This is a genomic window from Halarchaeum acidiphilum MH1-52-1, from assembly GCF_000474235.1.
Taxonomy (GTDB): Archaea; Halobacteriota; Halobacteria; order Halobacteriales; family Halobacteriaceae; genus Halarchaeum; species Halarchaeum acidiphilum.
This window is the reverse complement of the sequence record NZ_BATA01000003.1, coordinates 1-89171: the sequence shown is the minus strand read 5'-3', so window position 1 is coordinate 89171 and position 89171 is coordinate 1. Positions and strand designations below refer to the sequence as shown.

Sequence of the window (89171 nt, the reverse complement as noted above, 5' to 3'; positions counted from 1 at the left end):
GAACCGCGGGACGGCGAGCGATAGCGCTCCGCCGGCGGGACGCCGATGGGGCGTGAGACGCGCCGCCGGGTCGCGGAACCCCCCGCCGCGGCGGGTGGATTTTTCTCCCCGCCGAGCGATCCACCGTACATGGAGGCCGCTGTCTACCACGGCGAAGGCGATATCCGCGTCGAGGAAGTGCCCGATCCCGAGATCGAGGAGCCGACGGACGCGATCGTCCGCATCACGCACACCGCGATCTGCGGCTCCGATCTCTGGTTCTACCGCGGTCAGCGCGACTATCCGACGCCGGGACGCGTCGGCCACGAGCCGATGGGCGTCGTGGAGGCGGTCGGCGACGACGTCACGCACCTCCGGCCGGGCGATCGCGTGCTCGCGCCGTTCGCGATCTCCTGTGGGGAGTGCGAGTTCTGCCGGAAGGGACTCTACACGTCTTGCGTCGAGGACGAGGGGTGGGGCGGCGAGCACGACGGCGCGCAGGGCGAGAAGGTCCGCGCGCCGTACGCGGACGGCACGCTCGTCCGGATCCCGGAGCGCTACGCGGACGACGAGGACGTCCTCGAATCCCTCCTCCCGCTCACGGACGTCATGTGCACGGGCCACCACGCGGCGGTGAGCGCGGGCGTCGGGGCGGGGGACACGGCGATCGTCGTCGGCGACGGCGCGGTCGGTCTCTGCGGCGTGCTCGCGGCCCAGCGCCTCGGCGCCGAGCGCATCGTCGCGATGGGGCACCACGAGGACCGCTTGGCGATCGCGGAGGAGTTCGGCGCGACGGAGACGATCGCCGCGCGCGGCGAGGAGGCGGTCGAGCGGGCGCGCGAACTCACGTACGGCGGCGCGAACCACGTCCTCGAATGCGTCGGCGCGGAGTCCTCGATGGACACGGCCTTCGAGGTCGCGCGCCCCGGCGGCACCGTCGGGTTCGTCGGCGTCCCGCAGGGCGTCGACGAGGCGGCGTTCCTCGACTCGGCGTTCGGGAAGAACGTCGCGCTCCGCGGCGGCGTCGCGCCCGTGCGCCAGTACGTCGACGACCTGCTGGCGGACGTCCTGCAGGGGACGCTCGACCCGTCGCCGATCTTCACGAAGACCGTCGATCTCTCGGGCGTCCCGGAGGGCTACGAGGCGATGGACGAGCGCGAGGCGGTGAAGGTCCTCGTGAAGCTGTGATCCGACCACAATAGCTATCCGGCCGGCCGTCGAATCGCGTTCACAACTACCAGTCTCATGTCTTCCTCAGGACCGTCGTCCGACGCGGAGGAATCCGTCGACTCGACGATGTTCGACGAGAGCGGGAACGTCGAACCCGGCGTGCTCGACAAGGACTTCTTCGAGGTGCTGGTCGAGAACGGCTCGGACGCCATCGTCTCCATCGACGAGCACAGCCAGATCCTCTTCGCGAATCGGTCGGTGGAGCGGGTCTTCGGCTACGAGCCCGACGAGCTCGTCGGCGAGCCGCTGACGAAGATCATGCCGGAACGCTTCCGCGAAGCCCACCACGAGGCCATCGCGAAGTACATCAGCACGGGCGAGCGCACGCTCGACTGGCAGCACATCGAGCTGCCGGCCGAGCACAAGGACGGCCACGAGGTCCAGCTCTCCATCACGTTCGAGGAACACCCCTACGATGGCGAGCGGGTCTTCTCGGGTATCATGCGTGACATCACCGAGCGCGTCGAGCGCGAGAGCGAACTCCAGCGTCAGAACGAGCGGCTGGAGCGATTCGCCTCCATCGTCAGTCACGACCTGCGCGATCCGCTCCAGACGGCGAAGGCGGACGTCGCCATCCTCGAATCCCAGTACGAGGACGAACCGCTACTGGCCGAACTCGACGACACGCTCGACCGGATGGACGACCTCATCGAGGACGTCCTGACGCTCGCCAAGCAGGGCAAGAGCATCGGCGACACCGCCCGCGTCCCCCTCGAACGCGTCGTCGAGGACGCGTGGAGGACCGCGGCCACGGACGCCGCGACGCTCGAAACGGCGGACGACCTGCTCGCGGTGAAGGCCGACCGCGAACGCCTCGAAACGCTGTTCCAGAACCTCTTTCGCAACGCCGTCGAGCACGTCGGCGACGACGTGACGGTTCGCGTCGGCCTGCTCAGCGGGGGCGGCTTCTACGTCGAGGACGACGGTCCCGGCTTCCCCGCGGGCGCCTCGGCGGCCTCTTCGAGTACGGGTTCACGACGAGCGATTCCGGAACTGGCTTTGGGCTGAGCATCGTCGAACAGATCGCTGACGCCCACGGGTGGACGGTCGAAGCGATGAACGGCGAACGCGGCGCGCGGTTCGAGTTCCACGACGTGGTGATGTCCTGATCGACAATGTGCACCGCAGACCTTTCGACGAGTTCGCATCGTACCCCGGCGCTGCTGACCGACGGCGGTGTCGACGAGAAGACGGACGAGGGACCGGTCGTGCTCGTCGTCGACGACGAGGAACGCATCCCGCAGGCGTTCGCGCTCTGGCTCGACGACGACTACGAGGTCCGGACCGCGAACAGCGGTGAGGAGGCCTTCGAGCGTCTCGACGACGACGTTGACGTCGTCCTCCTCGATCGGCAGATGCCGGGGATCTCCGGCGACGATGTCCTCGATCGCATCCGCGAGGGGGAGTACGGCTGTCGCGTGGCGATGGTCACCGGCGTCGATCCCGATTTCGACATCGTGGACATGCCGTTCGACGACTACCTCACGAAGCCGGTGGGTCGCGAGGAACTCCGGGAGACCGTCGATCGACTGCTCTCGATCAGCGACTACGACGAGGAGGTCCGGTCGTATTTCGCGCTGACGGAGAAGCGCGCGACCCTCGAAGCCGAGAAGACCCGCACCGAACTCGAGGACCACGAGGGGTACGAGGGGCTTCTCGACGCGCTCGAGCGACGGGAGGAGCAGATGGACGAGCTGATGGGGCGGATGGATTCCGACCAGCTCGACACGCTCTTTCGCGACCTCACCGACGACGCCGAGGCCGGTACGCCCGGATCCGCGGACCGGTAGTGTTCGGATTGGCCGGATACCTGTGTGGGGCCACGCTGACGCGCCGCGACGGGCGGATTGCGCGCGGTCGGCGACGCCGGGACCGCCGTCGGGTAAGCTAATGTAGCCGTCGCCCGACGGGTGAGGCATGCAGACAGTCGTGCTCGCCGCGGGACGCGGCACCCGGATGCGGCCGCTGACCGACCGCCAACTGAAGCCGATGCTCCCCGTCGCCGGCCGTCCGCTCGTCGCGCACACCGTCGAGGCGGCCGCCGACGCGGGCGCGTCGCGCGTCGTCCTCGTCGTCCAACCGGACGACGGTTCGGTCTCCGAGTTCTTCGGCGACGAGTACGCGGGCGTCACGCTCGACTACGCCGTCCAGACCGAACAGCGCGGGACGGCGGACGCCGTGCGCGCGGCCGCACCCCACCTCGACGACGCGCCGTTCGTCGTCCTGAACGGCGACGCGCTCTACGATCACGCCTCGCTCGCGACGCTCTACGACCGCGCGCCCGCCGTCGGCGCGTTTAGAGTCCCGGATCCGTCGCAGTACGGCGTCCTCCTCACCGACGAGGCGGGCGAGCGCGTGACGGGCGTCGTCGAGAAGCCCGCGGATCCCCCGTCGAACCTCGTGAACGCGGGCGCGTACGCCCTCCCCGCGGCGGCGAAGTCGTGGCTCGACGTCGACGAGTCCGAGCGCGGCGAACTGGAGTTCACGGACGTGCTCGCGCGGGCCTGCGAGACGTCCGACGTCCGCCCGGTCGCCTTCGAGCGCTGGCTCGACGTCGGCCGGCCGTGGGAGTTGCTGGAAGCCAACGAGTGGCAACTCGGCGAACTCGATGGTCGCGTGGACGGCGCGGTGCACGCGGACGCCGAGCTATCGGGCGACGTGGTCGTCGCGGACGGTGCGACGGTGCGTTCGGGCGTCGTGATCGAGGGACCGGCCTACGTCGATTCGGGCGCGACCGTCGGACCGAACGCGTACATCAGGGGTTCGACGTACGTCGGACCCGAGGCGAACGTCGGGCACGCGGTCGAGGTGAAGAACAGCGTCCTGATGGCGGGCGCGCACGCCGGCCACCTCGCGTACGTCGGCGACAGCGTCCTCGGGCGCGAGACGAACCTCGGCGCCGGGACGAAGGTGGCGAACCTCCGTCACGACGGCGCGGACGTGCAGACCCTCGTGAAGGGGGACGTCGTCTCGACGGGCCGCCGGAAGTTCGGCGTCGTGCTGGGCGACGGCGCGAAGACGGGCATCAACACGAGCCTGAACGCCGGCGTGAAGCTCCCGACGGACGGCGCGACGCGACCCGGAGAAGTCGTCCTCTTCGACCCCGACAGCGAGAAGGGCCGCGAGGCGCGCGACGGACGCGGCGATGAGTGATCGCCGGGAGTGGGATCGACGCGACGCGGACGCCGCGCCCCCTCCGCATCCGCGGTCGTCGTCGGGCGGCGCCCGCCGCGTCGGGAAACCGTTAGGGTCCGGGACCGTCTCCCCCTCCGCATGGAGCGACGGGACTACTTCGGGACGAGCGGGATCCGCGGGCGCGTCGGCGAGGACGTCACGGCCGACCTCGCGTTGAACGTCGGGCGCGCGCTCGCGGCGGATTCGGAGACGGTCGTCGTCGGGCGCGATCCGCGGCCGAGCGGCACCGTCCTCGTCGACGCGCTCGCCGCCGGTCTCGCAGAGTGCGGTTGCGACGTCGTCGATCTCGGGCCGGCCGCGACGCCGACCGTCGCGCGCGCCGTCGCGTGGCGCGACGCGGACGCCGGCGTCTCCGTTACGGCCTCGCACAACCCGCCCGCGTACAACGGGCTGAAGTGCTGGCAGCCGTCCGGGCAGGCCTTCGACGGCCCGATGCAGGACGAGATCGTCGAGCGCCTCGTCGCGGAGACCTTCGACCCCGCGTCGTGGGACGGGACGGGCGCGCGCCGCGAGTGGGCGGACGCCCGCGCACGCCACGTCGACGCCATCACCGACGCCGTCGACGTCGATCCCGCGGACGCCCCGAGCGTGATCGTCGACCTCGGGAACGGCGCGGGCGGCGCGTCCGTCGACGCCCTCGTCGAACTCGGCTGCGACGTCGAGACGCTGAACGCCCAGCCGGACGGTCGGTTCCCCGGCCGACCGAGCGAGCCGACCGCCGCGAACTGCGCGTCGCTGTGCGACCTCGTGGCGTCCACCGACGCCGACCTCGGCATCGCGCACGACGCGACGCCGACCGGATGATGGCAGTCACGGCCGACGGCGAGTTCGTCACCGGTGACGCCCTGCTCGCCGTCTACGCCACGGCGTTCGCCGACGCGGGCGACCGGGTGGCCGCGCCCGTCGATACCAGCCTCCTCGTCGATGACGCGCTCGCGGACGTCGGCGCGGATCTCGTGCACACCCGCGTCGGCGACGTCTACGTGGCGGAGCGTGCCGTCGCGGACGACGTCACCTTCGGCGGCGAACCCAGCGGCGCGTGGATCTTCCCCGACGACTCCCTCTGCCCGGACGGCCCGCTCGCCGCCGCGAAACTCGTCGACCTCGTCGCGAACGGACCGTCGCTCGCCGGTCGTCTCGACGCCTTCCCGGCGTATCCGATCCGGCGGACGAGCCGCGACGTGCCCGATAAGGTCGCGGTCATGGAACGCGTCCACGACGCCGTGCGAGACGCCTACGACGACGTCGACACGCTCGACGGCGTCCGCGTCGACCTCGGCGACGCGTGGTTCCTCCTCCGGCCGAGCGGCACCGAACCGATCGTGCGCGTTACCGCCGAAGCGCGGGACGAGGCCCGCGCGAACGACGTCTTCGCGGCGGCGCAGGACCTCCTCGACGAGGCGGCCTAATCGAGCGGGTCGTCCAGCCCCGCCTCCAGCGCCACCTCGGCATCGTATTCCGGATCCTCGCAGGCCTTCGAGACGCCGGCGACGACCCCGTTCCCGTGAGCGAGGACCAGTCCGAACGCGAGCGTGCGATCCCGCATACGACCGGAGTCGAGCGGACGACCCAAATACGTGCGTGAATCGGTCACCGGATCCGTTCCACAACGAATCGGAAGTCAGACATATAAGACTGAGAGTATAGCTGTATTTCAGATAAGTAGGACGCGATATCTCGTCAGTCACGAGCGGACGGTCCGCTCACCCAGCTGTCGGTCCCCCGGGTCAGGCGTGCCGGTGGGTGATCGCGTCGGCGCGATTCGTTCTCGCGACGCGAATAGCGTGTCTTACGAGAGTATGTGTGTAAAGGCATTCCCGTCGACCGGTGCAACCGCGGGGGCGGGCGCGTCGACGTCCGTCCGGTTCTCGCGCCACGGCCGTACCGGGGTCTTGCCGTTCCCCGTTTGAGAACGGGATTCCGTCCAGTGGGTCGCCCAATCGACATTCGACGGGCGCGTTCGGCCGCGAGGACCCAATGATCCACCACGAATCGTTCTCGGATCGCGAACGAATCCCGGGCGCTCACCCGCTGAGACCGCGTTTCGTGTGCCGATGCATTTATAGAATACAACGGAGAACACCGCTCGCATGCCCCTGACAGCCGATCGGGTGCGGGAGTCCCTACGCGGAGTCGCGGCGGGACTGCTCACCCCCTTCGACGACGACCGCGACATCGACCACGCGAAGCTCGCGGAGAACGCCGACGCGCTCTACGACGAGGGGATCCGGACGTTCCTCGCGGCGGCGAACATCAGCGAGTACCACGCGCTCTCGCGCGACGAACGCGTCGCCGTGACCGAGACGAGCGTCGACGCGCTCCCCTCCGACGCCTGCGTGCTCGCCGGCGTCGGCGGCAGCGTCGATCACGCGCGGGACCTCATCGAGGGCTACGACCGCATCGGGGTGGACGCGCTGATGGTGATGCCGCCGGACTTCACGTACATCCACGAACGCGGTCTGCTCCGCTACTACGAGGCGCTCTCGGACGTCACCGAGACGCCGCTCGTGCCCTACGTTCGCGGGTTCGACCCGTCGACGCGCTATCTGAGCGATCTCACGCGCGTCGACGGTCTCGTCGGAATCAAGTACGCGATCCCGGATCCCGTGAAGCTCGGCGTGGGCGTCGAGAACGGCGCCGACGACGTCGTCTGGGTCGACGGTCTCGCCGAGCCGTACGCGCCCTCGCTCTGGGCCGAGGGCGCCGAGGGGTTCTCCGCCGGGGTCAGCAACTTCCGACCGGAGATAGGCCTCGCGCTCTTCGATGCGCTCTCCGAGGAGGACTGGGAGCGGGCCCGCGCGATCAAGAACATCACGCTCCCGTACCAGCGCTTCCGCTCCGAGACGGGCGCGGACAACGAGATCGCGGACGCGATCAGCGTCCCCGCGGTGAAGAAGGGTCTCGAACTCGCCGGACTCAACGGCGGGCACGTCCGCGCACCGATCTGTTCGCTCTCCGCGGAGGACGAACGCCGCGCGGAAGAACTCTACCGGCAACTCGACGACGACATCGAACGCCTCATCGACTGAGCGAGCGCCGGTGCATCGATCCCGACCGCCTCGAGGGAGTCGTGAACTCCGTCCGCGTAGTCTCGTTAATGTAATACGAGAGATTCGGGTTTCTACCGGTTCGATTACCATATCGGATCGGGTACTCGAGGGACTCGACGATGACGAGTCATTGGGGCCGTCCGTCGCTCGTTGGATGGCCGGCATCGTGCCACTCAGCGAGTTCGGACTACGACGCCGCTGTTGCGATTTTGTACGCGGTCGCCGCTATCGTCCGCCCTGCCGGCTATTCTCCGATATTTTCGAAGGCGTCTTGGAGTTCTTCGATGGGACTCTCAGAACCGATGTGGGTCGTCGCTTGCTTTTGACGTGTGGATGTTCGGGGGTCCGGAACGAACTCCTGAACGAACGCGACGAAGTCGTGATCGACTGAACGGAGTGGGAGAAGGGGAGGACGAACATCGTCAGGTACTCCGAGCGGTGTTGGGAGAGACCATCGCGCCAATCCTGAACGCGGCCTGTATCACCCCGGTTTGATATAGCGACATATAGTATATCAGTAGCTGTCGCGACGCGCCGAACGTCATGAAAATACTTATCCAGTATTGAATTAATGGTTTCATCATGGTCTCGGGTCGCGGTGACTCACCGTGCCCGACAGCGGAGACACACCCATGATCGACACGCTCACATTCCGAACCGCACGCATCGCGACGTCAGCTATCGGCCAATTCCGCGCGCCATGAGCGAGCTCGCGACGTTCCTCGACGGATTCGACGAGCGGGACTGGCAGGAGGCGGACGCCTCGGACGGGCCGATTCGAATCGCGATGGTCGGCGTCGGCTGGTGGGTGACCGATCAGGCCGCGCCCGCCGTCGCCGCGAGCGAGCTCTGCGAGACGACCGTCCTCGTCTCACGCGGGAAAGAGAAATCCGAGGACGCCGCGGCGGAACTCGGCGTCGAATACGGGCTCAGCACCGACGAGTTCGAGGAGGGGGTCGCTATCGACGACTACGACGCCGTCTACGTCTGCACGCCGAACGCGACCCACCTCGAAATCGTCGAGACGGCCGCGGAACTCGGCAAACCGGTCCTCTGCGAGAAGCCGATGGAGGCCTCCGCGGAGCGCGCCGAGGCGATGATCGAGACCTGCGCGGACGCCGACGTCCCGCTGATGGTCGCCTACCGCATGCAGACGGATCCCGCCGTCCGCCGGGCGCGCGAGCTGATCGCGGACGGCGCGATCGGCGACGTCGCGCACGTCCACGGGCACATGAGTCAGCCGCTCCTCCGCGAGATCATCCCCGATCCCGACCAGTGGCGGCTGAACCCCGACCTCGCGGGACCGGGCGCGTCCGTCACCGACCTCGGCGTCTACCCCCTGAACACGACGCGCTTCGTCCTCGATTCCGACCCGCTTGCCGTCCAGTCCATGCTCTACAGCGAGCACGAGGGCTTCGAGGACGTCTCGGACGAGCGCGCGGCCTTCACCGTCCGCTTCCCGGACGGCGTCTTCGCGTCGTTCTCGGCGAGCCAGCAGGCCCACGAGACCGGCTTCCTCCGGATCGTCGGTACCGAGGGGGAACTCGTCCTCGATCCCGCGTTCTTCAACCGGACCGACGCCGGTCTCACGCTCTCGTGCGGCTCTCAGACGGCCGATATCGACTTCGAGGCCGTCGATCAGATGGAAGAAGAATTCGACTACTTCGCCGATCGGCTCCTCACCGGCCGCGAGATCTACCCGGACGGCGAACACGGCGTCGTCGACATCCGCGCGGTCGAGGCCGTCCTCGACGGCGAGACGGAGACGCGCACGCTCTAGCTACGCCAGCGAATACACGTTTTCGAGGTAGACGTCCCGGACCCGATCCCCCCAGTTGTGCGTGTAGGTGTCGATGACGTCCGCGGCGACGTCCCCGCGGAGGTACTTCACGACGCCGCGGTCCCCCGTTCTGTCGCGCAGGTGCGTCGTGAAGAAGTGCCGGAAGTAGTGCGGCGTGACGTTCTCGCTCGCGCCGCCCCCGGTCCGATACCAGCCGGCGTCGCGCGCGTACCCGGTCACGGTCTCGCGCACCATCTCGGGGGTGAGGCGCGCGCCCCACGTGTCGCGCGTCGAGCAGAATAGCGGCTCCGCGGACGAGCGCGCGTCCGGCCGGACGGCGAGCCACGCCGCGAGCGCGCCGCGAAGCTCCCGATCGACCGGCAGGAGCGTCACGCGCTTGCGCTTGTTCGAGGCCGCGCGGAGTTCGCCGTTCGCCGTCTCGCCCGCCGAGATATCGGGATCGACGAAGATCGTGTCCGGGCGACCATCGAGCGCCCGCGCGTCCCGAGCGCGGGATAGGTCTCGCGGGCGCGTCGTGGGCGAGGTGGAGGTCCCGGAGGTCGAGATTGCAGAGTTCGCCGACCCGCAGGCCGGTCTTGAGGAGCGTGAGGATCACGGCGCGATCGCCGGGATGCGCGACGTCGGCGACGAACGCGCGCATCCGCGGCACGGAGATCTCCCGTCTGGTGGGGTCGGCGTCGATGGTCTCGTCCATCTCCTCGACGACGAGCGTCATCGGGTTCGCGTCGAACGCGCCGACCTGCGTCATATACGAGTAAAAGCGATTGCAGTACGAGGCGTAGGTCGCGACGGTGGATTCGGCGTACTCCTCGCGCAGCGACGCGACCCACGCGAGACACGCGCGCCGATCCGCGGCCGTCGGGCCGTCGATCCCGCGCTCCGCGAGGAATCCCTCGAAGCCGCGCAGGACGCGCTCGTACGCCGCGCGCGTCCGCTCGTGTTTTCCATGGTAGCCCATGTCTTCGAGGAAGTACGCGACGGGATCGTCGACGTCGATCGCGTCCGCCGAACTCATCTCGTCTCCTCCCGGAGGACGTAACCGCCGTCGCGCGGGCTGTACTTCACGACGCCGCGCTCCGTGAGGTCGTCGAGCGTCCCCTCGAGGCGTTCCTCGAAGTCGCCCGCGAGCGCGTCCACGAGCGTCTCCCACCCGGCGACGTCGCGCTCGCGGAGTTCGGCGAGGACGCGCTCGTCGAGCGCCGACTCCGCGGCGTCGTCTGACGCTCCCTCGGCGGTTTCGTCGTCACCGTCGTCGCCGAGGCCGAGATCGTGGACCCCCGCTTGCACCATCATACGGACGAACTCGCTCTGTGAGACGCCCATCTCGTCCGCGCGCTCCACCCACACCTCCTTCTGGTCGCGCGGGACGTACGTCTTCACCGAGACGCGATCGGCGTCATCGCTCACACGGACCACCTCGGAGGTATTGTATGACATCTGACTTTTCCGGCGAAACGGGGCCGAGAGCGCTCCAACGAGCTGTATCCGGGATCTCCGTCCGCCGGCACGTGTGATCGATGCCGCGGACGTGTCTCTTCGGTCCGTGTCCCCTACCCGTCGAGACCCGGAGACGGGCATGTCGTGATCGCGGACGCGCCGCTCGCGGCTTTCGATCCGCCGCGAGCTGCTGCCATTGTCGAGGTCCTATCTCAACGGATAAGGTCACTTATCCCCACCTCCAGTACCAGATATCCGCGCCATTATAGTCCCAACTCAGCGGATTATATTCAATCTATCCCCACTTCAGCAGATAACCTCCTCCCACGAGTGGTCCCACATTCACGTATCTCCTATTCGACCGCTGCTCATCTTGCTGTAGCGAGGAAACCCCGCCGTTCACGACGGGGAGGAATCGCGTTCGTGAAGGCCACCCCCTCGCCTTACAGCGGCCCCTCGGTGTCCAACGCCTTCGCGCCCTGTATGACCAGTCCGCGCCACGTCAGGCCGTGTGCCTCTTTCACGTGAGCTGCCCCGACCTACTCGCTCGCTCCCGCTCGCTCCCGCTCGATCACCGTCGACCACCGCGATTCTCCAGCGACCGTCGGGCGACCTGTCCCGCCTCCCGGACGGCGCGCTGGCGACCCGAGGCGCCGAACGATCGGTAGAGCAGCGCGAGCGCCCCGGCGGTGGCGACGCCGACGGCGATCGTCGCGTTCGTCCGCGCGGCCGTATAACAGAGCGTCGTGACGACGACGCCCGCGCTCGCCGCGACGCTCAGAACGAGGCGACGCGCGAGGCGACGGAGGACGTCGTTCTCGTCGGCGACGTCCGTGCGAACGCTGAGGTCGTCGCGGTCGGCTCGATCGAGCGCGCGTTCGATCTTGGGCGGGACCCCGAGTGCGGCGCGCGCGGACGCGCGCGCGTCGTCGCCGAGGTCGTCGAGCACGCTCTCGACGTGCTCGCGCGTCGAATCGCGCGGCTCGGGTTCGACGGCGTCCTCGACGACGGCGACGAAGTCGAAGTCCGGGTCGAGCGTGAGACAGACGCCTTCGAGGACGATGGCGACGCGGACGACGAGCGCGAGATCGCGCGGCATCCGGAACGGGAGGTCGTGGAGCGTCCCCTCGAACCCCTCGATGAGGTCGCGGATCCGCGCGGCCTCGACGCGCTCGCCGTGACAGTGCTCGACGGCGAGCGAGAGGACGTCCGTGACGAACGCGCGATCGGCCGCGGGGTCGAGCGCGCCCATCGCGACGAACGCGTCCACGACGCCCTCGATGTCGTCGTTCGCGGCGGCGACGTAACAGTCGCGGAGGCGCTCGCGGCGCTCGGCGTCGAGCGTCCCGCACATCCCGAAGTCGTAGATGACGAGCGTGCCGTCGGCCTGCACCGCGAGGTTGCCCGGGTGCGGGTCGGCGTGAAAGAGACCGTCCTCGATCAGCATGTCGAGATAGCACCGCTCGAGTCGCTCCGCGAGCGCCGTTCCGTCGACGCCCGCGTCGAGTTCGTCCACGCGATCGATCTTCGTCCCCTCGACGTACTGCATCGTCAGCACGCGCGACGTCGAGTGCGATGGTACGGACGCGGGAACGACGACGTCGGGGTCGGCCGCGACGTTCGCGCGCACCGATTCGAGGACGTCGCGCTCGCGGTCGTAATCCATCTCGTCGCGAATTGTCTCCGCGAACTCCGCGGAGAGGTTCGAGAGCGTGAAGCGCTGTGCGGGGGGTGCGAGCCGGAGCAGTGCGGGAAAGAGCGTTCCGATGACGCGGAGATCGGCCTCGACGAGCGCCTCGACGCCGGGGCGGCGGACCTTGACGGCGACGCGCTCGCCGTCGAGCGTCGCGGTGTAGACCTGTCCGAGGCTCGCGCCGCTGATCGCCTCGGCGTCGAAGTCGTCGAACGCCTCCCCGACCGGCCCGACCTCCGCCTCCAAGACCTCGCGGGCGTCCGCCCAGTCCGCCGGCGGCACTTCGTCCTGCAACCGGGCGAGTTCGTCCACGTACGCCGGCGGCAGCACGTCCGGGCGCGTCGACAGCAACTGCCCCAGCTTGATGAACGTCGGCCCGAGCGCGACGAGCGTCTCACGGAGCGCCGCGGCCCGTCGCTCGCGGGTGGCGTCGGACACGTCGCGCGGGCCGCCGAGGAGCAGGAAACGCCGCCGGTCGCGGAGGTGGGTGAGAGCGAGCGGTGCGAACGCGAGGACGACGGCGACGAACCGACGACCGGCGAGGGACGCGCGCCGAAGCGGACCGGGTTCGCGTGGCATCGTCCCCCGTTCGCTCGCGCCCGTCAAAGTAGTGGCGGAGGATCGTGTTCTTGCATGAGCAACGAAACCGGCGTCGCGCAGCGCCCGCGTAAACTCCATGATGCGATATAGAACGGTCCGAACGAATGGGCGGCGGAAAACCTTCGTAGTCGTCCGGCACCGCGGTCGCGATCATCGTCCGCCAAGCCCGGTAGACGTCGTTATCCGCCGACGCGTGCGATGCATCCGGTGGCGGCGTGTGCGGCGTCGCTTCGAGCGGGTGGTCGGTGGCCGTCGGGGTCGGCTCCGTCTCGCGGGGGGTGTCGTCACTAGTGAGCCACCAGAGGAGGAGTCCCGCACCGACGAGCAAGAGGAGGAGCGCGATCGCGAGCCGAGCGAGCGTGTTCGCGTGACCGGTTCCCGAGATGGGGGTCGAGGGTGGATGCCAGTTCGGGAGGAAGTAGTGGCTGGCGGCGCGTCCCGCGGGGGGGTCGCTCGGGTGAGGGGGTGCGCCCTTCGAGCCGCCGGGTTCCGGCGTCGCCGTTCCACCGGTCGCGTGACCGTGCGTCGGACGTGCGGCGTGGAGGCTGCCGGCTGCGGCACCGAGGACTGCGAGCGCGAAGACCGTGATGAGGAGGGCCGCGAGGTGGGACCGGTTCGTGTCCATCCGACACCGAGGGATAGCGCCGGTCGCGTATTAAATGATGATCATCGAGAGTAGGGCGAACCCTCCCCCTTCCGGGCGCGGGAGCGATGCGGTGCGCGAGCGGCTTCGCCACCAAAACTAAGAATTAGACATATCTAATATCCGCCCGCTAATGGCGACTGACGCTGGCGAGTGCGATCCGAGCGTCGCCGACGTGCCCCGTCGGAGTGTCCCGCAGGCACACCGCGTGCGATACGCGCACGCATTTGAGGGAACGGAGGTGGGGGCGTAGCGGTGCCGCTCGACGCGGGCGGGATCGGCGGGCTCATCCACAGGTACGAGGGGTTCGGACCCGTGGTGACGGCGTTCGTGACGAACTTCCTCGCGACGTTCGGCGATAAGGGCCAGCTCGCGGTCATCACGCTCGCGACGATCTACGACGCGAAGCGCGTCTTCGCGGGCGCCGTCACGGCGTTCGCCATCTGGAACGCGATCGAGGTGTCGGCGGGGGTGGCCGTCCTCGGGGCGCTCCCCGCCGGGGTCATGCCCATCGTCACCGGCGCGCTGTTCGTCCTCATCGGGCTTTGGACGTGCTATCAGGCCCACTCGCTCTACGTGAGCACGGACGGATGGGCGGCGTCCGGCGACCTCTTCGAGGGTCTCCTCCCGGACGGCGTCTACGAGCGCGTTCGTGGGTCGAGCGCGTTCGCCGTCGCGTTCGTCGCCATCGCCGTCGCGGAGTTCGGGGACAAGACGCAACTCCTCACGATCAACCTCGCGGCGACGTTTCCGGACTCGCCGATCGCGGTCGTCGTCGGGGCGTGGCTCGGTCTCGCGGTTCGCACCGGCATCGACGCGTTCGTCGGGACGACCGCCGAGCGCTTCCTGCCGATGGCGTTCGTGCAGGCCGCGAGCGCCGCGATATTCGTCGCCGTCGGGCTGTTCCAGTGGGGACTCATCGGCGGCACGGCCGTCGTCACGGTCGCCGTCGCGGCCGTCGCCATCGCCGTCGGTGGCGCGCTCTATCGGCGCGTCGCGGCGCGGCAGGCCGCCTGATCGTTTCGGGACGTCGATCGTCGCGGCGTCGCGCCGAGCGATCGGTCGAAACCCATTTTCCCGGTCCTCGTGTTTGAGCCGGATATGCACGCACGGAGGGCGCGACGGTGCGCATCGTGATCGTCGGCGCGGGCGAGGTCGGAGCGAGCATCGCCGCGGACCTCAGCGACGCCCACGAGGTCGTCGTCGTCGACGTCGATCCCGAGCGCGTCGAGCGCCTGACGTACGACGTCGACGCGCTTCCCGTCGAGGGCGACGGGGTCGAGCCGGGGGTACTGGAAGACGCCGACGTCAGCGAGGCCGACATCGTCGTCGCATCGACGGACGACGACGAGACGAACCTCGCGGTCTGCGGGACGGCGGCGACGCTCGGCGACCCGTTCACGATCGCGCGCGTCCAGAAGACCGCGTACCTGCGGACGTGGCGGCGGACGCGCCGGGCCTTCGACGTCGACTTCATGGTCTGCACGGACCTCCTCACAGCCCAGTCGGTCGTCCGCGTCATCGGCTTCCCGACCGCGACCGACGTCGATCCGTTCGCGGGCGGGCGCGTCCAGATGGCGGAGTTCGAGGTCCCACCGGAGAGCCCGTTCGCCGGCCAGACCGTCGAGGAGGCCGATCGGTTCGACGCGCTGACGTTCGCCGCGATCATCGAGGACGGCGACGCGGTCATCGCGCGCGGCGAGACCGTCATTCCGGCCGGCGCGAAAGTGCTCGTCATCGGGGCGGCACGGAGCGTCGAGGCCTTTGCGGCCGCGGTCGCGCCCGAATCCGCGATCGGCGACATCGATGACATCGTCGTCGTCGGCGGGAGCCAACAGGGGTTCCTCGTCGCGAAGTTGCTGGAGGAGCGCGGATTCGCCCCCCGCCTCGTCGAGCACGACGAAGACCGGGCGCGCGAGATCGCAGAACGCCTCCCGAAGACGACGGTGATGGCGCACGACGCGACGGACGCGGACTTCCTCGAACGCGAGAACGTGGGCGAGGCCGACGTCGTCGTCTCCTGTCTCGACAGCGACGAGAAGTGCCTGCTCGTCTCCCTGCTCTCGAAGCGCCTCGGGGCGGATCGGGCGATCGCCTCCATCGAGACCGCGGAGTACGTCTCGCTCTTCGAGACGGTCGGCGTGGACGTCGCGGTGAACCCCCGCGAGGTCACGGCGGAGGAGATCACGCGCTTCACGCGCGAGCGCCGCGCGGAGAACGTCGCCATCGTCGAACCGGGCACCGCGGAAGTCCTCGAAATCGAGATCGATTCGGAGAGCGTGCTCGCCGGTCGACCGATCCGCGAGGCCGTCGCCGACCTCCCGAGCGAGATCGTCATCGGCGCGATCACGCGCGCGAACGACGTCATCACGCCCCGCGGCGACACGGTCGTCGAGGTCGGCGATCACGTCGTCGTCTTCGTGCCGACGAGCGCGTCCGCGGAGGTCGCCGAGCGAGTATGACCGAGCGCTTGCGAGTCGACTGGCGCGCGAGTCTCGCACTCGTCGGGAGCGTCCTCAAATACCTCGCCGTCCCGCTCTGCGTTCCGCTCGCGATCGCGCTCTACTACGGCGACGGCGGTCTCGTCGCGTTCGTCGCCACCATCGCCGTGACGCTCGCTCTCGGTCTCGCGCTCGAACGCCTCGACACGGATCCCGACATCGGCACCCGCGAGGGGTTTTTGATGGTGTCGCTGACGTGGCTCGCCGTCGCCGTCGTCGGCGCGATCCCGTACCTGATCGAGGCGCACGGTCTCCCCGGCGTCGTCGCGGCGACGCACCCGGAGTCGACGCTCGGCGACCCGGCGAACGCGCTCTTCGAGTCGATGAGCGGCTTCACGACGACGGGCGCGACGGTGCTCGGGCAGATCTCCTTGGACGCGCACTCGCGGGCGGTGATGATGTGGCGACAGGAGAGCCAGTGGCTCGGCGGCATGGGGATCGTCGTCCTCGCCGTCGCCATCCTCCCGAAGCTCTCGGTCGGCGGCGCCCAGCTGATGGAGGCCGAAGCGCCCGGTCCCGGACTGGAGAAGCTGACGCCGCGCATCGCCGAGACGGCGCGCGCGCTCTGGGTGCTCTACGTCGGGCTGACGGCGCTCGAAATCGTCCTCCTCTACGGTCTCCACCTCCTCGGCCCGGTCGTCGGGACGCCGCTCGCCCCGGAGATGACGTTCTACAACGCCGTCGCGCACGGGTTGACGACGATGCCGACCGGCGGATTCTCCCCGGAAGCCCGGAGTATCGAGGCGTTCAGCGCCGTCGTCCAGTGGGTGATCGTCCCGTTCATGATCGCGGCCGGCGTCAACTTCGCGCTCTTCTGGCACCTCTGGAAGGGCGACCCGCACCACGTCCGCGAGGACGCCGAGTTCCGGGGTTACATCGGCGTCACCGCCGTCGCCACCGCGGTCGTCGCCGGGCTGCTCTACACCGATCCCGGTCTCGCGGGCGTCGCGGGCGCGATCGAGCCGTCGCTGCGCCACGCCGTCTTTCAGGTGGCGTCGTTCGTCACGACGACCGGGTACGCGAGCACGGACTTCAACGCGTGGAGCGCACCGACGAAGTACGTCCTCCTCGTTCTGCTGTTCATCGGTGGCTCCGCGGGGAGCACCGGCGGCGGGATCAAGATCATCCGCTGGCTCGTCGTCCTGAAGTCGGTGCGCCGCGAGCTGTTCACGACCGTCCATCCCGAGGCCGTCCGCCCCATCCGCCTCGGCGGGCAGGTCATCGACGAGGCGGCCGTCCGGGGCATCCAGTCGTTCACGCTCCTCTACTTCGTCCTGTTCGCGGTCGCGAGCGTCCTCGTCTTCGTCAACGGCGCGGCGATCGAGGGCGGACTCACCACTCTGGAAGCGGTGAGCGTCACTGCCTCGACGCTCGGGAACGTCGGGCCGGGGTTCACGCACTTCGGGCCGATGGACAGCTATCTCCTCCTGCCGGACGCGACGAAGGTGTTCATGGCCGGGCTGATGTGGATCGGCCGCCTCGAAGTGCTGCCCGTGCTCGTTCTGCTGACGCGCTCCTACTGGCGGTCCTGAGCGCCGAAGGCCCGCGGGGTGTCCGTCGGCACGCTCCGCGTGGAGAAGAGCCGCACCCGATCGCCGGATTCGAGCGTCGTGTCGCCGTTCTGCGTGACGCCCGTCTCGTCGCGTTCGAGCGCGACGACGAGGACGTCCACCGACGAGACTCGCGGCGTTCGCGTCGCCGAGCGTCCAGCCCGCGACGGGAGTCGGCTTCGACGGTGACGGTGAGCGCTTCTCCGTCCGCAGTGACACCGAGCGTGGCGGTGTCCTCAGGGTCCACCGCCGGTAGGCGCCGCGCACCGTCCACAGGTCAGTAGCCTTTTTGTGACGACACCCCACCACCGGAGTGATGAGTGAAGACGCCGGCGGTGGGAACGTCGAGGCCGAGCTGTCCCGCGACATGGGCTTACTCCCCATCACCTTCATCGGTGTCGGCGCGATGATCGGTGCGGGCGTGTTCGCCCTCACCGGTCAGGCGGCCGGTCTCGCCGGTCCCGCGCTCCTCCTCGCGTTCCTCTGCAACGGTATCGTCGCCTCGTTCACCGCGATGAGCTACGCCGAACTGGGCGCGGCGTTCCCGCGCTCCGGCGGCGCGTACAACTGGGTGAGCGAGGCGCTCCCACGCCCGTGGGGGTTCTTCACGGGATGGGCCAACTGGTTCGCGCAGGCCGTCGCCTGCGCGCTCTACTCGGTGACGTTCGGCGTCTTCTTCATGGCGTTCGTCAGCATCATCATCACGGGCGGCGCGACCACCGAGGGCGCGCACTTCCTCGGGATCGCCCAACACCTCTGGGCGAAGGGGATCGCGGCCGTCGTCGTCGCGTTCTTCGGCTACGTCAACTATCGCGGCGCCGAGGAGACAGGTACGATCGGCATCGTCGTCACCAGCGCGAAGATCATCATCCTCGCGATCTTCGTGCTCTTCGGCGCGCTCGCCACGTTTCAGGATCCGAACTGGACCGGGAAGTTCATCGGTCAACACGGCTTCTTCGCCACGGGCGCGTCCGGCGTCATGGCCGCGATGGGTTTCACGTACGTCGCCTTCGAGGGGTACGACATCATCGTCCAGTCCGGCGAGGAGGTCATCGATCCCGGGGTGAACATCCCGAAGGCCATCTTCTACTCGATCATCGTCGTCATCCCGATCTACATCCTCGTCGCGTTCGCCGCGCTCGGCGGTATCGACGTCACGCAGCACATCCTCGAACTCGCGGGCCTGAGCGATCCGGGCACGCCGACGTACGTCATCCTCGGCAACCTCGGCGAACTCGGCATCATTCAGGCCGCCGGCCAGTTCGTGCCCTACGGGCTGCCGCTGCTCCTCATCGCCGGTCTCGCGGCGACGATGAGCGCGCTGAACGCGACGCTGTACGCCTCCTCACGGATCGCGTACTCGATGAGCCGCGATAAGCTCCTGCCGGACGCGCTCTCCGACATCCACCCGGAGACGCGCTCGCCGCACTACGCCATCGCGGTCTCCGCCGTGCTTATCGCCGTCATGGCGCTCTCGCTGCCGATCAACTCCGTCGCGTCGTCCTCGTCCGTGATGTTCCTCCTGCTGTTCTCGATGGTGAACATCGCGCTGATCTTCATGCGGCGCAATCGCCCCGATCTCGAACGCCCCTTCGAGGTGCCGGCGTTCCCGTACACGCCCGCACTCGGCGTGATCTTCCAGTTGATTCTCGCGCCGTTCCTCCTCTCGTCCCTCGGGCTCGGAATCGGCGAGGAGGGATTCGTCTCCGTCGTCACGATGCTCGTCTGGTTCGCCATCGGCGTCGCCGTCTACTACGGGTACAGCGAGGCCCGCGAGCGCGAACGCATGGAGGAGGAAGCCCCGACGGTCGTCCACGAGCGGACGCCGACCGGCCGCGAGACCCAGATCCTCGTCCCGATCGCGAATCCCGAGCACGCGGAGCAGTTCATGCGGACCGCCGTCGACGTCGCGACGGACCGCGACGCCGAGATCCTCGTGATGAGCGTCGTCACCGTCCCCCAGCAGACGCCGCTGGAGCAGGGCCGGCAGTTCGTCGACGAGAAGCGCGCGGTGCTCGAGGAGGCGATGACCGTCGCGGAGGAGGCCGACGTCCCCGTCAACGGGACTGTCCGCATCGGTCACGACGTCGCGCAGGCCATCCTCAACACGATCACGCAGGAGGAGAGCGACGCCGTCCTCATGGGGTGGCGCGGGCGCTCGCGCCGGCGCGACTTCGTCCTCGGGAGCAACCTCGACACGGTCGTCACGGACGCGGACTGCGACGTCCTCGTCGAGAAGGTCGGGGCGAGCGCCGACGGCGACGTCGACTCGATCTTCCTCCCGACCGCGGGCGGCCCGCACGCCGAACTCGCCGCGGAGGTCGCGCGCGCCGTCGCGCGCACCGAATCCGCGACCGTCGACGTCGCGCACGTCGTCGCGCCCGGTGCGGACGCCGAGGAGCGCGCGGACGCCGAGGAGCGCATCGAGAGCACGATGGCGGCCCTCGAAGACATCGAGACCGACCGCGAACTCATCGAGGGGCGTGACATCGCCGATACCATCGTCGAGCACGCGGGCGACCACGACCTCACGGTCATCGGCGCGACCCGCGAGAGCCTGCTCCAACAGCTCACCTTCGGTGCCATCCCCGAGGAGGTCGGCCGCCGCGTCTCGACGCCGGTCGTGATGGCCAAGCGCAACCTCGGGATCAAGAGTTGGCTTCAGCGGTGGTTCTCGCGAACGTAGCGAGCGAGAACCCAGCGAAACTTCGTTTCGCGTTGGTTCAGTCGGACGGAAGGACGACTGAACCCAGCAGCCGTCAGGATGCGTTGGTCTCGCGAACGTAGCGAGCGAGAACGCGGCGTGTCTCATCGCCGCGTTCGTTCTCGACGGTTCGCGTCGGACAGCAGTCCCCCAATGCGTTCGCGACGCTCGGTCGGTTTTTCGAGGTCGTTGGGCCGCAGCATCGAGTCGCGCGAGCCGTGGTCGCTACTCGCCGAGCGTCACGCGCGGCGTGTCGAGGAACGCGGTCTCGTAGCCCTCGTGGCGCGACACTTGCGGGGGGACGTCGACGCTGACGGTGACGGGCGCGTCCTCGACGTCGCCGCCGATCGCGGCGCCGTAGTGGTGGCCGAGTTCGCCGTCGATGGTCTCGCGGAGGTCGTGGGTCGTCCCGCCGACGCGCGCGTCGAGTCCGGCCATGGGGAGCGGATAGCGATTGTAGGGCGTGCGCGGGGAGACGGCGAGGTAGACGTCGCTGTCGTCGCCGCCGAAGCGCGTCGCGTCGTCGAGGACGGTCGCGACGACGGCCGCATCGCCGGCCGTGCCGGTTCCGAGGAGGCGTCCGGGGAGGGCGTCGGGTTTCGGGAGGGCGGCGCTCGGGACCGCCGTCATGTCCATCGGTTCGACGGCGCCGCGTTCGCCCGCCTGATCGAGCGTCCGGTAGCTGATCGCGTCGAGTTCCTTCGGGGAGTAGGCGAGCGAGAAGTCGAACGTCGCGGAGTCGGGCGTCGCGAGCGCGCCGGTGTGTCGCGCGGCGGGCGCGCCGACGCGGAGCGTGACGTCGTACGTGCCGCCGCCGGGGAGGGCGACGTTGTCGCCGAAGTGAAAGCCCATCTGTTGGGCGAGCATCGGCCACGGGGCGTCGGACGTGAGTACGCGCCCGCCGTCGCGGAACCGGAGCACGGGATTGAGATCGGTGAGGCGCTGGCCGGTCTCCGCGTCCCAGACGACGGGCATGACGTGGATCTCGTCGTCGGCGGTCGGGCCGGCGCGGGTCGCGCGCTCCCCGGTGACGAGCCAGAACGCGTGCGGCATCGTGTACGTGAGCGCGCAGGCGTACCCGTTCGCCTTCCGCACCCCGCTCAGCAGCATGCCGTCGACGTGCGTCGGGTAGTAGACGGCGTCGGGGCGATCCGCGACCGTCGCGTTCTCGCTCCCGGACGAGTCGCCGGTCTCGTCGCTCGTGAGGTTCAGCGACGAACAGCCGGCGAGACCGGTGATCGCGCCGGTCGCGGACGCGGCGAGGAACGACCGTCGGCTCACACGCCGTGGCGGGGACGACGCGTCGCTCGCCGGCCCGGAGTCGTCCTCACGCATCGCCACGGGGGGTGGGGAGGGCGCGCAGCGATCGCGGCGGCACGAGGTAGTTCCCCCGATTGGCGACGTCGATGTACTGGAGGATACCGTTGTTGTCGCGTCGCCCGAGCGGGGAGTCGCCGGCGAGGTCGTCGCCGTTCATCGCTTCGCGGGTCGCGACGAACTCCGAGATCGCGCGCTGATAGCAGACGAAGTGGAGACCGGCGTGGCCGCCGTCGGTCGAGTCGAAGTCGCGGCGGAGGATGAGCGGGCGGCCGTCCTCGCGCAGACCGAACATCTTCTGGCTGTGCCCGACGAAGCCGTCCGTCTCCGCAGCCTCCGCCGCGGGCTTCGCCTTCGACATCGCGGCGTCCGTCCCGAGGTTGTCCCCCGCTCCCTCGACGACGTCGTGCTCGGCGTGATAGGGGCAGAACATCTTCCCGACGCGGGCCTCGCGGTCGTCCTGCTCGTACCACTGTTCGAGGTTGAGACGCATGTGCGAGGCGTGCTGGGTCGTCCCGCCCGCGAACGGTCCCGACTCGATCGTGACGCGGTCCTCGCTCGCCTGCGTCTCCGTGTAGCCGGACTTGAACCCCATGTAGAGCGGGGCGTCGTCGGGGACGGGCTTGGACGTCGGGACGCCGCGCGCGTCCTGATTGTCGGCGGGGTGTCCGTCGCCCTTGAATCCGGTGCGACGCTGGGCGACGCTGAAGACGTCGGTGAGCGTCGCGTCCACCGAAACGCCGTTGAGAGCGTCCGTCTCCCCCGTCAGCGCCTGCTCGACGGCGAGGAGGACGTGCGCGTGGTCGCTCGCGAGGTGGAGGATCGCGTCCGGCGTGTCGAGTGCGGGGTCCTCGAAGGACGCGAGCGCCGTCGGTGCGGGGAGATCGACGCTCTCCGGGAGGTCGGTCTCGAAGCGATCGAAGTACGCGGGCGAGTAGGCCATCGTCGAGAGGAGCCCGTCGTGACGCCACGCGTACGCGCGTTCGAGCGCGTCGAGCGCGTCCGCGACCGTCCGCCGGTCGGCGTCGCTCGGCGCGCCGTCGCCGTCGTAGTCGAGGAGGAGGAGGAGACGGTGTTGCACCGGCTCCGGGTTCCCGGCGTCGTCGCGCGCGAGCGCGTCGTTCCACGCGTGCTGGCGCTCCGGGAGACTCGACGGGTCGGTCTCGGTCGTCCCGCGGGGGACGTCCTCGTCGCTCGTCCGGTCGAGGCACGCCGAGAGCGCGCTCGCGCCGCCGATGGCGAGCGCGGACTTCATGAACGCGCGCCGATCGATCCCCCGACTCGGTCCGTCACTCATGCGCGCCGCTAGGGATCGGGACGGGATATGTGCTACTGGTCTCGCCGAACGAAGGCGAGGTGAGACTCAGCGAATTTCGTTCGCGTTGGTCTCGCCGAACGAAGGCGAGGTGAGACTCAGCGAATTTCGTTCGCGTTGGCCTCGCCGAACGAAGGCGAGGTGAGACTCAGCGAACCGCGACGACGCGCGGGCTACTCGCGTCCGGCGTCGGCCGGCCGCACGTACCACCGCGTCCCGCCGGAGTACGCCCAGCGCTCGGCGACGACGTCGGTCTCTTCGCCGTCGAAGCGGCCGAGGAACTGGCCGACTTGGCTCGCGGAGAGCGAGAGGTCGGCGGCGATCTCCTTGCTCTTACAGTAGAAGGGACCCGCGTCGAGTCGCTCGCGGAGGTAGCGTTCGAGGCGCACCGCCTTCGGGTTTCGCTCCGTGGAGATGGATGCCATCGCGGACGGCGGTTGGCGGGCGTCACGTAAGTACGACCGCCGAGATTCGCCACGACTGAGGCCCAAATTCCCCCCGACCTAGGTGTTACTCTGGTAGTAGAGGACGAGCACGGCGACGCAGGTGAACGCCTCCGGGAGGAAGGTGAAGGGCCCGATCGGGCGCGGTCGGCCGAAGCCGAGGAGCAGCGGGAGGACGGGGTTCGCGGTCGCGGCGTAGAGCAGCAACGCGGCGGTGAACAGGAGGAGGCCGCGGGTGAAGCGCGTCGGTAGCTCCCGGTAGAGGCGCGCGTAGGTGACGAACAGCGCGGCGAGCAGGACGACGACGAGCGTCGCGAAGAAGACCTTCGCGCGCACGAGGACGCCGAACACCCCCGGCGGATAGAACGGCATCAGCAGGCCCGGGAGGGCGACGACGACGCCGGCGGCGACCGCGACGGCGACGACGAGGAGCGCCGCGGTGCGTCGCAGGGCGAGGTGATCAGACATCGCGCTCGCCCCCCGTGTCCGTCGCATCGTCGTCCGTGTCCGTCGCGCTCGCCTCGTCCGGATTCGCGGGCGTCTCCGCGCCCACCTCGCCCGCACCCCCGCTCGCCGTCGCGTCGGTCTCGACGTGCGCGGCGACGCGGTCGGCGACGAAGTACGTCTCCCCGTATCCGTCTCCGACGGAGGTGACGACGCCGCGCGAGGTCAGGCGGCGGAGGTGGTGAGTGATCGTCCGGTAGTGGAGGTCGAGCGCCGTCGCGAGCTGGTTCGCGTTCCGCGGGCGCTCGGCGAGCGCGCGGACGACGCGCGAGCGGTTCTCGTTCCCCTCGATCCAGTCGAGGAGGCGGCGAGTGCGGTCGTCGATGGACGCGTCGTCGCGGCGCACGCTCACCCCCGCAGGGCCTCGACCGGCGAGTCGTTCGCGGCCTTCCACGCCGGGTAGATCCCGCTCAGCACGCTCGCGAAGACGGCGAACGCGAAGCCGTACACGAGGTAGCGCGCGCTGGACCACTGGAGGGCCGCGCTCGCGTCGCCGACGAGGACGTGGAACATCATCGCGCCGACGGCGAGCGCGGCGAGCGCACCGACGAGACCGCCGAGCGTCCCGAGGAGCGCGGCCTCGGTGAGGATCATGCGCAACACCTCCCCACGCCTGATACCGACGGCGCGTAGGACGCCGATCTCGCCCCGGCGTTCGACGGTGCTCATCAGCATCACGTTCAGGATGGCGACGCTCGCGACGATGAGCGAGATGCCACCGATGCCGAGCAACGCCAACTGCAGGGTGTTCATGAACGAGCTGATCTGACCCTGTACGTTGGCGTAGCTCGAGACGCGCAGGATCTCCTCGTCCTCGTGGCCCTCGCTGTTGAAGTGCTCGTCGAGCCGATTGGCGATGTTGCTCGCGGCGTCGCCGTCGTCGGCGGTGATCGTCACCGAGTCGTAGTACTGCTGGTCGGCGAGCCCGGAGATCGGGATGACGAGTTCGCCGCGGCCGCCGCCCGGCCCGAAGCCGCTGCTCGAGTCGATGAGTCCGGCGATACGGTAGAGGTGGCCGTCGTACTCGACGGGATCGCCGAGTTCGAGGCCGAGCTGCTGGGCGGTGCTGTTGGAGATGAGCGCGCCCGTCTGGAGGCGCTCGGGAGCGGTGCCCTCGGTGACGTCGTAGAGTGCGTTCGCGTCCGTCACCCCCGTCACGCTCACGTAGGCCTCCTTGCCGCGCGAGGAGACGGTCGTCGAGTTCGTCTTCTGCGGGATGGCCTGTGCGTTCGTCAGGAGGCTCCGTATCTCCTCGACCTGATCGTCGGTCACGCCGTCGTAGTCGCTGTCCTGCCCCGCGGAGACCGACACTTGATTCGTGAGGCTCCCGAGGTTCGACGTCGCCTGCTGCTGGATGGCGACGCCGGCCATCCCGAGCGAGGCGATGGCGACGACGCCGATGACGATGCCGAGCGCGGCGAGCGCGGTGCGCATCCGGTTGCGCCCGAGGTTCCGCCACGCCATCATCGCGCTCGGGAAGTGCCAGAGGGTGTCCGCGATACTCACTGCTGGATCACCCCGTCCACGATGCGGACGGTGCGGTCGGTGTATTCGAGCATCTGCTCGTCGTGCGTCACGGCCACGACGGCGATGTTCTCCTCCTGCTTGAGCCGCGTGACCTCCTCGAGGATCGTCTGTCCGGTGTCCTGATCGAGGTTGCCGGTCGGCTCGTCCGCGAGGAGGATGTCGGGTCCGTTGATGAGCGAGCGCGCGATCGCGACGCGCTGCTGTTGGCCGCCCGAGAGTTCGTCCGGCGTGTGATCGAGTCGATCGCCGAGACCGACCCGCTTCAGCAGGTCGATCGCTCGGTCGCGCCGATCGACGGACGTGTCCCAGACCGACGGGAGTTCGACGTTCTCGACGGCGGTCAACATGGGGAGCAGGTGGAAGTCCTGAAAGACGAATCCGAGGTTCGTGCGTCGCTCCTCGGTCAGTTCGTCCTCCGTGAAGTCCGTGACGTCGCGGTCGTCGAGGAGCACCGTCCCGGCCGTCGGCGTGTCGAGCAGGCCGATCATGTTGAGCATCGTGCTCTTGCCGGACCCGGAGGGACCGATGATGGTGACCATCTCGCCGCGATCGGCGTGGAAGTCGACGCCCTTCAGCGCCGTGACGGTCTGCGCCCCGCTCTCGTAGCGCTTCACGACGTCGTGGAGTTCGATGACGCTCATCTGTTCACGGGTTGCGCCAGCGGTGGACGAGCACCGCGGCGGCGAGGAGGACGATCACGCCGACCACGATGGCGATCTTCGTTGTGGGGAGACCGCCGCCAGCGCCGCCCGGCGGACCGCTCCGTCCCGAGGCGCTTCCGCTCGCGCTCGCGCTTCCGAACGCCGTCCCGGCGTTCGTGTCGCTCACGTCCACGTTCACGATCTGCGAGTGCTGTTCGCCGTTCGCCGCGTAGCTGAGGCGGACCGGGATGGAATCGACGTCGCTCGTGACGTCCGCGCTGACCTCGAACGTGGCGAACTCGCTCGTCTCGACTTCGCCGACGTAGTACGACTCGGTCTGCGAGATCGACGACGAGTCGACGACGCTGACGACGACGGACTCCGCGTCGGCGCTGCCGAGGTTCGACGCGTCGCCGTTGATCGTGTAGCTCCCGGCGCCGCCCGAGACTTCGAGACCGGTGACGTCCATCTTCCCGGTGTCCTGCGGCGTGTACCGGAGCGACGTGCTGGCCGATCCGTCCTCGTCCTGCGCCGTGTAGCGCGCGACGAGCGTCACGTTCCCGGCGGGGATGTCGGTGCCGTCGAAGGTCACCGTCCGCTCGCTCTGGCCGTCGACGTCCGCGAGGGACTTGGTCGCGACCGTCTCACCGTCGACGACGGCGTCGAGTTGCGCGTCCTCGAGGTCGACCGTGCCGTGCTCGGCGAGCGTCGCTTCGAGGACGGACGATCCGTTCTCGACGGTGGCTTTCGCGGTCACGCCGGGATCGACCGTGGCCTCGTCGACCTTGACGTAGACCGGCTTCTTGATGACGACGACGCTGCCGCTCTCCTGAATGCCGCGCAGGACGACGGTGAGGTGCTTCCATCCGGCCGAGTCGAAGGAGGTGGAGAAGGGGACCTGTACCGAGGCGCCCGGCCCGAGCGTCCCGACGTCGTCCGCCGCCACGTACGTCGAGCCGCCCTGCAGGCTCACTTGCGTGATCTGAACGCTCTCCGACCCGCTCTCCGCGTTCTGGAGGGTCGCGGTGATGGTCGTCCGCTCGTTGGTCACCGGGTTGTCCGGGTTGACCGTGACGTTCCCGACCGTGACGTACGCGCTGGTGTTATCGGACGAACTGCCCGAACTGCCGCCCGACGAGGAGGACGCCGCCGACGCCGCGGGCGCGACCGCCCCGAGCGCGGCCGTGATCACGAGAGCGGTGACGAGGAGTGTCCCGAGGCGACCGCCGACCTTCATGCGTGCCACCGCCCCCGCTCGTCGGGGACGGTCCCGCGCCGTCGTCTCGTTCTGTTCGTCGCTACTGTCGACATCGCGTCGGATCGCGTGCTCACGACTGATGTGAGTGCCCCGGACGGTTTATCCCTTTACCGAGATCGGACGGGCGTTAGCCACAGGTGAGACCCAAATTCCCCCCGGAAGCACGCGTCGTCCCCGAGTGCGGGGTGCGACGGCCCGCCGTCGCACCACGGGTGCCAGTCTACTCGTGGCACCGACCCCGGCGTGTGCGAGGCCGGCAATACGACGGAATACGGTCCCCACGCGGCGTAATCCGTTGCGAACGCGCGTCCGCTTCCGCCCGCCCGCTCGCGTCCTCGCACTTGCGGGCGGCTCCCCGCTACCGCGTGCTGAATCGACGACCTACGCCGCCGGTCGTCCCCGTCCGCCGCGGGAGCGCACGAACAGGTAGCACAGTGCCACCGCCGCGGCTTCGAGGACGAGGAGACCGGTGGCGACCGCGAGCGTCGGCACGGTGAACAGCACCGCCGCCCCCACGAGGAAGACGATGACCGCGCCGACACGCGGGTAACGCGAGCCGTGACGAGTCGCCACCGCGTAGACGCCGGCGGCGACGAGTGCCTGTGCGAGGAGGAGGACGACCGCACCGGGACCGAAGGCGGGCATGTCTCACGCGACGGTTGAGCGTCGCAAAAACGTTCCGCCGCCGACGCCGGTCGTCCGCTCTGTTCAGGCGGTCCGGCGGCCCTACGGTCCCACTGCACTCACGCCGCACTTCGCTTGGCGTTCGTGCTGTGCGTCGCCCCTACGGGCCGACGTGCTCACGCTTCGCGACGTTCAGCGTTCGTGCTGTGCGTCGCCCCTACGGGCCGACGTGCACGAACAACAACGGGACCATCACTCCCGCGCCGGCGAGCGCGCCCGCGAGGAACGCCGGGATACCGCGATGCGGGAGGTCGGATCCGGCGTCGAGGGCGTCGGGGACGAACTCGGTGCACACGAGGTAGATCATCGCGCCGCCGGCGAACCCGAAGCCGAAGGGGAGGAAGGCGCGGGCGACGCGGACGAACGCGAACGCGATCACGGCGCCGATGGGCTGCGGGAGACTGGAGAAAACGGCGGCGCCGACCATCCGCCACTCGCCGACGTCCATCGCCTTCAGCGGGATGCTGACCGCGAGACCCTCCGGGACGTTGTGCACGCTGATGGCGACGGTCATCAGCACGGCGAGCGGCGGGACGGCGAGTCCGAGGACGTCGACGCCGCCGCGGAGACCGAGTTCGGCGAAGGAGACGCCGACGGCGACCCCCTCCGGGAACGAGTGGACGGTGAGGACGCCGAGGACGAGGACGAGCGTCCGGAGGTCGGCCGTGGCGATGGCGGACGGATCGATGTCGGGGCTGACCGTCCCGCCGTCGACGGTCGCGCCGTCGCCCCCGACGTCGAGGCGAGCGAGCAGGCGATCCGAGACCTCGACGAGGACGACGCCGACGAGCGCGCCGGCGGCGAGGAGGACCGGGAGTCCGTGCGAGTACGCGAGGCCCTCGCGGGCGAGACCGAAGACGGACGCGGCGAGCATGATGCCGGAGGCGACGCCCCAGAGCGCGACCGTCGCGCGATCCGAGATCTCCTCGACGTAGAAGAACGGGAGCGCGCCGAGACCGGTCGCGAGGTCGGTGACGAGACCGGCGACGAAGACGAACGCGAGCGCCTCGAACCCGGTCCCGCCGGTCATATGTCCGGCTCCTCGACGGGATCGCCGAGTTCGCCCGTGATCTCCTCGAAGGCGTCCGTCGGCGTCACCATCCCCGTCACGTCGCCGCCGTCCACGACGAGGGCGAGTTCCTGCTTGCGCGCTTGGAACGCGTCGATGACGGCCGCGACGGAGGCGTCCGCCGCGACGGACATCGGTTCGTGCGCGATTTCGCCGATCGTGAGGTCGCCGTCGCTGAGCGCGTCGTACTCGCGGAGGACGACGGGCGTGTAGACGATCCCCTCGAACTCGTCGAGGGAGTCGCCGACGAGCGGGAAGCGCGTGTGCGGGTGGGTCTCCATCACCGCGAGGTTCTCCGCGAACGTGTTGTCCGTGGAGAGCGCGACGATCGCCTCGCGCGGGACGGCGACGTCGCGGACGGGTTCGGTGCCGATTTCGAGGGCACCGAGCACCTCCTCGCGGCGCTCCTCGGATTCGACGCCGCGCCGGAGGACGTCGCCCATCGCCTCGCGGAGGCCGGCGCGCGTCCGAACGTCCGCCTCCCCCTCCGTCTCTTCCTCGGTCCACGAGCGCGTCATCTCGACTCCGAGCGCGGAGAGCGACGTCTTCGCCAGCCAGTCGGCGAGACTGATCACGGGGTAGAACGCCTTCGTCCAGTAGTAGAGTCCGAGCGCGCCGTAGCGCACGACCTGCTGCGTGCGCTCGACGCCGAGGTACGTCGGGATCTGCTCGCCGACGACGACGTGCGAGAAGTTCACGAGCGCGAACGCGACGACCGCGGCGAGGGCGTGCGACGGCGCGGTCCCGACCGAGACGCCGAGCGCGTGGAGCACGGCCGCCACCGCCGGCTCCGCGACGACGCCGAGACCGACGGACGCGATCGTGATTCCGACCTGACACCCCGAGAGATAGACCTCGAGCTCCTCGGTCATCTCCCACGCCCGCCGGAGACCCGGCTCGTCGAAGGCCGACTCGGGGAACTGCCGGACGCGCGTGAGCGAGAACTCCGCGACGACGAAGAAGCCGTTCATGAGGAGGAGGGAGACGCCGCCGATGAGGCGGAGCGCGAGGACGGCCGGGTGCATCGTCTCGGAGTGAGTCGGCCGCCAATGGTAAAGCCGACGGCCCGCGGCGGAGGCTCGGGGCGACACCGCCCGGGTCGTCGTCTTTTTCCTCCACCGCGCCCAGATCCGGGTATGTCGTGGTACGCCGTCGAGACGCTCCGCCGCGCGTACGCCGAGACCCGCGGCCTCCTCCTCCCCGTCCGCACCGGCGTCTGGCTCCGGTTCGCGCTCCTCGCCGTCTTCGCCGGCGGGACGCCCCTCCGACCGCCCGGCGTCGGCATCGCGGTCCTGCCGCTGAACGGGGTCGGTCTCCCGACGACGGCCGTCTCGCCGCTGTCGCCACGGGTGCGGGGACTCCTCGCGTTCGCGCTCGTCCTCGTCCTCGTCCTCGGTCTGCTCGCCTCCGTCTTCGAGTTCGTCCTCGTGGACGTCGCGGAGGCGCGCGGTGACGCGCTCGCGCCCTCGGTCGTCGCGCACCTCGGCGACGGTCTCCGGCTCCTCGGCTTCCGCCTCTGTCTGGGCGCGCTCGTCGTCGTCCCGCTCGGCGCGCTCGTCGCCGGCGCACTCATCGCGACGCGCGGCGGTTCCGCCGTCGGTCTCCTGCTCGCCGTCGTCGGCGTGCTCGTCGTCGGAGCGCTCGGCGTCGGCGCGCTCGTCGCGTCCGCGCTCACGACGTCGTTCGTCGTCCCGCTGATGGCGCGCGGCGAGGGCGGCGTCCGCGACGGGTGGCGCACGCTCTGGCCGGCGCTCGTCGCCGCTCCGGGCGAGTTCGGCGTCTACCTCCTCGTTCGAGCCTGCCTCGGCGTCGCGTACGTCGTCGCGGGGAGCGTCGTCGCCGGCGCCTTCGCTCTCCCGTTCGCTCTCGCGTACGGCGCCACGGTCCTCGGCGGCCGCGTCGCCACGTTCGCGGGCTTCATCGCCGTCGCGCTCGCGGCCCTCGGTACCGTCTGCTACCTCGTCTTCCTCCGCGGGCCCGCGACGGCCTATCTACGCTACCACTCGCTGCTCGTCCTCGATCGACTCGACGCGCCGTACGCGTTCCCGACGTAGCCGGGAGCGACAACGGCTTTGGGTGCCGGGCGTGAAGACCCGGGCGTGTTCCCCCATATCGAATACCTCGAGTGGTTCGAGGGACGCCCCGACGTCGCGATGTACGATCTCGGGTCGAGCGACCTCCGTAGCGTCACCGAGGAACAGGAGCGCCCATCGACCGTCCCGCCCGCGCTGGAGGGGCGTTCCGACCCACCGGTCGGGGCGACCCTCGAAATGCAGATCGCGGGCGAGTACGGCGTCGACCCCGAATGCGTCCTCGTGACCGCGGGCGCGAGTCACGCGAACTTCCTCGCCATCGCCACCGCGCTCGACGCCGATCCCGAGAGCGAGCGGGCCGAGGACGAGCGCCTGCGCGCGCTCGTCGAGAAACCCGGCTACGAGCCCCATCGACGCACCCCGGAGCCTTCGGCGCCGCGGTCGATCGCTTCCTCCGCGAGGACGACTACCGCCTCGTCCCCGAGCGCGTCGAGAAGGCGCTCACGCCCGACACGCACCTCGTCACCGTGACGAACCGACACAACCCCTCGGGGCGGCTGGCGGAGCGCGAGACGCTCGCGGCGGTCGCGGATCACGCCCGCGACTACGACGCCCGCCTCCTCGTCGATGAGGTGTACGCGCCGTTCGTCACCGACGCGCAGGCCCGTGCGGACGGCCCGCTCGGCGGCCCGACCGCCGCCGGCATCGAGGACGCCGTGATCACGGGCTCGCTCACGAAGTTCCTCGGTCTCGGCGACCTGCGGATCGGCTGGCTCATCGCCGACGCCGACTTCGTCGAGCGCGCCCGCGAAGTCGCCCACCACGTCCCGAGCGTCGCCGACGTCTCGCGCGCGTACGGGATGCGCGCGTTCCACCACAGCGAGGACCTGCTGGCGGACCAGCGCGCGATGCTCGCGGAGAACTCGGCGCTCCTCGCGGAGTTCATCGCGGAGCGCGACGACGTCGAGGGGTTCGTCGCCGACGGCAGCACGTTCGCCTTCCTCGAGCCGACGGCCGTCGACACCGACGACCTCGTCGAGCGCGCGTGGGAGAACGGTCTCCTGCTCGCCCCCGGCCGGTTCTTCGAGGACGACGCGCGCGTTCGCGTCAGTCTCGGGCGCGCGCCCACCGACATGGACGCCGCGCTCCGCGTGCTCGCGAGCCTCCTCGACGCGCCCGATAGCTCCAAGAGTTAAGAGGCGGCGCACCTTCGAGGCGGACATGGACGACACACCGCAGGAGATCACGACACTCGTCGGCCGCGAGGTCTACTCGAACAACGGCGTCTTCGTCGGCGAGATCGAGGACATCCGCCTCGACCTCGACGCCGAGGTCGTCAACGGGCTCGCGCTCGGCGAACTCAATCCCGACCTCTTCGAGGACTACGACACCGGCCGGCGCGGCGTCATCGTCCCCTACCGGTGGGTGCGCGCGGTCGGCGACGTCGTCCTCATCAACGACGTCATCGAGCGGCTCAAGACGGACGACGACGCCGAGACGGCGATCGCCTGATTAGCTGCTGCCGTTCTGCGCGGTCGACGCCGTCTCCTGATCGACGCCCATCGCGTCGAAGAGCTTCCGTTTCACCGCCTCCTCCGTGAGTCCGAGAAGGGTCTCGCGGTTCTCCTCCGACGTCTCGATACCCGTGAACAGCCCGAGCGGGATCTCCGCGGATCCCTGCGTGGAGTGCCCGCCGGCCTCGCCGATGTCGCGGAAGGCGTCCTGCAGGACCTTGCCGATGTTCATCCGGATGTCCTTCGAGCGCGCGGCGAGGTAGATCGTGTCGTCGACGATCCCGAACACCGCGGTCGTCGTGATCCCCTCGAGATTGAGGAGTTGTTGGGCGGCCTGCGCGAGCGCGTCGCGATTGCGGATGAACCCCGCGTCGCTGATCAGGTGACTCCCCTGCACGTCGCGGTTCGTGATCGCCTCCGCGAGCACGTCGAGGGTCTCCGGACTCATGTTCGGCGACTCCACCTGCTCGAGGACGTCGTGGTCCGCGAACGGGTAGAGGTAGGCCGCCGCCGTCAGGTCCGCGGGCGTCGTCTCGCGGCGGAAGTCGAGCGTCTCCGCGCGAATCCCGTAGAGGAGCGCCGTCGCGACCTCCTGCGAGACGGAGAGGTCGAACTCCTGAATGTACTTCGTGAGGATCGTCGAGGTCGCGGAGACGTTCGGGCGGACGTCGACGAACTCGGCGTCCACCTCGTCGCCCGCCTCGTAGTGGTCGATGAAGATGTCGATGGGACCCTCGACCTGCATCTCGCCGGCCTTCGCGGGATCGACGAGCGCGATGGTGTCGTAGTCGTCGATATCGACGTCGTCGTACGGCGTGAGTTCGATGTCGAGGAGGTTGACGAACGCCCGGTTCTCCTGATGGCCGATCTCGCCGAAGTAGAGGATGTCCGCCTCGACGTCGAGGTGGTCGGCGATGGACTGGAGCGCCGCCGCGGCGGCGATGGAGTCCGGATCGGGGTTGTCGTGGGTGACGATGGCGAGCTGCGACGTCGACCCCTCGATGACCTCCGCGAGCTGGCGGGCCTTGTATTCGAGCTCGCCCGATTCGAGGGCGTGGAGGGCGGCGTCCGCGATCACGGAGGAGGGGTTGATGACGACGTCCGCGCCGAGTTCGGTGAGTTCGTCGCTCGAGACGGGATCGCTCGCGCGCACGACGAGGAACTGCTCGTCGTCGCGCTCGCGGATGTTGCGCACCGCGGCCTCGTTGGCCTCGACGTCGGAGGCCATCACGAGGACGACGTCGCGGTCGGCGACGAGTTCCGCGACCTCCTCGTCGCGGATGTCCGCGGCCTGCGCGTTCAGATCCTGATCGCGCAGCGCCTCGACCCGGGATTCGTCCTGATCGACGATGAGCACGTCCTTCCCGCGCTCGACGAGTTCCTCGGCGACCGCGTGTCCGACGCTCCCGCAGCCGAGGATGGCATACGTCGACATGGACGAGATCGTGGCCCGGCTACTCATGTTACGGGCCGATACCGTACGCCGTCACTTAACCCTCCCGACAGCGGGAACGCGCGTGATCCCCGTCACCGCAACGCACGTCGCCCCCGGAAAGAAACTTATTTGACTACCCCGCGGTAAGTCGTGAATGCGTTGGGCCGGTAGCTCAGTTAGGCAGAGCGTCTGACTCTTAATCAGACGGTCGGGGGTTCAATTCCCTCCCGGCCCGTTTTCCTGCGAACAACCTGAGCAGTGAAAACGCCCGGGAATTGAGCAAGCGAGTCGCAGCCGAACGAAGTGAGGACCGTCTCGCCCCAGTTCAATTCCCTCCCGGCCCGTTTTCCTGCGAAGGACCCGATGACGCGCAGAGCGCGTCGTCCGCGACGATCGGACGTGCCATCCGGTTTCGCGATCGGCGCCCGCGACGACGAATCGGGTTCGATCGACGTCGCATCGTGGGGCCGGCGCTCCGACTCGTGGAGGTGGTCGATCCGGTGAGTGACGCGCGGAGCGTGGACGCTCGGCTGGGACGTCGAGAAACGTCTCCGACGAGGTTCCGATGGCGACCCCTCCCCCCGAAGGGGCCACCGTCTGTCGGAGACGAGAGTGGATATTCGTGCACCGCGGATAGTTCTTCCCCTGTTCGGACCAGAGTCCGGATCGCGCGATCCAGCCGCAAATCACAACTCGCTCGCGGACACATCGCCCCGTGTATGTCGGCGTTCGAGACCTACGAGTGTCCGACCCGTGGAAGCGAGTTCAAGGCGTGCGAGGACGCGAACGCCGCCGAGACGGGCTACTGCTCGCCGGCGTGTCAGACGGGACGCTGATCGCGGCGCGGCGACGCTACTCGCGGCGCGCGCGCTCGCTGATCGCGGCGGCATCGATCTCGCCGCTGTCGAGGTCGGCTTCAATCTCGCGGGCGGCGCGGACCATGTTTTCCGTCTTGCCGGAGGCGATCTCGCGCGGGAGGAGCTTCAGTCCGCAGTCGGGGCTGACGGTGAGCTTCTCCGGTGGGACGACCTTCAGGCCCTCGCGGATGTTGCGCTTGATCTGCTCGACGGACTCGACGTCGGCGGTGTGGGCGTCGACGACGCCGAGCGCGAGGTCCGGCTCGAAGTCCGGCTCCGTGAAGACGTCGATCTGCTCGTAGTCGCCGTTCGCGAGTTCGACGTCGAATTCGTCGATCGGGTAGTCGTTGATCTCGGGATAGATGCGCGAGTAGTCGCCGTAGCAGACGTGGAGTCCGACGCGGACGTCGTCCGGGAGGTCGGCGACGATCCGATCGAGGCACTCGCCGACGATGGCGTGATCGTCGGGCGTGGTCGCGAGGGCCGGCTCGTCGATCTGGATGTAGCGCGCGCCGGCCTCGACGAGCTTCGTGACCTCCCGATTGACGAGATCGGCGAGATCGTAGGCGAGGTCGGCGTCGGTGTCGTAGACCTCGTTGAAGCTCCACGACGCGAGGGTGTAGGGTCCGGTAATGGGGACCTTGACGGGGCGGTCGGCGACGCCGGCGGCGAACTCGTACTCGTCGAGGAGCCACGGCTCGTCGTACGCGACCGGGGAGGCGACGCTGGGCTTATCGAAGTAGTTGTGGCCCCAGACTTTCACGGGACCGTTGAACTCGTAGCCGTCGATGCGTCGGGCGAAGAACTCGACCATCTCCTCGCGGCGCATCTCGCCGTCGACGACGACGTCGAGACCGGCGCGTTCGTGCTCGTGCGTGACGATTCGGCAGGCGTCGTCGAGGGCCTCCGTCCAGTCGTCGTCGTCGAAGGATTCGTCGTCGGCCTCGTGGAGGTCGCGGGCGCGATTCAGCCACGTCGGCTTCGGGTAGGAGCCGACGACGGTGGTGAGGAGGAAGTGCTCGTGGGGGTGATCGGTCGGTCGGAACCGCTCGCGGACGTCGACGGCGTCGCTCATCGGGACACCTCCGTCTCGGCGGCGACGCCGGCGGCGAGCGCGTCGAGTTTCGCCTCGAAGGTGCCCACCGGCAGGTAGAACAGCTCGGTGTTCGGGGTGGCGTACACGGTGTCGAAGTCGCTGACGGGAACGCTCTCGCGGAACCACTCGACGCGCTCGCGGACGGTCTCGCGCGTCTCGACGAGCGTGTTCTGTCCGTCGACGAGACCGAGCGCGACGGAATCCGCGGTGCCGTACTCCTGCACGAGGTAGGCGCTCTCCTCGTGGGCGCTCACGAGGTCGTAGCCGAGCGCCGCGACGTCCGTGTCGAGGAGGTGCGCGTGCAGTTTCTCGCCGAGCGCGCCCCAGTAGGTGTGGAGGACGACGTCCGCGTCGATGGCGTCGGCCACGGCGTCGACGGCATCACGAACGCGCTCGTGGATGTCGTCGTCGGGCGGGGCGGCGACGAGACTCGGTTCGAGGACGAAGACTGTCTCGACGGCGTCGGGGAACGCCGCGACTTCGCCGGCGAGGAAGTCCGCGACGCGTCGAGGAAGGCCGCGAACGAGCCGTAGTGCTCGTCGGTCGCGAGGTCGGTGAGCGAGTAGGGACCGGGGACGACGGCCTGCAAGTCCTCGGTGAGGCGGGCCGCGGCGTCGAGGTCGGCGGCCATGTCGCCGTCCTCGGTGAGCGGGCCGGTGACGACCGGCTCGCGGTAGAAGTTGTTGTTGTCGTAGTAGCGCACGATGCCCTCCGTCCGGACGTTGTCGTGGACGCAGAGCGGGTGGGCGAGCATGTCGTCCCAGCGCGCTTGCCCCTCGACGACGCGGTCGAGTCCCGCCTCGCGTTGGACGCTCACGAGGCGCTCGCGGGCGGCGTCGTAGGCCGCGGTCACGTCGGCGGACTCGTCCCCGCCGATGAGGTCCGCCTTCTGGTGTCCCTTGAGGTCGGCGAGGCGCTCCCGTTGTGCGTCCGGGAGCGGGAAGAGGCCGGCCGTCGTCGCGACGTGTTCCATGTGCTCGACGCTACGCGAGCACCGTGGTTAATATTTTCCCTACCGGATTATTCACGGTAGTAATTCCCCGGTGGACGCGCACTCAGTCGGCGAGCGCGCGCGAGCGTCGCGTGAGGTAGACGGCGGCGAGGAGCGAGTCGAGGACCGGCACGACGATCAGACCGAGACCGAGGAACCCCCAGTTCGCCGGATCGGGCGCCCATTCGACGTCGGCGTCGCGGATCGCGCGGGCGTCCCGATAGAGCGCGATGGGGAGGCCGGCCCGCACGATCACGGCGATCGCGAGGAAGGGCGCGGCGGCGACGAGCACCATGGAGGGATCCATCCCGTCCGCCGACACGTAGACGAATCCGGCGAGCAGAACGGCGAAACAGGCCTCGACGACCGTCACGATCGGCATCGCGAGGACGAGTAGCCACCACCGCGAGTCGACGTCCGACGACCCATCGCTCATGCATTCGGGTAGCGGGCCGGCGGGCAAACACCTACCGGACCAGTTTCAACACCGAGAGCGTCTCGAAGGGGAACGACTCGTCCGCGAGCGCGACGGTCGAGAACCCGCGTTCGCCCGCGTAGTCGACCACTTCGTCGACGCCGGTGAGCGTGCTGACGAGGAGGAGGACGTATCCGTCCGGCGAGAGCACGCGTCCGACGTCGTCGAGGAACGCCTCGACGACCTCCCGCCCGGTCTCGCCGCCGGTGAGCGCCACCTCCATCCAGTCGTCGCGCGCGGCCGCCGCGTCCGCCGGGAGATAGGGCGGATTGAACAGCACGACGTCGAAGGCGTCGGCGCGGAAGGGCGCGACGAGGTTCGCCCGAACCGCCTCGACGCCGGCGTCGCGAGCGCGCCGACACGCGTGCGGGTTCAGATCGGTGCCGAGCACGCGCGCGCTCGTCTCCGCGGTGACGGTCGCCGCGACGTACCCCGATCCCGTCCCGACGTCCGCCACCAGATCCGACTCCGATACCGCCTCGCACGCGACGTCGGCGAGCAGGCGCGAATCCTCCGCGGGATCGTAGACGTCGGTCTCGACGCCGCGACGCCCCGCGAGGTCGTCACCGCTCATGCTCATCCTCCCCGGCGTCCGCACTCTCGCTTCCATTATCATCCGTCTCGTCCGCGTTCTCGCTCACCGCTCCTTCGACGGCCGCCGATCGTTCGTCCCCGTCGCTGTCGCCGTCGCCCGGCGACGGAGCGTCGCGCACGCGGAACCCGTCCGCCTCCGGGCGCGCGGACACCTCGCGCTGGGGGTACGGGATCTTGATGTCGTGCTCGGCGAAGGCCGCGTGGACCGCGGAGATGACCGCGGTGTGTGCGCGCCACTTCCGGCGCGCGCTCGGCTTGTCGATCCAGAACCGGAGGTCGATCGTGACCGCGGAGTCGCCGAACTCGGTGAGGACGGCCTGCGGGCGCGGGACGGAGAGTACGTCCTCCAATTCGCCCATCGTCTCCTCGGCGACCTCGACCGCCTCATCGACGTCCGTCTCGTAGTCCACGCCCACCGCGACGTGCAGGCGCAAGCGGCCCTTCCGCGAGCGGTTGACGACCTCCTCAGAACCGACGTAGTCGTTCGGCAGCATCACGTACTCGCCGTCGAACGTCTGGATGCGCGTGTTCACGATGCTGATCTCGGTGACGATCCCCTCGTTGTCCCCGACCTGCACCCAGTCGCCGATCTCGAACGGCCGCGCGAACATCAACACGAAGCCGGCGAGTACCGCACCGAGCGTCTGTCGCGCCGCCATCCCGAGCACGATCCCGAGGAACCCCGCACCGATGAGCAACCCGGAGAGGTCGATCTCCCAGAGACCGAGTAGCCCGAGTACCCCCGCGAGGTAGATCGCCAGTTGAGCGATGCGAAAGGCGATCTCGGCTTCGTGATCGCTGATGCCGTCGCGACGCTTCGCGCCGTTCTCGATGGCGCGTTTCACCACGCCGGTCCCGATGTACGCGACCACGACGATCACGAGCGAGACGAACCCCTTCGCGCCCAGCTCCAGCGGATTGCCGAACCGCCGGACGAGGTCGACGAACTCCGACTGGAGTCCCCAGATGTAGATGATCGTCCCGATCTCCGTGACGGCCAGACAGAGCACCAGCAGGCCGAGCAGGAGGTCGATGAGCCGCAGGTCGAGCTTCTCGCGCAGCGAGTCGCCGACCCAGCGGAGGACCCACCAGAACGCGACGACCACGACGAGCGAGCCGACGGTGAGCGCGATGGCGTCCGCGTGGTCCGCGATCGCGCTCGCGATCGAGAGCCACCCCGCCATTACGACGGGTCACCGTGTTCGGCGGCGAGCGCGGCGAGTTCCGCGAACGTCGCCGGCGGGAGGTTGCCGGGGCGCTTCCGGAGGAGGTCCTCGTCCGCCGCCGACACGACCGCTTCGGGATCGTCGAGTCCCGAGATGTGTCCCGTGTTCCGGATCGCGTTTCTGACCGTTTTGCGCCGCTGCGTGAACAGGGCCTTCACGAAGCCGAGGAAGAACGCCTCGTCGTCCACCTCGTAGTCGGGATCGCGCGGCGTCGTCCGGACGATCGCCGAGCGCACGCGCGGCTGCGGGTCGAACGCCTCCTTGGGCACTTCTTCGACCACCTCGCGTCCGCGTAGTGCTGTGCACTCACGCTCAGCCGACCGTACGCGTCGTCGTCGACGTCCGCGGCCATCCGCTCCGCGAACTCGTGCTGGAACATCAACACGGTAGGCTCGCCCTCGGGGAGCAAGCGGAAGGCGAGCTCGCTCGACGCCGAATAGGGGAGGTTCGAGATGCAGCAGGTGTAGTCGGGGAGTTCGACGTCGAGCGCGTCGCCCTCGATCACGGTGAGCCTCCCGGCCTCGCGGGCGTCGACGAACTCCTCGCGGAGGTGCGCGGCGAGGTCGGGGTCGCGCTCGACCGCCGTCACTCGATCGGCGACGGCGAGCAGGCGATCGGTGAGCGCACCGGGACCGGGACCGACCTCGAGGACGTGCGATCGATCGAACGCCTCGGCGTACGTCGGAATGCGGTCCAGAACGCGGTCGTCGACGAGGAAATGCTGGTCGAAATCCGGGTTTCCGCGGCCCGCACGCCGGATGAGCGCGTCGGGGTCCCGTCGCTCGGTCATTGACGGACGTACGCCACCGAGTCGTGTAAACCCTACTTTCCGCGGCCGCTCGGCGTGAAGGCGTGGTACTTCACGTCCTCGCCCCGGATCTCTTGGAGGACGCGCTCGACGATGATCTCCGTTGGATCGTGAAGGCCGTCGACGCGCTCCTCGATGTCCGCGAAGCTCTCGAAGGGACCGCGCTTGCGCTCGTCGAGGATCTTATCGCGGAGCGTGTCGCCGATCCCCGGGAGGAGATTGAGCTGGTGGAGGCGCAGCGAGACCGCCCCGGCCTCGTTGTAGAACTCGAGGAACGGCTCGGGGTTCGCCTCGATCAGCTCCTCGACGACGTACTCCAACTCGGACTGCGCGCCCGCGGAGAGATCGTCGTAGGCGACGGCGTTCACCCGGCGAATGCCCGCCTCGGCGTCGGGCGCGACGCGCACCCGATCGCCGATGGAGACGTCCGCGTCGTCGTCCATCACGAACTCATAGAGCGCGAAGTCCTCGACACCGACGGCGAGTCCGACCTGTCCCCGCCGGAATGCCGCGCGGTCGTCGTCCGACCGACCGTGTCGGAGCACGTCGAGGACGACGGCCTCGGTTCCGTCGGCTGAATCGTCGCTCATGGCCGAACGTACGACGAGGGGAGTCTTAAAAGGTCGGCTGACGGGTCGGGAATCCCGACGTAGTCAAGCGTATTTCGCGACGACGTCCAGCACGTCGTCGAGTTCGTCGCCGGAGAGCGCGTAGCGCTCCTGCGCGAAGACGGCGCGCAGCTCGTCGCGGTTGCGCGGCAGCAGGTCCGCGATCTTCACGGCCGTCGCGGCCTCCTCGACGCCCTCCAGTTCGAGGAGTTCCTCGACGAGTTCGCGGGACTCCTCGCCTTCGAGGACGGCGAAGCGGTTGACGTGCTCGACGGCGCGCGCGAGCTCGTAGCGGAGTTCGCGCTCCTCGTCGGCCGCGCGCTCGGCCTCGACGTCGGCGAGGAGGTCACGCGCCTCCGAGACGGTGAGGAACTCCTCGTCGACGGTCTCCTTGAAGATGGTCACGCTTACTCTTGCGCGCGGAGGTGCGCGGGCTTCGCGATGATGGTCTTCTCCTTGCCGCCGTCGTTGATCCGGACCTTGAACGCGCGGCCCTGCGTGCCGATGACGGTGCCGGTGTGCCCGGAGAAGCGCGGGTGGAAGCGACCCTCGTTGACCGACGGGTCGATCTTCAGGTGCACCTTCTGCCCCTCGTCGAACTCGGCGACGGCGCGCTGGGGCGGGGAGGTCCCGCGTTCGCGGGGCTTGTTCGAGAGCTTGTTCCGCGTGGTGTTGAGGGGGCCGTTGGAGCTCGGCATAGTCGTATGAGGAGTCGTACTGGCGTCGCAGTTATAAAACGCACGTTCCCGTCTCGACAGCGGTCGCCGCCACCTCAACTGTTTTCCGCGAGCCGCGACCACCGGCATCCATGGCACTCGCGGACGGCGTCTTCGACCTGCCGGTGACCCTAGAGACCGAGAACGGCGAGCGAGCGTTCCACCCCAGCGCGGTGGCGCTTCCCGACGGCGGCGTCCTGCTCGTCGACACCGGTTTCGCGCACACGCTCGACCAACTCGACGACGGACTCGCCGAACACGGCTACGCCCTCGACGACGTCCGGTACGTCCTGCTCACCCACCAAGACGGCGACCACGCGGCCGGGCTGGCCCCGCTCCGCGAGCGCCTCGACCACCCCGTCACGGCCTTCGCCCACCGCGACGACGCGCCCGTCGTCGAGGGTCTCGAAGACCCACTGAAGGGCGACCCCGCCGACCGCTACGATCCCGCCCCCGTGGACGTGCAGGTCGTCGACGGCGTCGAGATCCGCACGGCCGCCGGGCCGCTTCAGGTCGTCGCGACGCCCGGCCACACGCCCGGCCACGTCTCGGGCTACCTCCCGGACGCGGGCGTCCTCCTCGCCGCCGACGCGACGATCGCCGAGGGCGGCGAACTCGTCGGCCCGAACGAGCGCTTCACGCCCGACCTCGAACGCGCCTACGAGTCCCTCGACGCGCTCGCGAACCTCGCGTTCACCGACGTCCTCTGCTATCACGGCGGGCACGTCGAGGCCGGACCCGAGGACGTCGCGGCGCTGAGCGAGTAGCGATCACCCGATGCGCGTCCACGTCAACGCCGCGACGAGCGTCGACGGCAAGCTCGCCTCTCGGCGGCGCGAACAGCTCGCCATCAGCGGTCCCGCGGACTTCGAGCGCGTCGATCGACTCCGCGCCGCGAGCGACGCCGTGATGGTCGGCGTCGGCACCGTCCTCGCGGACGATCCCTCGCTCACCGTGGACGATCCCGACCGCGTGGCCGAGCGCGAGGCGCGCGGCGATCCCGCACAGCCGACGCGGGTCGTCGCGGACTCGAACGGGCGCACGCCGACTGACGCGCGCGTCCTCGACGACGCGGCCCCGACGGTCGTCCTCGTCGCGTCGAGCGCGCCAGACGAGCGCGTCGACGCCATCGCCGACGCGGGCGCGACCGTCGTCGTCGCCGGCGACGGCCGCGTCGATCTCCCAGCGGCGTTCGCGCGACTGGACGAACGGGACCTCTCCGACGTGATGGTCGAGGGCGGCGGCGAACTCATCTTCTCGCTCTTCGACGCCGGCCTCGTCGACGCGCTCACCGTCTACGTCGGGAGCATGCTCGTCGGCGGCCGCGAGGCCCCGACGCTCGCCGACGGCGCGGGGTTCACCGAGGACTACCCCGAACTCGACCTCGTCGACGTCGAGCGGCTCGACGACGGCGTGCTGTTGCGCTACGACTTCTGAGTTCGTTCGAACGCCGTCCGCACGAAGTCGTTCACGCGCTCGCGCTCGATGCCGCGGACGGCGTGAACGGTCGGATCGATGCCCGTCGGGAGCGCGACGATCGCCGGGTCGAGCTGTTCCGCGCGTTCGTCGCCCTCGCCGGCGCGCTTGCGTGTCACGAGCCGGCGGGCCGTCTCGACCCACGCGTCGGGGAAGCGTTCGCCCGCGTCGTCGAGGAACGCCGGGAACACCGGGTTCGGGAACGCGTGCGCGTCGCGGACGTATCGGGCGAAGAGCGCGGCACGAACGACGACGAGCGCGCGCGAGACGGTGGACGACTCATCGGCCTCGTACTGGCTCGTGGCGAGCGAGCGATAGTGGTGGTAGCAGTCGATCGGCGAGAACGCGCCGAGCGCGTACTCGCGGAGCGCGTCGAGACCCGGACAGCCGCGGTAGACCGCCGGTGACGCGAGCGCTTCGAGGGCGGTCGGGTTCGACTCCGTGAGCAGTTCGGCGAAGCGCGTGAGGTTCCACGCGCGGACGTCCACTGCGCGGTCCCCGTCCTCGTCCCCGGCGCCATCGCCGACCGCGTCGTGGATCGACGCCACGTAGCCGTCGAGGACGACGTACTCCGCGGGCGGTTGAGCGTAGACGACGGTGACGTCGTGGTCGCTGGCAGGACCGGCGTGCCCCCACGCTCGGCTCCCGGCCTCGACGGCGACGCACACGCGGACGTCGCGCTCGCGTTCGAGCGCGCGGAGCGCGTCGGCGACGACCGGTGGCGTGGTCGTCGGCATCGTGTGGGGGAGAAGAGAGGCGTTAGTGGGAGTGGCCGGTCGCCTCGCCGTACGTGACGCCGAAGCGCTCCTCGAAGCGTCGAGCGTCGACTCCTCGATGGCTTCGAGTTCGTCGCTGGCGTCGCCCTCGCCGTGGTGGGCGAGCGTGTGCGCGCGGTTGGCGAAGCCCATCAGGGCGATGTCGGCGACGACCTGCGCCATCGACTCGTCGTCTTCCTCGCCGAGCAGGTCGACGAGCCCCGCGGGGATCTCGACCTCGTCGCTGCCGTCCGGACCGTCGACGCTGAACGTCACGGTCTCGACTGCGTCAGTCATGAGTTCGTGGTTCGGGGGTCCGACGCAAAAGCCTGCCGAAGGGCCGGAAGCGGCGGCGAAGCGAGAAGGAAGAGTTAAAACCGCTCGCGCGGCTACCCTGTGCGTATGAGCGAAGCACGACAGGCGCGCAAGTGCGTCTCCTGTGGGATCAACATCTCCGGCACGAACGCCGCGTCGTTCAAGTGCCCCGACTGCGGCGCGCAGATCTACCGCTGCGCGAAGTGCCGCAAGCAGAGCAACCTCTACGAGTGTCCCGACTGCGGGTTCCGAGGGCCGTAACGATGGGGAAGGTCGCCGCCGTCCTCAAGGTCATGCCGCAGAACCCCGAGATCGATCTCGACGAACTCAAGGGGGATCTCGAGGACTCGCTGCCCGAGGGCGCCAAGCTCCGCGGGTTCGAGCAGGAGGAGGTCGCCTTCGGTCTCGTCGCGCTCCTCTCCACCGTCGTCGTGCCGGACGACGCGGGCGGCACCGAGGCCGTTGAGGACGCCTTCTCCGGCGTCGACGGCGTCGAGTCCGTGCAGGTGCAGGAGACCGGTCGCCTGTAGACGCGCGCTTCGGTTCTCGACGACGGCCCCGCGCCGTCCCGTTCGTCTCTCACCGCACAGCCGCGGCACCGCTCACGTCTCGTTCTCACCCGGTTCGCGCACCCATTCGAGGTCCGTGTGCAGGTAGATGCCGTCGACGTGTCCGGGTTCCGCGATGGGGTAGTCGCCGTCCAACCGCTCGGGCGTCTCCGGCGCGTCCGGGAAGCCGCCGGGCGGCGCGAACTCCCCGAACGGGCGTTCGAGCGTGCAGCCGTGGCGCTCGAAGAAGCCCCGGTACTTCTCGTAGTAGGCCTCGCGCTCGTCCGGCGGGAACTCCAACAGGTCGCCCCAGCCGCGCTCGTAGAAGTCGAACGCCCCCTGCACGTGCGTGATCTCGCGGGCGTGACTCTCCGGGTAGCCCTCGGCGAGCGCGCGCTCGTAGACGTCGATCGACGTCTCGAAGACGGCGCGCAGGTGGTCCTCGCGCGCGTCGGCGTCGCGCTCGCTCGCCTCGGTGAAGAAGTCGACGTGGAGGCCGACGAGCCAGTCGCGGACGAACGAGCGCACGACGGGCACGTCGAGCGCGATCTGGGCGACGTAGTTCCGCCACGTCTGATAGAGGCGCATGGCAACGGGTAGCGTCGCCGCCGGGAAGGGGATTCGGGCCGCACGAGCGCGATTCGAGTGCGCGGGGGGAGACGCGTCTCAGCGACCGACCTCGTCGCGACAACAGTCGCGACTCACGCGCGCCCGCGCGAAGAACGCTTTTACGTCCCCCGCGCCAAGTGTCGGTGATGGATCTCGAATCTCGCGCCGAGGAGCTCGCCTCCGACCTCGGTGTTGACAAAGAGGAGGTCGAAGAGGGACTCCGCAACCTCGTGGAGTACAGCGTGCCGATGGAGGAGGCCGAGCAGAGCCTCCGCCGGAAGTACGGCGGCGACACCGGGACGTCGTCCGCCCCCACGTCCGCCGATCTCGCGGACGTGACGCCGGACTCGGGCAACGTCACCGTGACCGCGAAGGTCCTGACGGTCGGCAAGCGATCGATCCGCTACAACGGCGACGACCACGTCATCTTCGAGGGCGACCTCGCGGACGAGAGCGGCACGCTCTCCTACACCGCGTGGGACGACTTCGGACTCGAAGCCGGCGACGTCGTCCGGATCGGCAACGCGAGCGTCCGCGAGTACGAGGGGCACCCCGAGCTGAACTTCGGGGAGTCCTCGACCGTGACGGTCGCCGACGAGGACCTCGACGTCCCCTACGAGGCGGGCGGCGAGGCCGCCCTCGACGACCTCGAAGCGGGCGACCGCGGCGTGACGCTCGACGTCCGCGTCGTCGAGGTCGAGCGCAAGACGATCGACGGGCGCGACGGCGAGACGGAGATCCTCTCCGGCGTGCTGGGCGACGAGACGGCGCGGCTCCCCTTCACGGCGTGGGAGGTCGTGCCCGCGCTCGAGACGGAGGGCGCGAGCGTCCACGTGGAGAACGCGTACGTCCGGGAGTTTCGCGGCGTCCCCTCGGTGAACGTCTCCGAGTTCTCCGCGGTCGCCGAGCGCGATCAGCCCGTCGAGGTCGGCGGACCGACGCGCATGACGGTCCGCGGGGCCGTCTCTGGTGGTGGCGCGTACGATGTCGAACTCGTCGGGAACGTCATCGAGGTCCGGGACGGCTCCGGACTGATCGAGCGCTGCCCGGAGTGCGGGCGCGTCATCCAGAAGGGCCAATGTCGGACCCACGGCGAGGTCGAGGGCGAGGACGACCTCCGCGTGAAGGCGATCCTCGACGACGGGACGGGGACGGCGACCGCGATCCTCGGCCGCGAGCTGACCGAGGACGTCTACGAGGGCACACTGGAGGACGCGCTCGACGCCGCGCGCGACGCGATGGACCGCGAGGTCGTCGCCGACGACATCCGCGAGTCCGTCGTCGGGCGGGAGTACGCGGTGCGCGGACACCTCTCCGTCGACGAGTACGGCGCGAACCTCGAAGCGGTGCGATTTCGGGAGAGCGGCGACGATCCGGTCGAGCGGGCGCACGACCTGCTCGCGGAGGTGAGCGCATGAAGTCGCGTCGGACCGCTGGCCCGACTGGCTCACACTCGCCGGGGGTGGCTCGCGTGAGTCGCGCGAACCCGAGCGGCACGAGGGGTCGCGGAGTAGCGAACGCGCGACCGGAGGGATGCGCGTGAGCCAGTCCGAGGACGGCGAGGAGCGCCCGAGCCGCGAGGTCGCGTGGCGCCTCTTCGCCGCCGAGTTCGACGACGCGGACTACCAGTTCGCGGAGAGCGACGAGGAGCGCGCCCCGAACTACGTCGTCACGCCGACGGGCGCGCGCGTCAACCGCCTGTTCGCCGTCGGCGTCCTCACGTCCGTCGAGCAGGTGAACGAGGACGTCGTGCGGGCGCGCGTCGTCGACCCGACGGGCGCGTTCGTCGTCTACGCCGGCCAGTACCAGCCGGACGCGCTCGCGTCGCTCGAGAACGCCGACGTGCCCTCGTTCGTCGCGGTGACGGGCAAAGCGCGGACGTTCTCGCCGGACGACTCCGACGCGGTCTACACGTCGATCCGGCCGGAGAGCGTGAACGCCGTCACGCCCGAGACGCGCGATCGCTGGGTGGTCTCGACGGCCGAGCGGACGCTCTCCCGGATCGGCACGTTCGCGGACGCCCTCGACATGGCGGAGCGTGGCGACGACCTGACGGACGCGCTCGTCGAACGCGACGCGCCGTACGAACTCGCCTCGGGCATTTCGCACGCCATCGACCACTACGGGACGACGCCGGCGTACCTCGCGGCCGTTCGCGAACTCGCGCTCGACGCGACGCGCGTCGTCGCCGGCGACCTCGACGAGGTCGAGGCGCTCGCGCTCGCGCCGAACGAGGGCGACGGGACGGACGCCGATCTCTCGTATCCCGACGCGGCGCTCGCCGAGACCGAGGCGAGCGAGGAGGGGGCGTCGATGGATGAGCGCGTCGAAGCGACGCCGGAGGGCGAGACGGTCACGCAGGAGAGCGAGCCGTCGCCCGACGATTTCGAAGCCGAGACGGAGACCGAAGCGACGGAGATCGAAGCCGAAGCGACGGGACCGGCTGAGCACGAAGCGACGGCCGAGAGCGGGTCGGCGTCCGAGGACTTCGCGGCCGCGCGGGCCGAGCCGTCGCCCGACGACGAGTCCGCGGGAGCGGTGAGCGACCGCTCGCCCGACGACTTCGACGGCGGGGAGACGGAGACCGAAACGACGGCCGACGAGTCCGAGCGCGAAGCGACCGCGTCGGCGTCGAATACCACCGAATCGACGTCCGAGACGGCCGAGAGCGGGTCGGCGTCCGAAGGCGGCGATTTCGCGGCCGCGCGGGCCGAGCCGTCGCCCGACGACGAGTCCGCGGGAGCGGTGAGCGACCGATCGCCCGACGACTTCGACGGCGGGGAGACGGAGACCGAGGAGTCCGCGGAGGACGAGCAGTGGGAGATGGACGAGGAGACGCGCGCCGAGGTCGAGGAGGAGTTCGACGTCGGCTTCTCGTCCGGGGAGGAGATCCCCGAAGGCGGCGAGGCGGACCGCTCGTCTGACGGTGATGAGGCGAGCGACGACGAGACTGGGGGAGCCGACGCCGATCTCGGCGGCTTCGAGTCGTCCGCGGACCTCGACGAGGCCGACGAGGCCGACGAGGCCGACGATCTCGACGCGTTCACCGAGTCCGAGTACGACGAACCGGAGAGCGAGGCGGAGGACGCGGAGTCCGCGCCGCCGGACGTCGGCTTGGAGGACCTCGTCATCGACTACATGGACGACCTCGACGACGGCGACGGCGCGAACCGCGACGAACTCGTGCGCACCGTCATGGAGGAGACGGACGCGGACGAGGACGCCATCGAGGACGCGATTCAGTCGGCGCTGATGAGCGGAAGGTGTTACGAGTCCGGCGACGACCACCTCAAGGCCATCTAGATGGCGCGGGTCGAACCCGTCCCGGGGCGGCCGGCCGCGGTCGCCGACCTCGGCGACGAGTCGGCCCTCGTGGTCGCGGACTACCACGCCGGCATCGAGCGCGCGCTCCGCCGCGACGGCCTCGAAGCCCCCTCGCGCGCCGACGAGCGACGCGATCGCGTGCTGTCGCTCGTCGTCGAGACGGGCGTCGATCGCGTCGTCTTCCTCGGCGACCTCGGCCACCGGATCGGCGAGCCGCGCGGCGCGGAGCTAGACGAACTCGAAACGCTGGTCGCCGAACTCCCCGTGCCTGTCACGCTCGTGCGGGGGAACCACGACAGCGGCATCGCGGACGCGCTCGGCGTCGACGTCACGCCCGCGACCGGCGCACGATTCGATGGTGTGGGATTCTGCCACGGCCATACGTGGCCGCGCCGCGAAGTCGTGGAAGCCGACGTCGTCTGCGTCGGGCACGAGCACCCGGCGGTCAGGCTGGAGGACGAGGTCGGGGGGAGCCGCGTCGAGCGCGCGTGGCTCCGCGGCCCGCTCGTCGCCGAACCGTTCGAGGCACACGGCGACGCGACGCTCGCCGTGAGCGGCGAGCTCGTCGTCTGCCCGGCGTTCAACGGGTACAGCGGCGGGACGTGGGTGAACGTCGCGGGACAGGAGTTCCTCGCGCCGTTCCTCCCCGACGCGTGCCCGGACGCGGACGCGTACCTGCTGGACGGCACGCGTCTCGGGCGCTACGACGCGTTGTAGCAGTAGTTGGCAGTTTCTTCGCACAGAAATCGCCCGTCGTTGACCGTATCGTTTCTCCGTCAGTATTTTCGTAGCTTTCACTCCTAACGCTCTTTACGGTGCATACCGTATCCTCGTTCGACGCCCACCCGGACGGGTTCGAGGCCGAGTTCATGGACAAGCCCCACCCTCCACGAGCGAACCCGTCATGGTGAGCGAAGTAGGGCGGGGTAGTTGACCGACCAACTTGGCACCGAGGACAAGGAGGCGTGGCGCGAGCACGCACCGCAGAACCCACACCCGAGCGTCGAGGACGAGCAGTGACCGACGACGTCGCTCCACTGATAGCCTACCCCTCGCGCGAGACGCGCTCGGGTGCGCGCAGTTCGTCCCAGTCGCGCGCGGCGAGCCACTCGCAGAGTTCTTCGAGCTGGTCGCTCGCGGCGTCGAAGAGCTCGGCGCCCGTTTCGGCGTTGGCGTCCGTCTGGTCGCCGAACGCGCCGTTATCGGAGTTCTCGACGGCGTCGTAGAAGGTCGCGGCGCCGTTGCGGACGCGGACGGATTCCTCCGGGTTCGGGGCGCCGCCGTCGCGAGCCTCGGCGAACCGGTCGTCGTGAACGAGTTCGGGGCGGAGGTGTTGGATGAGCGCGGTCTCCTTCGGGCCGGCGTGGGGACCGTTGCGCGCGAACGCCTCGTCGACGAGGTCGGGGATGGACTCGTCCCACATCCACTCGATAGCGTAGGCGACGTCGTCGTCGCGGAGCCGCCGTCCGACCTCGCGGAGGTGCTGGACGTTCCCGCCGTGGGCGTTCACGAAGACGACCCGGTCGATGCCGTGGTAGGTGAGGTTCCGGACGAAACTCTCCACGTAGTCGCGGAACGCGGGCGGATCGACCCACGCGGTGCCGGGGAACTGGCGGTGGTGGGGGCTGACGCCGATCGTGACGGTGGGCGTCCGGAGGTAGCCCGTGCGTTCGGCGACCTCGGTCGCGAACGCCTCGGCGATGAGGTGATCGGTCGCGAGCGGGAGGTGCGGGCCGTGCTGTTCGGTGCTTCCGAGCGGGACGATGGCGAGCGTCTCGGACTCGAAGTAGGCTTCGAGGTCCGGCCACGCCTCGTCTGCGAGGTACACGCGTGTGAGCACGGCCCGCACCGCGAGAAAGGTTTGGGTGGCGCTCGCGACCGGCGAGGGGCTTAACTCGCCCGCGGCCCTTCGTTCGGTGATGAGTGAGACCGGCGTCGTGGACGCGTTCGCCCGCCTCGGGCCCGCGGTTCGCGACGCGCTCTCGGAACGCGGCTTCACCACGCCGACGGAGCCACAGCGACGCGCGATCCCGCCGCTCGTCGCCGGCCACAGCGCGCTCGTCGTCGCGCCGACGGGCACGGGCAAGACGGAGACGGCGATGCTCCCCGTGCTCGACGCCATCGCGACGCGGAAGGACGAGGAGAGCCACGTCCACGGCATCAGCGCGCTCTACGTCACGCCGCTGCGGGCGCTCAACCGCGACATGCGCGAGCGCCTCGACTGGTGGGGTGAGGCACTGGACATCGAGGTCGACGTCCGCCACGGCGACACCTCGGACTACCAGCGCTCGAAGCAGGCGAACGACCCGCCGGACGTGCTCGTGACGACGCCCGAGACCCTGCAAGCGATGTTGACGGGCGAGAAGCTCCGCACGGCGCTGAGCGACGTCGAACACGCCGTCGTGGACGAAGTGCACGAGCTCGCGGGCGCGAAGCGCGGCGCGCAGTTGGCGATCGGTCTCGAACGCCTGCGCGAACTCTCCGGGGCGTTCCAGCGCGTCGGACTCTCCGCGACCGTCGGCGACCCCGAGGAGGTCGGGAACTTCCTCACGGGCGGCCGCGACTTCGACGTCGTGGAGGTGGACGTCACTTCACAGGTCGAGTTCGACGTCGTCGCGCCGGAGATACGCGAGGAAGACGAACGCCTCGGGAACGAGCTCGTGACGAGCGCGGAGATGGCGAGTCACGTCCGGGCGATCCGGGACGTCGTCGAGCGCCACGACTCGACGCTGATCTTCGTGAACACCCGCCAGACCGCCGAAGCGCTCGGCTCGCGCTTCAAGGAGCTCGGGGCGAACATCGGCGTCCACCACGGCAGTCTCGCGAAGGAGGCGCGCGTCGAGGTCGAGGACGCGTTCAAGGCGGGCGAGTTGGACGCGATGCTCTGCACGTCCTCGATGGAACTCGGCATCGACGTCGGGCACATCGACCACGTCGTCCAGTACAACAGCCCGCGGGAGGTCTCGCGCCTCCTCCAGCGCGTCGGACGCGCCGGCCACCGCCGCGACGCGGTCTCCTCGGGGACGATCGTCGCCACGCATCCCGACGAGGTGGCGGAGGCGCTCGTCATCGCGCGCCGGGCCAGCGCGGGCGAGGTCGAGACGGTCGATATCCACCACGGCAGCCTCGACACGGTGGCGAACCAGATCGCGGGGATCGCGATGGACTTCGGCGACGTCTCCGCTCGCCGGGCGTACCGCATCGTCACGCGGGCCTACCCGTTCCGGGAGTTGGATGAGGAGACGTTCCGCGAGGTCGTGCGGGAACTCCACCACAATCGAGTGCTCTACCTGAACGAGGAGGCGGACGAACTCTCCTCGTCGGGGACGTGGCAGTACGTCTACGCGAACCTCTCGATGATCCCGGACGAGGAGACCTACGAGGTGTACGACATGGCGGCCGGGAGACAGGTGGGGACGCTCGACGAGCGCTTCGTCGTGAACTTCGCGGAACCCGGCGAGACGTTCGTCCAGCGCGGCGAGATGTGGCGCATCGCGGAGATCGACGAGGAGGAATCGCGAGTGAACGTCTCGCCGATCGCCGACCCGAGCGGCGAGGTGCCGTCGTGGACCGGTTCGGAGATCCCGGTGCCGCACGAGGTGGCCCAAGAGGTCGGCGAACTCCGCGGCGCCGCGGGCGCGCAGTTCGCGACCGGCGCCGACGTCGAGAGCGTCGCCCGCGACGTCGCGCGCCGCTATCCGGCGGACGCCGACACCGTCGCGAGCGCGCTCGACCCGATCGCCCGGCAGGTCGAGGCGGACGCGCCCGTCCCGACCGACGACCGAGTCGTGATCGAAGCGCAGGGGCGCGCGATCGCGCTGAACGCCGCGTTCGGCCACGAGGTGAACGAGACGCTCGGCCGACTGCTCTCCGCGCTCGTCGGCCAGCGCACCGGCTCGTCCGTCGGTCTCGACGCCGGGCCGTACAGAATCGAACTCGAAGTCCCGCAGGGCGTCCGCGCGAGCGAGGTGGAGACCGTGCTCCGCGAGACGGATCCCGAGCACGTCGCCGCGGTGCTCGAACTCTCCCTGAAGCGCTCCGATACGCTGAAGTTCACGCTCGCGCAGGTCGCCGCGAAGTTCGGCGCGCTCGATCGCTCGAAGGGCCGCGACGGCGTCGGCCTGAACCGAATCATGGGCGCCCTCGAGGACACGCCGGTCTACGACGAGGCGCTGCGGGAGGTGTTCCACACCGACCTCGACGTCGAGGGGACCGCGAGCGTGCTCGAACGCGTGCAGACGGACGACATCGAGGTCATCCGTCACGGCCAGCGCACGCCGATCGGCGTCGGGGGCCGATCCTCCGGGCAGGAACTCCTCACGCCCGAGAACGCGGACGCGAGCGTCGTCAAGGCCGTGAAGGAGCGACTGCTCGACGACCGCGTGAATCTCGTCTGCCTGCACTGCAATGAGTGGCGACAGGAGACGAAGGTGAAGCGCGTGCGCGACCAGCCGGAGTGTCCCCGATGCGGGTCCACGCGCATCGCCGCGCTCTCGCCGTGGGCGGACGACGTGGTGCGGGCGCTCGACGCCGACCCCGAGACGCGCGACGACGAACGGGAGAAGACGGTCGAGCGCGCCTACCGGAACGCGAGCATCGTCCAGAGCCACGGCAAGAAGGCCGTGATCGCGCTCGCCGCGCGCGGCGTCGGCCCGCAGAACGCCGCGCGCGTCATCAACAAGCACCGCGAGGACACGGCCGACTTCTATCGGGACATCCTCGAACGCGAGCGCGAGTACGCCCGGACGAAGGCCTTCTGGTAACGGACCTTTTTCGAGGAGTGGTCGGCTCCGCCGACCACTCCTCGAAAAAGCTCCACCAAAAAGGCCGCGCGCCGGCGGCGCGCGGTGGGGAACGGTAGCCGCTCCGCACCGCCACGGGAGTCGCGCACCGGCACCGCTCTCCACACCGCCTCGCCCCGCACCGCCCATAGCGTGCCCCGCCGCGCAGCACCACCCGTCGTGTGCCGCGACGTGACGGCCCGATCGCGCACGGCCCAAATGCGCAATCGTTTATCCGCCGGCGCGCCGAAAGACGACGAACACGATGAAACCCCTCCGGCTCGCCGCGACGGCGTCGCTCTCGCTCACGGGCGTCGTCCTCCTCGTCCCCATCCTCGCGCATCTGCTCACCGGGCCGCCGGCGCTCGGCATCGTCCTCGGCGTCATCGGCGTCCTCGTCTCCCTCGGTCTCGTCGCCGTCGGCGCGGTCGTCTACCGACTCGACGTCTCGCAGACGAACGCCGTCCGCATCGCCGGCTGGAACTTCCTCGGGATCGTCGTCCTCGGCGTCGTCTTCATCCTCCTGTTCACGTACCGGCCCGTCGAGGACGCCGGCTTCCTCTTCGCCGTCGCGCTCTCCGCGGGCGCCGTCGCGCACGTCATCATCGGCGTCTACGACGTCCGGCGGATCCGCGCCGAGGAGCTCGCGACCGAGCGCGAGCGCCTCGCCGTCCTCAACACGCTCGTCCGGCACAACCTCCGGCACGAGGCCCAACGCCTCCTCTTCGCGGTCGAGAAGGTCCGCGATAGCGACCCGGACACGGCCGGGGAGATCGAGGGGGTGGCCGAGGACCTCTCGGAGATGAACGAGAACGTACGTGCCGTCGAGGAGGCCTTCGACACCGAGCCGACGGACGTCGACGTCGCCGCGATGTGCCGGGCGGCCGCCGAGAACGCCCGCGAGGCGTACGACATCGACGTGTCGCTCGACGTCCCCGAGACCGCCCCAGCGCGCGCGGGCGACCAGCTCCGGGACGCGATCGACGAACTCGTCGAGAACGCCGTCGAACACGGCGGCGACGACCCCACGGTCGAGATCGCCGCGCGCGTGGACGGCCGGACCGTCGACATCACCGTCGCCGACGACGGTCCCGGCATCCCCGAGTCCGAACTCGAACTCGTCACGGGCGAACGCGAGATCACGCAACTCGAACACGGGAGCGGGCTCGGCCTGTGGCTCGTCCGGTGGATCACGGAGGAGTACGACGGGCGCGTCACCTTCGGCGAGTCCGACCGCGGCGGCGCGGCCGTGACGCTCGCGCTCCAGCGGGCCTGAGGGGGGAAGTCAGAGGGTTTCGAGCACGCGCTCGCGGAACGAGTCGGGATCGGTCGCGACGGCGTCGGCCGCGCCGTGATCCATGTCCGCGCTCGCGCCGTGCTGATAGCCGACGACGTGCGCGCCGGCGGCGCTCGCCGCGTCGACGCCGTGTTCCGAGTCCTCGACGACGAGCATGCCGTTCGGATCGACGCCGAGTCGCCCCGCGGCGAGTTCGTAGAGGTCGGGTTCGGGTTTGCCGGGGACGTCCTCGTCGCCCGCGGTCACGACGACGTCGAAGGCGTCCCCGAGGTCGAAGCGTTCGAAGACCAGCTCGACCCACTGCGGAAACGACGAGGTGACGAGACCGATCGGCAGGTCGCACGCGCGGATCTCGGCGACGAGGTCGTGAAAGCCGTCCGTGAGCGTCGCGCTCTCCGTGTAGACGGTGTCGGCGTGCCGGTCGAAGAGGTCGAAGTACTCCTCGCGGGTCACGGCGACGTCGTACTCGTCGGCGAGCAGGTCGTACTGGTCGTAGACGTTGATGCCGACGACTGACTCCGGGTCGACGTCTGCGTCCGGGACGGCGACGTCGAGGATCTCCGCCACTTCCGCGACCCAGTAGCGCTCGGAGTCCACGATGACGCCGTCCATATCGAAGACGACTGCCTCGATCGACATACTCGGACTTCGACGCCGGGATTCGTGTACCTGTCGGGACGTGTCGGAACGGCGCCCGCGTCAGCGCGACGCCTCGTATCCCTCGCGCGCGGCGGCGAAGTGCTCGCGACGGAGCAGGACGTCATGGGGGTGCGAGGCGGCGTCCGTCGGGTGGGCGTCGACGGTGTCGCGGATGGCGGCGAGCGCGGCCGCGCGGACGAGCGCGGCGAGATCAGCGCCCGTGTATCCTTCGGTTCGCTCGGCCACCCGGTCGAGATCGACGTCGGCCGCGAGGGGCTTTTCCGAAGTATGGACGTCGATGATCGCGCGCCGGGCGGACTCGTCCGGTCTGGGGACCCGAACGTGCGTCTCGAAGCGACCGGGTCGGAGGAGTGCGGGATCGAGCGCGTCGCGTCGGTTGGTCGCGGCGAGCACGACGAGGTTCGGGTTCTCCGCCGCGGCGTCGAGTTCCGTGAGGAGTTGGCTGACGACGCGCTCGGTCGCCTCGCTCGTCTCCGGGCCGCGCGCGCTCCCGACGGCGTCGATCTCGTCGAAGAAGACGACGCAGGGCGCGGTGCGGCGGGCGCGCTCGAAGATCTCTCTGACCGCCTTCTCGGACTCGCCGACGTACTTATCGACGAGTTCGGGACCGGCGACGCGGACGACGTTCACGCCCGCTTCGTTCCCGACGGCGCGCGCGAGCATCGTCTTCCCGGTGCCCGGCGGGCCGTGGAGGAGGACGCCCGTCGGCGGCTCGGTGGCCGCGGCCTCGAAGAGCGCGCCGTAGGCGAGGGGCCACTCGACGGCCTCGCGGAGCGTCTCCTTCGCCTCGTCGAGTCCGCCGATGTCGTCGAAGGAGACGTCCGGCGACTCGGCGACGACCTCGCGCATCGCGGAGGGTTCCGTGGCCGCGAACGCGGCGTCGAGGTCGGCGCGCGTCACCGTCTCGCGGTCGTCGCGGATCGCGGCCATCGCGGCCTCCGTGACGAGCGCGCGGAGGTCCGCACCGACGTACCCGTGCGTCCGGTCCGCGAGGGTTCGGAGGGCGACGTCGTCCGCGAGCGGCGTGCCTCTGGTGAGGACGTCGAGGATCTCCGCGCGGCCCTCGCGCGAGGGGACGCCGATCTCGATCTCGCGATCGAAGCGCCCGGGGCGCCTGAGGGCGGGATCGACGGCGTTCACCCGATTCGTCGCACCGATGACGACGACCTCGCCGCGGCCCTCCAGCCCGTCCATCAGGCTCAACAGTTGGCCGACGATGCGGTTCTCCATGTCGCCGGCGTCCTCACGCTTCCCCGCGATGGCGTCGAACTCGTCGAAGAAGACGACGCTCGGCGCGTTCTCGCGCGCCTCATCGAACACCTCGCGCAGCTGCTCTTCCGACTCGCCCTTGTACTTCGAGGTGATCTCGGGACCGGAGACGCTGACGAAGCGCGCGTCCACCTCGTTGGCGACGGCGCGCGCGATGAGCGTCTTCCCCGTGCCCGGCGGGCCGTAGAGGAGGACGCCCTTCGGCGGATCGACGCCGAGACGCCGGAATCGCCCGGGATCGCTGAGCGGGAGTTCGACGAGTTCGCGCACGGCCGCGAGCTCCTCGCCGAGACCGCCGACGTCCTCGTAGGTGACGCCGACGCGCTCGGCGCCCGTCTCGGTGTCGTCGCTCGCTTCCGCGCCGGGCGCGGGCTCGTGCAGCTCGACCGTCGTCGCGTCGGTCACGACGACGTCGCCGTCCGGCTCGGTGGCCGCGATCTCGAACTCGCCGATCCGGCCGAGCGCGTCGACGCGCACGGTCTCGCCGACGCGCACGGGACGATCGAAGAGCGCCGACCGCACGGCGTCGACGACGGCGTCGCGCTCGCGCTCTGGCGGGACGGCAGGCGTGACGACGACGCGCTCGGCGTCGCTGACGGACGCGCGCTCGACGCGGACGGTCTCGCCGATTCGGACCCCGGCGTTCGACCGGGTCGCGCCGTCGATCCGGAGCTCGTCCGCGTCGAGGGCGGCGTCCGGCCACACCTTCGCGACGGTGGCGCGATCGCCGACGATCCGGACGGTATCGCCGCTGAGGACGCCGAGACCCCGGCGAACGTCGTCGGGGAGGCGGGCGATGCCGCGGCCGGCGTCACGCGCGGCCGCCTCGCGGACGACGAGACGGTGGACGTTGTCCTCGCTCATGGGGGCGTGTTGGCGATCCGTAGATAAAGGGTTGCGGTGGGGAAAACGCGTGAACGCTGTATCCCCTCCCGACTCCGTTCACTTCGCTCCCTCCGTAGCGGAAGGGGGCTTCGCGCCCTCACCGCAGAAGCTAACAGGGCGGGCGTCGACAGGGTGGATATGGTCGAGGAAACCCAGCGGGACGACATGACGTGGTACCGCTGCGAGAAGTGCGGACTCATGTTCGACTCCGAGGACGACGCGACGAAACACGAGGAGACCTGCGACGCCGAAGACCCCTCCTATCTGCGGTAGTCCCGCCTACTCGTTCTCGTCGCCATCGTCGCCGGCGAATAGCTCGAAGCTGTACTCGCTGGCCTCGTCCTCCTCGAAGACGAGGACGCGGCCGCGCGCGACCTCGGGATCGGCCGTGATCTCCGCCGCGTAGCCGTCCATCTCGACGGTGACGCCCGGGAAGATCTCCGCTTCCTCGCCGGGTTCGAGCATCACGCGCCCGACGCCCGTCGACTCGAGGATGTCGTCGTGCGTGTTCCGGTCGTTCACGTAGCACATCACGCCCTCCGTCTCCGTCGGGGCGAGGACGAGCACCTGCACGTGCATTCCGGGATTCGTCCGTAGCGTCCCCTCGTGTCGTTCCGGGACGCCGTTGTAGAACGTCTCGCGACCGTCCGCGTACGTGAGGACGACGCCGTCCGGGGTGAGATCGACGGGGAGGGTCTCCGGGGCGACGTCGTTCCGATAGCTCATATCGACACCTGCGCCTCCGCGCGCAAAAGCGCCGCGCTCCCGGGGACGTCCCGCGGACCGCCAACGATAAGTGGTGCGTCGGTGACCCTCACGCATGGACGGCAGCGCCGAGGCCCCCGCGGCCGGCACCGTGTTGAACGCGCTCGCGACCGGTCGGGGCGCCGCGTTCGCCATCGACCGCTACGTCCGCGCCGACGTCGCCCTCGGCGGCGATTCGGTATCTGGCGCGGTCGCCGGCGACCCCGACGCGGACACCCGGCTCGTCGAGCGCTGCGTCGAGCGCGTCCTCGACGCGTACGGCGACGGCGTCTCGGGCGGCCACGTCGAGACGGAGTCGGAGGTCTCGATGGCCGCGGGTCTCAAGTCGTCGAGCGCCGCCGCGAACGCCACCGTGCTCGCGACGCTCGACGCGCTCGGTGCCGTCGAGGAGGTATCGCGCGAGGAGGCGGCGCTCATCGGTGTCCGGGCCGCCCGCGACGCCGGCGTCACCGTCACGGGCGCGTACGACGACGCGAGCGCGAGCATGGTCGGCGGTCTCACCGTCACCGACAACGACCGCGACGTCCTGCTCGCGCGCGACGATCCCGACTGGGACGTCCTCGTCTGGACGCCGGACGAGCGGGCGTTCAGCGCGGACGCCGACGCCGAGCGCTGTGCACGGATCGCGCCGCTCGCCGAACACGTCGAAGAACTGGCGCTCGCGGGCCGCTACGGTCTCGCGATGACGATCAACGGCTTCGCCTTCTGCGGGGCGCTCGACTTTCCGACCGACCCGCTCGTCGAAGCCATGCCCGCCGTCGACGGCGTCTCGCTCTCCGGGACCGGCCCGAGCTACGTCGCCGTCGGCGACCGAGCGGATCTGGAGGACTTACAGGAATCATGGAAGACGAAACCGGGAACGACGTTCCGCACGACGACGCAGCACGACGGCGCACGGACGACATGAGCCTCGACGAACTCCGCGCGGAAATCGAGGGGATCGATCGCGACATCGTCGAACTCATCGCGCGACGCACCTACGTCGCGGACGCCGTCGCCGACGTCAAAGAACAGCAGGACCTCGCGACGACCGACGAGGCCCAAGAGGAGGCCGTGATGGCGCGCGCCGGGCAGAACGCCGAGGCGTTCGATCTCGACTCGAACCTCGTGAAAGCCGTCTTTCGGCTCCTCATCGAGTTGAACAAGATACAACAGCGTAGCGAGCGCGAGCAGTCGTGAACAACGTACTAAACAGTTGCGATTGCGTGGGCCTGTGGGCCGAGCGTTGAACGTGTTTGAGAACCGTGCGGCGCTGTATCCCCTCCCTACTCGCTCCCTTCGGTCGCTCGTTGAGGAAGGGACCTTAGCGCCTCAATTCAGGTAATTCCTCAGTCGTCGGCGGCGACGGGCGCGGCGCGCTCCGGTTCGGGCGTCGCCTCCTGCTCCGGCGCGTCCGCGGCGGGGCCGTCGCACTCGTAGGCGTCGTGGTCGCGCGTCGGGTCGACGACGGTGAGCGAGAGCCACCCGTTCTCGCAGAGCGTGCGGAGGTGGTCGTGGTCGGCGAGGACGTCGCGGACGCGCTCGACGGGCGCGTGGACGACGACGGAGAGGCGCAGGGGCTGGTGGTGTGGGTCGTCGTCGGCGGCCATGAGCGACTGGAGCGGGAGACCGGTCATGAGGTCGCCGCCGTTGCCCTGATAGACGCCGACGTTTCCGACGGGGTTGTGCGTGACCTTCGAGCCGCTGCCGTAGGCGGCGTTGTCGACGGTCGAGCAGTAGTACTGGGCGTTGATCCACTGCGTGACGATGACCGGCCCGGCGAAGATGGCGTCGAGCGCGTCGCCGTCCTCGTCGCGCCGCCAGTCGTAGGAGTGGAGGAAGGCGCGGCCGTCGAGGTCGACGTCGGCGGTGAGGTCGCGCGGCCCGATGACGAAGGAGGCGTTCCCGGCGAGGCCCCATTCGGGGCGAGTCTCCGCCCAGTCGGCGGCGCGGCGCTCGGTCTCGCGCACGCCGCGCTCGGGGTCGGCGTCCATCGCCTCGGCGCGCTCGGCGGTCGCGCCAGCGCGGGCGACGTCGAGATCGGCGCGTAAGCGTTCGAGGTCGTCCGCGTGGCTCTCCGGGACGTCGCCGTCGTAGAGCGTCACCTCGTCCGTCGTCGTGTTGTGCTCGGCGGCGAGGAAGACGGTGTCCTCGGGGATGTCGTGTCCGCGGGCGTGCAGCGCATCGATAACGGCGTCGTCGTCGCAGATCGCGGCGAGCACGCGGGCGTTCGGCCCGCCGGGCTGGCCGGCGCAGGCGCCGCAGTCGAGACTCGCGTCGAACGGGTTGTTCGCCGTCTCGCTCGCGTGGCCGGTGAAGACGACGAGGCGCGCGAAGGAGTCCCAGCCCATCGTCTCGAAGGCGGCCGCGGCGTACTCGACTTTCTCCTCGAACGTCAGTCCGACCGGGAGGTCGCTGACGCCCGCGTGCTCGCCGGCGTAGTCGACGCTCGGCGCGCAGAAGTCGGGCACGCTCGGGAGGCGTGCGTCGAGGGCGTCGCGGAGGTCGTGAACGCGCTCGGGGAGGAGCGTCCGCGCGGCGAGCGCGGCGCCGTACGCGCTGCCCGCGCTCTCGACGAAGCTGAACGCGGTCGCGGCGTTCGACTTCACGGCCTTCAACACCTTCTCGCCGGCGAGGAGACGCCCCGTCCAGCGGTCGTAGGCGGCGCGCTCGTGCTCGTGGCGTCCGTCCGAGCGGTCGCGGACGTAGTGCTCGGTCTCGACGATCGGCGGGCAGGCGTCGGCGCTCGCCTCCGCGTCGTACCCCTCGTGGCGCATCGGGACGCCGAAGAATCCCGCGTAACCGTGGGTCTCGTAGTCGCCCGCGGCCTCGAGGTGCCGACGGAACACCTCCGAGCGCGTGTCGATGCAGAAGACGAGTTGCGCGTCCGCGCGGCCGTCCGTGTCGTCTCCGTCCGTCTCGGCCCGCGCCGCGCCCGCGTCGGCGACGGCGTCGACGACCTCGTCGCGGTAGGACGCCTCCCACGCGCGCAACCACGCCTCCTCGAGCGGGACGCTGTCGTTCGCGTTCGCGGCGTCGCGTCCGACGGTGTTTGCGTCGGCGTCCGTCTCGTCCGCGAGCGGGTCGAGCGGCGCGTCGAAGCGCTCGACGAGGAGGAGGCGCGCGGCGAGGTAGCCGACGAGCGTGATCGGGCAGGCGTCCTGCCACTCGTCGCCGCGTTCCGCGCGGTACTTGACGAGTCCCCCCCAGCCGGGGAGCGCGTTCAGGTGGGTCTCGAGGACCGGCGTCCAGCGCTCGCGCGGGTGGTCGTCGAGGACCGACGCGACGGCGGCGGCCGGGTCGGCCGGCGCCTCAGCGAGCGCCCCCGCGTCGGGGATCTCGGAGTCGTGGCGGGCGACGGCGCGGAACGCGTCGTAGAATCCGGTCTCGCGGTTCGGCATCGGCCACGACGCCTCGCCCTCGTCGAGGAAGGCCGACAGCCACTTGGCGAGCACGCGATCGACGCGCGCCGTCGCCTCGTCGCGCGTGGGACGCGCGTCGCTCCCGCCGGCGTCCGTCGCCGACAGCCGCTGTAGGTGGGGTTCGGGATCGGCGTCGTAGCCGTGCGCGGCGAGTTCGTCGCGAAGCGTTTCGGGATCGATATCGCCGCGCTCCCACGCCTCGCGGAACGTCTCCGGGTCGGGGTAGGCCCGGCCACCGCGCAGGGTCGCGGCCCGTGCGACGGCCTCGTGGAAGGGGCGGTCCTCGAAGCCGGAGAGGGGGTTCGCGGTCACGAACGAGTGGAGCGGCCAGTTCGTCCCGAGGGTCTCTGCGGCCCGAGCGACGTGCTCGCGGACGTCGCGGTCGTCGTTCTCAGTACTCATTGTACTCCTCCGTGTTCGTGGTGACCGTCTCCGGTGCTGGCTGGGTCGCGTTGCGGAGCGCGACGTAGAGGCGATCGCTCCGCCGATACGCGCCGGTCTCGATGGCGAGGTAGACGATGGCGAACGCGGCGGCGACGGCGAGGTGAACGGGACCCAACGCGGTCGGTGCGGCCGTCACGACCGATCCGGCCATGACGCCCTCGATCGCGGTGTAGACGAGTCCGTAGACGGCGATCGCGGGGAGGAAGACGAGCGCCACGGCGCCGTAGCGGACGGCGGGCGCGACGCCGGTCCGTCCGAGGGCCTGTCGCGCCGCGTGGAGCGTCGTCAGCACGACGAGACCGACGAGGAGGAGACCGCTGTCCGCGCGCAGTCCCTCGCCGGTGATCGCGGCGAAGATGGCGCCGCCCGCGACGGCGGTGGCGGCGGTCGCGAGCGCGCCGACGGCGGTGAGCGACGGGGTCTCGCCGTGACCGTGGCCCGGCGTCGTGTGCGCGACGCGACTCCCGTTCGAGAGGAACATGTAGGCCTTGTAGAAGCCGTGGAGGATGAGGTGGGTGACGGCGGCGGCGAAGAAGCCGAGGCCGGCCTGCATGATCATGTAGCTCATCTGCCCGGTCGTGGAGCAGCCGAGGCGGCCCTTCACGTCCGACTGAACGGTGCGCAGGAGTTTGCCGACGAGCGCGCTCGCGGCGCCGACGGCGACGACGATGAGCATGAAGCGCGTGTCGGCGGTGACGACGGGCGCGAAGCGGACGAGGAGGATGCCACCGGCGTTGACGAAGCCGGCGTGCATCAGCGCGGACGCGGGCGTCGGCGCGGTCATCGAGGAGAGCAGCCACGTGTGGAAGGGGACGAGCGCGGACTGCACCATCGCGGCGAGGAGGAGGGCGGCGGCGACGAGGAGCCAAACGGTTCCGGGGAGCGTGTCGGCGGTGGCGGCGATACCGTCGAACGTCGTCGCGCCCGTCGTCGCCCAGAGCGCCGCGGCGGCGACGGCGACGAGCGCGCTACTGGCGAGGAAGTACCGGCGCGCGAGCGACGCCGCGGCCCGCGCCTGCGGCCAGTCGCGGGCGTAGCCGATGAGATCGGCCATGAGGAGACCCATGGCGAGCCACGCGAGGACGAACAGCGCGGTGTTCGCGGCGGCGACGAGCACCATCACGGTGAGCGTGAAGGCGAACGTCCGGGCGAAGAAGGTCTCGATCCGCTCGCTCCCGGCCATGTAGCGCCGCGAGTAGCTGTGGACGATCCCGCTGAAGAAGGTGACGGCGACCCACATCACGGCCGTCAGACCGTCCACGGTGAGGACGCCCGCGACGTCCCACGTGGTGCCCGTCGCGGCGCGCGCGACGAGGACCCCGAGGCACGCGACCCACAGCGCCCACACGAGTCGAGTGAGCCACGCGGGCGTGCGAGCGGGCGATTCCGACGCGGTGTCCGAGAGGCCTCCGATCGTGCGTGTGGATTGGGTGTCCGTCATCGTTTCGCTCGTTCGTGACGCGGGGTAGTCCCCGGTCACACCTACGCAACAATACGAACAGATCGGGCAATAAATCCTTCGTCAATTCCCAGTCCGTTCGATATACGCCCTTATAATTCGTGAAAGACTTGGTCTGTCGGTCGCGGCCGACCTACTCCTCTTCCTCGAATCCGCCGAACGGGGTCGTCACGTGGCTCTTCACCAGTACCTCGTCGACCACCGTCAGGCCCATGTCGAGGAGCGCCTCCGCGATCGGCGTGATGTCGCTGTCCGAGTTGCCGACAGCGGTCACGAGGAGGTTGCGCTCGCCCGTGATCAGCTCCTGAACGGAGACGACGCCGTCGAGGTCGAGGACCTCCGGGATCAGGTCGGCGCGCTCGTGGATCGACGCCGTGCAGAAGAGCAGCATTCGGATCGGATACCCGGATCGCTCGTAGTCGATCTCCGCGCTGTACCCCTTGATGACGCCCTCGTCCTCCAATCGCTGGATGCGCTTGCGGACCGTGCTCCCAGAGGTCCCCGTCCGCTCCGCGATATCGCTCGAGGAGTGGTTTCGCGCGTCCTCCTGAAGCGCGTACAGGATCGCCCGGTCGACCGCGTCGATGTCGCCCTCGATCATGCGCACGCGTTCGCCCGTCTCGAACAAAGGGACTTCGCCATCCGCGGTCCCGACCGGTGAGGGACGCGGCCCGTCCCCCGAGTCACCTCAGTAGGTCTCGGCGAGCGCGTCGAGCACCTCGTGGTGCTCGGTCGTGTGCGGCGCGGTGAGCGGCGAGACGCTGGTCTCGCCCGCGACGACCGCGCGGAGGTCGCTGTCCGCGGGTTCGCCCGCGACGATCCCCTCGTCGATGCGATCCCACATCTCGTCGTGGAGCCGCAGGCGCTCGCCGTCGCGATCGACGCTCATATCGTAGCCGCGCGTCGGCGTCGTCACCGCCAGCCCGCCGGTCTCCGTGCCCGGCCGCGGGGCGTTCACGTTCAGGTAGTCCGCACGCTCGAAGACCCCGGAGTCGTGCGTGTGCTCGACGAGGTACGCGGTGGCGGCGGCGGCCTCCGCGTAGTCGGCCTTCGGGGTCACGCCCGCGTCGAAGTCCGCGCTCGTCAGCGCGAGCGAGACCGCGATCGCGGGGACGTCGAAGAACGCGGCCTCGACGGCCGCGCTCACCGTGCCCGAGCGTCCGAGGACGTACGCTCCGAGGTTCCCGCCGCGGTTACAGCCGGAGACGACGACGTCCGCGTTCGGGACGAGCGACTCCAGCGCAGCGATCACGCAGTCCGAGGGCGTCCCGCGGACCGCGTAGCCGTACTCGTGGTCGTCCACGACGACCTCCCGCGAGAGCGCGCGCCCCGTCGCGCTCATGTCCTCCGCGGGCGCGACCGCGGTGACGTCGCCGAAGTCCGAGAGGGCGTCGTAGAGGGCGGCGAGCCCGGGACTCTCGATCCCGTCGTCGTTCGTGAGGACGATGTCCATACGCCGACCCTTTCGACCGGCGAGCAAAACGGTTCGGGAAGTCAGCCGAGGCGGTCCACGACCACGTCCGCGTCCACGACGAAGTTGTACGCGCCCTCGTCAGCGTTCCAGAGGCAGAGCGCGGACTCGAACTGTAGGAGGTCGCCGTAGTCGGCTTCGAGGAGGTCGCGGTTGAGCGCGGTGCGATCCACGAGGACGGCGTAGCAGTCCGTGTCCTCCGAGCCGTCGCTGATCTTGAACAGGGGGTTCCCGCCGTCCGAGAGGTCGTTCGACAGTTTGGCTGCGACGACGTCCACGCGATTCGAGACGTGGCGCTCCGCGTCGCCGAGTTTCGCGTAGCGCGACGCGGGGAGCGAGACGTCGTGCATCCGACGCCCGTCCGTCCGCAGGAACGCGTAGCTGTATTTGACGCTCGCGTTCAGGAACTCCGCGGGACGCTCTGCGGCCTCGGCGAGCCGGCGCTGGACGTTCGGAGGTTCGACGTCGGGCCGCTCGACGAACGACCACCCGCGGTCGCTCGGTCGCTCGCCATCCCAGAGGCGGACCGTCGGCGCGTAGACGGTGACGCCGCGCGCCTCGAGTTCGCGCTCGACCGCGCGCAGCCCCGTGCTCGTGTTCCGGTCGGCGGGCGCGACGAGGACGAGCGTGCCGTCGTCCGCGAGGACGTCGAGGTAGCGCTCGGCGACGTCGGCGGGCGAGTCGAGTTCGCTGAGGACGCTGAACGCGGTCACGAGGTCGAAGTCGCCGGCCGCGTCGAGGTCGCCGAAGTCGAGGGCTTCGGCGGTCTCGGAGTGGAGCGTCCCGTGGACGTTTCGGGGGGACGCGTCGAAGAAGTCGGTGAGGAGGTCCGCGGCGGGACTCGGCTCGACGGCGTGATAGTCGAGGAGCGCGTCGGCGGGGAGGGCGTCCGCGAGGCCGAGGAACGGGCCGCCGACGCCCGCGCCGAGGTCGAGGACGCGACAGTCGCGCGACAGGAGACCCTCGTGCGCGAGGTCCGCGGCGACGTACCGGCCGACCGCGTAGTAATCGGGGAGGTGGTAGATCGCGTAGCCGAGCGCGGCCGTCGCGTCGTACGTGACGTCGTTCTCGTGGTAGTAGTCGGCCTTCAGGCGCCGGATCGCCTCGCGGAGCGCGTCGCCGCTCTCCCCGCGGTGCCAGTCCGGGCCGTAGACGTCGACGAGGCGATCCTCCAGCACGCGCGCGTGCGCAGTCGGGAACGCCGTGACGGATCCGGACGGGGCGTCGATCCGGCCGTCCGCGACGGGGACGAACGTGCCGTCCTCGCGCTCGATGAGACCGAGCGACGGGGCCTCCTCGCGGAGGGCCTGCCGGACGACCGCGGGGTGGCGCGGCGCACTGAGGTACTCGCAGATCTCCGCCGGGTCGATCGGCCGGACGTTTCGGAGGTACTTCGCGTTCGACCGGAGTTCGTCCCTATCGACTGACATCGTCGTAGAGGGCGTCGTACTCGTCCGGGTCGGCATCGGCGAGGCGTTCGGCGGCGGCGGCGACGTCGCGCGCGCCGTCGAAGGCCGCTTGGATGTCGGCGTAGACCCGGGGCGTTCCGTCGAGGACGCGGCGGGCGAGCGCGTCGAGGCGCTCGTAGACCGGTGTCGCCAGTTCGTCGGGGACGTCGGCCTCGCTCGCGTCGGCGGCGAGCGCGAACGCGAGGATGGCGGCGTGCGTGCGTCCCTGCACCGTCCGCATCGCGTCGTCGTGCGCCTCGGGGGCGACGTCCACGAGGTCGTTCCCCGCGGCCGCGATGTCGCGCCGGAGACCGTCGGTCGCGGGCCCGCTCGCGGCCGTGGAAACGGCGACCGTCCCGGGCGCGGCGTCGGCGCCGAACAGCGGGTGGAAACTCACGCGCTCACGGGCGGGCGCGGCGTCGGCCATCGCGTCCAGCGGCGCGCGCATCGACCCCGTGACGTCCACGACGGCCTGCTGTGCCTTTTCCGCGTGCTCGGCGATCGACTCGCTCGCGACGCGCATCGGCACGGCGAGACAGACGACGCCGAACGACTCCGTCGTGTCGAGGGGGACGGCGCGCCCGCGCGATCCGAGCGCGTCCGCCGCGGCCTCGGCGCGCGGGGGATCCGCGTCCGCGAACGCGACGTCGGACGTGACGGCGGACGCGAACCAGCGCCCCATCTCGCCCGCGCCGACGACCAGTACGTCCATACGATAATCGCTAGCCCGCGCGCGGGCAAAAGCCGTTCGCTCCGTGACGTCCGTCGGGAGGTTTTAAGCTTCACGGCACCGAACCGTGAATCGAATGACCGACCGGTCGACCGTCCTCGTCGTCGAAGACGACCGCGACCTCGCGGACCTCTACGCCGCGTGGCTCGATAGCGACCACGCCGTCCGAACCGCGAACTCGGCGCAGGAGGCGCTCGAGCGGTTCGACGACGACGTCGACGTCGTATTGCTGGACCGGCGACTCCCGGAGTCCACGGGCGACGACGTGCTCGCCGAACTCCGCAAGTCCGGGAGCGACGTGCAGATCGCGATGGTGAGCGCCGTCGACCCGGACTTCGACATCATCGAGATGGGCTTCGACGCCTATCTCGTCAAGCCGGTCGCTCGCGACGAACTCACCGACCTCGTTAGCCGACTCCTCGCACGCCGACTGTACACCGTCGAGGTCCGCGAGTTCTTCTCGCTCGCCGCCAAGCGCGCCGCGCTCGAAGCCCAGAAGGACGCCGATCAGCTCGCGGACAACGAGGAGTACCAGCGTCTCCTCGCCGACCTCGAAGCCCTCGAGAGCGAACTGGACGAGGAACTCGGAAACCTCGACGACGAGGACGTCGTCGCCGTCTTCCGGTCGCTGCGCGAACACGGCGGGGAGTGACGGGGGATCTGCCAACGGGCTTTTCACCGTTCACGTGTTACCGTACCAGTAGCGCATGGACGACGGTGTTCGCGTACTCTACGTCGGCGATCGAGCCGGCGGGTCGCACGCGAGTGAACTCGGCGCGGCGGACGAGATCGCGACGTCGTGACGGCTCCCGACGGCGCGTCCGTCGTCGACAGCCTCTCGGAACACAGCGTCGACTGCATCGCCTGCGAGGACCGGCTGACGGGCATCGACGCGATCGGCGTGCTCCGACTCGTCCGCGACACCGATCCGGCGATCCCGTTCGTCCTCTACGCCCTCGACGGCTCCGAGTCCCTCGCCGCCGACGCCATCTCCGCGGGCGTCACCGACTACGTCCGAGCCGACGGCGATGACGGTCTCGATCGGCTGATCGAAACCCTCGTCTCGGCCTCCCGTCGCTACCGCGCCGAGCAGGACGTCGCGCTCTTGAACGACCTCGCGCGGAACGTCTACGAGCGCATCACGGAGGCCTTCTTCGCGCTCGATCGCGAGTGGCGTTTCACCTACATCAATCAGGAGGCGGAGAACCTCCTCGAAGTCACCGCCGAGCGCATCGTCGGCGAGAACATCTGGGAGGTCTTCCCGGAGTCGGTGGGTTCGACGTTCTACACGGAGTTCCACCGCGCCATCGCCACGCAGGATCCCGTGACGTTCGAGGAGTCGTTCGGCCTACTGGACAAGCACTTCGAGGTCCGCGCCTACCCCTCCGAGGACGGACTCTCCATTCACTTCCGCCAGACCGTCGCGGGCGAATCGACGCGCGGCGACCACCTGATGGAACTCACGAGTCTGCTCTCGTATGACCTCGCGGACTCCATCGACAACGCACGGGCCGCACTCACCGCGACGCGCGCGTCCCATCCCGAAGTCGACGGTCTCGACGACGTCGAGGCCGCCCTCGATCGGATGGACGACCTCGTCAATCACTCCGTCACGCTCGCCAGCGAGGAGAACTACTCGACGACGAACTCCACGGGGTAGTCCGTGAGGTCCTCGTAGCCGTCCTCGGTGACGACGGCGATGTCCTCGATGCGCACGCCGCCGACGTCGGGATCGTAGAGTCCCGGCTCGATCGTGATGACGTGACCGGGGACGAGTTCCCCGTCGGCGCCCTCGCTCAGCCGCGGTCCCTCGTGGACGTCGAGACCGACGCCGTGGCCCGTCGAGTGGATGTAGCCCGTTTCGGTGCCGGGATCCGAGCGTAGCGTCGGGTAGCCCGCGTCCTCGTACACCTCGCAGGCCGCCGCGTGGACGTCCGCCCCGGTCGCACCCGGTTCGAGCGCCTCGAACGCCGCGTCGAACGCCCCTCTCGTGACGTCGTAGAACTCGCGGGCGGCGTCGCTCGGTTCGCCCTTCACGAACGTCCGCGTCATGTCGGCGTGGTACTTCGTGGTCTTGCTCCGCGGGAAGATATCGATCACGATCGGTTCGTTCGCCCGCAGCGGCCCGCTCCCGCGGTTGTGCGGTTCTGCCGCGTCCGCGCCGCACGCGACGATGGTCTCGTCGAGGCTACACCCGTGCCGGAGGAGCGTCACCTCGATCTCCTCCTTCACGCGCTCCGCCGTCAGCGCCCCGCCGTCGTACCGGAGCACGCCGTCCGCGACGGAGGCCTCTCTGATCAGGGTCTCGGCGGCACGCATCGACGCCTCGTTGGCCGTCTGGGCCTCGCGAACGTGCTCGACCTCCGTCGCGGTCTTCGCGGCGCGCGCGTCGCCGACGTGGTCGTCCCGGTCGGGCGTCACCGCCACGTCGCGCGCCCGAAGGTCGTCCGCGACGCCGAGCGGGAAGCGCGCGTTCGTCGCGACGTCGGCGGCGTCGAACTCGTCGAGGAAGCGAGCGACGACGCGTCGGAACGCCTCGTCGCGGCCGTGTTCGCTCGCGAGCCCGTGATAGTCGTAGTCCGCGTACCGACGCACGGCGTCCGCGCGCGACTCGCTCCTCGCGCGGCCGTACTCCAGCCCGGAGACGAGGAGCGCGGTCGTCTCGGGCGTGTAGAGGGTCACGAACGGATCGGGCGCGTCGAAGCCGGAGAGGTAGTACTGATCGGCGAGGTCGGCGCTCGCGTGGAGGAGGTAGCCGTCGCGGCCCGCCTCGCGGAGGAAGGCGTCGAGTGCGGCGTAGTCGCGTTCGTCGTCCATACGCGGGGGTCCGTCCGCGATGACAAAAGGGTTTGCCGGCGGGTAGTCGGGCGCGCACCGACGGCGTGCCCCGGAACGCTTACGGACGCCTCTCGCGTCCTCACCGCGTATGCAGGTCACGGTCCCGCAGTCGCGCGTGCACGGCGACGCGCAGGTACCGCCGTCGAAGAGCTACACCCACCGCGCGATCCTCGCGGCGGGCTACTCGGAGGGGGCGCTCGTCCGTCGCCCGCTGAAGTCGGCGGACACGCAAGAGACGATGGGCGTGGTGGAGGCGTTCGGCGGCGACGTCGCCGTGGTCGAGAACACGCTCGAAATCGACGGATTCGCCGGCGCCCCCGAGGCCCCACCGGACGTCATCGACTGCGGGAACTCGGGCACGACGATGCGCCTCGCGACCGGCGCGGCCGCGCTCGTCGACGGTGGGACCGTCCTCACCGGCGACGTCTCGCTGCGTTCGCGCCCGCAGGCGCCGCTCCTCGACGCGATCGAACAGCTCGGCGCGCGCGCGCGATCGACGCGTGGGAACGGGCAGGCCCCGCTCGTCGTCGAGGGCCCCGTCGAGGGCGGGTCGGTGACGATCCCCGGCGACGTCTCCTCGCAGTTCGTCTCCGCGCTCTTGATGGCCGGAGCGGTGACGGCCGAAGGGGTCGACATCGAGCTCTCGACGGAACTGAAGTCCGCGCCGTACGTCGACATCACGCTCGAACTACTCGACGACTTCGGCGTGACGGCGACGGAGACGGAGACGGGCTACCGCGTCGCGGGCGGACAGACGTACGAGCCGCCGGAGGGCGAGTACGCCGTCCCCGGGGATTTCTCCTCGGCGTCCTACCTGCTCGCGGCGGGCGCGCTCGCCGGCGACCCGGAGGTCGAGGTGCGCGGCGTCTATCCGAGCGCGCAGGGCGACAGCGCGATCCTCGACGTCTTGGAAGCGATGGGCGCGGACCTCGACTGGCACCGCGACGACGGCCGCGCGGTCGTGCGGCGCTCCGAGCTGTCGGGGACGACGGTCGACGTCGGCGATACGCCCGATCTCCTCCCGACGATCGCGGCGCTCGGCGCGGCCGCGGATGGGACGACGGAGATCGTGAACGCAGAGCACGTCCGCTACAAGGAGACGGATCGCGTGAGCGCGATGGCGGAGGAACTGGCGAAGATGGGCGCGGCGGTCGAGGAGAAACGAGACGCGCTGATCGTCCACGGCGGCGAGAGCGATCTCGAGGGCGCCGCCGTCGAGGGGCTGGGCGACCACCGCGTCGTGATGGCGCTCGCCGTCGCGGCGCTCGTCGCGGAGGGTGAGACGACGATCACCGGTGCGGAGGACGTGGACGTCTCCTTCCCGGGGTTCTTCGACACGCTCTACGAACTCGGTGTGAGCGTCTCGCGCGAGTAGAGCGGCGCGATCGAGTGGCGAACACGCCGGCGTCGGGAGTCGGGGATCGGAGCGGGGTGCCGGCGGATTTCGCGCGCCCGCCCCGAGCGCTCGTTCAGGGCACGCCCCTGAGTGGATGCGTCTTAACGGATGAACGTCCGTCCGTCGACGAACTCCCGGCCGCCGGAGGGGTCCGTTTTTGCGCGTTTTGCAAGGCCTTTAAGCGCGGGCGGCCGAACCTCGTAGTAATGAACGGGAACCGTTTCGGGCGGCTCTTTCAGGTGACGACGTACGGTGAGAGCCACGGGAAGGGGATGGGCGCGACCGTCTCCGGCGTCCCCGCGGGCCTCGAACTCGACGAGGAGGACATCCAGCGCGAACTCGATCGGCGAAAGCCCGGTCAGTCGATGATCTCGACGTCGCGCGGCGAGCCGGACGCGGTGACGATCCAGTCGGGCGTACAGGACGGCTACACGACGGGAACGCCCATCGGTTTGACCATCGAGAACAAGGACGCACGCTCGGGGAAGTACGAGCCGTTCATCACGGCGCCGCGACCGTCGCACGGCGACTTCACGTACTCCGCGAAGTTCGGCACGCGCAACTGGGGCGGCGGCGGGCGTTCGTCCGCGCGCGAGACGGTGAACTGGGTCGCGGCGGGTGCGATCGCGAAGAAGATCCTCCGCGAAAACGGCGTGCGCGTGAAGGCGCACGTGAACCAGATCGACGACATCGAGGCCGGCGAGGTGTCGTGGGAGGAGATGCTCGAACACGCGGAGGAGAACGACGTGCGGTGTGCGGATCCCGAGGCCGCGGCGGCGATGCAGGCACGCATCGAGGAGTATCAGGAGCGCGGGGACTCGATCGGGGGATCGATCTACTTCGAAATCAGGGGCGCGCCGCGGGGACTCGGCGCGCCGCGCTTCGACAGCGTCGAGGCGCGACTCGGGCAGGCGCTCATGTCTGTGCCGGCGTCGACGGCGTTCGAGTTCGGTCTCGGGCGCGACGCGCGCGAGTACAGCGGGAGCGAGCGCAACGAGGACTGGACGTTCGACGAGAACGGGGCGTCCGACGCCTCGGAACGAACGAGCGGTGACGAGCCGCGAGTAGGTGATCCGACGCCCGTCGGCAACGACCACGGCGGTCTCCAAGGTGGTATCACGACCGGCCAGCCGATCTACGGCGAGCTGACGCTGCACGCGCCGACGTCGATTCCCTCGGAGCAGACGACGGTGGACTGGGAGACGGGCGAGGAGAAGACCGCGCAGGTCATCGGCCGCCACGATCCCGTGCTGCCGCCGCGCGGCGTCCCCGTCGTCGAGGCGATGTGCCGGCTGACGATCCTCGACTTCATGCTCCTCGGCGGGCGCATCAACCCCGATCGAATGGACGATCAGCCGGGCGAGTACGACACCGACTACCACCCATCGAGTCCGGAGAACGATCCCGAGGACGCGGAGACGCGCGCGGAGTAGGCCCACGGTTCGACGGGCGATGCTAGGCGAGTCGGCACGCCTTTGCGGGGCGCGCGCGACGTGAGCGCATGGACGTAGCGCAGGAGACTCGGTACAACCCGTTCGGGATGGACGAGGAGTGTCGCAACTGCGAGGGGCTTTGCGACGTCCGCGAGCGCGTCGTCCACGGCTACGGTGACGCGGGCGCGGACTTCGTCTTCGTCGGCGAGCGTCCGAGCGCGGGCGCCGAGCGGACCGGCGTGCCGTTCACGGGCGATCCGGTCGGCGAGCGCTTTCAGGACGTCCTCGGGCAGATCGGCCTGAACCACTCCCTCCCGTCGAGCGAGGAGCCGGAGATCGAGAACGCCTACATCACGTATCTGACACGCTGTCGTCACCCGGAACGGACGCCGACGGACGGGGAGGTCGCGACGTGCGAGCCGTTTCTGAACGCGGACCTCCGGATGATCAATCCCGAGATCATCGTGCCGGTGGGCGAGCGCGCGCTCGCGGAGATCGGCGTGGAGTACACGACGACGCCGGTCGAGGAACTCGACGTCGTCGAGCACCACGCCGAACGGATCCGTGGACGAGGCTTCGAGCTGATGCCGATGATCCACCCGGAGGCGATGACGGACGAGCAGATGGACGCGTTCGTGACGGCGTTCCTCGACCTCAGGGAGACGGATTACCGCCAGACGAAGGGCCGTCGCGGCCGATAGGCTGTGGAGGAGAAGGGGAGACCGGAAATCGGGGACGGAAGAACGGAGTGCCGGGGACGACAGGTACATCGTGCAAGAACAGCGCGGGGTTGAAGGCCGGCGGACGCCGACAGAACGCCATGACGCTCCTCGTCGCAATGGTCGAGCCGCCCCGCGAGGGACTCGTTCTCCCTCGACTGGTGGACACGTCGCCGCTGACGCCGGCCGAGACCGTCGAACTCTATCGCGCGATGACCAAGGACCTCCTGCGCGCCGGCGCGGACAGCGGGGGCGATCTCCTCGTGAACTATCGCCCGGACGACCTGCTTCCGGAGCCGTACGTCCGAGAACGGTCGAGCGAGGCGGCGGTCCGCGATCTCGCCGCCGAGGCGCTCGACGAGGACGAGATGGCGGAGGCACGTTTCGAGGTGCAGGTCGGATCGAGCCGCGAGGCTCGCGTGGGGAACACGGTGACGCACCTCCTCGAAGCGGAAGACCAGACGTCCGTCGCGGTGGCGGATCCGGTCGCACCGCTGCTCGATCGGTCGGCGCTCGACGCGGCGGCGATGAAACTGCGGCGACGCGACGTCGTCCTCGGGCCGGCCGCGGACGGCCGGGTCCACTACGCGGCGTTCGGGACGCCGATCGACTTCGCGGGGGCGTACGCCGTCCCGGAACTGGAGACGCTGACGGCGCGGGCGCGCGACGCCGACCTCGACGTGGACTTCCTGCCGCCGTCGGTGACGGTGCGGACGGGCGCGGACCTGCGGACGCTCATCCCGCGCGTCGTGGCGCGCCGTCGCGCCGGCCGGTCGGTGCCCGCGCACACGGCCGCGTTCCTCGACGACCTCTCGGTCCGGGTCGTCGAGAAATCCGGTGAGCGGACGCTCGTCCGCTGAGGAAGTGATATTCGAAGGGACCGGTGTTCGATCGAGTCGGTGTTCGGTCGTTTCGGTGTTCGATCGAGTCGAGACGTGGACAGCCGATGCGCGAACGAGTGCGATCCGGGAAACGCTTATTGCGTGTCGGGTGCTATCCGTTAGCATGCGACCGACGGTCGAGACGGAGGACAGTCGAACGTACGAGTGTCTCCGCTGTGGGGCGCGCGTCGTCGCTCCGGAGACGCGGGTCTGTGAGGCGTGTGGTGGGCCGCTCCAGAGCCTCTCGCGGAGCCGAGACCTCTAGAGACCGAGCGGTAGGTCATCGGGGCCGCCCGCGAGCCGTGGCGCCGCCGATTCGTTGCCCCGTCGGACCGGGATGACGACCCGAGTGACCGAAACCGTTAGGAGGGCGTTCCCCCTTCGGAATGGTACGCGCGTATGTCACGAATAGTGGGCGTCCGACGGGCGTCCGGAGGAACCATCCGATGGCGTTGATGATCTGTGAGGCGTGTTCGACAGCGCAGAACTTCTCGATCCTGCGCTCGGACGCGACGTGTCAGGTCTGCGGTGCCGGCGAGGAGTTCCTCGTGCCGATTTCGGAGTCCGACGAAGCGGCCGCCGGCGACCGGACGAACACCATCCTACTCGCCGACGACAACGACGAGCTCCGCGAGACGTTCCGGCTCTGGCTGTCCGGCGACCGCTGGGACTGCCGGAGCGCCGCGGACGGCGAGGCGGCGCTCGCCGCCGCTGACGCCGACGTCGACGTGCTCGTCCTCGACCGCCGGATGCCCAACCTCGCGGGCGCCGAGGTCGTCGAGCGACTCACCGACACCACCTTCGACGGACAGATCCTCGTCGTGAGCGCCTACGAGCAGGACATGCATCTGAACGAATCGGACGTCGCGGGCTACCTCACGAAGCCCATCCGCCGCCAGACGTTCGTCGACACGCTGGATCGGGTGGTCTCGGACGAGGGCGAACCGACCGACGGGTAGCATCCGTCGCGCGCGCGACGGGACGAAGCCGAAAACCGCATACGGCATCGACGAGAACGAGCCATCACGCGGTGAGGTGGCGGAGCGGCCTATCGCGCCGGTCTTGAAAACCGGTGGCATTCAGCCTCCTGGGTTCGAATCCCAGCCTCACCGTTTCTGTCGAACAACGTGAGACGAACGGGACGCTGGATTCGAGCATACGAGACGATCACTGGGAGTCTCGTCCAGTTCGAATCCCAGCCTCACCGTTTCCCTTCTGACGCGGCGATCGGACTCGACGACCCGTTCGTGGAGAGTAACCGTTTTGGGTACCCCTACCGCACGACGATGTATGGAGGACATGTACGACGAGTCGGGCCGGGACTGGCCGCACGACCCCGACGGCGAGGAGGGCAGCGAGGGCGGACGCAAGTACGGGATGGCCGTCCTCTCGAAGAAGGTCGACGAGGACGAGGACTTCCCGCTCGAGAAGGACGAGTTCGTCGCGGAGTACGGCGACGAGCCCGTGCGGATCAACTACCAGCGGGTCGTCTCCGTCGCGGACATCTTCGAGCACGTCGAGGCAGACGAGTACGACGACAAAGTCGACTTCTGGAAGCAGGTCGGGGAGGGAATGCGCTCGGGCGACATCTGGGACTACCACCCGACCGGCGAGTGACGCGGCGCGAGCGACGCCACTAAGGCCGGCGCGCCCGTCCTCTCGACGATGGCGCGACGCGAACCGGACGGCGTGCGAATCGAAGGGGCGACCATGGACGATCTCGACGCGCTCGTCGATCTCTGGGTCGCCCTCGTCGCCGACCAGCGCGCGCACGGCACGCACCTCCTCGCGGAGGCGAACCGCGCGACCGCACGCGACGTCCTCTCGCAGTACATCGCCACCGATCGAGCGGTCGTCGCGCGCACGCTCAGGACCGACGCCCCCGTGGGGTTCGCCATGTACCACGTCGAGACCGGACTCTACGATGAGGACGTCGATCGCGGCGTCGTCGATAACGTCTACGTCGAGTCGGACCAGCGAGAACGCGGGATCGGAAGCGCGCTGCTCGACGCCGCCGAGGGCGCCCTCCGCGACGCCGGCGCGGACGTCCTCTCGATCTCCGTGATGGCGGACAACGACCGGGCGCGCGCCCTCTACGAGGAACGCGGCTATCGCCCCCAACGCCACGTCCTCGAGAAGCCGGGGGAAAGCGATACGCACACAAGGAAGGCCGACGAACCCTGAGACGCGCCAAGGGAGCTTGGGCGGTTCAAGCACTCGATTTGTAATCGAGAATTCGAGGGTTCAAATCCCTCCCTTGGCTTCCGACCGAATGTTCAGAATCCGCGCCTGAGGCGGCTGGATCCGACTCATGGGCGATCCGATAGCGTCGCGATCGCCCGCGATTCGAGAGGGAGCGAAAAGACGCGAAAGAAGTGAGGGGACGCGAGCGAACGACGTTCGCGTGCTATCCGCCGAGGTAGAGTTCCGCGACCTCAGGGTCGTTCATCAGCTCCCACTTTTTTCCCGCTCGGGTCCGCGTCGCGGACCACTCGCGGCAAAAACCTGGGCTAAAAAGGCGCGAGCGAACGACGTTCGCGTGCTATCCGCCGAGGTAGAGTTCCGCGACCTCAGGGTCGTCCATGAGTTCGGCGGCGTCGTCGTGGTACGCGACGCGGCCCTGATCGAGGACGTAGCCGCGATCGCTGATGGCGAGACCCTGCCGGGCGTTCTGCTCGACCATGAGGATCGCGGTGCCGAGGTCGTTGACGGCGGCGACGTCCTCGAAGACCTCCTGTGCGGTGTTGGGCGCGAGACCCGCGGAGGGCTCGTCGATGAGCAACACGTCGGGGTCGGTCATGAGCGCGCGGGCGAACGCGAGCACCTGTCGCTGCCCGCCGGAGAGCGTTCGGGCCTTCGCGGTGCGCTTCTCGCGGAGCAAGGGGAAGCGCTCGTAGAGTTCCTCGACGCGTGCGCCGACGCCGCCGTCGCGGGAGACGCCGCCGATCTTGAGGTTCTCCGCGATCGTGAGGCTCCCGAAGACGTTCTCGGTCTGTGGGACGAAGCCGACGCCGAGGCGGACGACGTCCTCGGGGGGCGTGCCGCCGATCTCCTCGCCGCGGAGTCGGACGCTCCCCGACCACGGTTCGAGGAGACCGAACGCCGTCTTCAGCGCGGTGGATTTCCCCGCGCCGTTCGGGCCGACGAGACAGACGATCTCGTCCGCCTCCAGACGGATGTCGAGTCCGTTCAGCACCTGCACGTCGCCGTACCCCGACTCGACGCCGTCGAGTTCGAGGACGGGATCACTCATCGAGCGGTCCCCCGAGGTACGCGTCGATGACGCGGTCGTCCGTCCGCACCGAACCCGGATCGCCCTCGACGAGCACGCTGCCCTGATCGAGGACGACGATCGGATCGGCGAGATCCATGATGAAATCCATGTCGTGTTCGATGACGAGGAAGGTGATACCGTCGTCGTTGAGGTCGCGGATGAACCCCTTGAGCTTGTTCGCGAGCGTCGGATTGACGCCGGCGATCGGTTCGTCGAGCAGGAGAATGTCGGGATCGGTCATCGTCGCCCGCGCGAGTTCGACGAGCTTCATCTGCCCGCCGGAGAGTTCGGTCGCGGGCGTGTCGGCGAACCGCGCGATCTCGAAGCGTTCGAGGGTCTCCATGGCGCGTTCGAGGTTCGCTCGCTCCTCGGCCACCACCTGCCCCCGATTGGTGAAGACGGAGAGGACGCTCTCGCCCGTCTGGTGTTGTGGGCCGACGAGCATGGCCTCGCGGACGGTCATCCCTTCGAGCTTCCGCGGGGTCTGGAACGTCCGGACGAGTCCGGCGTTCGCGACCGCGTGCGGTTCCGCGCCCGTGACGGCCGTACCGTTCACGCGGACCGTCCCGCCGTCGGGTTCGTAGAAGCCGGAGACGAGGTTGAACAGCGTCGATTTCCCGGCGCCGTTCGGGCCGATGAGTCCCGTGATGGTGCCGCGTTCGACGTCGAGATCGACGTCGTCCGTGACCTGAAGGCCGCCGAAGGCTTTCTCCAGCCCGCGGACTTCGAGGACGGGATCGGGCTTCCCCGTGACGGGACCGTCCGCGATCGCGTCGTCACTCATCGTTTCCCTCCGTCGTGCCGGGCGTGATGAGTTCGTGCTGTGCCGGGAGGACGCCCTCTTGGCGGGCGTACATCACCGCGATGATGAGGACGCCGATGACGAGCAGGCGGACGGCGGCCGAGGGGAAGTTCGAGGGGAGGACGCCGCCGAGGAAGCGCGTCCCCTGCACGATGAGGACGAGGACGAGACCGCCGAAGAACGCCCCGCGATTCGATCCGCTGCCGCCGAGGATGACGGCGATCCAGACGTAGAAGGTCTGGGTCGGATCGAGCGCGCCGGGCGTGATGGCGAGCTGGAGGTGGGCGTAGAAGACGCCGGCGAGCGCCATGACGACGCAGCCGACGACGAACGCCTCCATCTTGAAGCGGAACGCGTTCTTCCCGAGGGCTTCAGCGAGGTCCTCGTCCGCGCGAATAGTGCGGACGGTGCGCCCCCACGGCGAGAGGTGGAGACGCCGGAGCGCCCAGTACGTCACGCCGACGAAGACGGCGACGAGGCAGACGTCGAGAGCGTAGGTCGGCGCGCCGCGGGGGACGTCGCCGAGGATCGGCCACGTGCCGAAGAAGAGCGGGAGACCGAGGATCCCGCTCGGGCCGTTCGTCCACGTGCTCTGATTGTTGATGACGCTGCGGATGACCTCGGCGAGACCGAGCGTGGCGATCGCGAGGTAGTCGGAGCGCAGGCGGAGCGTCGGGATCCCGATGATCACGGCGACGGCGGCGGCGAGCGCGAGGCCGACGACGAGACCGACGATCGGATCGACGGTGAAGCCGAGCGGGCTGTCGCGCGCGGAGACGAGCGCGGTGCCGTACGCGCCGAGCCCCCAGAACGCGGCGACGCTGAAGTCGATGAGTCCGGCGTAGCCCCAGTGGACGTTCAGCCCGAGCGAGAGGAGGACGTACATCCCGGCGAGCGCGAGCAGGTAGAGTCCGTAGGAGAGGTTGATGACGCCGGAGGCGACGCCGAGGACGAAGAGGACGAAGAGGACGCCGACCGACCACGCGACGTTCGATTCGGCGTCGGTGAGACCGGCGTACCACGCGCGTATCGGATTCGTCATTCAGACCGCCTCCCCCATGATGCCCCGCGGGCGCAGGAGCAGGATGGCGACCATGATGAGGAAGGCCACCGTGTTCGCGTACTGCGCGTTGATCGGGACGCCGTACGTGGAGAGCGCGGGCACCAGCTCGTGGATCACGCCGATGACGAGTCCCCCGATCATCGCGCCGTAGACGCTTCCGATGCCGCCGAGGATGACGGCGGCGAAGACGACGAGCAGGAGGTTGAATCCCATGAGCGGCTGGAGGCGGAGGCTCAGGCCGAGGAAGACGCCCCCCGCACCGGCGAGTCCGGCGCCGATCGCCCACGTGGCATCGACGATGCGGTTCGTCCGAATCCCCGACGCGCGCGCGAGATCGCGGTTGTCCGAGGTGGCGCGCATCTGTCGCCCGAGGCTCGTGTATTGGAGGAGGACGTGGAGTGCGGCGACGAGCGCGATGGTGGCGACGACGACGACGACGTCGCGCGCGGTCACGGCGACGCCGAGCGCGCCGAAGCCGGGTAGCGGCCCGGAGCGCGGGAGCGCGTAGGCCTGCTGGATGTTACCGAAGAGGATCTGGACGATGGCGCGCATGACGAACGCGACGCCGATGCTCGCGATGAGGAGACCGACCGCGCTCGTGTCGAGCTTCGAGTAGACGAGGCGCTCGCTCGCGATGGCGACGATGGCGGCGACGACCATTCCGACGGCGAGCGCGACGACGAACGCCGCGGGACCGCCGAGGAGACCGGCGAGACCGCCGCCGGCGGTCGCGTTCCCGCCGCCGACGAGGAGCGCGGACGTCCCCGAGAACGCGAGGAGCGCGGCGTACGCGCCGACGGTCATCGTGTCGCCGTGCGCGAAGTTCGCGAATCCGCGGATGCTGTACACGAGACTGAGACCGATGCTCGCGAGGACGATGACGCCGCTGTAGACCAGTCCGTTGACGAGATATTGGAGTGTTGCTGACATACGTGCCCTTCTTACGTCGAGACGAAGCCGGTGGACACGTAGGAGTGGTCTTGGACCCCGAAGACCTGCAGGTAGGCCTCCGGATCGCCGTTCTCGTCGAGGTCGATCGGGCCGCTCACGCCCTGATAGTCGATGTCGCTCGCGCTCCCGCCGTCCGCGACGACGTCGTGGGCGGCCTCGTACGTCTTGACTTTCTGCCCCTCGGGGCGAGTGACGTCGCGGACGACGTCGCTGAGCGCCTTCCCCGTGAAGTCGTCGGCGACCTGAATGGAGAGCGCGGCGGTGACGACGCAGTCGTAGGTGTACGCGGACCACGCCGTCGGCTCGCTCCCGTACTCGTCCGTGAACGCCGAGGCGAACTGCTTGTAGTTGTCCTGATCGACGGCCGCGGACGGGGCGACGACCTTCATGCCGTCGATGCTCCCCTTCGGGGTGTTCTGAATGACCTTCGTCCCCTTCACGGAGTCCGCGCCGTAGTAGTCGATGTCCTCGTTGCTGTACCCCTGATCGTAGGCCTCCTGCGCCATCGTCGTGAACTCGGGTTGGTAGGTGATGAACACCCACGCGTCCGCGCCCGACTGGTGCATCGCGGTGATGACGCTGGAGTAGGACGCCTGTCCCTGATCGTGGGCGGCGTCGTACGCGATCTCGCCCGAGAAGGACGACCTGAAGGCGTCGGCGATCCCCGAGCCGTACTCGTTGTTGATGTACGTCAGCGCGACGCTGTCGTGGCCGTCCTTCGAGACGAGGTCGGCGATCGCCGACGATTGGGTCTTCCCGGTCGGACTCATGCGGAGGAGACCGGGGTAGTCGGTGAGCTTCGGTCCCGTGGAGTTCTGACTGAGCTGAACGACGTCGGTCCCCTTGATCACGGACTCGTAGATGGCGATGCTGACCCCGGAGCCGACCGTGCCGATGAGGAAGGGGACGCCGCTCTGATTGACGAGTTTCTGCGCGGCGGAGACGCCGCCCTGATTCGTCGATTGGGAGTCCTCGACGGAGAGCGAGAGCGTCCCGTCCTTCACGCCCACGTCGTTCACGTCGCTCAGCGCGAGCGTCCGCCCGCGCTCGTTGCGCGTGCCGAACTCGGAGAGCGACCCCGTCTGCGCGTCGACCATGCCGATGGTGTAGGTGTCGCTCCCACCGTCCCCGCCCGATCCACCGCCGGTACAACCGGCGAGCGCGGCCGTCCCGGTCACCCCCGCGATCTTCAGGAAGTCACGACGGTCGAACGAATTGGTGTGTGATGCCATGTAACGACCATCAGTAGCCGAAGGCGGGAAATAACGTTGTCCCCGACCATGGACGGGTGTCGGTCCGCGCCGGACGGGCGCGAAACGAACGGACGTCGACTCGCCGAAAGCGGCGGTGAACGCGCGTTCTCGCGGAACACCTCGCGTACCTCTTCGAGCACTACGACGGCGGCGAGATCGCGGTCGGGAGCCACGACCCGGCGATGATCGACTACGCGAAGCCGCTCCACGACGAGTACGGGATGTCGCAGTACGTCACCTACGGCGGCAAGTGGTTCCGGTACTTCTACCGGCGCGTCATGGAACGCAAGGGGAACCTCCGCTTCGCCGCGCGCGCGCCGTCCTCACCTAGAGGGATCGAGACCTAGGGATCGAGGAGCTTCGCCTCGGCCTTCCGGAGGTGTTCGAGGAACGTCGTCTTCGCCACGCCCTGTTTCGCCGCGAGCTCGCGGACCGTGATCGCCCGCGGCCACGAGTAGTACCCCTCGGAGCGCGCGAGCTCGTAGGCGTCGCGCTGGGCCTCTGAGAGGCGATCGACCCGGCGAAGCGTCGACCCACGCGGTGGGCCGCTCGACGAGATTCGCGTCACCTCGATCTCCGCGTCGCGCGTCTCGCGGATCTCCTCGAGTGCGGCTTCGAGTTCCGCGCGGCTACCGCGGTAGAAGACCGGCCAGAACTCCACGCCGTCGACGATCCGGATGGGCTGGTCGTGGAGGAAGCCGCGCGAGACGAACGCGTCGTTCACGGAGTGTCCCGGCTCCTCCTCGACGAACAGCTCCCGGGCCGCGCCGCCGGCCTCGGGCGTCGCCTCGCGCGAACCGTAGCGCTCCTCGAGTTCGAGGACGGAACGGGTGCGCTCCGAGTCGCGGATCGCCGCGACGAGCGCGTCGACCTCGGCCGCCGTGTCACCGTACGCCGTGAAGAGGCTCCGGACGTTCCCGTCCGAGGTCCGGTAGACGGCGTGCGCGAGCAGCCCGCCCGCCGTCTCCGCCGTGACCTCGATCGACCAACAGCCCGGGTGCCAGACCGTCAGGGTCAACTGGAGACCCGAGGCGTCCCCCACCGACGCCGTCGTATCGCTCACGCGATCGTGTACGGCGCGGCCGTATGTGGGCCTTTCGCAAAGACAGCGGCGCCGCGAACGCGCGGCGATTCACGAGTCCGTCACGGCCGCCGTCGCGTCCGCGTCCGCGTCCGCGTTCCCGTCGCGATCGGCGGCTCGTCCGAGAGCGAACACGACCGCGCCGCCGACGACGACGAGCGCGCCGGCGACGCCGAACGTGAGGAGGTAGTCGGTGCGGGCGGCGAGCCAGCCACCGAGGAGACCCCCGACGCCGCCGGCGCCCGAGGAGAGCGCGGTGTAGAGTCCGAGGGCGGCGCCGCGACGGCCCGGCGCGGCGTAGCGCGCGACGAGCGTGTTCGCGGTGACGGCGACGACGGCCCACGAGAGGCCGACGACGACGTTGAGGGCGGCGACGCCGACGAGGCTGGTGACCGAGGGCGCGCCGAGCGCCGACGCCGCGGCGGCGACGGCGGGGAACGCGACGGCGCGGAAGCCGAGCGCGCCCGTCTGGAGGCGCCGGAGATCGTAGCGGTCGGCGAGCGCGCCCGCGCCCGCGTAGAACGCCGCGGAGGAGAGGCTGGAGACGACGTAGAGCGCGTAGACGGCGTCGTCGCCGTAGCCGACGCCCGCGAGGAAGTCGGGGAGCGGCGCGCTGAAGACGCTGAAACCGGCGAAGAAGACGGAGACGGCGGCGAGGTAGACCGCGAGCGGGCGGCCGACGCCGCCGAGGAGCGCGCGCGGGTTCGACGTCCGGGCGAGCGAGACGAGCCGCCCGGGGAGGAGCGGGCTGAGCGTCCCGCGAACGGTGCGGAGGACGCGCGGACGGCGGGCGAGGTCGGCGGTATGCGGTGCGCCGCCGGCCGACGGCAGCCAGCGCGCGGCCGCGAGCGTCGCCGCGGCGAGGAGGAGGACGCAGACGAGGAGGAGCGAGCGCTGGACGGGGAGGGGGGCGGGACCGACGCTCGCGCCGCCCGGGAGGACGACGGACGACGACGCGAGCGGGGCGAGGAGACCGCCGGTGAGGCGCGTCCAGACGGCGCCGAGGACGAGACCGCCGGCCCACCCGTACCCCTGATAGCGGTTGAGGCGGGCGATGCGGGCGTTCCACTCGCGCTCGGGGGCGTCGGCGAGGATGAGCGTCGTGAAGACCGGCGTGGCGCTCGCGACGCAGAGCCAGAGCGCGGCGTCGACGAGGATCACGGCGCCGACGGTGTCGAGGAGCGGGAGGATCGCGGTGGCGACCGTGATGCCGCCGAGACCGGCGAGCGCGAACGGGCGATAGCGGCCGGTGCGATCGATGAGACTCCCGACGCCGAGGGCGCCCGGCACCATCGCGATCGACGTCGCGAACCAGCAGATGCCGAGGTCGAAGGCGGTGCCGCCGAGTCCGACGACGAAGAGCGGGACGAGGAGCGAGAGCGCGCCGATGGCGACGTTCGCGCCCGCCCACGCGGAGAGCCACTGATCGGTGGCGGTGTCGCGCACGCCGCAGGCTGGGACCGTCGGGGGCAAAAGCGGATCGCACTCGCGGCGATTCGGGGTCGAGCGAGAACCCCGACGCTCCGCACGACTTGACACCCGGTCGCAGCGACTGCGACGCCCGCGGCGCCCGCGAGGGCGACGGCGTCCTGCAGTGCCCGGCGCGTGACGCCGTCCTCTATCGGCCGCTCACGTCGGCCTGACGCGCTCGACGGAAGACGTAAACGAGCGGGCGGTCTATCCACGCTCGTGGCTCAGCCGCTTCGGTTCAGGCGCTCGAACGAATCGTGGACTCCGGGACGGGTCCGCGAAGAACTGCTGGCTGACCTCGACGCGAACATCGGCGCGGCGGCGACGTCGCCGTGGTATCGGCCGCCGTCGGGGTACGCGGCGCGGCGCTTCGAGATGGACAACGGAGACGTCGCGCTGTTCGCGTACCGCGAGGACGGTGACGGCGCGTACTGGCTCGGGAACACGGAGACGCCGAGCGTCCTCTGGCGGACGGAGAAGGAGAGCTTCACGGAGGCGCCGTTCGACGTCTCGCGTTGGGCACAGCGCGAACTGCTCGCCGGTCTCCACGAGGAGGCCACGTGGCTCGCCGACTACACCTACCTCTCGTGGTTCTTCCTCCCCGTGCTCTGCTCGAAGGACGGCCGCGAGACCACCCGGACCTTCTTCCGCGAGCACGCGGCGGGGTTCCCGGACGCCGACCGGGACGCGGCGCTCGGCTTCTACGACGACTTCCTGAAGACCGGCGTCTTCGAGGAGTACCGCCACGTGATGGCGGGCAAGCTCGGCACCTCCGAATACCTCGATCTGACGCGGACCGCGGCCGCGATGGGCGAGTTCGACGCCGCGTGGCTCCTCGCCGAGTCCGGCTACGACGTCACGCCCGAGATCGAGGTGACGACCGGGCACTCCCTCGACTTCCGCGCGGAGCGCGCGGGCGAATCGGACGCCCACCTCGTCGAGGTGACGCGCCCCCTGCCGGTCGACGAGCGCTCGGCCGGGACGCCCGCGGCCGCCGTGCGCGACACCGTCGCGACGAAGACCGACGGCCAACTCGCGAAACACGGCGGCGGCGCGACGCTTCTCGTGGACTGTTCGAGCTTCCCGGACGACGACTGGCGCGCGCTGCTCGCCGAAGAGCCGGACGTCCAACACCGACCGGCGGTCGTCTTCCGCGTGCGCCCGAGCGGGCGCGTCGAGGGATACGCGAAGGGCGCGGTGCCGCTCGACCTCGATTTCGATCTCGACCGCTGATCCTGACACTCAAATGCGAGCGGGTCCCAGTTTCGACGAATGAGCGACGCCGACGTCGGCGGCGAGACGGGGACCGCGTGGCGCGAGCGGTTCGGCTTCGACGAACCCTACGACAACCAAGCGGACGCCATCGAGGCGGCCATCGACGTCGGGCGCGAGAACGGCTATCTCGCGATGGAGGGCGCCTGCGGGACGGGCAAGACGATGGCGGCGCTGACGGCCGCCGCGACGCTCTGCGACGCGGGCGTCTACGAGAACGTCCTCGTCGTCACGCCCGTCAAACAGCAGCTCCGGCAGTTCGTCGACGACCTCCGGACGATGAACGCGGGGAGCGACGATCCCCTGCGGAGCGTGGCGCTCGTCGGCAAACGCGACCTCTGTCCGTACGGCCGCGAGGACGTCTTCCCGGCCGAGGTCGGCGTCCACGACCGCTGTGAGGATCTGCGGGAGACGACCGCCGGACTCGTTGAGGCGGGCGATGAGGGATCGCGATACGACGGCGCGGAGATCGACGATCTCACCGCGATCCGGACCGACGAGGATCTCGATGACGCGTGGTGGGATCCCGTGACGGCGCGCGACCTCGCGAAGAGCGCGCGTCCGGGCCGGGAGTCCATCGATCAGTCGACGCTGGAGACGGCGGGTGCGAGTTCGCCGTACGTCCCCGTCCAGCCGAGCGCGGATGCGGAGTTCGACGCGGACGAGCCGCTGTTCTGTCCGTTCGAGGCGGACTGGTACGGGCGCAATCGCGGATCGCCGATCGATTTCACTGCGGGCGAGGAGCGCGTCGTCACGTCGCGCGACCTCCTGCCCGCGGCCGTCGAGGCCGGGACGTGTCCCCATCGCGTGCAGAGCGTGCTTCTGGAGACCGCAGACGTGATCGTCGGGAACTACAACCACCTTTTCGACCCGCAGAGCCGGCCGCTCCTCGAGGGCGTGGTCGGCGAGGACACGTTCGTCATCGTGGACGAGGCCCACCGCATCGAGGAGCGCGTGCGCGACCTGCTCTCCGAGCGCGTCGGCCGGCAGACGCTTCGGCGGGCGCGCAACGACATGAGCGATCTCGTCGCGCGGGCGAATCAGAGCGAGAGCGCGAAGGAGGAACTCGCCGCGCACCTCGCGGACTTCGACGTGACGGTCGGCGACGTGAAGCGCGCGCGGGACTTCTACGACGACGTCGCGGCGTGGCTGACGGGCGAGGTGACCCAGCGGCTCGACGAGGAGTTCGGGAGCGAGCGGGACTGGCCGGCGCGCGACGTCGAACTCCCGCTGCGCGATCCGGACGTCGCCGAGCCGGACGACCTGACGCGGTGGGCGGAGCGCGAGGGGTACACGGGCGATCTGTGGCGGCGCCTCCGAACCGTGGGGACGGCGGTCGAGGACGTCCTCGACGAGGAGGAGCGCGCGACGGTCTGCGAGGCCGTCGGGAGCGCGTTCACGAACTGGTGGGAGCGCGATCACGCGACGCACTTCCGCGAGATCGAACTCGAACACGCGCCCAAGGAAGCCCCCTCGGGCGAGCCGTGGGAGGCGACGTACACGGCGGGAGTCGTGACGTACAACTGCATGCCGGGCGAGGCGGTGCGCGACGTGTTCGCCGCCCTCGGCGGGGGCGTGTTGATGTCCGCGACGCTCGAACCGATCGACGTCTTCCGGGAGGTCGTCGGATTGGACGCGCTCGCGGGCGACGGCGACGAGTCGCGGCCGGTCGCGGAGCGCTCGTACGACCTGCCGTTCCCCGAGGAGAACCGGGCGTCGTGGACGGTGGCGGCCGAGGCGTTCACCGCGCGGAATCGCGGGGAGCCGACGAGCGAGAACGCGAACGCGACGCGCGAGCAGTACCGCTACGTCCTGCGAACGCTCGCGCGGAGCCACGGGAACGTCCTCGTCTGCATGCCGAACTACCGGGAGGCGGCGTGGGCGGGCGACTACCTCGCGGACGCGGTGGACAAGGAGGTGCTCGTCGATTCGAGTTCGAGCGACGAGGAGACCGAGCGACTGAAGCGCGCGTTCTTCCGCGGGCCGGGGAAGGTGCTCGTCACCTCCACGCGGGGGACGCTGACGGAGGGCGTCGATTACGACGGCGATAAACTCCACTGCTGTGCGGTCGTCGGCGTCCCGCTGGTGAACGTCGCGTCGCCGCGGATCCGGGCGGTGAAGCGGGCGTACGCGGACGCCTTCGGCGAGGCGAACGCCTTCGAGTACGCGCTCACCGTCCCCGCGGTGCGCCGGTCACGACAGGCGATCGGGCGCGTCGTCCGGGGACGCGACGAGCGCGGCGTCCGCGTCTTCGTCGACGAGCGCTACACGGCGGACGCTCCGCGATCCGTCCACGACTACCTCGGTGCGGAGGAGCGCGGGGAGTTCGTCCGGATGACGCCGGAGTTCCTCGGACCGAAGCTCGACGGATTCTGGCAGTAACGACCGTGAGGAACCCGCGATCGGGCGTGACAATCCTTGCCTCAGAAGCGTAGGCTTTTACTCGTCGACGCATTACGTATGCGTATGAGTCTCACCATTCGATCCCCCGACGAACGATCCTGCGTGCGATGCGGACGAACGGAGTCGTGGAACGAGGACGTCAACGCGTGGCGCGTCCCCGACGGAGCCGAGGGCGAGGTCGCCTGCATCCACGACTGGGACGTCACCGGCGAGTTCAGGCCGGTCGAGCGGTAACGTACTTCTCGCCGTCGCGATCGACGACGCCGCGCTCTCGCAGCGTCTTGAGGACGCTGAACAGCGTGATTCGCTGGAGGTCGAGGCCGTCGCGAAGCTCGTCGAGGGTCGCGCCCTCGTGGAACTGCAAGAAGAGATAGACGAGCTTGCCCCGCGCCGATTCGACCGCTTCGGGAATTCCCTTCGGCATCTGTCGCGCTTGCATCTCGTTGCACGTACGATGGGGTACGACGACCATAAATCCTGTCTACGACGGACGTCGAAAACCGGGGCGGGCGTGCGGGCGCGGGTTTCACGACCACGGGGCGACGAACGACGCGTATGAGCGATCGCCGCCACGACAGACTGGCGCGCCACCCGACGCCCGGCGTCCGGAACGCCCTCCGCCACTGGCCGGACGCGAAGGGACCGCTGCGCGTCGCGTTCAACTACGCCTGCATCGTGATCGCACGTCACTCGCCGAGCCTCCGGCTGAAGGTCGCCCTCTACCGGCTCCTCGGGATGACCGTCGGCGACGGCGTCTCCTTCGGGCTGGAGGCGACGCCCGACGTCTTCTTCCCCGAACTGCTCGCCGTCGAGGACGACGCCATCGTCGGCTACGACGCCACACTCCTCTGTCACGAGTTCCTCCAAGACGAGTACCGGACGGGCGAGATCGTCGTCGGCGAGCGGGCGATGATCGGCGCGGGCGCCGTCGTCCTCCCGGGCGTCACGATCGGGCGCGACGCGCAAGTCGCGGCGAACTCGCTCGTCGTCGAGGACGTCCCGCCGGAGACGACGGTGGCGGGCGTGCCGGCGGAAGAACTCGAACGCGACGACCGAGACTAGCGCTCCTTCACGACGCCGTACTCGAAGACGTGCGCGTTCGGCACGACGTGCTCGATGCCGTCGTCCTCGACGTGAGTGACGAAGACGTCCATCTCCTGAACGATGCCGCTCGTCTCGCCGATGCGGACGCGGTCCCCGATCC

At 69.6% G+C, this 89171-nt stretch carries 84 protein-coding genes, 3 tRNA genes and 9 pseudogenes; 47 read left to right on the top strand and 49 right to left on the bottom strand.

Annotated features, from left to right (window positions below):
- Positions 1-129 precede the first annotated feature (129 nt).
- From AOZ13_RS01360 to glmM, 6 genes and pseudogenes are all read left to right on the top strand, one after another.
- Positions 130-1167: a zinc-dependent alcohol dehydrogenase family protein gene (locus AOZ13_RS01360; protein ID WP_021779600.1), complete on the top strand. Its 1038-nt coding sequence runs from the start codon at positions 130-132 to the stop codon at positions 1165-1167.
- 57 nt (positions 1168-1224) lie between these two features.
- Positions 1225-1827, top strand: a pseudogene (locus AOZ13_RS15355) (PAS domain S-box protein); the annotation flags it as partial.
- Positions 1828-1943: 116 nt separating this feature from the next.
- Positions 1944-2318: an ATP-binding protein gene (locus AOZ13_RS15350; RefSeq protein ID WP_324603240.1), complete on the top strand. Its 375-nt coding sequence runs from the start codon at positions 1944-1946 to the stop codon at positions 2316-2318.
- A 6-nt stretch (positions 2319-2324) separates the two neighbouring features.
- Positions 2325-2999: a response regulator transcription factor gene (locus AOZ13_RS01350; protein WP_020222689.1), complete on the top strand. Its 675-nt coding sequence runs from the start codon at positions 2325-2327 to the stop codon at positions 2997-2999.
- A gap of 127 nt (positions 3000-3126) precedes the next feature.
- Positions 3127-4362 carry a bifunctional sugar-1-phosphate nucleotidylyltransferase/acetyltransferase gene (glmU, locus tag AOZ13_RS01345; protein WP_021779598.1) on the top strand — a complete coding sequence of 412 codons (1236 nt, stop codon included), beginning with the start codon at positions 3127-3129 and terminating at the stop codon, positions 4360-4362.
- 120 nt (positions 4363-4482) lie between these two features.
- Positions 4483-5813 (top strand): annotated as a pseudogene (gene glmM / locus AOZ13_RS01340) (phosphoglucosamine mutase).
- Here the strand turns inward: glmM and AOZ13_RS14120 are convergent.
- Entirely contained in the window at positions 5810-5950 is a 141-nt protein-coding gene (locus AOZ13_RS14120; protein WP_020220928.1) for a hypothetical protein, read from the bottom strand. The pseudogene glmM and the gene AOZ13_RS14120 sit on opposite strands and share 4 nt — an antisense overlap.
- A 544-nt stretch (positions 5951-6494) precedes the next feature.
- Here AOZ13_RS14120 and AOZ13_RS01335 point away from each other — a divergent pair.
- Together AOZ13_RS01335 and gfo6 are read left to right on the top strand one after the other, a co-directional pair.
- Positions 6495-7433 (top strand): dihydrodipicolinate synthase family protein, encoded by a 939-nt coding sequence (locus AOZ13_RS01335; RefSeq protein WP_020220927.1) that lies wholly within the window; start codon positions 6495-6497, stop codon positions 7431-7433.
- A gap of 721 nt (positions 7434-8154) precedes the next feature.
- On the top strand, positions 8155-9234 hold the full coding sequence (gfo6, locus tag AOZ13_RS01330; protein ID WP_020220926.1) for a D-xylose 1-dehydrogenase Gfo6: 1080 nt from the start codon (positions 8155-8157) through the stop codon (positions 9232-9234).
- Here gfo6 and AOZ13_RS01325 read toward each other — a convergent pair.
- From AOZ13_RS01325 to AOZ13_RS01315, 3 genes and pseudogenes are all read right to left on the bottom strand, one after another.
- Positions 9235-10270: pseudogene (locus AOZ13_RS01325) on the bottom strand (tyrosine-type recombinase/integrase).
- Entirely contained in the window at positions 10267-10662 is a 396-nt protein-coding gene (locus tag AOZ13_RS01320) for a DUF5805 domain-containing protein (protein ID WP_020220925.1), read from the bottom strand. The pseudogene AOZ13_RS01325 and the gene AOZ13_RS01320 overlap by 4 nt, the downstream one beginning before the upstream one ends.
- A gap of 601 nt (positions 10663-11263) precedes the next feature.
- The gene (locus AOZ13_RS01315) at positions 11264-12964 is read right to left on the bottom strand and encodes an ABC1 kinase family protein (protein WP_020220924.1); all 1701 of its coding nucleotides are present in this window, start codon (positions 12962-12964) and stop codon (positions 11264-11266) included.
- Positions 12965-13883: 919 nt separating this feature from the next.
- Here AOZ13_RS01315 and AOZ13_RS01310 point away from each other — a divergent pair.
- The 3 genes from AOZ13_RS01310 (at position 13884) to AOZ13_RS01300 (ending at position 17661) form a co-directional block, all read left to right on the top strand.
- Positions 13884-14645: a TMEM165/GDT1 family protein gene (locus AOZ13_RS01310; RefSeq protein ID WP_020220923.1), complete on the top strand. Its 762-nt coding sequence runs from the start codon at positions 13884-13886 to the stop codon at positions 14643-14645.
- Positions 14646-14752: 107 nt separating this feature from the next.
- Positions 14753-16090 carry a Trk system potassium transporter TrkA gene (gene trkA / locus AOZ13_RS01305; RefSeq protein WP_020220922.1) on the top strand — a complete coding sequence of 446 codons (1338 nt, stop codon included), beginning with the start codon at positions 14753-14755 and terminating at the stop codon, positions 16088-16090.
- Complete coding sequence (locus tag AOZ13_RS01300) at positions 16087-17661, top strand: TrkH family potassium uptake protein (protein WP_020220921.1); 1575 nt, start codon at positions 16087-16089, stop codon at positions 17659-17661. Before trkA ends, AOZ13_RS01300 begins: the two co-directional genes overlap by 4 nt.
- Here AOZ13_RS01300 and AOZ13_RS14115 read toward each other — a convergent pair.
- A complete protein-coding gene (locus AOZ13_RS14115; RefSeq protein WP_020220920.1) occupies positions 17646-17801 on the bottom strand; it encodes a TrkA C-terminal domain-containing protein in 156 nt (51 codons plus the stop codon). The genes AOZ13_RS01300 and AOZ13_RS14115 overlap by 16 nt on opposite strands.
- A gap of 194 nt (positions 17802-17995) precedes the next feature.
- Between AOZ13_RS14115 and AOZ13_RS01295 the strand changes: the two genes are divergently transcribed.
- Positions 17996-20365, top strand: a complete 2370-nt coding sequence (locus AOZ13_RS01295) for an amino acid permease (RefSeq protein WP_049933663.1) — start codon at positions 17996-17998, stop codon at positions 20363-20365.
- A 243-nt stretch (positions 20366-20608) separates the two neighbouring features.
- Here AOZ13_RS01295 and AOZ13_RS01290 read toward each other — a convergent pair whose 3' ends face one another.
- The 11 genes from AOZ13_RS01290 to AOZ13_RS01240 all read right to left on the bottom strand — a co-directional run bounded on the left by AOZ13_RS01290 (position 20609) and on the right by AOZ13_RS01240 (position 30166).
- Complete coding sequence (locus AOZ13_RS01290; RefSeq protein WP_021779591.1) at positions 20609-21718, bottom strand: iron transporter; 1110 nt, start codon at positions 21716-21718, stop codon at positions 20609-20611.
- Entirely contained in the window at positions 21711-22997 is a 1287-nt protein-coding gene (locus AOZ13_RS01285; RefSeq protein ID WP_020222589.1) for a DUF7405 family protein, read from the bottom strand. Before AOZ13_RS01285 ends, AOZ13_RS01290 begins: the two co-directional genes overlap by 8 nt.
- Before the next feature lie 191 nt (positions 22998-23188).
- Positions 23189-23440, bottom strand: coding sequence for a DUF7123 family protein (locus AOZ13_RS01280; RefSeq protein WP_020221435.1), 252 nt, complete (start codon positions 23438-23440; stop codon positions 23189-23191).
- 78 nt (positions 23441-23518) lie between these two features.
- Positions 23519-23926: a hypothetical protein gene (locus AOZ13_RS01275; RefSeq protein WP_020221434.1), complete on the bottom strand. Its 408-nt coding sequence runs from the start codon at positions 23924-23926 to the stop codon at positions 23519-23521.
- Entirely contained in the window at positions 23919-24314 is a 396-nt protein-coding gene (locus AOZ13_RS15345; protein WP_020221433.1) for an ArsR/SmtB family transcription factor, read from the bottom strand. Before AOZ13_RS15345 ends, AOZ13_RS01275 begins: the two co-directional genes overlap by 8 nt.
- The gene (locus AOZ13_RS01265; protein ID WP_020221432.1) at positions 24311-25468 is read right to left on the bottom strand and encodes an ABC transporter permease; all 1158 of its coding nucleotides are present in this window, start codon (positions 25466-25468) and stop codon (positions 24311-24313) included. Before AOZ13_RS01265 ends, AOZ13_RS15345 begins: the two co-directional genes overlap by 4 nt.
- The gene (locus AOZ13_RS01260) at positions 25465-26130 is read right to left on the bottom strand and encodes an ABC transporter ATP-binding protein (RefSeq protein ID WP_020221431.1); all 666 of its coding nucleotides are present in this window, start codon (positions 26128-26130) and stop codon (positions 25465-25467) included. Before AOZ13_RS01260 ends, AOZ13_RS01265 begins: the two co-directional genes overlap by 4 nt.
- A 4-nt stretch (positions 26131-26134) precedes the next feature.
- On the bottom strand, positions 26135-27367 hold the full coding sequence (locus AOZ13_RS01255; protein ID WP_020221430.1) for a CARDB domain-containing protein: 1233 nt from the start codon (positions 27365-27367) through the stop codon (positions 26135-26137).
- A gap of 402 nt (positions 27368-27769) precedes the next feature.
- Positions 27770-28033: a hypothetical protein gene (locus AOZ13_RS01250; protein ID WP_020221429.1), complete on the bottom strand. Its 264-nt coding sequence runs from the start codon at positions 28031-28033 to the stop codon at positions 27770-27772.
- A 196-nt stretch (positions 28034-28229) separates the two neighbouring features.
- Complete coding sequence (locus tag AOZ13_RS01245; RefSeq protein ID WP_020221428.1) at positions 28230-29102, bottom strand: ZIP family metal transporter; 873 nt, start codon at positions 29100-29102, stop codon at positions 28230-28232.
- Positions 29099-30166: a CNNM domain-containing protein gene (locus AOZ13_RS01240; protein WP_021779589.1), complete on the bottom strand. Its 1068-nt coding sequence runs from the start codon at positions 30164-30166 to the stop codon at positions 29099-29101. Before AOZ13_RS01240 ends, AOZ13_RS01245 begins: the two co-directional genes overlap by 4 nt.
- Positions 30167-30277: 111 nt before the next feature.
- Here AOZ13_RS01240 and AOZ13_RS01235 point away from each other — a divergent pair, with 111 nt between their 5' ends.
- The 3 genes from AOZ13_RS01235 (at position 30278) to AOZ13_RS01225 (ending at position 32686) form a co-directional block, all read left to right on the top strand.
- Positions 30278-31195 carry a DUF7544 domain-containing protein gene (locus AOZ13_RS01235; RefSeq protein WP_021779588.1) on the top strand — a complete coding sequence of 306 codons (918 nt, stop codon included), beginning with the start codon at positions 30278-30280 and terminating at the stop codon, positions 31193-31195.
- A gap of 251 nt (positions 31196-31446) precedes the next feature.
- Positions 31447-32370, top strand: a complete 924-nt coding sequence (locus AOZ13_RS01230; RefSeq protein WP_234402801.1) for a pyridoxal phosphate-dependent aminotransferase — start codon at positions 31447-31449, stop codon at positions 32368-32370.
- 25 nt (positions 32371-32395) lie between these two features.
- Positions 32396-32686: a PRC-barrel domain-containing protein gene (locus tag AOZ13_RS01225; protein WP_020221198.1), complete on the top strand. Its 291-nt coding sequence runs from the start codon at positions 32396-32398 to the stop codon at positions 32684-32686.
- On the opposite strand, the gene AOZ13_RS01220 is transcribed toward AOZ13_RS01225, so the two are convergent.
- A complete protein-coding gene (locus AOZ13_RS01220) occupies positions 32687-34150 on the bottom strand; it encodes a DHH family phosphoesterase (RefSeq protein WP_044957319.1) in 1464 nt (487 codons plus the stop codon).
- A 134-nt stretch (positions 34151-34284) separates the two neighbouring features.
- On the opposite strand from AOZ13_RS01220, the gene AOZ13_RS01215 reads away from it, so the two are divergent.
- A tRNA-Lys gene (locus AOZ13_RS01215) sits at positions 34285-34358 on the top strand.
- A 617-nt stretch (positions 34359-34975) separates the two neighbouring features.
- Here the strand turns inward: AOZ13_RS01215 and AOZ13_RS01210 are convergent.
- The 9 genes and pseudogenes from AOZ13_RS01210 to AOZ13_RS01170 form a co-directional block, all read right to left on the bottom strand.
- Complete coding sequence (locus AOZ13_RS01210) at positions 34976-36055, bottom strand: methionine synthase (protein ID WP_020221195.1); 1080 nt, start codon at positions 36053-36055, stop codon at positions 34976-34978.
- Positions 36052-37049: pseudogene (locus AOZ13_RS01205) on the bottom strand (5-methyltetrahydropteroyltriglutamate--homocysteine methyltransferase). Before AOZ13_RS01205 ends, AOZ13_RS01210 begins: the two are co-directional and overlap by 4 nt.
- Before the next feature lie 82 nt (positions 37050-37131).
- On the bottom strand, positions 37132-37503 hold the full coding sequence (locus AOZ13_RS01200) for a hypothetical protein (RefSeq protein WP_020221193.1): 372 nt from the start codon (positions 37501-37503) through the stop codon (positions 37132-37134).
- A 31-nt stretch (positions 37504-37534) separates the two neighbouring features.
- Positions 37535-38122, bottom strand: a complete 588-nt coding sequence (locus AOZ13_RS01195) for a HemK2/MTQ2 family protein methyltransferase (protein ID WP_020221192.1) — start codon at positions 38120-38122, stop codon at positions 37535-37537.
- Entirely contained in the window at positions 38106-39320 is a 1215-nt protein-coding gene (locus AOZ13_RS01190) for a mechanosensitive ion channel family protein (protein ID WP_021779582.1), read from the bottom strand. Before AOZ13_RS01190 ends, AOZ13_RS01195 begins: the two co-directional genes overlap by 17 nt.
- A pseudogene (locus AOZ13_RS01185) lies at positions 39320-40152 on the bottom strand (16S ribosomal RNA methyltransferase A). The gene AOZ13_RS01190 and the pseudogene AOZ13_RS01185 overlap by 1 nt, the downstream one beginning before the upstream one ends.
- A gap of 32 nt (positions 40153-40184) precedes the next feature.
- Positions 40185-40760 carry a DUF655 domain-containing protein gene (locus AOZ13_RS01180; RefSeq protein ID WP_020221189.1) on the bottom strand — a complete coding sequence of 192 codons (576 nt, stop codon included), beginning with the start codon at positions 40758-40760 and terminating at the stop codon, positions 40185-40187.
- 63 nt (positions 40761-40823) lie between these two features.
- Positions 40824-41183 carry an RNA polymerase Rpb4 family protein gene (locus AOZ13_RS01175; RefSeq protein ID WP_020221188.1) on the bottom strand — a complete coding sequence of 120 codons (360 nt, stop codon included), beginning with the start codon at positions 41181-41183 and terminating at the stop codon, positions 40824-40826.
- Positions 41184-41185: 2 nt separating this feature from the next.
- The gene (locus AOZ13_RS01170) at positions 41186-41476 is read right to left on the bottom strand and encodes a 50S ribosomal protein L21e (RefSeq protein ID WP_020221187.1); all 291 of its coding nucleotides are present in this window, start codon (positions 41474-41476) and stop codon (positions 41186-41188) included.
- A gap of 110 nt (positions 41477-41586) precedes the next feature.
- Here AOZ13_RS01170 and AOZ13_RS01165 point away from each other — a divergent pair, with 110 nt between their 5' ends.
- Complete coding sequence (locus tag AOZ13_RS01165; protein ID WP_021779579.1) at positions 41587-42261, top strand: MBL fold metallo-hydrolase; 675 nt, start codon at positions 41587-41589, stop codon at positions 42259-42261.
- A 10-nt stretch (positions 42262-42271) separates the two neighbouring features.
- On the top strand, positions 42272-42931 hold the full coding sequence (locus AOZ13_RS01160; RefSeq protein ID WP_021779578.1) for a 2,5-diamino-6-(ribosylamino)-4(3H)-pyrimidinone 5'-phosphate reductase: 660 nt from the start codon (positions 42272-42274) through the stop codon (positions 42929-42931).
- Here AOZ13_RS01160 and AOZ13_RS01155 read toward each other — a convergent pair.
- Both AOZ13_RS01155 and AOZ13_RS15555 read right to left on the bottom strand, forming a co-directional pair.
- A complete protein-coding gene (locus tag AOZ13_RS01155) occupies positions 42919-43707 on the bottom strand; it encodes a nucleotidyltransferase domain-containing protein (protein ID WP_020222227.1) in 789 nt (262 codons plus the stop codon). The genes AOZ13_RS01160 and AOZ13_RS01155 overlap by 13 nt on opposite strands.
- A gap of 22 nt (positions 43708-43729) precedes the next feature.
- A pseudogene (locus tag AOZ13_RS15555) lies at positions 43730-44022 on the bottom strand (DUF7545 family protein).
- Positions 44023-44127: 105 nt separating this feature from the next.
- On the opposite strand from AOZ13_RS15555, the gene AOZ13_RS01150 reads away from it, so the two are divergent.
- Entirely contained in the window at positions 44128-44301 is a 174-nt protein-coding gene (locus AOZ13_RS01150) for an HVO_2753 family zinc finger protein (RefSeq protein ID WP_020222225.1), read from the top strand.
- A gap of 2 nt (positions 44302-44303) precedes the next feature.
- The gene (locus AOZ13_RS01145; RefSeq protein ID WP_020222224.1) at positions 44304-44570 is read left to right on the top strand and encodes an elongation factor 1-beta; all 267 of its coding nucleotides are present in this window, start codon (positions 44304-44306) and stop codon (positions 44568-44570) included.
- 72 nt (positions 44571-44642) lie between these two features.
- Here the strand turns inward: AOZ13_RS01145 and AOZ13_RS01140 are convergent, their stop codons facing one another.
- The gene (locus AOZ13_RS01140) at positions 44643-45176 is read right to left on the bottom strand and encodes a DUF6149 family protein (RefSeq protein ID WP_020222223.1); all 534 of its coding nucleotides are present in this window, start codon (positions 45174-45176) and stop codon (positions 44643-44645) included.
- 167 nt (positions 45177-45343) lie between these two features.
- On the opposite strand from AOZ13_RS01140, the gene AOZ13_RS01135 reads away from it, so the two are divergent.
- From AOZ13_RS01135 to AOZ13_RS15545, 5 genes and pseudogenes are all read left to right on the top strand, one after another.
- The gene (locus AOZ13_RS01135; protein ID WP_020222222.1) at positions 45344-46615 is read left to right on the top strand and encodes a Single-stranded DNA binding protein; all 1272 of its coding nucleotides are present in this window, start codon (positions 45344-45346) and stop codon (positions 46613-46615) included.
- A gap of 121 nt (positions 46616-46736) precedes the next feature.
- Complete coding sequence (locus AOZ13_RS01130; RefSeq protein WP_234402800.1) at positions 46737-48500, top strand: hypothetical protein; 1764 nt, start codon at positions 46737-46739, stop codon at positions 48498-48500.
- A complete protein-coding gene (locus AOZ13_RS01125; protein WP_021779574.1) occupies positions 48501-49238 on the top strand; it encodes a metallophosphoesterase in 738 nt (245 codons plus the stop codon). It begins immediately after the preceding gene.
- A 116-nt stretch (positions 49239-49354) separates the two neighbouring features.
- A pseudogene (locus AOZ13_RS15550) lies at positions 49355-49432 on the top strand (zinc ribbon domain-containing protein); the annotation flags it as partial.
- A 25-nt stretch (positions 49433-49457) separates the two neighbouring features.
- Positions 49458-49541, top strand: a pseudogene (locus AOZ13_RS15545) (MarR family transcriptional regulator); the annotation flags it as partial.
- Between the two features lie 25 nt (positions 49542-49566).
- On the opposite strand, the gene AOZ13_RS01115 reads toward AOZ13_RS15545, so the two are convergent.
- Entirely contained in the window at positions 49567-50349 is a 783-nt protein-coding gene (locus tag AOZ13_RS01115) for a creatininase family protein (RefSeq protein WP_021779573.1), read from the bottom strand.
- A 91-nt stretch (positions 50350-50440) separates the two neighbouring features.
- Here AOZ13_RS01115 and AOZ13_RS01110 point away from each other — a divergent pair, with 91 nt between their 5' ends.
- Together AOZ13_RS01110 and AOZ13_RS01105 are read left to right on the top strand one after the other, a co-directional pair.
- On the top strand, positions 50441-53284 hold the full coding sequence (locus AOZ13_RS01110; RefSeq protein WP_049933659.1) for a DEAD/DEAH box helicase: 2844 nt from the start codon (positions 50441-50443) through the stop codon (positions 53282-53284).
- Positions 53285-53567: 283 nt separating this feature from the next.
- On the top strand, positions 53568-54578 hold the full coding sequence (locus AOZ13_RS01105; protein WP_020222286.1) for a sensor histidine kinase: 1011 nt from the start codon (positions 53568-53570) through the stop codon (positions 54576-54578).
- A gap of 9 nt (positions 54579-54587) precedes the next feature.
- Here the strand turns inward: AOZ13_RS01105 and AOZ13_RS01100 are convergent, their stop codons facing one another.
- Positions 54588-55238, bottom strand: a complete 651-nt coding sequence (locus AOZ13_RS01100) for an HAD family hydrolase (RefSeq protein ID WP_020222287.1) — start codon at positions 55236-55238, stop codon at positions 54588-54590.
- 60 nt (positions 55239-55298) lie between these two features.
- On the bottom strand, positions 55299-57392 hold the full coding sequence (locus AOZ13_RS01095; RefSeq protein ID WP_021779571.1) for an AAA family ATPase: 2094 nt from the start codon (positions 57390-57392) through the stop codon (positions 55299-55301).
- Positions 57393-57551: 159 nt separating this feature from the next.
- Between AOZ13_RS01095 and AOZ13_RS15175 the strand changes: the two genes are divergently transcribed.
- Positions 57552-57686, top strand: a complete 135-nt coding sequence (locus tag AOZ13_RS15175) for a DUF7128 family protein (protein WP_020222869.1) — start codon at positions 57552-57554, stop codon at positions 57684-57686.
- 6 nt (positions 57687-57692) lie between these two features.
- Here AOZ13_RS15175 and AOZ13_RS01090 read toward each other — a convergent pair whose 3' ends face one another.
- Positions 57693-58139, bottom strand: a complete 447-nt coding sequence (locus tag AOZ13_RS01090) for a DUF5796 family protein (RefSeq protein WP_020222870.1) — start codon at positions 58137-58139, stop codon at positions 57693-57695.
- Positions 58140-58233: 94 nt separating this feature from the next.
- Here AOZ13_RS01090 and AOZ13_RS01085 point away from each other — a divergent pair, with 94 nt between their 5' ends.
- A complete protein-coding gene (locus tag AOZ13_RS01085) occupies positions 58234-59085 on the top strand; it encodes a shikimate kinase (protein WP_021779570.1) in 852 nt (283 codons plus the stop codon).
- Positions 59082-59357, top strand: coding sequence for a chorismate mutase (locus AOZ13_RS01080; protein WP_020222879.1), 276 nt, complete (start codon positions 59082-59084; stop codon positions 59355-59357). Before AOZ13_RS01085 ends, AOZ13_RS01080 begins: the two co-directional genes overlap by 4 nt.
- 149 nt (positions 59358-59506) lie before the next feature.
- On the opposite strand, the gene AOZ13_RS01075 is transcribed toward AOZ13_RS01080, so the two are convergent.
- The 6 genes from AOZ13_RS01075 to AOZ13_RS01050 form a co-directional block, all read right to left on the bottom strand.
- Positions 59507-61981: a DUF2309 domain-containing protein gene (locus AOZ13_RS01075; RefSeq protein WP_021779569.1), complete on the bottom strand. Its 2475-nt coding sequence runs from the start codon at positions 61979-61981 to the stop codon at positions 59507-59509.
- Complete coding sequence (locus AOZ13_RS01070) at positions 61971-63464, bottom strand: proton-conducting transporter transmembrane domain-containing protein (protein WP_049933667.1); 1494 nt, start codon at positions 63462-63464, stop codon at positions 61971-61973. Before AOZ13_RS01070 ends, AOZ13_RS01075 begins: the two co-directional genes overlap by 11 nt.
- Positions 63465-63615: 151 nt before the next feature.
- Positions 63616-64083: an Lrp/AsnC family transcriptional regulator gene (locus AOZ13_RS01065; protein WP_049933657.1), complete on the bottom strand. Its 468-nt coding sequence runs from the start codon at positions 64081-64083 to the stop codon at positions 63616-63618.
- An 87-nt stretch (positions 64084-64170) separates the two neighbouring features.
- Positions 64171-64935, bottom strand: coding sequence for a 5'/3'-nucleotidase SurE (surE, locus tag AOZ13_RS01060; protein ID WP_020222631.1), 765 nt, complete (start codon positions 64933-64935; stop codon positions 64171-64173).
- A gap of 41 nt (positions 64936-64976) precedes the next feature.
- The gene (locus tag AOZ13_RS01055; RefSeq protein WP_020222630.1) at positions 64977-66383 is read right to left on the bottom strand and encodes a small ribosomal subunit Rsm22 family protein; all 1407 of its coding nucleotides are present in this window, start codon (positions 66381-66383) and stop codon (positions 64977-64979) included.
- Positions 66370-67113 carry a prephenate dehydrogenase/arogenate dehydrogenase family protein gene (locus AOZ13_RS01050; RefSeq protein ID WP_021779566.1) on the bottom strand — a complete coding sequence of 248 codons (744 nt, stop codon included), beginning with the start codon at positions 67111-67113 and terminating at the stop codon, positions 66370-66372. Before AOZ13_RS01050 ends, AOZ13_RS01055 begins: the two co-directional genes overlap by 14 nt.
- A gap of 94 nt (positions 67114-67207) precedes the next feature.
- On the opposite strand from AOZ13_RS01050, the gene AOZ13_RS01045 reads away from it, so the two are divergent.
- Entirely contained in the window at positions 67208-67783 is a 576-nt protein-coding gene (locus AOZ13_RS01045) for a HalX domain-containing protein (protein ID WP_020221720.1), read from the top strand.
- 147 nt (positions 67784-67930) lie between these two features.
- Complete coding sequence (locus tag AOZ13_RS01040; RefSeq protein ID WP_021779565.1) at positions 67931-68791, top strand: PAS domain-containing protein; 861 nt, start codon at positions 67931-67933, stop codon at positions 68789-68791.
- Here the strand turns inward: AOZ13_RS01040 and AOZ13_RS01035 are convergent.
- Positions 68764-69948, bottom strand: coding sequence for a M24 family metallopeptidase (locus tag AOZ13_RS01035; protein ID WP_020221722.1), 1185 nt, complete (start codon positions 69946-69948; stop codon positions 68764-68766). The two genes, AOZ13_RS01040 and AOZ13_RS01035, sit on opposite strands and share 28 nt — an antisense overlap.
- A 109-nt stretch (positions 69949-70057) precedes the next feature.
- Between AOZ13_RS01035 and aroA the strand changes: the two genes are divergently transcribed.
- The 10 genes from aroA to AOZ13_RS00990 all read left to right on the top strand — a co-directional run bounded on the left by aroA (position 70058) and on the right by AOZ13_RS00990 (position 76661).
- Positions 70058-71344: a 3-phosphoshikimate 1-carboxyvinyltransferase gene (aroA, locus tag AOZ13_RS01030; protein ID WP_020221723.1), complete on the top strand. Its 1287-nt coding sequence runs from the start codon at positions 70058-70060 to the stop codon at positions 71342-71344.
- A gap of 227 nt (positions 71345-71571) precedes the next feature.
- Positions 71572-72798, top strand: a complete 1227-nt coding sequence (gene aroC / locus AOZ13_RS01025) for a chorismate synthase (RefSeq protein WP_020221724.1) — start codon at positions 71572-71574, stop codon at positions 72796-72798.
- Between the two features lie 68 nt (positions 72799-72866).
- Positions 72867-73499, top strand: coding sequence for a uracil-DNA glycosylase (locus tag AOZ13_RS01020; RefSeq protein WP_020221725.1), 633 nt, complete (start codon positions 72867-72869; stop codon positions 73497-73499).
- A 119-nt stretch (positions 73500-73618) separates the two neighbouring features.
- Positions 73619-74377 (top strand): glycosyltransferase family protein, encoded by a 759-nt coding sequence (locus AOZ13_RS01015; protein WP_021779564.1) that lies wholly within the window; start codon positions 73619-73621, stop codon positions 74375-74377.
- A 145-nt stretch (positions 74378-74522) separates the two neighbouring features.
- Positions 74523-74663, top strand: a complete 141-nt coding sequence (locus AOZ13_RS13710) for a rubrerythrin-like domain-containing protein (RefSeq protein ID WP_020222941.1) — start codon at positions 74523-74525, stop codon at positions 74661-74663.
- Between the two features lie 190 nt (positions 74664-74853).
- Positions 74854-75357 (top strand): response regulator, encoded by a 504-nt coding sequence (locus AOZ13_RS01010; protein ID WP_021779563.1) that lies wholly within the window; start codon positions 74854-74856, stop codon positions 75355-75357.
- 70 nt (positions 75358-75427) lie between these two features.
- Positions 75428-75510, top strand: a tRNA-Ser gene (locus AOZ13_RS01005).
- A gap of 178 nt (positions 75511-75688) precedes the next feature.
- Positions 75689-76015: a DUF5785 family protein gene (locus AOZ13_RS01000; protein WP_020221701.1), complete on the top strand. Its 327-nt coding sequence runs from the start codon at positions 75689-75691 to the stop codon at positions 76013-76015.
- A gap of 48 nt (positions 76016-76063) precedes the next feature.
- On the top strand, positions 76064-76582 hold the full coding sequence (locus AOZ13_RS00995) for a GNAT family N-acetyltransferase (RefSeq protein ID WP_020221700.1): 519 nt from the start codon (positions 76064-76066) through the stop codon (positions 76580-76582).
- Positions 76583-76587: 5 nt separating this feature from the next.
- Positions 76588-76661, top strand: a tRNA-Thr gene (locus AOZ13_RS00990).
- A gap of 279 nt (positions 76662-76940) precedes the next feature.
- Here AOZ13_RS00990 and AOZ13_RS00985 read toward each other — a convergent pair.
- Genes AOZ13_RS00985 through AOZ13_RS00965 form a run of 5 tightly spaced genes read right to left on the bottom strand, consistent with a single transcriptional unit; the run spans position 76941 to position 81720 of the window.
- Positions 76941-77651, bottom strand: a complete 711-nt coding sequence (locus AOZ13_RS00985; RefSeq protein ID WP_020221699.1) for an ABC transporter ATP-binding protein — start codon at positions 77649-77651, stop codon at positions 76941-76943.
- The gene (locus AOZ13_RS00980) at positions 77644-78456 is read right to left on the bottom strand and encodes an ABC transporter ATP-binding protein (protein ID WP_020221698.1); all 813 of its coding nucleotides are present in this window, start codon (positions 78454-78456) and stop codon (positions 77644-77646) included. Before AOZ13_RS00980 ends, AOZ13_RS00985 begins: the two co-directional genes overlap by 8 nt.
- A complete protein-coding gene (locus tag AOZ13_RS00975; RefSeq protein ID WP_020221697.1) occupies positions 78449-79516 on the bottom strand; it encodes a branched-chain amino acid ABC transporter permease in 1068 nt (355 codons plus the stop codon). The genes AOZ13_RS00980 and AOZ13_RS00975 overlap by 8 nt, the downstream gene beginning before the upstream one ends.
- Complete coding sequence (locus AOZ13_RS00970; RefSeq protein ID WP_020221696.1) at positions 79517-80467, bottom strand: branched-chain amino acid ABC transporter permease; 951 nt, start codon at positions 80465-80467, stop codon at positions 79517-79519. It abuts the gene before it with no gap.
- 11 nt (positions 80468-80478) lie between these two features.
- Complete coding sequence (locus tag AOZ13_RS00965; protein WP_020221695.1) at positions 80479-81720, bottom strand: ABC transporter substrate-binding protein; 1242 nt, start codon at positions 81718-81720, stop codon at positions 80479-80481.
- Between the two features lie 134 nt (positions 81721-81854).
- Between AOZ13_RS00965 and AOZ13_RS00960 the strand changes: the two are divergent.
- Positions 81855-82088 (top strand): annotated as a pseudogene (locus AOZ13_RS00960) (hypothetical protein); the annotation flags it as partial.
- Here the strand turns inward: AOZ13_RS00960 and AOZ13_RS00955 are convergent.
- Entirely contained in the window at positions 82085-82804 is a 720-nt protein-coding gene (locus AOZ13_RS00955; RefSeq protein WP_049933652.1) for a helix-turn-helix domain-containing protein, read from the bottom strand. The pseudogene AOZ13_RS00960 and the gene AOZ13_RS00955 overlap by 4 nt on opposite strands.
- A gap of 69 nt (positions 82805-82873) precedes the next feature.
- Entirely contained in the window at positions 82874-84361 is a 1488-nt protein-coding gene (locus AOZ13_RS00950) for an MFS transporter (protein WP_148294548.1), read from the bottom strand.
- A gap of 150 nt (positions 84362-84511) precedes the next feature.
- On the opposite strand from AOZ13_RS00950, the gene AOZ13_RS00945 reads away from it, so the two are divergent.
- The 3 genes from AOZ13_RS00945 to AOZ13_RS14315 all read left to right on the top strand — a co-directional run bounded on the left by AOZ13_RS00945 (position 84512) and on the right by AOZ13_RS14315 (position 88201).
- Positions 84512-85525 (top strand): DUF5784 family protein, encoded by a 1014-nt coding sequence (locus AOZ13_RS00945; RefSeq protein ID WP_021779558.1) that lies wholly within the window; start codon positions 84512-84514, stop codon positions 85523-85525.
- Between the two features lie 39 nt (positions 85526-85564).
- Positions 85565-87946, top strand: coding sequence for an ATP-dependent DNA helicase (locus tag AOZ13_RS00940; RefSeq protein ID WP_021779557.1), 2382 nt, complete (start codon positions 85565-85567; stop codon positions 87944-87946).
- Positions 87947-88030: 84 nt separating this feature from the next.
- A complete protein-coding gene (locus AOZ13_RS14315; RefSeq protein WP_020221414.1) occupies positions 88031-88201 on the top strand; it encodes an HEWD family protein in 171 nt (56 codons plus the stop codon).
- Here AOZ13_RS14315 and AOZ13_RS00935 read toward each other — a convergent pair.
- Positions 88182-88406, bottom strand: a complete 225-nt coding sequence (locus AOZ13_RS00935; RefSeq protein WP_044957419.1) for a TrmB family transcriptional regulator — start codon at positions 88404-88406, stop codon at positions 88182-88184. The genes AOZ13_RS14315 and AOZ13_RS00935 overlap by 20 nt on opposite strands.
- A gap of 116 nt (positions 88407-88522) precedes the next feature.
- Between AOZ13_RS00935 and AOZ13_RS00930 the strand changes: the two genes are divergently transcribed.
- Complete coding sequence (locus AOZ13_RS00930; protein WP_020221412.1) at positions 88523-89029, top strand: acyltransferase; 507 nt, start codon at positions 88523-88525, stop codon at positions 89027-89029.
- On the opposite strand, the gene AOZ13_RS00925 is transcribed toward AOZ13_RS00930, so the two are convergent.
- Complete coding sequence (locus tag AOZ13_RS00925; RefSeq protein ID WP_267879314.1) at positions 89026-89169, bottom strand: mechanosensitive ion channel domain-containing protein; 144 nt, start codon at positions 89167-89169, stop codon at positions 89026-89028. The two genes, AOZ13_RS00930 and AOZ13_RS00925, sit on opposite strands and share 4 nt — an antisense overlap.
- Between the last annotated feature and the right edge of the window lie 2 nt (positions 89170-89171).

Bases quoted from the DNA above. Each gene is read 5' to 3' on its own strand.
- AOZ13_RS01360 (WP_021779600.1), top strand. From the start codon at position 130: ATGGAGGCCGCTGTCTACCACGGCGAAGGCGATATCCGCGTCGAGGAA.
- AOZ13_RS01350 (WP_020222689.1), top strand. From the start codon at position 2,325: ATGTGCACCGCAGACCTTTCGACGAGTTCGCATCGTACCCCGGCGCTG.
- glmU (WP_021779598.1), top strand. From the start codon at position 3,127: ATGCAGACAGTCGTGCTCGCCGCGGGACGCGGCACCCGGATGCGGCCG.
- AOZ13_RS14120 (WP_020220928.1), bottom strand. From the start codon at position 5,950: ATGCGGGATCGCACGCTCGCGTTCGGACTGGTCCTCGCTCACGGGAAC.
- AOZ13_RS01335 (WP_020220927.1), top strand. From the start codon at position 6,495: ATGCCCCTGACAGCCGATCGGGTGCGGGAGTCCCTACGCGGAGTCGCG.
- gfo6 (WP_020220926.1), top strand. From the start codon at position 8,155: ATGAGCGAGCTCGCGACGTTCCTCGACGGATTCGACGAGCGGGACTGG.
- AOZ13_RS01315 (WP_020220924.1), bottom strand. From the start codon at position 12,964: ATGCCACGCGAACCCGGTCCGCTTCGGCGCGCGTCCCTCGCCGGTCGT.
- AOZ13_RS01300 (WP_020220921.1), top strand. From the start codon at position 16,087: ATGACCGAGCGCTTGCGAGTCGACTGGCGCGCGAGTCTCGCACTCGTC.
- AOZ13_RS01295 (WP_049933663.1), top strand. From the start codon at position 17,996: ATGAGTGAAGACGCCGGCGGTGGGAACGTCGAGGCCGAGCTGTCCCGC.
- AOZ13_RS01290 (WP_021779591.1), bottom strand. From the start codon at position 21,718: ATGCGTGAGGACGACTCCGGGCCGGCGAGCGACGCGTCGTCCCCGCCA.
- AOZ13_RS01285 (WP_020222589.1), bottom strand. From the start codon at position 22,997: ATGAGTGACGGACCGAGTCGGGGGATCGATCGGCGCGCGTTCATGAAG.
- AOZ13_RS01280 (WP_020221435.1), bottom strand. From the start codon at position 23,440: ATGGCATCCATCTCCACGGAGCGAAACCCGAAGGCGGTGCGCCTCGAA.
- AOZ13_RS01275 (WP_020221434.1), bottom strand. From the start codon at position 23,926: ATGTCTGATCACCTCGCCCTGCGACGCACCGCGGCGCTCCTCGTCGTC.
- AOZ13_RS01260 (WP_020221431.1), bottom strand. From the start codon at position 26,130: ATGAGCGTCATCGAACTCCACGACGTCGTGAAGCGCTACGAGAGCGGG.
- AOZ13_RS01255 (WP_020221430.1), bottom strand. From the start codon at position 27,367: ATGAAGGTCGGCGGTCGCCTCGGGACACTCCTCGTCACCGCTCTCGTG.
- AOZ13_RS01250 (WP_020221429.1), bottom strand. From the start codon at position 28,033: ATGCCCGCCTTCGGTCCCGGTGCGGTCGTCCTCCTCCTCGCACAGGCA.
- AOZ13_RS01245 (WP_020221428.1), bottom strand. From the start codon at position 29,102: ATGACCGGCGGGACCGGGTTCGAGGCGCTCGCGTTCGTCTTCGTCGCC.
- AOZ13_RS01240 (WP_021779589.1), bottom strand. From the start codon at position 30,166: ATGCACCCGGCCGTCCTCGCGCTCCGCCTCATCGGCGGCGTCTCCCTC.
- AOZ13_RS01235 (WP_021779588.1), top strand. From the start codon at position 30,278: ATGTCGTGGTACGCCGTCGAGACGCTCCGCCGCGCGTACGCCGAGACC.
- AOZ13_RS01230 (WP_234402801.1), top strand. From the start codon at position 31,447: ATGCGTCCTCGTGACCGCGGGCGCGAGTCACGCGAACTTCCTCGCCAT.
- AOZ13_RS01225 (WP_020221198.1), top strand. From the start codon at position 32,396: ATGGACGACACACCGCAGGAGATCACGACACTCGTCGGCCGCGAGGTC.
- AOZ13_RS01220 (WP_044957319.1), bottom strand. From the start codon at position 34,150: ATGAGTAGCCGGGCCACGATCTCGTCCATGTCGACGTATGCCATCCTC.
- AOZ13_RS01210 (WP_020221195.1), bottom strand. From the start codon at position 36,055: ATGAGCGACGCCGTCGACGTCCGCGAGCGGTTCCGACCGACCGATCAC.
- AOZ13_RS01200 (WP_020221193.1), bottom strand. From the start codon at position 37,503: ATGAGCGATGGGTCGTCGGACGTCGACTCGCGGTGGTGGCTACTCGTC.
- AOZ13_RS01195 (WP_020221192.1), bottom strand. From the start codon at position 38,122: ATGAGCATGAGCGGTGACGACCTCGCGGGGCGTCGCGGCGTCGAGACC.
- AOZ13_RS01190 (WP_021779582.1), bottom strand. From the start codon at position 39,320: ATGGCGGGGTGGCTCTCGATCGCGAGCGCGATCGCGGACCACGCGGAC.
- AOZ13_RS01180 (WP_020221189.1), bottom strand. From the start codon at position 40,760: ATGAGCGACGATTCAGCCGACGGAACCGAGGCCGTCGTCCTCGACGTG.
- AOZ13_RS01170 (WP_020221187.1), bottom strand. From the start codon at position 41,476: ATGCCGAGCTCCAACGGCCCCCTCAACACCACGCGGAACAAGCTCTCG.
- AOZ13_RS01165 (WP_021779579.1), top strand. From the start codon at position 41,587: ATGGCACTCGCGGACGGCGTCTTCGACCTGCCGGTGACCCTAGAGACC.
- AOZ13_RS01160 (WP_021779578.1), top strand. From the start codon at position 42,272: ATGCGCGTCCACGTCAACGCCGCGACGAGCGTCGACGGCAAGCTCGCC.
- AOZ13_RS01155 (WP_020222227.1), bottom strand. From the start codon at position 43,707: ATGCCGACGACCACGCCACCGGTCGTCGCCGACGCGCTCCGCGCGCTC.
- AOZ13_RS01150 (WP_020222225.1), top strand. From the start codon at position 44,128: ATGAGCGAAGCACGACAGGCGCGCAAGTGCGTCTCCTGTGGGATCAAC.
- AOZ13_RS01145 (WP_020222224.1), top strand. From the start codon at position 44,304: ATGGGGAAGGTCGCCGCCGTCCTCAAGGTCATGCCGCAGAACCCCGAG.
- AOZ13_RS01140 (WP_020222223.1), bottom strand. From the start codon at position 45,176: ATGCGCCTCTATCAGACGTGGCGGAACTACGTCGCCCAGATCGCGCTC.
- AOZ13_RS01135 (WP_020222222.1), top strand. From the start codon at position 45,344: ATGGATCTCGAATCTCGCGCCGAGGAGCTCGCCTCCGACCTCGGTGTT.
- AOZ13_RS01125 (WP_021779574.1), top strand. From the start codon at position 48,501: ATGGCGCGGGTCGAACCCGTCCCGGGGCGGCCGGCCGCGGTCGCCGAC.
- AOZ13_RS01110 (WP_049933659.1), top strand. From the start codon at position 50,441: ATGAGTGAGACCGGCGTCGTGGACGCGTTCGCCCGCCTCGGGCCCGCG.
- AOZ13_RS01105 (WP_020222286.1), top strand. From the start codon at position 53,568: ATGAAACCCCTCCGGCTCGCCGCGACGGCGTCGCTCTCGCTCACGGGC.
- AOZ13_RS01100 (WP_020222287.1), bottom strand. From the start codon at position 55,238: ATGTCGATCGAGGCAGTCGTCTTCGATATGGACGGCGTCATCGTGGAC.
- AOZ13_RS01095 (WP_021779571.1), bottom strand. From the start codon at position 57,392: ATGAGCGAGGACAACGTCCACCGTCTCGTCGTCCGCGAGGCGGCCGCG.
- AOZ13_RS15175 (WP_020222869.1), top strand. From the start codon at position 57,552: ATGGTCGAGGAAACCCAGCGGGACGACATGACGTGGTACCGCTGCGAG.
- AOZ13_RS01090 (WP_020222870.1), bottom strand. From the start codon at position 58,139: ATGAGCTATCGGAACGACGTCGCCCCGGAGACCCTCCCCGTCGATCTC.
- AOZ13_RS01085 (WP_021779570.1), top strand. From the start codon at position 58,234: ATGGACGGCAGCGCCGAGGCCCCCGCGGCCGGCACCGTGTTGAACGCG.
- AOZ13_RS01080 (WP_020222879.1), top strand. From the start codon at position 59,082: ATGAGCCTCGACGAACTCCGCGCGGAAATCGAGGGGATCGATCGCGAC.
- AOZ13_RS01075 (WP_021779569.1), bottom strand. From the start codon at position 61,981: ATGAGTACTGAGAACGACGACCGCGACGTCCGCGAGCACGTCGCTCGG.
- AOZ13_RS01070 (WP_049933667.1), bottom strand. From the start codon at position 63,464: ATGACGGACACCCAATCCACACGCACGATCGGAGGCCTCTCGGACACC.
- AOZ13_RS01065 (WP_049933657.1), bottom strand. From the start codon at position 64,083: ATGATCGAGGGCGACATCGACGCGGTCGACCGGGCGATCCTGTACGCG.
- surE (WP_020222631.1), bottom strand. From the start codon at position 64,935: ATGGACATCGTCCTCACGAACGACGACGGGATCGAGAGTCCCGGGCTC.
- AOZ13_RS01055 (WP_020222630.1), bottom strand. From the start codon at position 66,383: ATGTCAGTCGATAGGGACGAACTCCGGTCGAACGCGAAGTACCTCCGA.
- AOZ13_RS01050 (WP_021779566.1), bottom strand. From the start codon at position 67,113: ATGGACGTACTGGTCGTCGGCGCGGGCGAGATGGGGCGCTGGTTCGCG.
- AOZ13_RS01045 (WP_020221720.1), top strand. From the start codon at position 67,208: ATGACCGACCGGTCGACCGTCCTCGTCGTCGAAGACGACCGCGACCTC.
- AOZ13_RS01035 (WP_020221722.1), bottom strand. From the start codon at position 69,948: ATGGACGACGAACGCGACTACGCCGCACTCGACGCCTTCCTCCGCGAG.
- aroA (WP_020221723.1), top strand. From the start codon at position 70,058: ATGCAGGTCACGGTCCCGCAGTCGCGCGTGCACGGCGACGCGCAGGTA.
- aroC (WP_020221724.1), top strand. From the start codon at position 71,572: ATGAACGGGAACCGTTTCGGGCGGCTCTTTCAGGTGACGACGTACGGT.
- AOZ13_RS01020 (WP_020221725.1), top strand. From the start codon at position 72,867: ATGGACGTAGCGCAGGAGACTCGGTACAACCCGTTCGGGATGGACGAG.
- AOZ13_RS01015 (WP_021779564.1), top strand. From the start codon at position 73,619: ATGACGCTCCTCGTCGCAATGGTCGAGCCGCCCCGCGAGGGACTCGTT.
- AOZ13_RS13710 (WP_020222941.1), top strand. From the start codon at position 74,523: ATGCGACCGACGGTCGAGACGGAGGACAGTCGAACGTACGAGTGTCTC.
- AOZ13_RS01010 (WP_021779563.1), top strand. From the start codon at position 74,854: ATGATCTGTGAGGCGTGTTCGACAGCGCAGAACTTCTCGATCCTGCGC.
- AOZ13_RS01000 (WP_020221701.1), top strand. From the start codon at position 75,689: ATGGAGGACATGTACGACGAGTCGGGCCGGGACTGGCCGCACGACCCC.
- AOZ13_RS00995 (WP_020221700.1), top strand. From the start codon at position 76,064: ATGGCGCGACGCGAACCGGACGGCGTGCGAATCGAAGGGGCGACCATG.
- AOZ13_RS00985 (WP_020221699.1), bottom strand. From the start codon at position 77,651: ATGAGTGATCCCGTCCTCGAACTCGACGGCGTCGAGTCGGGGTACGGC.
- AOZ13_RS00980 (WP_020221698.1), bottom strand. From the start codon at position 78,456: ATGAGTGACGACGCGATCGCGGACGGTCCCGTCACGGGGAAGCCCGAT.
- AOZ13_RS00975 (WP_020221697.1), bottom strand. From the start codon at position 79,516: ATGACGAATCCGATACGCGCGTGGTACGCCGGTCTCACCGACGCCGAA.
- AOZ13_RS00970 (WP_020221696.1), bottom strand. From the start codon at position 80,467: ATGTCAGCAACACTCCAATATCTCGTCAACGGACTGGTCTACAGCGGC.
- AOZ13_RS00965 (WP_020221695.1), bottom strand. From the start codon at position 81,720: ATGGCATCACACACCAATTCGTTCGACCGTCGTGACTTCCTGAAGATC.
- AOZ13_RS00940 (WP_021779557.1), top strand. From the start codon at position 85,565: ATGAGCGACGCCGACGTCGGCGGCGAGACGGGGACCGCGTGGCGCGAG.
- AOZ13_RS14315 (WP_020221414.1), top strand. From the start codon at position 88,031: ATGAGTCTCACCATTCGATCCCCCGACGAACGATCCTGCGTGCGATGC.
- AOZ13_RS00935 (WP_044957419.1), bottom strand. From the start codon at position 88,406: ATGCAAGCGCGACAGATGCCGAAGGGAATTCCCGAAGCGGTCGAATCG.
- AOZ13_RS00930 (WP_020221412.1), top strand. From the start codon at position 88,523: ATGAGCGATCGCCGCCACGACAGACTGGCGCGCCACCCGACGCCCGGC.